The sequence below is a fragment of the Streptomyces atratus genome (genome assembly GCF_014648655.1).
Taxonomy (GTDB): Bacteria; Actinomycetota; Actinomycetes; order Streptomycetales; family Streptomycetaceae; genus Streptomyces; species Streptomyces atratus.
Genome location: NZ_BMRN01000018.1, coordinates 1 through 115343, shown reverse-complemented (window position 1 = coordinate 115343; position 115343 = coordinate 1). Strand labels below are relative to the sequence as shown.

Here is a 115343-nt window from a genome sequence, read left to right as displayed (position 1 = left end):
GGGAGACCACCTCCGGCGTGCTGTTCCTGTCGACCGACGACCACCGGCGTGCGATCGAGGGCCAGGACGAGGAGCTGCTGCTGTCCTGCGGCCGCCCCCTCACCGAGGCCGAGATCAGGATCGTCGACGACTCCGGCGCCCAGGTCGCCGACGGCGAGATCGGTGAGATCGCCGTCCGGGGCCCCGACGTCGTACCCGGTTACTTCAACGAACCCGGCCTGACCGCCGAGACCTTTCACGACGGCTGGTTCCATACCGGCGACCTCGCGCGGCGCCGTGGCGACGGCTACGTCTTCATCGTCGACCGCAAGAAAGACATGATCATCTCCGGCGGTTTCAACATCTACGCCGTCGAGGTCGAATCCGCCCTGCACCAGCACCCCGACGTGTTCGAGGCGGCTGTCGTCGGGATCCCGGACTCCGAATGGGGCGAAGCCGTCAAGGCCGTTGTCGTCCTGCGCGACGGCGCGGAGCTTCAGGAGAGCGAGCTCATCGACTTCTGCGCGTCCCGGCTTGCCCGCATGAAGAAGCCCCGCTCCATCGACTTCACCGACGCCCTTCCCCACAACCCCAACGGCAAGATCGACCGCCGTGCCATCCGCGAATGCTACTGGACCGGCGCCGAACGCCGCGTGCACTGAACGGACACCCCTCATGACCTTCACCCTCGAACCGTCGTACGACGACAACCCCCGTCTGCAGGAGCTCGTCGAAAGGCTCCGCACCTACCTCCGCGACGAATTGATCCCCTTCGAACAGGAACGGGGCATCACTCCTGAGACCAAGGTCGACCGGCCCGTCCTCGAACAGGTGTGGAAGCGAAGCCGTGAACTCGGTTTCTACGGCATCAACCTGCCGCCGGAGTACGGCGGGCAGGGCCTGTCGCTGGTCGAACTGTGCGCACTCAAGGAGGAGCTGACCGCCTCGGGCGCCGCACTGTCCCACTCGGTCCTCGGCGACATGGGCGGCCCGCTGCGTGCCGGAGCGATTCTTCACCATGCCACCGAAGACCAGTTGCAGCGCTACCTCCTGCCCGTGATCCGCGCCGAGCGTGCCTGCTGCTTCTCCATCACCGAGGACGACGCGGGCTCCGACGTCCGGCGCATGACCACCACCGCGACCCCGGACGGCGACCACTACGTCCTCAACGGACGCAAGGTGTTCAGCTCCGCCGCCCCCTTCGCGGACTTCGCCGTCGTCGTCGCCAGAATGGCCGGTACCGAGGAGTCGTACAGCGCCTTCCTCGTCGACCTCGACACCCCGGGCTGTCAGGTGCTGGACGGCGAAATCCCCATGTCCGGCCAGCAGATGGAGGGCGACCTCCTGTTCGAGGACTGCAGGATCCCGGCGGAGAACCTCCTCGGCGAGATCGGGCAGGGACTGCGGATCGGCATCGGACGCATCACCCTCAACCGCCTGTTGCACTGTCCTTCCCTGATCGGGGCCGCCCGCCGCGCCTGGGACCTGTCAGTCGACCACTCCAAGAACCGGGTCGTCTTCGGCCGCCCACTGCTCGCCCTCCAGGCCATCCAGCACAAGCTCGCCGAGATGGCCACCGACATCTACGCCGCCCGTTCCATGGTGATGGCCACCGCGGCCAGGGCCGACGAGGGCGCTGCCATCGGTGTCGAGGCGAACATGTGCAAGTTGTTCACCTCCGAGTCCTGCTTCCGCGTCGCCGACCAGGCCGTACAGATCCATGGCAAGGCCGGACTGACCCACGGTCACGAGGTCGAGCAGATCTTCCGCACGCTGCGCATGTTCCGCATCGTCACCGGCACCACCGAGATCCACAAGAACGCCATCGCCAAATCGCTCGTGTGACCCGGCGGGCCGGGAGCTCCCGTGCCCGGCCCGCCCACCGGCTCACCACACGCCCACGAGCACGGCACAGGCTCGTGCGGCCCCTCGACACATCAGCTGGGCCCATCTGCACCCCCGCACCCGCGCAGGAGTCACCCATGGTCACCCGCCCCACCGAGCCCGTCACCGGCCGTGCAGCCCCGCACCCGAGCGTGCCCGAACCCCGCTACAACCCCCGCCGCGCCTGGCTGATCACTGCCCTGATCGTGGCCTTCATGGTCATCAACTACGCCGACAAGTCCGTCCTGGGCCTGGCCGCCGTCCCGATCATGGACGAACTCCACATCAGCAACAGCACCTACGGTCTGATCTCCAGCTCGTTCTATCTCCTGTTCAGCCTCTCCGGACTGCTCGTCGGCTTCGCTTCGTCCCGCATTTCGAGCCGGATGCTCCTGTTCACGCTGACCGTCCTGTGGGCCGTCGCCCAGCTGCCGGTCCTTTTCGTGGCAGCCGTGCCCACGCTCATCGCCGGCCGGGTGCTGCTGGGCGCCGCCGAAGGGCCCGCGGCCCCGATGTCCATGCACGCCCTGTACAAGTGGTTTCCCACCACCAGACGCGGACTGCCCTCCGCGCTCCAGATCGGTGGAGCGGCTCTCGGCACACTCATATCGGCGCCCCTGCTCACCTGGCTCATCAGCGACTTCGGCTGGCGCTCGGCGTACGCGGTGCTCGCGCTGGTGTGTGTCGTCTGGAGCCTGGCCTGGCTCAGGCTCGGTCACGACGGCCCTTTCGGGCAGGACGGCTCCTCCGTACACGCCCCCGAACCCGCGGCCGCCGCAATCGCGCCGCCCGGCCGTTGCCTGCCCTACCGCGGACTCCTGCTGAACGGGACCGTACTCGGCTCCATAGCCAGCGCTTTCGGTGCCGCCTGGGCCCTCTCACTCAGTCAGGCATGGCTCCCCGCCTATCTGAGAACACAGTTGGAGATGACGCCCGCCCGCGCGGCCACCACCATCAGTGCCATCTCCGCCTTCAGCCTCGTCCTCCTGCTGACCCTCTCCCCGCTCGTCGACGCCCTGAAATCGCGCGGGGTGTCCAGCCGCTGGTCCAGCGGTGTCCTCCAGGGCGCTGCCGTGGTCGTCGCAGGTACCGCGATGGCCTTCTTCCCCTTCGTCGACGCGTCCGGTCCGCGCCTCGTGCTGATCGGGTTGGCCTTCGGCGGACACGCCATCGCCATCCCCCTGCACTACATGACCACCGCGGAAGTCGTGCCCCCGCGCCAACGAGGAGCACTGTTCGGCATCGTCGCGGCCACCGGCACGCTGCCCGGCCTCGTCGCACCCTTCCTCACGGGCCGCATCATCGACACCGCAGGCTCGGAATCGGCCGGTTACCTCGTGGCCTTCCTCATCGCCGCCGCGGTCATGCTCGCCGCCGGGGGCTTCGCCATCGCCGCCATCCGGCCCGAACGCGACGCCGTACGGCTCGGCGTCCCCCACCCGGACCGCCGGGAATCCGGCACGCCGGGATGATCCACCAGGGGGGCGCGTTTCAGGTCGTCAGTGCCGTACGGTCGATGCCGAGTTCGCGGGCGAGGGCCTCGTCGGTCCAGGCCAGCATCGTGGCCCGGGAGAGCGGACCCGCGTACGACGTCATCTGTACGGCCAGGCCGTCCAGCAGGGCGGTCAGCCGCCAGGCCACGGACATCGGGTCGTCGCAGTGGAACTCACCGGCGGCGGCGCCCTCTTCGATGACCTCGGCCAGCTCCGCCTTCCACTGCTGGTCGAGATCGCCGGCCACATTGCGCAGCGCCGGGTCGCGCAGCGAGGCCGCCCAGCCCTCGATCCACAGCCGCCAGCCCTTGGCCTGGCCCGTCGGGGCGTACCAGCGGACGGCGGCGCGCAGCCGTCGTACCGCACTGGTGCGGCGGCTCAGCAGTTTGCGCAGATGGGCGAGGTCGGCCTCGGCAGCATGCGCGAAGGCGGCCGCGACCAGCTTCTCCTTGGTCGAGAAGTGGTAGAGCACGAGCGCATTGCTCACACCGAGCACGGCGGCCACGTCGGCGATCCGTACCGCTGCGACCCCCCGCACCTCGATCTGTTCGACGGCAGCGCGCAGGAGCTCCTCACGCCGCTCCGCCACGCTCAACCGCACTCTTGCCACGGCTTCACCCTAACGAATGCGCGGGGCCCGGACGGGCAGGGGGCGGAGCCGCGTACGGCCCCGCCCCCTGTTCATCCGACGCCCGGGGCGCCGGCCTGCACCGTCAGCACCAGATGTCGGCGCAGCCGGAGTTGTACGCGTCGATCAGGGTCTCCGTCAGCGAAGCACCTGAGGTGTCCGTGACGGTGGACCTCAGATCGACCTTGGCGGTCCCGAGGGCCGGCACGGTGACCTTCCAGCGGCCGTCCGCCCCGCGAGCCGCCGCGGCCTGCTTCCAGTCGCTGCCGTCCGTCGCGTACCAGACCTTCAGCGAGGCGATGGGAAGCGCCTTCCGGCTGCCCTGCGCGGAGAGACCGACCGTGTAGTCGAGCGGTTTCGCGGGGTCGGCCGCGTTCTCGCCGGTGAGCGGCAGCCGGTAGTCGAGGTCCAGCAGCCGGGCCGGTGCGGCCGAGTGCTCGTGCCCGGAGCGCAGCCGCCACTCGCTGGTGATCCTGGTCCCGAGCATCCAGGTCACCGGATCCGGCGACGTACGCGTGGCATCGACGGTCAGCCGGTACCAGTTCTCCTTGCGCGGCAGGTCGAACGTGGCGCGTCCCGGTGCGGCATTGCGGGCCAGCACCTTTCCGCTGTCGTCCGCCAGGACCGTGCTCCCGCTGTCCGCACCCGGTGCCGTCTCGGCCCGGTGCCCGGCCGCGTCGGAGAACACCGGGAGTGCCACCTTCAGCTTGTCGCCCTCCCTGACGACCTGGGCGGCACCGGCCTGCTCGCCGAGCGCCGGGTTGAAGGGGGCGGACATCCAGTCGTCCCGGTAGTCACCGTCCTTGCGGTACACGGTGGGTGGGCCGACCAGTGTGCCCAGCGGGTAGACCAGCTCACCGACGTTGTACTGGTAGTGGAAGGTCGCCGTCGTCCACGCCACGTCCGGGGAGAAGTACAGCGTCTGCTCCGACGGCGGGCGGTAGCGGGTGACCTGCTGATTGAGCCTCAGCCCGTGCCAGGTGGTCCAGGCGTACATGCCCTTGGGGTCGGACGGGTTGCCATGGGTGCGCTCTGTCGTGCGCACCTCGGCCAGCCCGGACCGCCGGTCGAACCAGTCGGCCCCGGCCGGGACCCGGCCGTCGACCGAGTGGTGCAGATAGTAGGCGTCCGCCCCGGTGTTGACGCCGTCGAGTGTCAGCGTCAGCGGCCCCTCGGCCAGCCGGTCCCGCAGCGCGGGCACGCTGGTCTGGTCCAGCCGGAGTATCGGCGTCGGCCGGTAGACGGTGAGCCCGTAGCCGACGTACATGATGGCGGCCGTGCCGGCGTCGGTCAGTTTCTGGTAGAGCGCGTTGTTGAACGCGGTCTGGCTGGTTGCCGGTGTCCACAGCACGATCTTGCCCTTGAGGTCCATCGCCGCCGGGTCGGTGTCCGCACCTGTGCCGATGTCGACGATTTCGCCGGTCGCGGTGCCCAGCCACCTGTAGATGCTGTACTGCGACAGCAGCAGCTTCAGCGCGTTCGGCGAGGAGCCGGGCTCGTGCGCGTCGACCTCCCGCTGCTGCCAGCTCAGCCCGCCGAAGAAGGTCAGGCCGTCCAGTGCCGCCCCGGTCGTGGGCACGGCCTCGACGCGGTACTGGCCGGCGGAACTCGGCGCGATCAGACCGGTGTCCACGGCACCGGAACCGGTGTCGATCCGTGAGGCGATGCCGGTAGCCGACTGGAGGGTCACCCGGGCGGACCCGTCGTCCACCCCGATCCGTACCGGCTTCGCGTCCTTGGTGTCCAGTGCGACCGAGGTGTCCTGGTCCACCGTCACCCGCCGGGCGAAGTGGATCGCCGTGCTGCCGACGACGGTGTTGCCCACCTTGTCGTACTCCCAGGTGTGCCCGAGGGCGCGGTAACTGCCGCGCGGCAGCGTCACCTTCTTCGGCGTGGTGCCTGTCAGCCCGATGACCTGGGACGCGCCGGTCTTCTCGTTCTGCAGAACCACACCCGTCGAGGTGGCCGCGCTGCCCTCACGCGGCGCGGGTCCGGTCAGGGTGAGGGTGTACGTCTCCGGATCGGCCTGGATCGAGACGGGTACGGTCGCCCGTCCGCCTCCCGGCCAGGTCGCGGTCACGGCACCGCCGTACGTCGTGCCCGCCTCGACCCGCGACGGTTCGAGGGTGACCTTCGAGACGGCGGAGGAACGCGACGGCACGTTCAGCGTCTGCGCGTCGAGGCGTACCGCCGAGCCCTGCCCCGCGGAGAGCCGCAGCCTCACCGGCTTGTCGGTGGTGTTCGTCCATGTCAGCTCGCGGCTCTGCGGTTCGGCGGAGGTGTTCGGGTACGTGGTGCGGGCGGCCAGCGTGGCGGGTTCGGCGACCACCGCGGCGGCCAGTGCGGCCGGTACATCGGTGAGACCCGAACCGGTGTCGGAGACCGTCGCACCGTCCACCGGCGCGGCGCTGCCGATCAGTGCCGCCTTCAGCCGGGCGCCGGACCAGTCGGGGTGCCGCTGCGCCAGCAGGGCCGCGGCGCCCGCCACGTGCGGGCTCGCCATCGACGTACCGGAGAGCGAGGCGTACCGCTCGGTGACGGCGGCGTCGTCGAGTGTGCCGGCGGCACGCGCGGCGACGATGTCGCTGCCGGGGGCGGAGATCTCCGGCTTGACGGCGGGCCGGCCCTGACGCGGTCCGCGTGAGGAGAACGCCGACATCTCACCGGACTTGGTGACCGAGCCGACCGTCAGAGCGGCGTCGGCGGCACCGGGTGCGCTGATCGTCCGGTCGCCGCTGTTGCCCGCGGCGATCACGAAGAGCGTGCCGTGCTCGGCGGACAGCTTGTCGACGGCGGCCGACAACGGGTCGGTGCCGTCGGACGCCACGCGCGAGCCGAGGCTCATGTTGACGACCTTGACGTCCTGGTCGACGGCCCACTGCATGCCCGCCAGGATCCAGGAGTCGTAGCCGTAGCCGTCGTTGTTGAGTACCTTGCCCTCGACGAGCTCCGCACCCGGTGCGACACCCACGTACCTGCCTTCGGAGGCGGCCCCGGAACCGGCGATGATCGAGGACACATGGGTGCCGTGGCCCTGCATGTCCTGCACGTCGCCGTCTTCGGTGAAGTCCTGCGAGGCGACGACGGCGCTCTTCAGATCGGGGTGGTCCCGGTCGTAGCCGGTGTCGAGAACAGCAACTCTGGTGCCCTTCCCGGTGATCCCGGCACGATGCGCCCGGTCGGCGCCGATCTGCGGTACGGACTTGTCGAGCGTGGCCCGCACCCTGCCGTCGAGCCAGACCTTGCCGATACCCTCGGCGCGGGCCCGAGATTGGGTGCCGAGCTGCTTCCAGACGGTGTCGGCCGACTTCTTCGGCACCTTCAGCGCGGTGGTCTGCGTGGTCGGGAAGGCTGCGGCGACCCGTGCGCCCTTCGGGGCGCCGGGGCTCCCGGACGACGATGCGGCACCGCCGACGAGGATGCGCAGCGAGTCCGTATCCGCATCCGCGTAGCCCGAGGCGACGAGCTCGGTCACATCGAACAGCCGCTGGTCCACACGGCCCCGGGAGATCTGGCCCATGGCGTCGATCGGTACCGCGTACTCGTGGCCCCCGGCCCGGAAGCGGGTGAAGCCCATGCCTTCGCGGCCGGTTCCCGGCACGATCGAGCTGATCTGTACGCCGTCCCCACGGCCGGAGTACGTCACCACGTCGCCGGTCAGCAGGGTGACGGTGCCGCTCGCGCCGCCTGCTCCCGGGGATGTGGACGGGGCGGCGAAGGCGGGTGTGTTGTCGGCAGCGGCGGGCAGTGTTCCACCGGCAAGGGCGGCGGCGAGCGCGGTGGCGCAGACCGCCGCCCATCTGGTCCGTCTCATTCTCACCTCGTGAACTCGTGTGTTTTCAGGGGGTGGTGAGGTGAGAGTGTCAGGAGCATGGCGGATTGGAGGTGGGCCGGAGCTGGCGGATAGCTGCCATGGCAGCTACCCGCCGCACACGTGGACGATCGGCCGGAACGGCCTTGACCGCCAGTGCAGTTGGGTTCATTGGTACCAGCCGAACCGCTGCGCCATGACCGGCAGCCGGTCGGCGACGATGGCATGGGCGGCGGCTCGCGGGGTGCAGTTGTCGGCCTCGGCGCGGGCCAGCATCAGGTCGATCAGGGCCCGCATCGAGCGGCGGGTGTGTCCGAACGCCTCGTCGGCGTCGGCGCCGATGTCACCGAACAGCGTCCACCACCACCAGGCGTTCGTACCGGAGTTGACGACCACATCCGGCAAAACCGTGATCCCGCGCGCCGCGAGCAGTGCCTCCGCCTCCGCGAGTACCGGCATGTTCGCCGCTTCGACGACCCAACGTGCCTGAACCCGCGCTTGGTTGGCGGTATCGATCGCGTACGAAACGGCTGCCGGTACCAGTATCTCGGCCTCCTGCTCCAGCCATGCGTCCGCGGGCAGCTCCCGGTCCCCGTCCCGGAGCGCGCCGCGGTCCACCGTCCCGTACCCGTCCCTGGCGGCCAGCAGCGCCTCGACATCCAGGCCGGCCGGATTGGCGATCGTGCCCTTGACGTCGGCCACGGCGACCACCGTCAGCCCGGCCCGCGCCAGGAACCGGGCCGTCGCCCCGCCCATGGTGCCGAGCCCCTGTACGGAGACCCGGGCATCCCGGTAAGGGACGCCCGCCCGGTCCAGCGCCGCGAGCGCCGACTCGGCGACACCGCAGCCGCCGACCAGCTCGTCGAGCCCGATGCCGTCCACCTCGACGGCGAACGCGTCGGCGAGACGCTGCCGGGCCGCCGTCTCGTCGTCGAGCAGGGGATAGACGGCCTGGATCGAGGAGACGAGCCCGGCCTCGGCCGCCGCCCGGTCCACGATGTCCTGGGTGAGCCCCAGGTCCTCGCCCGTCGTCCACACGTTCTCGATGTACGGGCGCACGGCCCGCAGATAGCGCACCAGAACGCCGTAAGCCTCCGGGTCACGCGGGTCGCAGTCGATGCCGCCCTTCGCGCCGCCGAGCGGTATGTAGCGGGCCCCCGTGTCATCGGCATTGAAGTGCAGGGCCTCCTTCATCGTCATGCCGCGGGCCAGCCCCGCGACCTCGTCGAGCGTGCAGCCGGCCCGCATCCGCAGCCCGCCACTGGACACGCCGCGCACCAGCCGGTCGACGACCAGGTGCCCCTGACGGCCGGTGATGTGGTCGGTCCAGGTGAGCGAGATCAGGGGGGCGGACGGGGCAGTGGGGCGGGAATCCGCAGGTGTCGTCATCGGGGGGTCTCCTCGGTCACAGTGATCACGGTGGGCCCGGGGGTGGTCAGGGCCAGGGACAGGGCGCGGGCGAGCGCCTCAGGGGTGTCGGCGCGGGCGCCGCGGCCGCCGTACGCCCGCGCCAGCGCGGGCAGGTCGACGGACGGCAGATCGACGCCCGTGGGAGTGTCGCCGCGCGCAGTCATTTCGTCGCGGATCTCTCCGTAGCCCCCGTTGTCGAACACCACGACGGGCAGCGGCAGCCGCAGCTGGGCCGCCGTGGCGAGCTCCTGCACGGAGAACTGCAGCCCGCCGTCCCCGCTGAGCGCCACGACCTGCCGGTGCGGGTGAGCGGTCTTCGCGCCGATCGCCGCGGGCAGCGCGTAGCCGAGGGTGCCGAAGCCGGTCGGGTGCAGATAGCGTCCGCGCGGGCCGACGGGCAGGTGGGGCAGGGCGCCGTAGTAGCAGCACTGCGCACTGTCCGAGGTCCAGATCGCGTCGGAGTCCAGTACGGCCCGCGCGGCCCGCAGATACGGCACCCAGCGGGTGTCGCGCTCCGCGGTCTCGGCGTCCCGCGCGGCGCGCAGCGCCCGCACCGCGGCGGCACCGTCCCGCGCGCCCGAGTCCCCGGTTGCCTCCTCCAGCGCCTCCCGCAGCGCCTCCAGCGTGGGGCGCGCCGCGCCGACCAGCGCCAGATCGGCGGGCAGCCCCGCGTACATCTGCGCGGGGTCGATGTCGACCCGGATCAGCGTGCCGCCCAGCGGCGGCGGCGCGGACCACAGATCGGACTCGGCCAGCTCGGTGCCGACCGCGAGCACCACATCGCAGTCGGCCAGCCACTTCTGTACGGACGGGCTGTGCAGCGACACCCCGAGCGACAACGGATGCGTCTCGTCGACGATCCCCTTGCCGTTGGCGGTGGTGACGACCGGGGCGGCCAGCGCCTCGGCGAGCGCCTGGCACCCGGCGGACGCGGACCGAGCCCCTCCGCCGAGGACCACGGCGGGCCGCCGGGCCGAGCGCAGCACCCGGGCCGCGTCCCGGAGCGAGGGCCCGGCCGGGCCCGGGGCGGACGCCGGTGGCGCGAGCCGCACCGGTCCCGCGGGCTGCGCCGTCTCCAGCAGATCCAGCGGTACCTCGATATGGACCGGGCGCGGACGGCGGGTACGGAACAGGGTGAACGCACGCGCCACCGCCGAGCCGATCTCCTCGACCGTCGACACCCGGTGGCTGAACGCCGCGACCGCGTGCAGTGCCTCGGTCTGGCTGCGCATCTCGTGCAGCAGACCGGTCGGCTGCCGGGGGTGGCGCAACGGCATCCTGGGCGACACGACCAGCAGCGGCACGCTGTCCGAATACGCCTGACCGACCGCTGCCGTGATGTTGAGCAGGGCCGGCCCGGTGGTGGTGATCGCCACCCCTGGCCGCTCGGTGACCCGTGCGTACGCATCCGCCGCGTATCCCGCGCCCTGTTCGTGCCGGGGCGTGACATGTGCGATGCCGTACGGGGCCAGATGCCGGTAGATCTCCAGGTTGTGCGTTCCGGGAATCCCGAACGCCCTGGTGACCCCATGCGCCGCCAGGGCGCGGACCACGGCTTCACCGCCGGTCACGGACGCGCTCCTCGACTGTTCAAGCACTCCGGCTCCCTCCACTGACAGGTCGATATCAACGGGTCGATTTACTGAATCGCCGGTCAGTATCGGGAGGTGCGGGCAGCCCTGTCAATGCGGCCACTGCTGAATCGTCGTTCAGTGGCCGGACCGCATCGGTCGGCGGCCTGCGGGGCGCTCCACCGCGCATCGGTCCTCGAAGCCCTGGCCGGTCGGACCGAAAGCGGAATTGGTGCGGGAGCGCATGTTCTGTACCGCGACCACGGCCGTGAGCTCGACGAGTGGCGCCTCGCCGAGCGTCGTCCGCAGCCGCTCCACCAATTCGTCCCCGACCACGGGCGGGGTGAGGCGACATCGCCTCCGCGTACGCCATGACGTCACGCTCCAGCGGGGTGTACGCCTCGCTCTCGCGCCGCACCCGTACGTCGCGCAGCTCTTGCGGGGGGTCCATGCCGTGGCGTGGTTCTCCCAGCCGGTCTCCTCCCGTTCGGCTCGGATGCCGTCCGGCGGCGCCGCGGGACGCCGTCGGCGGGCTGCGTTCACGCGGGTGTGACGGACGGGGGTCCTCCGAATGTGACACGGGAGTACGGCCGAATGCGGAATCCTGTGGCGGGCACGGACGTTGGATCCGGCATGACGGGATTCGATGCACAGCAGGAAGCGCTGCTCGGGCTGCTCGGCGAGGAGAACGGCGGCGTACTTGTGACGCTCAAGCGGGACGGCAGGCCCCAGCTGTCCAATGTCAATCACTTCTACTACCCCGACGAGCGCATCGTCCGCGTCTCGATCACCGAGGACCGGGCGAAGACGAAGAACCTCCGTCGTGACCCGCGGGCGAGCTACCACGTCACCAGCGCGGACCGCTGGTCGTGGACGGTCGTGGACGGCACGGCCGAGCTGACCCCCGTCGCCGCCGATCCGCACGACGCGACGGTGGAGGAGCTGATCACGCTCTACCGCGACGTCCAGGGCGAACACCCCGACTGGGACGACTACCGCAATGCGATGGTCCGGGACCGTCGCGTCGTGCTGCGGCTGCGCATCGAGCACGCGTACGGGCAGCCGCGTGACTGATGGAGCCCGGTCCGGCGAACCTCCCGTCGGCCGTTGCGCTCTCGCGCTGTCGTACCCCCCGCCCATAATGAGACGACACCGACTCCCTCAGGAGATGCTGTGACCGGCGCTGACCCCTTGCCTCCGCTCCGCACCCGGTTGCGTTCGCTGCGCCCCGCCGCGTTCGGCGCCGATCCGGGCGGTGCCCGCATGGAGCGCATCCGCCGCTCGCCCAACTTCGCCGACGGCGTCTTCCAGAACCCGGTGGGGGCACGGACCAGGCCGTCCGGATCCACCCTGGAGTTCGCGAAGGTCTACTTCCGCAAGGAGGAGCGGGCGCGCAGGGCCCCGGTCGGCACCGTGCCCGTCCACGCGACCACCTACGCCGACCTCGCCGAGCCGCCCGCCACCGGGCTGCGGCTCACCTGGATGGGCCATTCCAGTGTGCTCGCCGAGATCGACGGCCGGCGGGTGCTCTTCGACCCGGTGTGGGGCGAGCGCTGTTCGCCCTTCGCCTTCGCGGGGCCCAAGCGGCTGCATCCCGTGCCGCTGCCGCTCGCCGCGCTCGGACCCGTCGACGCGGTGGTGATCTCGCACGACCACTACGACCACCTCGATCTGCCGACGATCCGCGCCCTCGCGGGCACGGACACGTTGTTCGTCGTCCCGCTCGGCGTCGGCGCACATCTGGAGCGGTGGGGCGTGTCCGCCGACCGGATGCGCGAACTGGACTGGAACGAGACCACGAAGATCGCCGGGATCGGCCTGACCGCCACTCCCGCCCGGCACTTCTGCGGCCGCGGCCTGCGCAACCAGCAGCACACGCTCTGGGCGTCCTGGGCCGTCGCGGGGCCCGAGCACCGGATCTACCACAGCGGTGACACCGGCTATTTCCCCGGCTTCAAGGACATCGGTGCCGAACACGGCCCCTTCGACGCGACAATGATCCAGATCGGCGCGTACTCGGAGTACTGGCCGGACATTCACATGACGCCTGCCGAGGGCATGCGGGCTCATCTGGATCTCCAGGGCGGAAGGCCGCTCGGCGCGATGCTCCCGATCCACTGGGCCACCTTCAACCTCGCCCCGCACGCGTGGGCGGAGCCCGGCGAGTGGACCAAGGACGCTGCTGAGGAAGCCGGGCAAGCGGCCGCATTTCCGCGACCGGGCGAGCCCTTCGAGCCCGGGGGAACGCTTCCCGTCGATCCCTGGTGGCGTGCCGTGGCTGCCCCGATCGCACACCCCTGGCACCGTACCGAGCCGACGGACGTTGCTCCGGACAACCTCGATCTCGACCTCGATCTTGCAGGCGAACGGTGACACGGGACAGGGACGAGAGCCTGCACGGCCTCCGTGCAGAGGTCCGCATCGTCAAGTCCTGATACCGAGGCCTCACTCCTTCGGCTCAACGTGGGGGCTCCCTTCCGACGGGAGTTGTGGTGCCGCAGGCAAGGCGCCGCAGGCATTGGGAGCCGCTCGGCACGATTGTCCCGCCCGTCCCCGGTCGACACCCCGGGGAGGGCGGGGGAGCATGGGACAGCGGGCACCTTCCGGCCTCCGGACTGCCGCCGGTGTGACGCGGCGGCCGGAGTTGAGGATCGTCAGTGCCCGCCCGCCCCGCAGGCCGCCGCGCAGTGCTCGCGGTGATGAGCGCCGACGCCACTGCGGCCGACTGTTCCACGCCTCTCCGATGGGAGCACCATCATGCATCTGCACCCTCGACGCGCCGTGGTTTCTTTGCTCGCGTCCTCACTCGCACTGTCCGGCGCGATCGTCTTCGCGCCGACCGCCGGAGCAGTGCCTGCTGCGAGCTGCACGGTCACGCCCGCGGCGAACGGGACGTTCGTCACCATCTCCGGTGAGGGCTTCACGGCTCCGCGGAACCTCAACGACGGTGAGTCCACCGAGCCCTTGAACGTGGACGCGAACGGCAACTTCTTGCTGAAGCGCTTCCAGAAGAACGTCGACTACACCGTTCTCGCCGTCAACGAGGACCAGAGCAACATCTTCGTGAACTGCAGGATGGTCCAGCCCGAAACCGGGACGGCCCAGCCCGAAACCGGGACGGCCCAGCCCCCTTCCACCCCGGGGATGGGCGACGCGAGCGAGCGAGCGCAGGGACGCACAGCAGGAGGCCTGGCCGGCCGCGACGCGGCCGAGGCGAGCTGCAGCGAGCGGCCCATGCCGGACCGGAGCCAGAATCACACCGACGCCTACTGGGAAGCGTGGGTGCAGGCAGCGGATCGCGCCTTCGACAGGGCCTGCGCATAGGTTGAGCGCTTGCGTACTCCGTCTCGTCGTTGGGGGGGCTCGACCCCGTTTCGGGCAGGGAGAGCTCAATCGACCGCGGAGCGTCAGACAGCTCGGCCCGTCCGGCATGACCGGACGGGCCGAGCCGTTCCGTGTTCAGGGGATCGCTCCTGTAGGCCGTTCGGGTGTCCGTCGACCAGATGTCGATGCGGAGTAATCGGCCTCTCGTGCGAGAGGTAATACCAGAGCGGGACGGATGGCGGGCAAGTTCGACAACTGCCCGTCGTGCCTGCGTGATCGGCGACTACCGTGTGTATCCGGTGATCAACGGTGGGTTCATCTCCTTCGAGCCTGCCCGACCGATGAACCGAGCCTGACCGACCACCGTAGGTGCCACCGCATGAACGCCGATTCCTGGTGCCCCACGTACCGAGGACGCTGATGTCTCAACTTCGCGCACCCGAAGCGCGACCGGAACGCCGAGAGGGCGGACGGCACGGCCGACCGGGTGCCCGTTCCCACTCGGCCACGGCCAGGCCGCGTGCCGCCAAGCCATCCCCCGAGGCGCGTATACGCCCTCAACTCCTGCGCACCGCGATGCTGCCGACCGTCGCCGCGGTGCTGAGCGGAGCCGCAGCGGTCATCTTCACCGTCCGCTCCACCGGAGCCCGGCCGAACACCGAATTGTGGACCGCACTGGGCGGGGCCGGTGCACTGGCCGTCGCCGCCGTGCTGGCCGCGTACTCGGCCGCCAACCGAGTCGCCACCACCGTCTTCGGCCGCTGCCTGGCGCTCCGCCGCGCCAGCGCACAGGGCCAGGCCGAACTTCAGCGGGTGGTGGAACAGCTCCGCAACGGCGAGCCCGTGCCCGCACGCAGGCCCGCGCAGCCTGCCGCGCCCGGCAGCGACGCCTTCGAGCTGCTCGCGCAGGAACTCGGCCGCCAGCAGGAAGTCGCCGTGGCCGCGGTCATGCAGGCGTCCCGGCTCTCCGACCACACCGGCGAGGACCAGAAAGTCGAGGTGTTCGTCAATCTCGCCCGCCGGCTGCAGTCGCTCGTGCACCGCGAGATCCAGCTGATCGACGAGCTGGAGCACGAGGTCGAGGACCCCGATCTGCTCAAGGGCCTCTTCCATGTCGACCATCTCGCCACCCGCATCCGCAGGCATGCAGAGAACCTCGCCGTCCTCGGCGGCGCCGTCTCCCGGCGTCAGTGGAGCAACCCGGTCACCATGACGGAGGTGCTGCGCTCGGCGATCGCCGAGGTGGAGCAGTACCCGCGGGTCAAACTGGTACCGCCGATCGACGGCACGCTGCGCGGACACGCCGTGGCCGATGTGATCCATCTGCTGGCCGAACTCGTGGAGAACGCCACCGTGTTCTCCGCCCCGCACACCCAAGTGCTGCTCCGTGCCCAGCAGGTCACCGCCGGACTGGCCCTGGAGGTCGAGGACCGGGGCCTGGGCATGCCGGGCAACGAGCAGAGGCGGATGAACGCCCTGCTCGCCGATCCCGACCAGGTCAATGTGTCCCATCTCCTGCAGGACGGCCGGATCGGCCTGTTCGTCGTCGCGTCACTCGCCCGACGGCACGGCATCGCGGTCAGGCTGCAGAGCAACATCTATGGAGGCACACAGGCCGTACTCGTTCTCCCGCAGTCCCTTCTGGGCGTGGACGGGGACGCTCCGGCCGAGGCCGACGCGGCTTTGGTCCCGCCGCCGGGACCCGTACACCGTCCGCCGGCCGAGGACGACACCGGAAGCCACCGCAAGCCGAACCCGACCCTGCATCCCGGACCGGGCGCCGGTCCGGGCCCGTCACCGGCCGCGTCACCGGCCCCGCAGGCGAGCGCCAACCGGCAGCCGTACGTACCCACTCAACCGCTTCGCCTGCATCAACCACCCCAGCAGGCGAGACGCGAGGGCGAAGCCCCGCCGCTCCCACTGCGCGCCGAGCGCCTCGACCGCCCCACTCCGGCCGATGCCCGCCCCGGAATCCGGTGCACGGACGAAACCGCCACGGCGCTCCACTCCGAGCCCGGAGTCGTACGCGGCACCATGGGCAGGCCCCAACTCCCCAGGCGCGCCAACCAGGAGCACCTGGTTCCGCAGCTCAGGGAGGCACCGGCCCCGCGCACCGAGGACGAACAGACCCTGCACGACCCGGGACTCATGGCAGCCTTCCGTCGGGGCATCGAACTCGCGGAGGCCCGTAGCGAATCCGAGGCGGACACCGAACGGGGCCCGGACACGAGCCGCGAAGCGGCGGCCCCGCAGACCTGGCAGGCCCGGACCCCGCCCGGACCGCTGCCGGTCCGCGGACTCACCGCGACCGTCGCGCCGCATCACCCGGTCCCGGATCCGGCACTGGATCCTGCCCCGGATCAGGACGCGGCCCCAGCCACCGACCCCCTCGAAGCGAATACCTCCAAGGAGTAGATGCACCATGGCGACCGATATGCCGTCCGGTCCGGTCTCGGACCTCGACTGGCTGCTGAGCGGACTGGTCCAGCGCGTGCCGTACACACGCAGCGCAGTCCTCCTCTCCGCCGACGGGCTGGTGAAATCCCTCCACGGCATGGACGCCGACAGCGCCGACCACATGGCGGCGCTGGCCGCCGGCCTGTACTCGCTCGGCCGCAGTGCCGGCGCGCGCTTCGGTGACAGCGGCGACGTGAGACAGGTGGTGGTCGAGCTCGACTCCACGCTGCTGTTCGTCTCCACCGCCGGGTCGGGCACCTGCCTCGCCGTTCTCGCCGGCCGCGAGGCGGACGCGGCGGTGCTCGGCTATGAGATGACCATGCTGGTCAAGAGCGTCCGGCCCTATCTGATGACTCCGACGAGACAAGTGGCCGGGACACCGAGCGCCACGGGGTTGTGAGGGTGTCGGTTCCGCAGGACGGGCCGTTGCTCGACGACGCGGCAGGCCGGCTCATCCGCCCGTACACCGTGAGCGACGGCCGCACCCGTCCGACGACCGTGCTCGACCTGCTCTCCCTGGTGATGGCCACCGGGACCGAGCCGCAGATCCATCTCGGTCCCGAGCACTGCGTCGCGCTGGGGCTGTGCGGCGGCCCCACGTCGGTGGCTGAGATCGCCGCCCATCTGCGGCTGCCCGCAGTCGTCACCAAGGTGCTCGTCTCCGACCTGGTGGACTGCGGGGCAGTCACCGCGCACCCGCCCGCCTTCCATGACATGCCCACCGACCGATCTCTGCTGGAGGCAGTGCTCGATGGCTTACGACGACAGCTCTGACGGCTTCGGCAGCTTTGCCGCGTACGAGAACAGCGCAAGCTCCGAAGGCTTCGGAAGCCACGCAAGCCACGCAAGGCATGGCCATCCGCAAGGCTACGGCGAGTTTCGTGGCGCCTATGACTCCGGTGACACCTATGGCTCCCGTGGCAGTCATGACGCCGGAGGAGCCGGCGGAACCAGCGGTGCCTATGACTCCGGTGGCTCCGAAGGCTTTCCCGTCGCGCTCAAAGTGCTGGTTGCAGGCGGGTTCGGCGTCGGCAAGACGACCTTCGTCGGCGCGGTCAGCGAAATCGCACCGCTGAGCACGGAAGAGCTGCTGACCCAGGTCAGCGCCGCCACCGACAGTCTCGACGGCATCGAGTCCAAGGCCTCCACGACTGTGGCGATGGACTTCGGCCGCATCACGCTCGACGAGCAGCATGTGCTCTATCTGTTCGGCACTCCCGGCCAGGAACGCTTTTGGTTCATGTGGGACGAACTCTCCCAAGGGGCGCTCGGAGCGGTCGTGATCGCGGACACCCGCAGGCTCGCGGAGTGCTTCGCCGCTGTCGACTTCTTCGAGCGACGCGGCATCGGATTCATCGTCGCGGTGAATGAGTTCGACGGCGCCTACCGCTATGCGCCCGAGGAGGTACGGGCCGCGCTCGACCTGGGGCCGGACGTACCGGTCGTGCTCTGCGACGCCCGGATCGCCAGCTCCGGCACCGGGACACTGGTCACACTGGTCCAGCACCTGATCAACGCCACTTCCGCCCCGGCCCCGTTGTCCGGCTTCGGAGCACACCCGTGACCCTGCATGCCGACGGCCGGATGCTGCTCACGCCTGTCGACCGTGATGCCTTCGTCCGTACCCAGCGGCTACGAACCCTGGGCCTCGGAGAACGTGGCGATGCCTCGTTCGACAACTTCGACGCCTTCGCCGACCGGGTGGCCGAAGTGACCGAAGTGCCCTTCTCGATGGTCAACTTCATCGACGGGAACCGGCAGTTCCACGCCGGACTGCACACCCCGGCCGGCATGCACAGGGGCTTCGACCTGGGCGCAACGGCCGCGGGCAGCGGCCGCGGCGGCCGGTATGTGGCCCTCGACCGCGGCTACTGCCCGCATGTCGTCGTACGGCGCAAGGCGCTCGTCCTGGAGGACGTCTGCGACTACCCACGGTTCGCCGGGAATCCGGTAGTCGACGAAATAGGCATCCGCTCCTACCTCGGCGCGCCCCTCATCGATCGCACGGGCATCGCCCTGGGTGCCGTCTGTGCGGTCGACACCGTGCCCCGCCCATGGGGCAGGGCAGGGCTCGACACGATCAAGTCCCTTGCGCAGGAACTCGTCGGCCACATCCAGCGGCGGGAGGACAAAGGCATCGGTATCTGACCGGGCGGCCCCCGGCGGCCCGGTCCGTGAACTGTCTCCGGCCGCGATCGGACCTTGACCACGACGTGACCTCGAGCGTCTTCAGACCTCGACCGTCGTACCGTCGAGGAACGTCAGGACCACCGCGTCCGCACCCGCTCGTACCCGCACCGAGTCGCGCAGCGCCTCCGGATGAACGGTGTCCTGGGAAAGGGCGACGAGCGATACATGGATGCTCTGCCCGCCCGGGTGCGGTCGGCTGCACAGGTACGGGATCGCGGAACGCGGTCCGTACGCATTGGACTGGACGTCACGCGCGACAGCGGCCCCCTCGCCACCACCGTCCCAGCCGTACAGCGCGATCAGGGCGCTGCTCAGACCGTCGGCCGTACGGGCGAGCGCCCAGTCGGGACCCGACAGGGCGAACGGACTCTCCGCATGAGCGACCGCGTGACCGCCCTCCCGCACCACCGCACCCTCGGGCGCCTCGACCCGGTGCACCCGGATCTCCCACGGTCCGTGCAGCACACTCGTCGTCTCGATCCGGTACGGACGGTCGTCACCCGGCAGCCGGGCCGCGTACCAGGAGGCGGCGACGCGGTCCTCGCAGCGCAGCGGATGGATCCGGCGGCGCAGCGACGGCGTGCCGTCCGGGGCGACGAGTGCCAGATGACCGTCGATGGAGCGTGTCACGGCGTGCGGGGCGGCTTCGGGGGCCGTCGCCGTCGAGTAGGCGAACTTCGCGTAGTGCGGATCGTCCACGCCCTCGGACGGGTCGGCCGCCTCGTCGTACGGCGGATTGTGGTCGCTGCCGTGATTGATGAGCCGCACGATGCCGTCGTCGCGGGTGCCGTGGAGCAGCCAGCCGGGTGCGGGCAGCGCGGTGTACTGGTCGGACTCCTCGACGGGCAGCGGGAGTTCCCGTGCCGTCCACACCGGGTGATCCGCCGGGAGCAGCAGCCCGAGGAAACCCTTGCTCGCCCAGTACGGTGAGGCGGGACCGGAATACGGCTGGGTGCTCGGCAGGAACGTGTCGTACCAGCCGAGCGTCAGCAGCCCCCGCTCGTCCGGCACACCACGCTCCGCGAAGTGCCGCATCGTGCCCGAGGCGAGCCGGCGAGTGAGCCCCGGCGCGAGCGGGGTGCAGTCGGCCAGCGCCCCCATCCACACCGGTGCGAGAGCGGCGAACCGGTACGTCAGTGAACGGCCCTGGTGGACCGGCGCACCGTCGGAGCCGAAGAAGTGCGGGTAGTCCTCCAGGAACCGGCTGAGCCGCTGCCGGTAGACCTCGGTCCTGCCCCCGTCGTCGGCGCCCGCGATCCGCGACCACAGCAGCGGGTACAGATGCATGGCCCAGCCGATGTAGTAGTCGAAGTTCCGGCCGTCGCCGTCGGTGTACCAGCCGTCACCGACGTACCAGTCCTCGATCCTGTCCAGATTGCTCTCGATGTCGGAGCGGCTGTAGGGGGCGCCGACCGAGGCGAGGAACTGCTCGGACACCACCTGGAAGAGCCGCCAGTTGTTGTCCCAGGTACGCCCGCCGACGAACCCGGAGAACCAGTCGACGACCCGCTCCTGGACCCGGGCGTCCAGCCGGTCCCAGATCCACGGCCGGGTCTCGTGCAGTGCGACCGCGACCGACGCCGCCTCCACCATCTGCTGCGAACAGTCCGTCAGCCGAGGCCAGGACTCACCGCTGAGGGGGTCCGTGCCCGCTGCCAGGCCCGCTGTGAACCGCTCGATCAATGCGGGGTCGACCGCCCCGCCCGCGCCCGCGATCCGGCAGGCGGCGAGCAGGAACGACCGGGCGAAACCCTCCAGACCGTCCGAGACGACCCCCGACCAGCTGTTGCGGCCGGGCAGCCGGTACTGCGCGAAGCCGGGTGTCGCGTACGGCACCAGCGCGTCCAGCATCCGGTCGGCCGTCGCCTCCCAGTGGGCCCGGGTCCAACCGGTACGGGAGGACAGGATCCGGTCGGGCGGCGGCAGTTGCAGATGCGGTGCGACGGACATGGTGGTGCTGCTCCTCGGAGGGTGCGCAGGGGTGGATTACTGGATGAGTTCGGCTCGGTGGGTGTGGCCGCGCGAGCCGCCGACGGCGACGGTGAGTACGGGCCTGCGGCCCGGGACGAGGCTCACCGTGTCATCGGCGTCCACCACCGACCGTACGGGGAACGGCAGCTCGACCGAGAGCGTGGTGAGCGTCCGGCCCGGGTCGGCGACCGCGACCAGGACGTGTCCGCCCCGGCGCTGCACGAGCACCGACGCCGGACCGGAGGCCGTGATCCCGGCCGCGGTCCCGGCGCCCCAGAAGTTCACCGCGGTCAGTCCCGCCCGGCGTACCTCCACGGCCTGCGCGGTGGCGTCGTTCGCGACGATCCGGACCGGCCGGGAGTGCGACCAGACCGTGGTTGCCGCCGCCGATGCGCCGGGCAGCAGCACATAGGCGTACCGGGCGTCGGTGGGGGAGACACCGTGATCGACCCGGAGCGTGAGATAGCGGCGGGTGACGGGATCGGTGCTGCCGCCCGTGTCCGCCCCGGTGTCGATGGCCCGCCAGGTGCCGGTGCGCTGCTCCCGCAGGGCGTGCAGGGCGGTCCCTTCGGGGAAGACATAGCCGCCCACGCCGTCGACGTGCGCCCACCGTGCTCGGCCGAAGTCCTGGGCCCAGCCCTGCTCGACGGGCTGATGGACGCCGTCGACCAGCAGCCGGTTGCTGCCGTCCGTGCCGAGGTTGCGGTTCTCCACGATCGTCTCCACCGGACGGCCGTCGCTCGCCGTGATACCCGCGCCGAGCGCGATCACCGCGTTGTCCAGCAGGAACCAGGACTTCTTCGTCCGCAGGGTGGTGCCCTGGGCGCCGATCACCTCCATCGCGGCGGCGCCGTACCGGCCGTCCAGCACGGCGCCGCCCGCCACGGCGTTCGTCGGACGGTAGGTGGATGTGCCGGCGCCCGTGCCGAGATCGGTCCGCTGCCGGGTGTCGACCGTGGTGCCGGGGAGCCGGTACGGATCGACGGTGGGCCAGAAGCCGTCGTTGAACTGCCCGAGGTCGTCGCCGTCGTACAGATACGTCATGCCGTCGCCGGTGTACCAGCCGTGCAGATTCTCACCGTTGCCCGCTTCGTACGCCGAGATCCGCTTCGACGAAAGCGACAGCGCGCAGGCCCAGCCGGGGCGGCGGTGGACGACGCGGTCCATGTCGGCGAAGACGAAGGTGCCGGTCGTACGAGCCTCGGCCTTCACGGTCCGGTCGTTCAGGACGGCTTTCGCCAGGGCGAGCTGGGGAAGCGTCGCGAGAGCCGTGAAGGGAGTGGTGCGATTACGGGTCAGCCAGCCCTTGACCAGCGCCCGCCAGCGCCCCGCGTACTCGGCGGGTGCGCCGGTCGAGAGGAGCAGGATCGCGGCGACGGCCGTCGCACCGTCGCGGTGGTCCCCGGCGCGTTCCCGGGAGATCGCCCGGCCGCGCACCGAGTCCATCATCAGCCCGTCGAAGATCACCGGGGCGAACGTCCGCTCGACGGCCTCGTACATCACCGACACCTTCGGGTCGGTGACCGCCCACTCGGAGCCCGCCAGCAGCGCCAGCAGATAGGCGGTGCCACCCAGCAGCACGACGCCGTACGAACCGGTGTACGCGACCACGTCGTGCTGGACGAATGAGCCGTCCTCGTAGAAGCCGTCACCCGAACTCGTGTAACGGAAAAGGCTGTTGCGGCCCGAGTCGCGCACATCGGAGAGTGCGTCACGGGCGGAGACGAGCTTGCCGGTGTCCTGCCCCAGCAGTCCGCGCAGCGCAACGATGACGGCCTTGTCGGTGCGGTTCGCGCCGGTCTCCGCGAGGGAGGGGGAGTTGGTGCGACGGTCCGCGTCCGGGCAGAACCGGTCGACGACGGACAGATAGTCCGTCAGATCGGCTGCGGGAAGCCGGTCGCGGAGGATGACGGAGCAGTCCATCAGGGCACGCGGGGCGCCGATCTCCCAGAACCACCAGTTCCCGGTCTCGCGCTTGGCCGGGTTGTACGCGGTGTCGTACGTGAAGCGCAGTGCGGCTACGAGGGCGTCCGCCACCTCCGTGCTCCCGGCGAGGGAGGTGCCCTCGGTCGCCCAGGCGACTGCGATCGTGCGCAGCCGGGTGTAGCTCTGACCGAAGTTGCCCGGGTCGGTGAGCGGTGCGAGGTCGGGCCAGAGCGCGGTCCGTCCGGCGCTGCGGTCGAAGGCTTCCCAGAGCCCCTTGGCCGTGGTGGACAGGGCGGCCAGCGCCGCTGTGAAGTCGGTGTCGGCCGGATCGAACTCGCCGCCGGTGAGCAGTGTTTCGGCCCGCCGCAGGAGGGTGTCGAAGTCGGCGGTCGCCGCGGCTTCGCCGGATGCGGCCGCGACGGGCCACGCGTGCGCGGCGCCGGCCGACGTCATGAGCGTCGTCGCGGCTGTGACGGCCGTGGCGCTGCTCGCCGCGAGAAGGGTTCTTCTGCTGAGGTTCACGGTGGCTCCTTGTCGCCGGTGGTCAGTCCGACAGCGTGGACGGGTCGACGGAGGGCTTCGGCAGGTTCAGTGCGGCCAGCTCGGCCTTGCCGGTGGCGTCGATCGGGAACGCCCAGGTGTTCACGAAGAAGTCCGTGAGGTCGTAGCCGGCGACGCGGCTGGAGCAGGTGGCGAGGGCCCGGTAGCGCTTGTCGTTCTCCGTGTACTGGGACTGCGGGTTCTCCTCGCGCACCAGCTTGTGCAGCCGGGGCCAGAAGTCGTCACCGAAGGCCAGCTCCAGCTGGCGCAGCGGGACGAGCTTCTCGTACGCGCCGAAGGACTTCTCGTAACTCAGCCCCGCCGTGCCGAACTTGCGCTGTGCGGACTGGAAGTAGGTGAGTCCCGTCGTCGCGTCGACCGTGAGGAGGTTGGACGGCTGCTTCAGCGTGCGCTGGGCGGCCAGCGAGTAGATGTTGACCGTGACCTCGGTCAGTCCGCCGGGCTTGTAGGCGAACTGCTGATGCAGATGACCGAGTTCGTGGTAGAGCCCCCAGCCGCGGGTCCGCAGCCCCTCGACGGTCGTGGCCCGGTCGAGATAGGCCCGCGGGAAGCCGTTGTAGCCGTGTGTGGCGTAAGCACCGACACCGGCCGGGACCTTGCTGACCTCGGTGAAGTGGTACGGCCCCGCCTTGCGCCGGTGCACCGGCCTCGAGCCGTCGAGTCCGCTGATCCGGGCATGCGAGTCGATGATCGTCTCGACCAGCCCGAGCAGTGCGGCGTGGTCTTCGCCGCGGTACAGCAGCGCGCCCTCGCGGGTGAGCGTCAGGATCGTGTGCGGCGCGTGGAGTTCGACGTACGGCGATGCGGTGAGCGTGTCCAGCTGCTGCTGGTAGTCGGCCTCCGAGGTGCGTCCCAGGGCGAAGACGGGCATGGGGACGGCGCCGGAGCGGACCAGCACACCGGCCCGCTCGCCACGGCCCGCCAGGGTGAGATAGACCGGGCCGCCGTGCGGGTCCGTCACGGTGTTCGCACCGGCGGTCAGCGGATAGCTGCGCGGCTCGGTGATCTCGCCGTAGTAGTCCCACGCGCCGATCCAGAGGGTGGGCAGCAGATCGTCGTACGGCTGGACGGTGAGGGAGAGGGGGGTGCCGGCCGGGACGTACAGGCCGGTGGGCTGGAACTCCGAGCCGCGCAGGGCCTGTCCGAGCCGCAGTCGCTCGGCCTCGGCGGCGGGCCGGGCGGTCACGGTCAGGTGGACCGGGCGGGCCCCCTGCGAAACGGAGGTGTCGGCCGTCGTGGCCCGGGCCGTGCCGGTGCCCAGGGCGATCGCCGCTCCGGCTCCGGCCGCGGCGGCGAGAACGGAACGCCGGCCGACGAGGGAGGAAGCGGAGGAAGGGGCGGTGGAGGGGCCGGCGGAGTCTGTGGGCATACGCATGCGGAACTCTCCCTGCAGAAACGAGTGAGGGGCGGAAGCGTGCGGAACGGGTGCTACTCGGCGCCAGCATGTAAGCGGTTGCTATCGAGCCGCAAGAGGAGTCAGGAAGTTACTGTGATTTTCTATGGCCAACTGTGGACAGGGGGGAGGTAACCGGTCACATCCGGGTGGGCCGGCCGGGCCGTGGCGCAACGGAATCGCGTACCACGATGTGGGTGCCCAGGCGCAGCGCACCCGTGGTCGGCTCGCGCCAGTCGTCATCGTCCCCGCCGGTGACGGCCAGTCGTACCGCCTGGCGCCCCATCTCCTCCAGCGGAATGTGGACGGTGGTCAGCCGCGGCCGCAGCTCCTGGGCCACCGGGATGTCGTCGTACCCCACCAGGGACACGTCCTTCGGCACCCGGACCCCGGCCTCCTCCAGGGCCTGCGCCGCGCCCGCCGCCACCATGTCGTTGGCGGCGAAGACCGCGGTGAAGTCCGGTCCGTCCCGCAGCAGTTCGGCCATCCGCCGGTACCCGAAGTTGCGGCTGAAGGCACCGGGCTGAACCAGCTCGGGGTCCGGGGCGATGCCGCGCAGCTCAAGGGCCCGCCGGTGCCCGGCCAGCCGGTCGCGGGTGGTGGAGAGCTTGGGCGGGCCGCCGAGGTAGAGGATCCGCTCGTGCCCCTGCATCAGCAGATGGTCGGTGATGGCGAAGGCGCCGCCCTCGTTGTCGTACTCGACCGCGGCGGTCGGGGCCTGCTCGCCGAGCGGCGACCTTCCGCACAGCACCAGCTTCGATCCGCCCGCGTCCAGCTCGCGCGCCCTGCGGGCCAGCTCGGTGGTGTAGCCGCGGTCCGCGATGGAGCCGCCGACCACGACCACGGCGTCCGCCCTGCGCTCATGCATCAGATCGATGAAGGCCAGCTCGCGCTGCGGGTCGCCCTGGGTGCAGCAGACCAGACAGAGCCGTCCGCCGAGTGCCGCCTCCCGTTCCACGCCACGCGCGATGTACGCGTAGAACGGGTCGATGACCTCGTTGACGATGATGCCGACGGTGCGGTTGGAGACGCCGGCCAGCGCGCGGGCATGGGCGTTGACGACATAGCCGAGCTCGCGCATGGCGGACTCGACACGCTCCCGGGTCGCCTCGGCGACCGGGTAGTTGCGGTTCAGTACGCGGGAGACCGTGGCCGTCGAGACGCCTGCGCGCCGCGCGACATCGGTGACCGTCGCGCGCCGTTGTCCGTCCGCGGCTGTGCTCTGCCGGCGCATCCGGCTCACCCCCTGGTGGCTGTTGTGTGACGCCGAGCCTAGAGCCTGTGCCGGGGCGGAGCTCATGCGATCCTCCCCAGGTCGGCCCGGTAGACCGGGTGGTCGAACGGTGTGCCCTGCGCGTACCGCGCCAGCTCGTCCACCGCGAGCGCCCCGAGCCGTCCCACCTCGTTGCCCTGGGCGCCCGCGAGATGCGGGGTGAGGAAGACGTTCGGCAGGTCCCACAGCGGGTGGCCGTCCGGCAGCGGCTCGGGCGATGTCACATCGAGGACGGCGTCCAGCCTCCCGCTGACCAGGTGCCCGGTCAGCGCCTCGGTGTCCACCAGAGGGCCGCGGGCCGTGTTGACGAGCAGCGTGCCGGGCCGCATCAGGCCGATCCGCCTGGCGTCGATGATCCCGCGGGTCTCCGGCGTGTCGGGGGCATGGACGCTCACCACGTCGCTGGTCGCCACCAGGGTGTCCAGGTCGGTCGGGGTGACACCGAGCAGCTCCGCCTCGGCCGCACTGACATACGGGTCGTACAGCAGTACCTCGGCATCGAGGACCCGGAGCAGTTCGATGACCCGGCGGCCGATCCGCGACGCCCCGACGATGCCGATGGTCAGGCCGTGTGTGCCGAGCCAGTGCTGGCGGTCGAGGTCGGCGCCGGTGCGGTGGGTGCGCCGGGTGCGGAAGAGCCCGGCCAGCGGGAAGACTCGTTTGGCGCCCATGATGATCGCCGCCAGGGTGAACTCGGCGACCGGTACGGCATTGGCGGCGGCGGCCGAGGAGACGACGATCCCGCGGTCGAACGCGGCCGGGGACAGAAACGTTTTCACCGTGCCGGCCGCATGGATCACGGCACGCAGCGCGGGTGCCCGGTCCAGCAGTGCGGCGTCGACGGGCGGGCAGCCCCAGCCGGTGAGCAGGACCTCGGCCGCCTTCAGCGCCGCTGAGGCGTCCGGGGAGTCGAACTCGCTGATCACGAACGGGTCGAGGAGGTCGGCGGTCTCCTCGAGACGGGCCCGCACCGGTGGCGGAAAGACGTCGTCGAGCAGTCCGGGGCTCATGGCCAGGACCGTGCGCGGCCGTCGCGGGGGCGGTGCCGCAGCACCGCTACCGGAATGAGCCGGTGCCTCTTCGGTGGTTCGCACCCTGCCTCCGGATAGTAATCGCGTTCTATTGAATGACCGGAACGCTAAGGAGCGCGACGGTCGACCGTCAAGCTCATCGCCGCCCCAACTGTCCAGTTGAGAAGTATTTTTGTTGATTCGTTGGGCTGGATTCGATGGTGAGGGCATCGGGTCTCAACGACATTTGCCCGGATCTCTTGACGCTTGGGTTAACCGCTTACTAACTTGCGGCCCCAGAAGGCTCACCATGCGCCACCCAGCCGAACAGGACGCACCATGGCTGAAACAGCACCCCCGTTGCCGCGGGAGAAGCGGCGGCAGAAGGCCGAAATACCCTCCCCGCCCGCTGCCCAGGCCGTTGTCGCACAGCACCGGCTGACGCTCTGGCAGCGGATCAAGCGGGACCGGGTGATGCTGCTGCTCACCCTGCCCGGCCTGCTGTACTTTGTCGTTTTCCATTACGTACCGCTGCTCGGCTATGTCGTGGCGTTCCAGGACTACCAGCCGTATCTCGGCTACATGCACAGCGTCTGGGTGGGGTTCGCCAACTTCTCCGCGGCGTTCGGTGAGCCGGCCTTCTGGTCCGCGACGTTCAACACCCTTGAGATCGCCCTCGTCCAGCTGGTGTTCTTCTTCCCGATCCCGGTCGCCCTGGCTCTGCTGCTCAACAGCATCGCCAGCGACCGCATCAGGCGCTTCGTGCAGAGCGTCGTCTATCTGCCGCACTTCATCGGCTGGGTCATCATCGTCTCGATCTTCCAGCAGATCCTGGGCGGCGCCGGGCTTCTGCCCGACGTACTCGGCGGCCTGGGGCTGCCGCGCTACGACATGATGAGCGACCCCGACGCCTTCCCCTGGCTGCTGACCCTCCAGGTGGCCTGGAAGGACGCCGGCTGGGGAACGATCATCATCCTTGCCGCGCTGCTGAACATCGACAGGCAGCAGTACGAGGCCGCCGCGATCGACGGCGCGGGCCCGCGGCGCCGCCTCTGGCACGTGACCCTGCCGGGCATCGCCCCCGTACTCATCCTGCTGCTCATCCTCAACCTCGGGCAGATCCTCTCCGTCGGCTTCGAGCAGATCCTGCTCCAGCGCGACGCGGTCGGCCCGGACGCCGGTGAGGTCCTCGACACCTACGTCTACTACCACGGCATCAAGGACAACGACTGGGGCGTCGCCGCCGCCGTCGGACTCGTCAAGGCGGTCATCGGCACCGCACTCGTCCTGGGCGCGAACAAGTTCGCCCACCGACTCGGCCACGAAGGGGTGTACCGCGGTGCTGACCGCTGAGAAGACGCGCGCCACATCGGAATCCACCGCACCGGCGCCCCGGCCCGCCACCGTCCGCAAGTCCGACGGCCGGCCCCCGTGGATGGAGCGGCCGACCCGCATCGGGCAGATCGCCAAGGCGGTCGCCATCGTCGTGGTCGTCCTCGCCGTCGCCTACCCGCTGGTCGGCGTCATCGGCACGAGCTTCGCCTCACAGACCGACATCATCAAGAGCTCCGGCCTCGTCCTGTGGCCGGACCACCCCACCCTGGACGCCTATCGCACCATCTTCACCGGCGGAGTCGTCACCCGCGCGCTGATCGTCTCCGTCGGCATCACCGTATTCGGCACCCTCGCCAGCCTGCTCGTCACGGTCGGCATGGCGTACGGACTCTCCCGCCGCGATGTCACGGGCTCCCGCTTCATCCTGATGACGGCCCTGTTCACGATGCTCTTCAACGCGGGCATCATCCCGAACTTCCTGCTGGTCAAGGGACTCGGGCTGTACGACACCTACGCGGCGCTCGTCATGCCCACCCTGGTCAGCGCCTTCAACCTGGTCGTCCTGCGGTCCTTCTTCATGAACCTGCCGGAGGAGCTGTACGACGCCGCGAAGGTCGACGGGGCCGGAGACTTCCGCATCCTGGTGCGGATCGTCCTGCCGCTGTCAAAGGCCGTCCTCGCTGTGATCAGCCTCTTCTACGCGGTGACGTACTGGAACGCCTTCTTCAACTCGCTCCTGTACCTCAACGACTCCGACAAGTGGCCGCTGCCCATGGTGCTGCGCACCTATGTCCTGCAGGGCCAGAGCCTGAACGCCGCCTCGGCCGGCGAGGTGCTCGCCCCGCAGCAGGCCGTACAGATGGCGGTCCTGGTGATCGCCGTCGTACCGATCCTCTGTGTCTACCCGTTCCTCCAGCGCTACTTCACCAAGGGCGTGCTCACAGGCGCCATCAAGGGCTGAGCGCAGCCACCGCCCCCCCCACTCCTTCCTTCCCCTCTCTCAAGGAGATTCAGGTGTCGAGCTCCACCCCCATCAACCGCAGAGCACTGTTCCGCATGGGTGCGGGCGTCGGTCTCTCACTGGCCGCCGCCCCGCTGCTCGCCGCCTGCGGCGACGGCGGCACGACCGCGAAGGCGGAGGCCAAGAGCGCCTCGCTGCTCCCCGACACCGCGGTCCGCAACATCGGCCTCAAGCCCGATCTGGCGGGCACCGCGGCTGGTGTTCCGCAGGGCTACTTCAGCTACCCGGCCAAGCCGCTGCGGGCCACGAAGGGCACCCCGCTGAAGGGGGCGAAGCCGATCAGCGCGACGATGGAGACCTTCTCCCCGCCGCCGCCCGCCCGCGGCAAGAACGCCGCCTGGCAGGAGATCGAGAAGCTCCTGGGCGGCCAGGTGAACATCACCGCCGTCCCCGCCGACGACTACGGCACCAAGTTCTCCACCATGGTCGCGAGCGACAGCCTGCCCGATCTCTTCATGTACCCCGAGGTCGGGGGCGTCGACAACAAGGCTGCCTTCCTCCAGGCCAAGTGCGCCGACCTGACTCCGTACCTCGCCGGGGACAGGATCAAGGACTACCCGAACCTGGCAGCGATCCCGAAGGGCGCCTGGCAGGCCGCCATCTTCGGCGGGAAGCTGTACGGCATCCCGATCGCCCGCACCGGCACCGGCGGTGCCGGCTTCTACCGCCACGACCTCTTCGAAGAGGTCGGCGTCACCGACCTCGCCCAGATCTCGGACCTCGACAGGTTCGTCGAGGTGTGCAGGGAGCTGACCCGGCCCAAGAAGGACCAGTACGCGATCATCGCGGGCGCCACCACCATGCTCGCGATGTCCGCGGGCGCGCCCTACTACTGGCGGCTCGACGCCAAGACGGGCAAGTTCACCACCGACCTGGAGACGCCGGAGTACCGCAAGGCCGTGGAGACCGCGCGCGAGCTGTACAAGGCGGGCTGTTTCTATCCGGGAACCCTGCAGATGTCCGGGGCGCAGAAGGCCCAGTACACGGACATGTTCAAGAACGGCAAGGGCGCCTACGTCTACGACGGCATGCCCACCTACCTGGCGCCCGGCGTCGGCTACATCGCCTCCATGAAGGCGATCGACAAGAAGTACGACCCGCGCCCCTTCGTCCCGTTCGGCAAGGATGCCATCGCCTGGATGGACAACGTCAAGCTGGAGAACACCCATGTGAAGCAGGCGTCCGGCGACCGGGTCAAGGAGATCCTGGCCCTGGCCGACTTCGCCGCGTCCCCGTTCGGCAGCGAGGAGTACACGCTCATCAACTACGGCGTCGAGGGCGAGGACTTCACCCGTGACGCCAAGGGCAACCCGGCCCTCACCAAGCAGGGCACCCAGGACGTCACCGTGCCCTGGAAGTTCATGGCCTCCGCCGTCCCCGCCATCTTCAGTGCCGACTCGGAACAGGGCGTGCGCCACGTCCACGACGCCTTCACCAAGATGATTCCGATCATGGAGCAGGACCCGACGCTGCAGTACTCCTCGCCCACCTGGGACTCGAAGGGATCCGGCAGCCTCTACACGTTCAAGCAGGACGCGCTCAAGGACATCATCGCGGGCCGCAAGCCCATGTCCGCCTACGACCAGCTCGTCAAGGACTACCTGGCCAAGGGCGGCGAGCAGGCCCGCGGCGAATTCGAGGACGCCTTCCAGAAGGGGAAGAAGTGACGACGCGACGCTCGGCCCTCAGACTCGGCGGCGCGGCGGTGGCAGCGGTGGTCGCCGTACCCGCACTCGGCTCGGCCGCCATCGCACAGCCGCCCGGCTTCGACCCGAAGCCCGGCTCCGACGGCGTCGGCGACCCGCTCTTCCCGACCCTCGGCAACGGCGGATACCAGGTCGTCCACTACGACCTCACCTTCGACTTCACCCCGGTGACCTACGACTTCACCGCCGTCGTGAAAATCAACGCCAAGGCCACCCAGGACCTGTCCGCCGTCAACCTGGACACCGACGGCCACACCATCGACTCCGTCACCGTCGCCGGCCGCCCCGCCGGCTGGGAGCTCTCGCCCGGCAAGAGCGGCCAGGAGCTCACCATCACCCCCGCCCGACCGCTCCACGACGGGCAGGCGTTCACCGTCGAGGTGCGCTACCGGGGCAACGGCAAGGCGCCCCGACTCGGGCTGACCGGATGGAAGTTCGGCACCGACGGCGGCTTCGCCTCCGCCGCCCAGTCCTCCCGCGCCGACACCTTCCTGCCCTGCAACGACACCCCGTCCGACAAGGCGACGTGGACCTTCCACATCAGCGCCCCGCAGGGCTATGTCGCCGCCGCCAACGGCGAACTGCTCCACAAGACCCCGCGCGCCGACGGCTCCACCGTCTGGCACTTCGCCCTGCGCGAGCGCATGGCGACCGAACTCATCGGCATCGCCGTCGTCAAGGGCACCTATCTGTACGGCACCAGCCACCGCGGACTGCCGCTGCGGCACATCGTCCCGCAGGGACAGGAGGACAAGTACGGTCCGATCGTCGCCCGTACCGCGGACCATCTGGCCTGGCTGGAGGCGAAGTTCGGCCGCTACCCGTTCTCCGTCTACGGCGTCCACATCTACGACGGCTACACCGACGCCCTGGAGAACCAGACCCTCTCCCTGTTCTCCACCAACTGGTTCAAGCTCAACGCCAACGGGCAGCCCGGCTACGAGACCACCATGGTCCACGAGCTCGTCCACCAGTGGTTCGGCGACTGGGTCACCCCGAACGACTGGCAGCAGGCCTGGCTCAACGAGGGCCCCGCCGTGTACTACGCCGGCCTGTACGGCGAGGAGCGCGGCTGGTCGGTCTTCGAGGACAAGATGAAGGCCACGTACGCGAAGCTCGATGCCATCCGCGCCACCGACGGGCCGCCCGGACTCCCGAAGGCGCTCGGCGGCACCAATATCTATGACGGTGGCGCACTCGTCCTGTACGCCCTCGGCCTTCGGATCGGTCAGCGGCAGTTCGACCGGGTGATGCGTGAGTGGGTGAAGCGCTTCAAGGACTCCACCTGCACCAGCGAGACCTTCATCCGGCACACGGTCGACGTCACCGGCGACAAGTCCCTCGACCCGTTCCTGCGCGACTGGCTCTTCGGAGCCGTGAACCCGCCCATGCCCGGTCACCCCGACTGGAAGGCCTCCGCGTGAACCGCCGCTCCCTGAACGTCGTACGAGGAACCGCCGCTGCCGCCACCGCCGTCTTCCTGGCCGCGCTCCTCGCCACCCCGACCGCCCAGGCCGCACCCGGCCCCCGCACCCTGTACGCAGCCCCGGACGGACACGGCGCCACCTGCACCGTCGCCCGCCCCTGTACCCCGGAAGGCGCCCGCGACCAGGCACGCGCCGAGACCGGCCGCGACGTCCGCGTACTTCTGAAGAACGGTACGTACAAGCGCGACGAACCCCTGAAGCTCGGCGCCGCCGACTCCGGGAAGGACGGCCGCACGGTCACCTGGACCGCGGCCCCCGGAGCCCGCCCCGTTCTCTCCGGCGGACAGGACATCACCGGGTGGCGGCGGAACGCCGACGGCACCTGGACCGCCGACGTCCCGGCCGGCGTCACCCCCCGCCAGCTCTTCATCGACGGCAGGCGCGCCACCCGCGCCCGGGGCGCGGCCTGCGCGGCGAGCACCTGCGACGCCACCAGGACCGGCATGACCGGCGCCGTCGCCACCGGGATCGACCGGTGGCAGCGCCCCACCGACGCCGAAGCCGTCATCCGGGTCCGCTGGCGCAACTACCACTGCCGGATCACCGGCGTCAGCGGCGACGTCATGACGTTCGCCCAGCCCTGCTGGACCAACTCGGCGAGCGGCACCAACCGCACCGGACCCGCCTGGGACTCCACCGCGGTCGACTCCACCCGCTACAGCGGCGTCGCCTTCTTCGAGAATTCCTCCGAACTCCTCGACCAGCCGGGCGAGTTCGTGTGGAATTCGCAGAACCGCACCGTCACGTACCTGCCGCGCAAGGGCGAGAACATGCGCCTCGCGCAGGCCGTCACTCCGCACACCGAACAGCTGCTCGTCGTCGACGGTGCCCACGACGTCACCGTGGACGGGATCGGCTTCGCGTATGCGGCTTACCACCAGCCCGACACGGATGAGGGCTATGCGGGCATGCAGGCCGGTCTCACCCTGACCGGAGCCACCGGCCCCGTCGACCATGCGGGCCGCTTCTACACCAAGCCGTCCGCCGCGGTCACCGTCCGCGGCGGACAGCACATCAGCATCGAGAACGCCCGGTTCAGCCGGCTCGGCGGAGCGGGCGCCATCCTTGAGGCCGGCACCAAGGACAGTTCCCTGACCCGCTCGTCCTTCACCGATCTGTCCTCGGGCGCGGTGTACGTGGGCGACACCGAGCCGATGCCCCAGGCGGCGCTCGCGGGGGAGCGGAACACGATCGCGTACAACACCATCACCCGCTCCGGCGTCGAATACACCGACTCGGTGGGCATCTGGGCCGGTTACGAGGCCGCGCTGACCGTCGACCACAACAGCCTGGACCATCTTCCGTACTCCGGGATCTCGGTCGGCTGGGGCTGGAACCAGCCCGAGGCCCAGAAGTCCGTGCTGCGCGACAACAAGGTGACCGACAACCGCATCACCGATGTCATGGAAGTTGCCCAGGCACAGCACGACGGCGGCGCGATCTACACCCAGGGCGCGCAGCCGGGCACGGTCGTCTCCGGCAACTACATCAACCGCTCCGCCTTCGGCAACACCGAGCGCGACGGCAACGGCATCTACCTAGACGAACAGTCCTCGCACATCGTCGTCGAGAGCAACGTCATCACCCGCATCGGCTACAAGTGGGTCTCGAACTGGGCGGATTACGGCATCCAGAACACCGCCCGGGGCAACTGGACCGACACGGCGGCGCCGGCACTCGGCGGCACGGGCTCGGTCATGACGGACAACCTCACCGGTCTGGACCGACTGCCGGCCGAAGCCCTCGCCGTCGCAGGCCGGGCAGGCGCCCACGGCGGCCCGGTGGAGCAGTTGCGGACCGACCTGGCCCGTACCGGCACCGCGACCCAGTCCTCCACCGAGGGCACGGCGGCCGCGGCGCTCGCGCTGGACGCCGACACCAACACGGACACCCGCACGCTGTCCGAGGCGGGCGCCTGGTGGCAGGTCGATCTGGGCAGCGAGCAGCGCGTCCGTCAGATCGAGATCTGGAACAACTCCTCCTCCACGACAGCCGACTTCGATGTCGTCACCGACGACGCGACGGTGCACGTCAGCGGGAAGGCGCTGCGCCCGACGGTCCTGAACCTGGACAGCCGGACCCGCACGGTGAAGATCGTGGCCTCCGGTACGGGACGCGTGGCACTCTCCCAGGTTCTCGTCCACCCGTAGTGGTCCGCCCTCCGTCACCGGGCGGATCACGAGGAAGGGCCCTTCGGCACCTGAACGCCGCCGGTCACCCGACCGGTGGCGTTCCCGTACTCGCCCGCACCACCACCTCTCCCGCCACCCGCACCACCCGGGCCCGCCGCCCCGCGGACGGCTCCCGCAGCGCCAGCGCGATCACGTCCTCGCCCATCGAGGTCAGCGGCAGCGCCACCGTGGTGAGCGCCGGCGACAACTCCCGTACCAGCGGAATGTCGTCGAACCCGGCGAGCGAGACATCCTCCGGCACCCGCAGCCCCTCCTCCCGCAGCGCGGCGAGCGCCCCGACCGCCATCACGTCGGTGACCGCGAACACACAGGTCGGCCGCGGCCGGCCGCAGGCCAGCAACCGCCGGGCTGCCGCATACCCGCCGTCGCGAGTGAACGCGCCCTCCACGACCCGGTCGAGCCCGATTCCCGAATCCGCGAGCCCTTCCCGGAAGCCAGTGAGCCGGTCGGAGACAGTGGTCAGCGCGGGTGGGCCGGTGAGCACCGCGAACGTGCGGTGCCCGAGACCCACCAGTGTCCGGGCGAGCGCGGCCGCCCCCGCCCGGTTCTCCGGCTGCACGGTGTCCACCCGCAGGCTGCGATGCCTGCTGACGACGGCCACTCGCCCCCCGCCCCGTACGTAGGGCTCCAGTTCGGCATCCAGGGCCCGCTCCCACGCCCGGTCCTGGAAGCCGGAGCCGATGAGCAGGATCGCCCGGGCGCGCTGAGCCCGCAGCATCGAGACGTAGGCGATCTCCCGGGCGGGTTCCCGGAAGGTGGAGGCCAGCATCACCAGCAGATCCTGCTCGGCCGCGGCGCGCATCACGCCACTCGACACGGCCGCGAAGTACGGATCGCTGACGTCGTGACAGATGACGCCCACTGTACGGTTGTTGGTGGAATTCGCGAGAGCCTGCGCATGGGCGTTGGGGATGTAATCAAGCCGCTCCGCCGCCGCCCGCACCCGCTCTCGCAGATCGTCGCGTACCCGGGTCGTGCCGTTGAGGGCGCGCGAGGCGGTGGCGGGGGATACCCCGGCCTCCCGGGCCACGGCGTCGAGCGTCACATGCGCCGTTGCGGGAAGGCCGCCGCGCGGCTCCGGGTGGTGCGGTGTTCCCCGTTCACTCAACTCGACCCCCAAGGGCGCGGTGGTGGAAGGCCCCGAAACTTGTCGACGACCTATTGACCGTGCGTGCAGGCAGTCATTAGCGTGGCGAAAACCTTATCAGAAAGCGCTTTCTGAAAGCGCCTTCTCGTCATCGCAGGATCGCACAGCTCTCCACAACTGCACCCGAAGCGGCGGGAGTTCACAGTGAGCCAGAGCGCGTTGACCAAAAGTCCCCCTGAAGCGGAGGGAGTTGTCCGGCGGGCCGGTCCCTCGGCGGGGGAGCGCTTCGCGCGGGCGGCCGAGCAGAGCTGGCGGCCCGTCGCCCTGCTGCTGGTCTGTTTCGCCGTCTGGTGGGTGATCTCGGCGGCGGAGCTGGTGAAGCCGTATCTCGTACCGTCACCCGGGGCGACCCTCGATGTCCTTACCGGCAAGGCCGGTTATCTCTGGCAGCACACCTGGGTGACCACATACGAAACGCTGCTCGGCTTCCTGATCGCCGTGGCCGTCGGGGTACTGGCGGCAGTCGTCATGGTGTACTCCTCGACCGTCGAGCGCACGCTCTATCCCATTCTGCTGTTCGCCCAGGTCGTACCGAAGATCGCGATCGCGCCGCTGTTCGTCGTCTGGCTCGGCTTCGGTATCGAGCCGAAGATTCTCATCGCCGTGCTCATCGCCTTCTTCCCCGTCGTGATCTCCATGGTCACCGGCCTCAAGGCGGTCGACCCGGAGATGCTCCAGCTGTCGGCGACCATGGGCGCGCGGCCCTGGCAGACCTTCCTCAAGATTCGCTTTCCGGCCTCGCTCCCGCATCTCTTCTCCGGGCTCAAGGTCGCGGTCACCCTGGCGGTCACCGGTGCGGTCGTCGGCGAGTTCGTCGGCGCCAACGAGGGCCTGGGCTATGTGATCCTCCAGGCCAACGGCAACCTCGACACCCCGATGCTCTTCGCCGGGCTGCTCGTGATGTCACTCATCGGCGTCGTGCTCTTCGTCGCCGTGGAGATCGCCGAAATGCTGTTGCTCCCGTGGCACGCCAGCCGCCGGGACGCCTCCGCCACCACCACGTACTGACTCCGTCATACCGATTTCGTCGCGAGAAGGGCCAGTCCATGCATGCGCGCAGACTCCTGATCGGTGTCGTACCCCTCGTCCTGGTGGCCACGGCCTGCGGTGGCAACGATGCGTCGACCACCACGAGCGACTCGGGCAAGAAGCTGGACAAGGTCACGCTGACGCTCAACTGGTATCCGTACGGCGAACACGCGCCGTTCTACTACGGCAAGCAGCAGAAGATCTTCGAGAAGCACGGCATCGACCTGAAGATCCAGGCCGGTCAGGGCTCGCAGAAGACGGTGCAGGCCACCGCCGCGGGCCAGACCGACTTCGGCTGGGCCGACACCCCGGCACTGCTCGCGGGCGTCGACCAGGGCGTCCAGGTGAAGAGCCTCGGAGTCTTCCTCCAGACCACCCCGGCTTCGGTGCAGTCCTTCGACGCCGAGGGCATCGAGTCGCCTGCGGATCTCAAGGGAAAGACCATCGCGGGGACCGCCGGTGACGCGCTCTCCAAGACCTTCCCGATCTTCCTGAAGAAGAACAGCCTCGACGCGTCGGACGTCAAGGTCCAGAACACCGACCCGGCGGGCAAGATCGCCGCGGTGATCTCCGGGAAGACCGACGGACTCCTGGGCTACGCCAGCGACCAGGGCCCCACCATGCAGGACAAGGCCAAGAAGCAGGTCTCGTATCTGCGATTCTCCGAGAACGGGCTGAACTTCTACTCCAACGGTCTGCTCGCCGGACAGAAGATCCTCGCCACGAAGTCCGAACTCGCCGGGCGCATGGTGCAGGCGGTCAGCGAGTCGTGGGCGGCCGCCGAAAAGGCCCCCGGGCCGGCGGTCGCGGCGATGGACGGAGCCTCGGAACAGCTGCCGCCGACCACCGTCCTGGCCGAGCAGTTCAAGACGACGCTCACTCTGCTGCACACCTCGTCGACCGAGGGGAAGGCGCCCGGAGTGAACAACGAGGCCGACTGGCAGCAGACCATCGACGTCTTCGCCGAGGCGGGCATGGTCAGCAAGCCGAAGGCCGTCGCGGACTACTGGGACGAGAAGACGGCGCTGAAGGGATGACGATGGCGAAGCAGTACACGACGCGGACCAAGGCATCGGTTCCTGCCGCGGCGGCGGTCGGACTGTCCGATGTGGCGGTCCGGTTCCGCAGCAGGAAGCGCGATGTCACCGCGTTGCGAGAGGTCTCGCTCGATGTGGCGCCCGGTGAGTTCGTGGCGATCGTCGGACCGTCCGGATGCGGCAAGTCGACCCTGCTCAAGCTGGTCGCCGGACTGCTGAAGCCGTCCTCGGGCAAGGTCCGGCTCGGCGGCGAGCAGGTCGACGGTGTGCGGCACGACATCGGTTACGTGTTCCAGCGCGCCGCCCTCCTGGAGTGGCGCTCGGCGCGCCGCAACATCCTGCTCCAGGCCGAGATCCGGAAGATGCCCCCGGCGCAGGCGCGCGGCCGGACCGACGAGCTGATCCGGATGACGGGCCTGGCCGGCTTCGAGGACGCGTATCCGCATGAGCTGTCCGGCGGAATGCAGCAGCGTGTGGCATTGTGCCGGGCGCTGCTGCACGAACCCCCGGTGCTCTTGATGGACGAGCCGTTCGGCGCGCTCGACGCGCTCACCCGCGAGCAGATGAACATGGAGCTGAACCGCATCTGGCGGGAGACCCGCACCACCGTCCTGCTGGTCACCCACTCCATCTCGGAGGCTGTCTATCTGGCTGACCGTGTGGTGGTGATGAGCCCGCGCCCCGGCACGATCTCCGAGATCATCGAGGTGGGGCTGGACGCGGAACGGGAGTACGGCGAGACACTGGGCCGCCCGGAGTTCCGGGACGCGGCCGCCCACATCCGCGACCTGCTGGGTGCGGCCTCCGCGCACGACTGACGGTCTCCTCGGCCGCCGGACGGGCTTGAGGACCGAGCCCGTCCGGGGCGATCGGGCACAGGACGGCCGTTCTGTTCACTCCAGCCCGAACGCGTCCGCCGGCATCTCCGTCTGCGCGCCCAGCAACGTGGCGCCGCTGTGGCCCATGCCCACGAACTGCCCTGCGGCCTCCAGCCCCACAGAACCGTGCAGCTGTGCCCACGCCAGCACCGCACCCGCCAACGCCTGTGCCGACTTCCCGGTTTCCCCGGCCGCAGTCGGTGCGTACTCGGCCGCCCACGCGCCCACAGGCTCGTCCGTGTCCAGCCACGCGGTCATCTCCGCCACCACCACCGCAGCGACCTGGGCTCCCGGTGTCCCGTCGGCGAAGACCGTCAGGAATGGCCCGAGAACGGCACGGGCCCGGTCCAGAGTGTCGTCCGGAGCGACATAGCCCGGCACGGGTGCGCCCTGGATCAGCAGATAGCGGTGCGGCTCCTCGACCGCCCAGGCCCGATAGGCATCGGCGAGCGTGTGCAGCACACGGAGGCGCAGATCGTCGACTCCACGGCGATCTAGAAGGCGTACGGCCTCGTCCCCAATCCCCTTTCCGTCACAGTGGATTCGACGCTCGAATGGTACGGGGAGCTGCTCGCCACCCGCTGAATGAGCAGCGGCCCCGGGCTGCGGTACGCGCAACCCGGGGCCGTCGTGTGCACCTGCCCGCTCAGTAGCGCAGCCGGGACAGATACGTATAGCTCGCGAGCGCCGAGGCGAACGGATCAGCCGGCGCGTCGTGCTCCACCAGCCACTGCTTCACACCGCCCTGCCGCGCCGTGTCGAACATTGCCGGGAAGTCCAGCACCCCCGAGCCGACATCCGCGAAGTCGCCGTTCGGTGCCATGTCCTTCACATGGAGTGCCGGGAAGCGTCGCGGATGCCGTACGAAGAGCTCGCCCGGCGCCGAGGCGCCGCCGTTGGCCGCCCAGTACAGATCCAGCTCGAAACCGACCAGTTCCGGGTCGGTTTCGCTGAGCAGGATGTCGTAGAGGCTGACGCCGTACACCACTTGGTGATCTGTCCCGTGATTGTGGTACAGCAGCTTCAGTCCGGACTCACGGGCGGCGAGCCCCACCCGGTTGAACTCCTCGGCCACTTCCCGGTACCCGGCCGGGCTGTGCAGCGAACCCGGCAGGCTGGGCACGACGATCCACTTGCCGCCCAGCGTGTGGATGTCCTCCAGGGCCTGGGGGAGTCCGGCCCCCTTCACGATGTCGTAGCCGACATGTTCGAGGACGGCCCGCAGCCGGGTCTCGTCGAGCATCCGCCGGATGTCGGCCGCGCTGTGGCCGTGCCGGCCGCTCACCCCGACCGTGGCATAGCCGATCTCCGCGAGCCGCTCCAGGGTGCCCCTGAAGTCCGTCGCCAACGGCGTACGCATGGTGTACAGGTGCATGCCGATCCCCGACGGCGGAATGCGCCGACGCCGGCGGACCTCGGTGGCGGACGCGGAGGTGGCGCCGAGCCCTGCGGCTGCGGCAACACCCACAGCCGTGCTCAGAAAGGTGCGTCGTGTGCGGTCCATGCGGGTCTCCCCTCTCAACTCACGTCGATGCGTGCGAAACCGGTGCTGGTGTCGCCCTTGTCGTCGGTGACCGTCAGATGCGCGGTGTACCCACCCTTCCGGTCATAGGTGTGCGTGGCAGTCGCACCCTCCGCCTTGGTGTTGTCGCCGAAGTCCCAGTGGTACGAGGCGATCGTGCGCCCGGCCACCGGCTCGACCACACTGTTCAGTGCCACGGCGAGCGGTGCGGTGCCCGTCGCCGGAGCCGCCTTCACCGCGACCTTCGTCGCCGGTCGCTTCTCGACACCGGGACCGTTGAAGTGCAGCCAGTCGACCGCGAACAGATCGGCCTTGTCGCTGCTCCACTCCGGGTTGCTGAACACCGCGTACAGCTTCATGCTGCCGCCGGGATCAGTCAGTGCCGTCGTCGGTGAGACGACCTTGCCCCAGTCACCGGTGTTGGGGACGGTCACCTTGCCGAGCAGTGGGCCCGTCGGCGACCCGGCCCGGAATTCGACACTTCCGCCGATCCCGCCGGAGGCCGCACCGACCGTCACCGATTCGATGTTCTTCAGGTTCACCGGATCGAAGCTGATCCAGTCACCGTCCTCGATCTCGGTCAGCCGTTTCCCGCCGGAGGCATCGGCCCTGCTCCCGATCACCGCACCGCCAAACCTGTCCGCGCTGCCCGCCGAACGGCGCCGCCACCTCGCCCAGATCGGCCGGCGCCTCACCGCGCAGGCCCTGGAGCGGCGGGAGGCGAACCGGCGCCACCCGATCCTGCTGACGCTGCTGGCCCAGTCCGCCGTCGATGTCCTCGACTCCGTCGTCCAGCTCTTCGACCAGACGCTGTCGGGTTCGGAGTCGCGGGCGCGGATCAAGCTGCGCGACGAGCTCGCCGAGCGGGCCAAGCTGTCGGAGGACCGGCTCACCCTGCTGGACGAGATCCTGCCCGTGCTCGCCGACGCCGGTATCCCGGACGAGGCGGTGGGGACGCTGCTGCGCGGGAAGATCGGCATGTCCCGGCTGATCGCGGCCAACGCCGGGGCCACCGTACGGCTGCCGAAGGATCACGGGCACCTGCGGCTGCTGGAGGGCTCCTACACCTACATCCGTCAGTTAACCCCGAAGGTGCTCAAGGCGGTGCGGTTCAAGGGCGGCACCGAGGCACAGCCCCTGATCGAGGCGTTGGAGATCCTGCGGGAGCTGAACGCGAGTGGCGCCCGCACCGTCCCGGAGGCGGCGCCCACGCTGTTCGTGCCGACCCGCTGGCAGGGCTACCTGGACGAGGCCGCGGCCAAGGGGGACGCGACCGCTTACCGGCACTACTGGGAGCTGTGCGTGCTGCTCGCGCTGCGCGACGGCCTGCGCTCGGGGGATGTGTACGTGCCGGGCTCGCGCCGCTACGACAATCCTGAGGCCTACCTGTTCAAGCCCGCCCAGTGGGAGGGGCACCGGGCCGAGTTCTGCCGCCTGGTCGGCAAGAGCTCCGACGCCTCCGAGGCGCTGCCGCTGGTGATGGACGAGCTGGATGAGGCCCTCACCGACCTGGAGGACACCCTCAAGAGCGGGGACGGGCCGGTCCGTCTCAACGACGCGGGCGAGCTGGTGATCTCGCCGCTCACCGCGGAGGACATTCCGTCCGAGGCCGAGGAATTGCACGGCGAGCTGGAGCGGATGCTGCCGAACGTGCCGATCGCCTCGCTGCTGGTGGAGATGGACCGGCACACCTCCTTCCTGGACTGCTTCACCCACGCCGGCGGCAAGCAGGCCCGTTCGCCGCAGCTGAAGAGGAATCTGATCGCCTGTCTGATCGGGCTGTCCACGAATATGGGGCTGCACGGGATGGCCTCCTCCTGCGGCATCCCCTACGACGTGCTGGCGTGGACGGCGGAGTGGTACATCCGCGAGGACACGCTGCGCGAGGCGAACATCTGCCTGGTCAACTACCACCACCAGCTGCCGATGACCGCGATGTTCGGTTCGGGCACCCTGTCGTCCTCGGACGGGCAGCGGTTCCCCACCCGCGGCAAGTCGATCACCGCCCGGCACCTGAACAAGTACTTCGTCAACGAGGGCATCTCCACCTACACGCACGTCTCCGACCAGCACTCCACGTTCGGCACGAAGGTCATCGTCGCCACGCACCGCGAGGCGCACTACGTGCTGGACGAGATCCTCGGCAACGCCACCGACCTGCCGATCACCGAGCACGCCACCGACACGCACGGCGTGACCCTGGTCAACTTCGGGCTCTTCGACCTGGTCGGCAAGCAGCTCTCGCCCCGCACCCGCGACCTGGGAAAGATCACCCTGTACCGAATGGGCGCGAAGGCCGAGGCCGAGGAGAAGTTCCCCACGGCGGGGCCGCTGCTGACGAAGAAGGCGAACCTCGACCTGGTGGCCGACCACTGGGACGACCTGCTGCGGCTGGCCGGGTCGCTGAAGTACGGGCACGCCACCGCCTCTTTGATCGTCGGCAAGCTCTCCGCGTCCTCCCGGCAGAACGCTCTCGCCGCCGCGCTCAAGGAGTACGGGGCCATTCGGAGAACGATCTACGCGGCGAAATATCTGTCCGATCCCGCCTACCGGCGCAAGATCGCCCGGCAGCTGAACAAGGGCGAGTCCCTGCACGCGCTGCGCCGCCAGCTCCACTACGCCCGCGAGGGCAAGGTGACCCGGCGCCAGCCCGAGCAGCAGAACGAACAGGCGTGGTGCCTGACCGTCGTGACGAATGCCGTCGTGTGCTGGCACACCGAGTACATGGGCCTGGCCGTCGGCGAACTGCGCGGAGCCGGCCGTGAAGTGGATGCCGAGGTCCTGGCGCACATCTCCCCGGCCCGCAGCTCGGCGGTCAACTTCTACGGTTCCATCACCGTCGACTACGATCGCGAACTCGCCCAGCTCGACGAGAAGGGCCACCGGCCGCTGCGGACCGTGACGCTGGACGAGCCAGGAACCGGGCTGTAGACGGCGACCAGCTCCAGGCCGCCCACGGGGGCGGTGATCCGGGCCGTGTCGGTCAGGGGGATGCGCCTTCGGCTGTGCTGTGCGCTGTCCCGCGTACGTATCCCGGTGTCCCTCCAAGTGAGCGGGGTGTAGCCGTTCCGGAGACGACGGCGGGAGGGGCAGAGCCGCCGGCATGCGGCTGAGTGGTGGTCTTCTCGGCCGGGACAGTAGATCAGGAGCCGTCTCTGACGTTGGTGAGGCGGTCCTGAGTGAAGCGCACCTCGTCGAACGCGACGGCGCACCCCTCCCCGGTCGGTGACTGGGCCTCGAACCCGATCAGGGCCCGGGCGGGGTCGTCGAGGACGAAGAAGCGGATCATGTGCCACGTGGTGCCGTCGGTGGAGGCGTGGTAGGCGAAGGTGTGACTGACTCGGGAGACGCGCAACCAGACCGAGTCGCCGTCGACGGTGAAGGCGTTGGCGTCGTCGGCGACATCACGGTTGACCACGGAAACGACCATCGGCCGCCCCTGCGGGGAGTACTCGAAGCAGAGCTTGCCCCAGTGACGCTCGTCGATCCAAAGCAGCAGGACCCCGGCATCGAAGGTCGAGGAGAAGCCGACGCTCACGCGGACGCTGAGCTGGAAGTCCCCGGCGGGCGGCCGCCCCAGCAACGTGGCGGCGTTGAGCAGCGTCTGCGCGTTGGCGGTGACGCCCTGTGCAGGGTCGACGAAGATGTCGCTGTGGGGGTGGGCGGTGGTACGCACCGCCCCGGTATCCGCATCGATCTCCCAGGTCGAACCCTCCGAGGAGGTGAGTTCGAAAGGGACAGCGGCCAACTGCTGGTAGGTGGTCATGGGGTGGTCGCCCCTCCTTGTCCGCGATGGCGGATCTGCACGGTGAGAATGCCTGGTCAGCGGGGGACTGGGGCCGGTCCGGGCGACGTAGTCGGAGAAGTCGCGCGGCGGGCTTGCCCTCGGCGAGTTCCTTGAACCGGCGGATCACCAGGTGCTCAGCACGGTGGTATCCGCGCAGAACGCCCCGGCGACCGCAGTGCGCTTCCTGACGTGCCGCACCCGGCGAGGGGCGCCCGGAACGTCGACCGAAGCACCTGGTGATCCAGCCCGTCTACTGGCCCGATCGGGTCCGTGCCAGCTGCCGGAGTGGGGTCTCAGAGCATCCAGGTGCCATTCTCCGCGGCCGTCGTCACGTACTCCTCGAACGTGCGCGGCGCACGGCCCAGGACGCGCTCGACGCCGTCGCTGACGTAGTCGTCCGCGCCCTGGCTGACCTGGCCGAGGAAGCCCGCGACGGAATCGGCGTCGTCCTGTGTGAGCCCTGCCGCGACCAGGTCGGCGGCGTATTCCGCCTCGGTCTGATGGCGGTGCGCGATGCTGCGTCCCGTCGCCTTGCTGATCAGCTCGACGGCCTCGGTGATGGACAGTGCCCGCGGGCCCGACAGATCGTAGGTCTGCCCGTGGTGGCCGTCGCCGGTGAGGACCGCGAGGGCGACCTCGGCGATGTCCTCGGCGTCAATGAACGGCTCGCGCCCGTCCCCGGCCGGGGTTCGTACCTCACCTTCGAGGACACCGGGAAGGAAGAAGTCCGCCGCGGCGAAGTCCTGGGAGAACCAGGACGGCCGCAGGATCGTCCACTCCAGGCCCGAGCCCCGCACGGCGGCCTCGGTGGGGTGCGTGCCGTCCTCGTCGATGCCGCGCACCGACAGCTGGACCAGGCGCCGGACCCCGGCAGCCTTCGCGCGGGCCACGAATTCTGCGCGCTCGTCCAGGCCCAGGGTCTCGGTCGGAACCAGGTACACGGCATGGACGCCGCTGAGCGCGGGGTCCCAGGTGGAACGGTCGGACCAGTCGAAACGGGTCTCGCCCGAGCGGGAGGCGGCGCGGACGGTGTGCCCAAGAGCACGGAGGAGGGGAACGAGGGGAGCGCCGGTCTTGCCGGTGGCTCCGATAACGAGGATCTCTGTCATGACTACCAGTGAACCCGCAGGCGGTGGCACGAACCATGGTCGAAACGACCTGAAGCATGTGCGATCGTGTCAGCATGGATGTTCTTGATGACTACCTCGCCGGCGTACGGGCCCATGGAGCCGTCTTCTGCCGCACGGTCAGCACGCCCCCGTGGGGCCTGCGCTTCATCGAGCCCGCGCCTCTGGCACTGGCTGTCATGCTGCACGGGGACGGCTGGGTCGTTCCGGCCGAAGCAGACCCGGTCGCACTGCGGCAGGGGGAGATCGTCCTGATCCGCAGTACGCAGCCGTACACCGTCGCCGACCGCCCCACCAGCAGCCCACAGATTCTCGTGGACGGCGACGACCACTGCACCACCATCAGCGACCCGGCGTCCGCTCGCCGTAACTGGCGGATCACCGGCCGCACCTCCAGCCCGGAGGACGAACAGTCGGGCGACGACTCCGACCTGCTGGTCACCGCCGGCTACCGCATCGGCGGCGACCTCTCCCTGCCCCTTCTCGACACCCTGCCGCAGGTAGCTGCCGTACCCCGCGACCCCAGCCTCGCCCCGCTCCTCGACCTCATCGCCGACGAGACCACCGATGACAAGCCCGGACAGCAGGTCGTCCTGGACCGACTGCTCGACCTGCTCCTGGTCCGCTCCCTGCGCGCCTGGTTCGACCAGGCCGGCTCCGTCCCGCCCCCGGGATATCGGGCACTGTCCGACCCGCTGCTGGGACACGTGCTGCGCAGGCTGCACGAGGAGCCGTCCCTCCCCTGGACCGTCGCGTCACTCGCCGCCGAAGCGGGACTGTCACGCACCACCTTCGCTCGCCGCTTCACGTCCATGGTGGGCCGCCCGCCACTGGCCTACCTCACCCACTGGCGGATGACCTTGGCCGCGGACCGCCTGCGCCAGTCTGGTGCGACGATCGCGGCGGTGGCCAAGGAAGTCGGATACAACGACGCGTTCACCTTCAGCTCGGCCTTCAAACGAACCCGAGGCATCAGTCCCTCCGCCCACCGCGCCGCCACCCCGTGACCGGTGAGCCTGACCGGCGGGCCGCAGCGGGCATCCACGACCGTCCACGCGGGGCCACGGGTCTCACAGCGGGCCACTCTCACAAACGACCATCTGTGAGAGTCCTGAGAACGGCCCCCGGGTGATCGCATTTCCGCAGGTCGCCACTCGCAAAAGCCCTCTCGAAACCCGCACGTTGTGCGAGGCACTTCTGAGAGACTTCCCGCATGGACCTCACGCCCGATCAGGCCGCACTTGCGGTAGAACGTCACGACTGCGCGAAATGTGACGCGCCCGCCGGCAGCGCCTGCCGCACCCGGGGCGGGAAGACCGCCGCGAAGTACCACACCCCACGCTTCGTCCTCGTTCCCGCGCTCCGCGAGGAACTGGAGATCCCCGTCCCCGCCGACCGGCACCCGGGCCGCGCGTGGAAGCAGGGCCCGGCGCTCGCCGTCGTTCCAGCGCCCCGCACCGAGCGGCCGGTGAGGATCGGGTACGCCAGGACATCGACCGCCCGCCAGGAGCTGGCGAGCCAGCTCGAAGCCCTGCACCGGGCCGAGTGCCACAAGGTCTTCAAGGAGCAGATCAGCACCCGGGTCAAGGTACGGCCCGAGCTGGAGAAGGCGCTCGCGCTGGCCCACCAGTTCAAGGAGGCCGCCCCCGAGACGCCGGTCATCTTCACGGTGCACGAGCTGAAGCGTCTGGCCAGGAACGCGGCCGAGCTGATGACCTTGTCCGCCGAGCTCCAGGCCGGCGGCATCCAGCTCGAACTCCTCACCGGCCCGCTCACCGGGATCTACGACCCCAACGGCATGGGCGCGATGTTCTTCGCCGTGCTCGCCGTCGCCGGACAGATCGAGCGCAACTACATCCGGGAGAAGACCCTCGAAGGCCAGGTCATCGCCGCGTCCAAGGGCAACCACGGCGGGCGGCCGAAGGTCATCGACGACGACATGCTCACCTTCGCCGTCGCGCTGAAGGACAAGGGCGTCCCTGTTCCGGAGATCGCGAAGAAGCTCACCATCAAGGTCGGGAAGAACGCGGGCACGTCCCCCTCGGTGGCCTCTCTGTACCGAGCACTCGCCGAGGCCGAGGCCGCCGCGGACGATGGCCTGCCGCTGCGGCCCAAGCCCGTCCGCATCCGCCGGCCCGAAGACCCGCTCACCCCCGAGGAGATCGACCTGCGCGAACGGCTCCAGGCTCAGCCCCACCCGAACGCCGAAGGCACCCGACGTGGATGACCTCGCCACCGTACGCGCGCAGGAATACGCGAAGGTGTACGACGAACTCCTCGACGCCGCCACCCGGCTCGACATGCTGCGGCGCCTGGAAGGCGGGAGCATCGACGCTCACGCGACCGCCGCCATGCACGGGCTCCGGTTCGCCGCCACCATCCTCTGGCCCACCGTCCCGGACACCCCGCCGCCCGGCTACCGCCACGACAGTGAACGGCTGCTCCAGCTCGCCGCCAACTGGCGCGAGGCGGCGCTGGAACTCGGCGAGTTCGCCCCACAGCGCCCCGCCCTCCGGCTCGTCAGCGAGACGACAGCGGGAGATGAGGACTGAGGGTGGTGGCGCGCGGGTGGCGGCCCAGGCCAAGATCACCGGCTTAGCGCTAATGGCTGTTCCGTTGGTCCCCAAGGCCGTACTTGCTTCCCACCTGGCACTACTTCCTCTGGAACCGCTCAGGTCCCAGTCTCCAGGTGTCCACGATCAAGGGGAAGCTTCACGGATAGCCCCGCCCAAGCAGACAACCGCGCTCACCGCGCTTACCTCCCAGACCGGCTGGGATCTGCTCGATGTCATCGACGTTGTCCTCGGCTTCTCGAACGAAGAGACAACTGGTTCGGCAACGAGGACTGGGAGACCCTGGAAGAGCTGCTCGACGCCGGCGGATCGGCGTACTGGGTCAACCAGGACGGGGACGGTCTGGAGGAACGCATCACCCCGGCGGTGCGCGACGCCGTGAGCCAGGCCGTCGTAGACGCAGACGCGGCCCCGGCCGCCGGGTCCGCAGCAGAGCACCTGGCCACCGCATGGGGGGCCGCATACGGGCTGCACCCCGATCCGGTGCGGGCCTACAGCGAGGCGATCAAGGCAGTCGGATGCGCGGCGCACTCGGTCGTCCAGCCGAACCACGGCAGGGCCACACTCGGCACGATGCTCGGGAAGTTCAAGGGCAACGCCCGGGCCAAGTTCACGACCGCGCTCTCCACACAGTCCTCGAACGACGCGATCGCCCCGGTGGAAGCCATGATGCGCGCTCTATGGGACGGGCAGACTTCACGACACGGCAAGCAGACCCCGACCGTGCCGGAGACACTGGAAGCCGCGCGGGCCGGCCTCCACCTCGCAGCCACGCTCGTGCAGTGGTTCGCATCCGGCGCCGTCATCCGTACTCCCTGATCTGAAGCCAGGACGCACACGCTTCTTGAACACGCCGGCAGCCGGATGACGGCGTTCCAACATCCGGCTGCCATGCAGCGCGACGACGGCTGGGACGACAACGCCTCCGCGGGCCTCACCTGACGAGATCGCCTCCTTCAAGCTTACGACGGTTCTCCAGGTTCCTCGGGGTACGGGAGCACCCAGGGGCCCAGCGCAGTCGCCATCCGCCTCTTCACTACCCGCTCCTCATAAGCGCGTTGCACACACGCCCGTCCGCAGTACTTCCAAGGCTTCGTGCCCAAGCTGTCGGGTTTCAGCTTCCCGCACCAGGCGCACGGAGTCGGAACGCTGCTGCCAGCACTTGCTTCAGACATGGCTCAAGCCTCAGGCCGGCGGGAGTGGGGTCACTACCGGACTGAGCAGCCGTCACCCGGACGAGGAGCACGCGGCCACCGAGGGCGGCCTGCAGGCTGGTCCCAGGCAGGACGGTGACCACTCCACCTTGATCAACGCTTTCATCGGGATTGTCGGCCAGGAGGGTTTCGCCGGTTCGGCAGGGAAATTCCAGGAGCGAGACGAAGCTGTTTGTCGGAGGGTTATCGCCCTCGATGAGCTGCGGGGAGAGCACCTCGGTTTTCTGTTGCCCCGTCACCCATTTGGGGGGCCTCGTGCCTGAGCGAATCGAGGGTTTCTCGAAGGCACCGCGGTGCACTAGGACCTCCTGGGACAGATCGCCAACGCACCTGGGACGTACCTCGGACGTACCCGGGACCGCAGCCGGCTGCACCCGGCAAGCGGGCACTGAGCTGCGCTCGGCCGCAGGGGCAGCTGCGGTCAATGGACCCATGGACCGCTGTCATTGACTAGGCAGCCGCAGTCAATTGCCCGGCTCAGACCTCTGTGGGGGGGGGCGCCCCTCGCGTGCTCCTCCTGAGGCGCCCGTCGCCTCGCCCCAGCTCATCCGGCCCGTTCTGTCCGACGCCTGACGACGCCCGTCTGACGCCTGTCCGACGGGCGTCGGACAGAACGGCGGACACCCGTGTCCGGACACTGGCCGGGGCCCCCAACCGTGTCCGACACCTGTGCCCGACGCGCGTAGTACAGCATCGGTGAGAGGTAATACGCCGGTGTGACGGGAGCCGTCACGCGTCGGAGAGAGACAGACATCTGTCTCCGGACACTCTCCCGGGAGCCCTCAACCGTGTCCGACGCGGTGTCACGGGCGTCGTCAGGATCTGCGACGGGCGTCGTCGGACGTCGCTTCACATGGATTCGGGCTGTGTCCGGACACTGGCCGCGGCATCCTCGCCTGTCCGTCTCTCCCCCCTGGCTGCTCACTGGGTGTCTCACCGGCTGGGGGCCGGTGAGACGGGTGAGCCACACCTTGATCACTTATGTGCTCGGTCCACTCGACACAGCTGCACCGGGCGTCTGGCGGCTGCATCCGGTGCAGCCGATTGCGCACTCCTTGACCGGTCAACTCGGCCGCGGGGTGCATCCCGCTCGACTGCGCCTGCGTCCTCGCCCATGTACCTGACCGGTGCATGCACATCGAAATCCATCTACCCCATGTTTAGGGTACTTGCCCCGATCAATATTCAGGAGCCTCATTGGATTTCTGCAGCTATTTGATGAGTGAGCGGCATTATTAATGCGCGCTAACGGCAATGGCGGTGGCGTATCTAGTCGCATCGCTAATCGACTAATGCAGTAATGACCACTTAGATGCTATCTAAGTGGTACTCTGCCCGTACAAGCAGCGAGCTACGGATACGTAGCTCAGCTTCTGGTCCGGAACATGACTGGACCCCGTGCCTCCGCCAGACAGCGAAACACGGGGTCCCCGGTGATCGGACTACCGATGGGTCCACCCTGGCCGGGGTGGGCCCATCAGCACTTACAGGGGCCAGATGCTCCACGTGTGAACCACGTAGTACGCGGCCTGGAGCAAGCTCGCCCCCAGCTTTGCCGCGTCTGCGGCGCGCTGGAGCTTCGTCCTCACCGGCTCCTCGCCCTGACGGGGCGTGTCACCGGACACCTGTCACCTCCCCTCACTGGATAGATCCAGCTGGGCTCTACCTCAGGGAAAACCGTCGGGAGGTGTAATGGAGAGTACACCATGTGAAGACCCCAAAAGGCTCTCTCATGGCACCCTCGCAACAATGGCAGACAACGGCCGACAACGGCGACCGACGGAGGCTGGACCCTTAATCAGTCAGGCAATTCCTCTACGCCACGCAAGGCTTAAGAATTAGGCGAGCGCGCTTCTCGGGAATGGTGCAGGTCAGCGGGCATTTTCCACCTCGTCGGAGCTGGTCCACAGCCCCGACGCACCGTCCCCCAGCGCCCGCCGGCCCTTCTGTACGGAGACGGCTTCACCTTCACGAGCGGCCTCTTGGGGATCGCCGGGGCCAGTGCGTTCGGCAGGCAGCAGCCTCGGGGAACCGCCCGAGACCGGGAACGATTTGGGCGTACTGGGACCGGTGCCGAGACGTCGGCGCATCGTGCTCATCCCGACAGTCTGCAACGGGAATCAGGAACCTGACTCTTGCTCAACTGCCTGGCACCGGGGCCTGGCGCCGGTCCGCAATGCGGGCATGCGGACCGGAGTCGGCCAGGTGGTACACCAGGGTCTCGCGTACCGCCTGACGGACGGCATCGAACTCCGGCTGCCCGAAGGCGCTCAGGAGCTCGTCGACGATGTCCCCGCCGACAGCGTCCGGGTACCGGTCCAGCACGGTCACCACATCGGCCAGCGGCACCTTGGCAACCGCCGGACCCTCCAGGCCTGCGGCTTCGGCACGATCGGCAAGACACGACGCGAGCAGTACCACCGCCCGGGTCCGCAGCGGGTCGTCCAGCAGCCCCGGACGTCTGCGCCCGTGCCACAGCACCAGCTGATCGCCTGCTGACACCGCGTACTCCCGCTGGCTGCGCGGCTCCCTCAGACCGTCTGCCCTCTCACCCATCGCGCTCACAACCTCTTGGACCTGTCCGTCGCATCGTCCACCCTCACCCTCTGCCACAGCACATCGAGTTCGGCGAGCGGCGACTCCAGGTCAGTGAACCGAGCCGACGTCTCCGCCTCGGGGCTGGCCGGTGTCCTACCCAGAACAGACCCTGTCGCCGGCAGCACAAATCGCCTCGCCTGACATCCACAGGGGCTCAGCGCGGCTCAGGGGAACCACGGGATGTCGCACAGCCCTGACAGGACGGTGCTCTTGGTTGGCCCTGCGGTCACTTCGCACGTTCCGCTGGGCCAACCCACTTGTCAGGTCAGAGCATCCAGGTGTGACCGCTGATCAGCTTGGTCATGATGGCGGCCGCGAGTGCGGTGAGAACCTTCCACGGGACCTTGTTGAGGATGACGTGGAATCCGCGGGCCCTGAACTCTACGTCGGGCTGCGGCTCTTCTTGCTTCTTCGCGGGCTGGTGGCGGGCTGTCGTGCGCTTGCTCATGGTGCTGCTCCTGTGTCTGTGCCACACGGGTGTCGTGCGGCGCGTGGCAGCACTTTGGAACGGACGGGGGTTAGCCGCGCAACTTGGCTCTGAGCGGCGGTTTTCCCGGTTTGCACGGGCTTCTATCAGATCTGGGGGTTAGCCGCGCAAGCCCCATTCCTGTGACCGCTCGAACACAGATGGTGACGGGTTCTCAGGTGCTGGAGAGCTGGTCCTGGTCGACGTGGTGCTCGGGCGCGACGCCGGGCTGGCGCTGGGGATCGCAGCCGGGGCCATGCACCCGGGCTGCCCTCACCCGTACCAACCGCGGCGAACCCTGGCTCTTCCCCAGCCGCCCCACCTCGCAGACCGGCCTCAGCTCGAACCTTCTGTCCCACGGCATAGACGCCAGGCTGGCCCGGAACGCGGCCCTGGTCGCGCTCGCTGGCGTTCTGCCCGCACCCGTCCTCGCCAGCCTCCTCGGCCTCCACCCCGACACCGCCGTCCGCTGGGCCGGGTTCGCCACAAAACCTCCTGGGCCGACTTCCTCGCCGCCCGAGCCCACGGCGTGCGGACGCACCCGGGCAAAGATGTCCAAGACGGAGGCCCCCGTGTCCTCCCAAGCAGAAACACGCAGGACAACTGCCACTGACTCCGGGACCATCAGCCAATGACCACAGAACCGCATCTACTGTCCCTCCGCATCGTCGTGCCACCGCTGGGAAGCCGACAGGGCGCCGTGGAATGCCGACCGATCATCAACGGACGAGACATCCTGGCCGAAGTGTTTGATGAGGGCCCAGCAGATGACCCTCGGTATCTCTTGGGGCCGGATACGTTGCTTCACGCGACAGACACCCCCCGTGAGGTTCGGCTTGCCGAGGCCGAGTGCACGGAAGGATGCTGCGGCGCTGTCTACGTGACCGTCAGGCGCGAAGGGCAACACGTGATCTGGAGCGGCTGGCGCAACCCGTATCAAGAGGATGTCGAGCTCCCAGAGATCCGATTCGACGTCAACCAGTACGAAGTGGAGGTCCGCCGGGCTTCGACGGATCGCAGCTGGGAGTGGCCGGCCCAAACAGTCGCCAGGCTTCTGGAGGAAAGGCTCCGGGAGCATGTCGGCCGGCTGACGACCTGGGAATGTGAACTGGGAGCCGTCTCAGCTTGGCACTGGGAACCTCACCAGATCAACGTCTTCCTGTTCCACCCCGGCCGTTCCGCGATCAGGGAAGGCCGTCCCTGGCTTCAGTTCAGAATGACCCTTCCGATCTCGGGAGACGACCCGGCGGACCAAGTAGAGCGCCTTGAGGCGCATCTCACGGCCGAGGACCCCCGCGAGGTCGCCGAGGTTTGCGGTGGTTCGAAGGGGTTTGCTGATCAGCTCGGCTACCCCTGGCCGGGCCCCCGACGACGCGCATGAAGCGCGATTGAGGCGTGGAATAGGACATGCCAGGAATAAGTGGTCTCCGCCAGTAAACGACCAGGCCGCCGGGATCGGCTCGATGGTCGTGCGCGGCACTCCGTGCGACAGCCCCTGCACCCTGCTCAATGTCGACGGCGGGGTGAAGCCGGAGATGGTGGCGACTGACAACGCCGCGTACTCGACATGGCCTTCGGCCTGTACAAGATGCTTGGCTTCCGCTTCGCCCCATACTTCCGTGCCCTGGCCGACCGGACACTCTGGCCTGCGTCCACCACTTCAAATGGCGCTACGGGCCAATACAGACGGCCGCTCCGGGGCCGGGGCGTCCTCGTGGCCGGCGACGATGGAGCGGAAACGGCATGAAGCCGGGTGCATGCACGGGTACCGCCGACAGCGTCGGCTGCCCACAGGTCAACTCATGTCCACAGCACATTTGGTCCGCTTCGGTACGTGGTGGAACGATCACTGCGAGACCACTACGGGGGGCAGGGCGCATGACGACACCCACACCGATCGAGGATCTTGAGGCCGCTCTCGGGGCGGCTCTGGAGTCGGCCGAGCTCGCCGGTGTCCTGGCCGCCGCCTGGGACACCTTTGACCTGGTCGAACGCGTAGCCGACGCCGTCACCTGGGACGGCGGCGGGGACGAGCTGGAGGCGATGACCGCCGCTCAGGCCTGTTCGGCAGGCCGTCAGTTGCTGCCCCTGCCCGAGCACGGCCGGCCTTACGACCTGCCGCCCGTGCCTCCGGGAGCGGCGGCTCTCGTCCCTCATGTCCGGCTGCTGCGTCTCGTGCAGGCCGCACTGGACCGAGTGGCAGCGACGGAGGCTGGGGAGGGACGGGCTGTTCTGGAGCAGGCCGCCGGGCATGCGAGGTCCGGCGCGGACGCCCTTGCCGCCGTACGGGCCCAGTAGCCGTGGTCACCCTGGGCGAGCTCTACGACATCGCGGGCGAGCATCTGCGTGCGGCAGCCGAGGCATTTCCGTCCTTCGCCGATCCTGCGTACCGATCCGCCGCGGCGGAGCAACTGGAACAGGTCATCGGCCGGATGCGGGGCCGTCACGAAGCGGGCTGGGAGGAAGCGCAGTCGCCGGTCGAGGCCGACCTGGCCGCCCAGTTGGGCAGGGCCTGCGGGGCGCTGCGAACGGCTCGACGTCTGCTTTCCGCCGAGGACGGCGGCATGCCCCTGTCGAACGAGCTGACCGGTGCCGGGCAGGCCGTCGCAGCGGTGCGGGACCTGGTCGAGAGTCATCGCGGACCGGACCGGGGCCCGGTGACTGCGTACGCCTACCTGCTCGGCACCAGGGCCGCCCGGGCGTACGTCACCCGCCGCACGGCCGAACTCGCCTGGGAGGCGGGGAGGGTCGCCCATGCACTGTCCTCAGGAGTTCGGGATCCGGGTGTCGAAGCTGCCTTCACCGAAGCGCGCAGCTGTCTCGACCAAGGCAGCGTCTTCGGACGGACAGGAACGAGGGAAGCAGACGAAGGCATCGCCGCCTTCCCCCTCGCTCTGCCGGTCGAGCCGGTTCAGGCATCCCCGTCGGACCCGGCCCATGAGGTGACCGCACGTCTCGGCGAGGACTGCGAGCGGCTGGGGCGGGTGGCCTTCGAGACGCTGCACGACCGGTCCGACCACCGGCTGAGCGGCTCGGACCTGCAGCAGATGTCCCGGTGGGCCGCGATGGCGCGGCTGCTGTCGGGGCGGGTGCTGCTGCGGATCGCCGAGGACCACCAGGACGCGGCTGTCGCCTCGGCCTTGAAGGAGACCGCGGGCGCATTGCGGGGCTCGGCGCAGGCGTGGCAGCAGGCTGCTACGGCGTGGCACCGGGTGGTCGACCTCGCGGACCCCCGGGCCCATCCCCGGCTTCCTCCTCCGAGCTACGAGATCGTCCGCCAGGGCAAGGTGGTCCGGCTGCCACGGATCACGCCGCACCCCGGTGCGGTCGTCTCCCACACTGCGGTCGTACGGGTGGGACAGCTGCTGTTCGGTGCACCGTGGCAGCCGGAGGAGCGGCCTGGCGAGCCCCGGTCCCGTTCCGCGCTCCTCGCCGATGCCCGGGGTGAAGGCCGGCTCGCGGCGGCGCTGTACCATCTGCCGGCGTCGGGGTGGCAGCTCGCCGTGGCCGCCCCGCTGGCCGTGCGCCGGGCCCAGGGGGCGCTGGTCACCGACTCAGTCGACCACTGCCCGCAGCGGCTGCCGGGAGAGATGCGCTTCCACCCCGTGCACCCGCGGCAGGTCGAGAATCTGATCGGCGCGTACGCGCAGGTGATGACGGCCGAACAGGCCGCGGCCGGCGCCCTGCTCAACCTGGCGAAGCGCGCACGTACCGATGTTCCGCGCGCATTGCTGGATGCCGGCGCGCACCGCCTCCTCGCCGAGCAGCAAGGATGGGCTCAGCAGCGGCAGCAGAACGGCCCCACAGCCCGTCAGAGACGAGTAGAGGCAAAGCGCATGCAGCCGCCCGTCCGGCGGGCGCGCGGCAATCGGTGGTGAGGAATCTTCTGCTTCCCCGTGCTCTGCATGGTGGACCTCCTCTTCTACCCTCCGGCCCAGACGGTTGTCTGTCCGTCGGCCTGGACATGGACGGTGGGCGACATTTCGCGGTAGTCCCACGCTGCCTGCAGGGACGGGCCGACCCAGGCCACTGCCTGAAACGCCGAGGCGGGCACCTCGCCGGTCGTCCTCCCCGCACCGCTGGCCAGCCTGGTCCGCGAACTCGTCGCGACCCGCCGCGGCAAGGCCAAGATCGGCACCCCGGAGGACGCTCCCTGGCTCTTCCCCGGAGGCCAGCCGGGCCGCCCCCTCGGCGACGACCGGATCGGCCAGCGCCTCCACAAGATCGGGATCCGGCCCAAGCAGGACCGCTCTACCGCGCTGTTCACCCTCGCCACCGAAGTGCCCGCCGCGATCCTCGCCCGGATGCTCGGGGTCCACATCAAAGTCGCCGTCCAGTGGCAACAGGCATCAGGCGGGGACTGGGCCGCCTACGCCGCCGACGTCAGCCGTCGCAACGGCGTCACGGAAACGGAATAGCTATCTGCGATTATCTATGACGGGACCTCTGCTTGTCAGATCTAGGTACTACGGGACAGCACGTTGTTGACGGCGGCGGCACGCCAAGGCGTGCTTCCGCGGAACCAGGCGATGACCGGTGATTTCGGGCCCGCTCGGAGGGGCTACTCAGCGGGCAGCCGGTGTGCGGTTGGGCACCCATAGCTGGTCGGCGTCGCCGGCGGCGAGTCGGCCTCGGTAGACGTCGACCTTGCGAGCGATGAGTTTCAGGTTCTCCTGGAGTTCGGCAATCTTGGCGAGCACCTGGTCATGATGCGATTCAAGCAAGTCCAATCGCTCGTCTTCGTTGCCTCGGCCCGCCGCGACGAGTTCGGCGTAGCGGCGGATGCCCTTGATGGGCATGCCGGTCGCCCGGAGCCTGGTGCAGATGGTGATCCACTCCAGGTCGAACTCGCGGTAGCGGCGCCGGCCGCCGTGGGTGCGGTCGACGGGGGTGACGACCAGGCCGGCGCGTTCGTAGTAGCGCAGGGTGTGCGTGCTCACTCCGGTACGGCGAGCAGCCTCGGCGATACTCAGCCCCGTCTCGGGCACGGGCTCGGGAAGTTGTTGGTTGACTTCGACCACGCTCTAAAACTTAGCGTCCCGGACATGCCCGAACCCATACCTGTACTCAGTCCTCGCCGTCGACTCCTGGTGCTCGCGATCTGCTGCGCCAGCGTGATCGTCGTGGTGATGGACATCTCCATCGTCAACGTCGCGCTACCGTCGATTCGTCGTGATCTGCACGCCTCAGTGTCCGGCCTGCAGTGGACGGTCGACGCCTACACCCTGGCGCTGGCCAGCTTCCTGGTGCTGGCCGGGTCCACCGCGGACCGCGTCGGCCGTCGGCGCGTGTTCCAGATCGGCCTAGCCGCCTTCGGGCTCGGCTCGTTGCTGTGCGGCCTGGCGCCGAGCATCAGTTGGCTGATCGTGGCGCGTACGCTGCAAGCCGTCGGTGGCACGATGCTCAACCCGGTGGCGATGGCGATCGTCGCCAACACGTTTTCCGACCCGGCTGAACGGGCCCGGGCGATCGGCGTGTTCGGGTCGATGACCGGCCTGTCTCTGGCGCTCGGTCCGATCATCGGCGGTGCCCTGGTCGATGGCCTCGGCTGGCACTCCGTCTTCTGGATCAACGTACCGATCGTGGCCGCCGCGATCGTGTTCACCACACTGTTCGTACCCGAGTCCCGCGCCCCCCGGGCGCGCCGATTCGACCCGGTGGGCCAGATCTTGACGATCCTGGTCCTCGGCAGCGTCGTCTTTGCGATCACCGAATCCAAGGAGTTGGGCTGGTCCTCACCAGTCATCCTGGGCCTGCTCGCTGTGGCTGTGCTCGGCGTGCTCGGCGTCCTGGGCTACGAACCACGCCGCGTCGACCCGCTGCTGGAGCTACGCCTGTTTCGCAGCGTGCCGTTCAGCTCGGCGATCCTGATGGCGCTCTTCGCACTGTGTGGGTTCGGCGCGTTTCTGTTCGTGACCACCCAGTACCTGCAGGACGTGCGCGGCATGTCGGCGCTGACGACCGGGCTATGCCTGCTCCCCGTCGGGGCGCTGGTCATTGTGCTCTCCCCGTTCACAGGACGGCTGGTCGTCACACACGGTCCCAGGCTGCCGCTGGTGCTCGCCGGGGGTGCGCTGGCGCTGGGCGGCGGCGCGTCGGTCTGGCTCGGACCGGCCACCCCTCTGCCGACCGTGCTCTCGATCTACCTACTGTTCGGCATCTTCCTGGGCACCGTCAACCCGCCGATCACCAACACAGCGGTTTCCGGAATGCCCCGCTCGATGGCCGGAGTGGCTACCTCGTTGGCCTCCGCTGGCCGGCAGACCGGCACCACCCTGGGCGTCGCGATCTCCGGAACGATCGTGGGGTCGGCCTTGCCTCGCGGTGGGACAACGTTCAGCAGCACGGAGCGCGGAGTGTGGTGGATGGTGGTCGGGTTGGGCCTGGGCATTGTGGTCTTGGGACTGTTCAGCACCGGGGGCTGGGCCTTGGGCACCGCAGTGCGAGCTGCGGCACTGTTCAAGGAGGTGGACCGTGGCTCGGATCTTCGCGCCGCCTCTATCGGCCGCCGTTGATCGGCAAAGCGGCACGCCACATACCAAGGACCCTCGCGGCCAACGCTGTTGACCTCAGTGAGCTCCGAAAGCGGACGGCACCCCCGCCGCGAGCAACGCCGACCTCATCCAGCAGGCATTCGGAGAGTTCCAATACCCGACTCCACCATCAAGGGTCCTCCGCAACGACAAGCGTCTGCCGAGCGCGACCAACAAGCTCCCGAACTCCTACTACGACAACATTCTCAAGGACGGACACTGGGAGGCGTCGCACAAGCTCGACAGGTAGTAGCCCTGCTGGTGCTGCGGGGGACCGGCTGGACCGGGTCCCCCGCAGCACCACGCATTGTTGATCGGATGCTGCCGCCGCCATTGGACCTAGATCGACTCGCCCTTGCGACGGATCGACTGTTGCCGGCCCTCGACTTGCCGGTGCACAACGGGGGCTTCGGATTTCCGCTGATCGCGTACCGCGTCCAGCGCCGCGTGCAGATGGGCCCGTAGCCCATCCTCGACCTGACGTTCGAGGGGAGAGAGGCGGCTGCGGCGCTGCAGTTCGGAGGTCACGGTTGTACGCGACTGGCCCAGTCGCTCCGCATGGGTCCGGGCCCGGGCGGCGTTCAGCTGGGCGTACTGCTGATCTTCGCGAGCCGAGTTCTGCGCGCGCTCGACCGCCTCCGGCGGGGCGCCCTGCTCTGCCAGCTTCCGCGCGAGCCAATCGCTGTTGCCGGCGGCCGGCGGCTCGCTACTGCGGCGGGCGGCCTCTTCGGCCTGGGAGAGGCGACGAAAGCGCTCGCTTAGACCCTGTTCGCTCTCCAGTCGATGAGGGAGCGCCGAGCCCAATTTGAGCGGCTCGTCCACCAACGTCTGCAGCAGCGGCTTCCTGGCGGTGTAGGCACGGCGGACATCGCTGGCGGGATCTGGGTCGACCATGGCGGCCACCACGTCCGCATCGTGACCCGCGACTTGCTGAAGCACGGGCCGGGAGGTGTCGTTGACCTCTCCGGCTATAGCAAACGCGATCAGTGTTTCGGCGTGCCGGGTGAGCCAGCTGCGGGCCTCCTCCGGAGGGAACGGCCGGTTACGTTCCTCCTCGACCACCTGCGCTCCTCGGGCCTCGGCGGTAAGCCGCCCGTCCGAACCCCGGCTGTTCACGTACAAGTCGGCACCGGAGCGGTTCGTCACGGTCACCCGCTGGATGTGAGGACTGGCCTCGGCGGCCTCCACCGTTGCGGCCACCATGCGGTACGCCTCGTCATGGCGGTCGGCGAAGACCCACCGGCCTGGCTGGGCATGGGCGGCGGGCAGGTAGCGGTGCAGCGCGTCCAGGCGGCTGCGCTCCTGCCGTACGGAGAGCGCCACCAGTTCCACCGAGACACCGGCCTCCGCGAATCTCTGCGCATCGAGGAGGGTTGCCGCTGGATCCCGGAACGTCCCCTCCATCATGAGGCTGTACTGATGATCAGGGTTCCGCGCGTACTCGTACGCCATCTGCATCCACACCGAGGTGGCCTGGGTGGTGGCATCCACCATCAGCAGCGGGTCATCCCGCATGAGGTCCTCGTAGCGCGGGTGCAGGGGCCGCAGGTCATCCGCAGTCAGGGCGATGATGTCGCCAGCAGCGTGCCGGTGCTCGGCGGCCTGCATGGCCATGGTCTTCCCAGCGCCGGGCTGACCTCCCACCATGACCAGCACGGGATGGTCGCTCGTGCGGTGTTCGTCGAATATGAACCCCCGTACGCGCTCTTCGAAGCGGTCCCGGATCTGCGTCTCGGTGAGGTGGTACCCACTGACGTCAGCCACGCTTCTTGGACTCCAGTTCCTCAAGTTCCCTGGTCCACTGGCTGATGTAGGAGATGAGCTGCTCGCGGTCGTGGGCGGGGACCGCGTGCCGCGTGTTCCGCAGTTGCATGACCATGGCCCACCACTTGTCACGCTCGGCCTTCGTGCCGGCGTGATCGGAAAGGTGAGCGAGCCGGCCAATAAGGCGGTTTGCAGCCTCGGCGAAAAGGTCGAACACGACTGCGGTCGGCACGTCCTGGTACGGATCTTCGGAATGTGTCGGGGTGTTCAACAGGTCTCCTTCGTTATCGCGTCAGGCTTCAAGAGTCAGAACCAGTGAGGGCGATAGGCGCCGCCGGCGCGGGTGGGGCAGTCGTCACCGAGCTGCAGCGGAAGCTCCCCAACCTGGTACGCGGCGGTGATCTCGTGTTTGGTCAGTTCGCGGTCGCCGACGGCGGAGAACTGCCACTTGTTCGGCTCAACCTCGCTCCAGCCGTCGGGATCGAGTGCGTACAGGCGTCGCACAGTGCCGTCCACGGCGACGACGGCGTACCGCGCTTCGGCGCGGACCGTCTTGCCGATTGGCCAGATGCCCCGGTCGCTGGCGTACTGCTCGGGGCCGCCGACCTCCCCGACACGGACACGGGGGTCGTCGGCGTACTCACGCACGCGATCGCGCCGTGAGATCACCACGGCGACTCTCTCGCCGCGCCGCAGGTCTCCGAAGCGCTTGGCGACGGCTTGGCGGCTGACCCCCAGGACCTCGGCGACCTCCTCCCAGTCAGCGCCGTGCTCCAGGGCTTCGCCGACGTCGACGCGGATGCTGGAGCCGACCAGCCTTTCGAGGTGCCGGCAGATGGCGAGCCGAGCCAGCCGGGCGGCCTTGATCTGGTCGTCGCTGAGGTTGTCGTCGTGGACCGTGACCGGTACGTCGTCCGGGCCCAGGCCGGCCGCGCGCCGCGCGAAAGCCCACGCCAATTCGTCGAGCCGGGAATGCAGTTCACCGCGGTCGGCCCCCTCCAGGGGAGGCCGCCCCATCTCTCCGCTCATGGTGCAACCCTAGTAATCCCCTTTCTTGAACGCAAGGGGATTACTAGGGTTGCACCCTTGCTTGATACCGGATGCGAGAAACCGGACTGGGTGCGCGACTCCAAGGGGGCCCGTGCTGTTGGCGTCCTTCTGCTGGGACGTATTCGTCGACCGCCTCAAGGCGCGGCCCATCGCCTGGGCATCAGCCGTGCCGCAGCCGTGGACTTTCCAGGGCGGCCGGAACGGCCACGGCCGGCTTGCTGGGCAGCCTGCGGAGCCCGGGGGCGGAGCCCGGGCAGCGACGCACTGGCGAGTCCGTTCAGCGCCTTCGGCCTGCCGCTGATCGGACGGCAGATGCTGGCGCCGGGTGAGCTCGACTTCGGCCTTCTCGAACTGGTCATACAGCCGGATCGCCTGGACTTGAACGCGGACGGCATGCGTATGGGCATACGCCCGGTCCTCCTGAACAGCGATGCGCGCACGGTCGACCAGCTCAGGCGGGACGCCCTCCTCGACCAGGAGGTGCAGGACGTCTGGTGTCTCCTGCAGCGGCTGCGCGAGGCCTCGGGCGGCGTCCTGCGCCCGCAGGCGCTGGGCTTCCCACTCCAGGATCTCCGGGTCCGTCATCGGCCGTAGCAACGGTGCTTCGAGCTTCACCGCCTCCACCACTGTGCCTGTGGGCTCTTCCGGCGTGCTCAACGCGGTCTCCTTCGGTACTCAGTGGGATCACGGACTCAGGCCGATAAGCGGGGTGCCCCCGGACGGTCGGCCAGTCCCTGGGTCGCCACTGCGGGGCGCGGAGCGCTCTGCTGGACGGCTGCGGCCGGGGCGGCGGGGGCGGTGAAGCCCGGTGAGAGGGTCACCGCGAGCCGCCCGCCGTGGTGTTCGGCAAGATCGGCCACCGTCTGCAGGGCGGCGAGATCGGACGGCGCGAACCGGCCCAGCTGGGCCTGGGCCCGCTCCACGATTCCCTGCGCGTGTTCGGACACTGCGCTGTAGGGCCCGGCCGCCGGCCCGGGACCGGCAGGCAGCTCCGAGGGCGGCAGCTGCTGCCATGCCTCGCGGAACTCCGCTACCCGACGGTGCGTGGAAGCGCCAAGTTCCTTGCCCATGTCGGTGCCTGCCCAGGCCTGGAAGGCACGGGCGATCTCGCGAGAGGCCTCCACAGCGTCGTCCCGCGTGGCGTACGGGAGCGGGGCGTTGGACCGCACGGTGCTGCGCAGCTCGCGGATCTCGGCGACATTCTGGTCTTGGGCGGCGGCCACGGTATCGGCGTCGGGGCGTTCGCTGCGCGGACTGCTGTAGGCCAGGGCCGTGTCGGAGACCTTGAGCAGCGCTTCGGCGGTCGGCAGGTCCGGGCGCTTGGCACCGCTGCGCAGCCGGTCGGCCCCGGCCTGCGCCCAGCGGGCGATGCTCTCGCAGGAGCGGGCGGAGACTGTCCGCCAGAACCCTTGAACGCGCACGTCGTCGGCCAGCCGCTCGAAGTAGGGGCCGGCCTTCTCCTTGATGACGTCCCACAGATGGGCAGCAGCGCCGCGGACGGTCTGCAGCTGCTGCCACTCCGGCGAGTCCTTGAGCGCCGAAGCATGATGGTCGGCTTCCTGCAGGGCGGTGTTGACCGCGGCCGCCTGTTGGGCGTCGGCCGCATTGGCAGGGACCGCGGCCGTGGGCTGCGGACCCACACTGTCCGTAGCGACCTGTGGGCCGGGCACGGTGCGCCGCCACTGCTGTTCCAGGGTGCGCAGGTCGTTGTCGACGGCGGCGCGCAGGTCCTGGGCGGTGCCCAGGTCGGGCGGGACGATGTCGGCCCATGCCTCCTCCACCCGCTCGAACGCCTCGGGCAGGCCCACCGGCTCGATGAGGTCGGCGGCCCACAGGTCCGCGGGATCGTAGGCGTCCCCCGGATCGGTGCGGCCCGATCCCGGGGAAGCGGCAGCCGGTGCGGGCCCGACCATTGGCGCCTGCGTCGGGTTCGGGGCGCCCGTGGGGGTCTTCAGCTTCCATGTCGGGGCGCCGTAGCCGTCGTACAGGACCCCGGCGCGTGCGGTCCACCCCGCCCCGTCCGGGAGGTCGTTGCCGGTCCACAACGGAAGCTCGCGCTGTGCCTCGGGTGTCGCTGCCTCGGCATTCGTCCGCGCCCGCTCCTCCAACGGGGCTGGCGGCGCCGCTTGTGGAACAGGGACAGGCGGCTGACTGACCCGGGAGGTCTCGTCGGCCGCCTGGATGGCGTCGGCGGCCGTTGCCGTGGACGGATCGGCGGTGGGTGTGGCCATGGGGAGGCTTCCTCCGTACGGTCGGATGTCGCGGGCGGGAGCGGGGGCTTTGGGGCAGGGGCGGTTCGCCGGTCTGGTCCGCCAACCTGCTGGCCCGCGCATGGCGTTCTCGCGCCGGGCCCGGCTCTCCGCATGGTGGGAGGCCTGCGGGTCACTGCGCCAGCGGCCGGGGACCGGCGTGATGTACTGGTCTGTTCCCTGCTCCACATCCCTCCCCGGGTCGGCGCATGTACGGTCAGCGGCAGTTGGTTGTCACAGTCGCTCTACAGCGGCGCGTCCAGTTCGGCGGTGCGCCGGGCGAGTTCGGCTGCGGCCGGGTGCGCGGCCGCAGCAGTAGTGGTGTCGGCGGTGACCAGGTACACCTCGAAGGCCTCGGCGGCGCCGAGCGATGGCGGTACCAGCGGCGGCGGGTCCTGGTGGCGGCCGCTGGCGCAGGCGGCGAGCTGCAGGCGGGGCGTGAAGTTGTGCAGGGGGTTGATCCAGTCGGCCTCGGCGAGCTCCCGCCCGGCTGCCTGCTCGCCTGCATAGGTACGCAGCCACCCGGCGTACAGGGCGGTCAGGTGCTCGACGACGGGCGGGTGGCGGTACCAGCAGGGCGGGATGTTGTTGTGGAGCTCGAAGGTGCGGCGCAGCCAGTCGACCCAGATCGCGAGTTCACGCATCCGGGCCCGCCGCTCGGGCGGGTCCATCGCCGCCCACACCCATCGCTGAGGCTCCTGCTTGGCAGCGGCCGGTGGTGTCGGCCACAGGGATGCGGGGTTGTCGAGGGCGTCAGACACGGGTGCCGGCCTTCCCGGGTGCGGCGGGTTTGGTGAAGCTGACCGTCCCCGTCGGAGGAACGGGGGCGGCCAGCAGCTTCTTGAGGTCCTTGTCGCGGAAGGTGAGCCGCATCCTGACCTTGATGGGAGGCTGGTTGGAGTACTGGGCGATCGCGGTGAAGTCCGGCAGCTGCTGCAGGGAGTGGACCGGGGCAAGGTCGGTCTCGGTGACGGAGGTGTTGGTGGAGTACTCGCCGCGGGAGCGGCCGTGGGAGGTCCGCATGACTTCGGTGCGTCCGTACAGGCCGGAGAAGTAGCGCAGGGTCTCCAGGTCGCCGCAGCCGGGCAGCAGCATCCGCAGGCCGCTCGCGGAGAGCACGGTGTTGGCCTTCTGCGTGCCGAGGCGGTCGCGGAGCTGGGAGAGGTCGTGCCACACCGTCAGGACGTCGATGCCCATGCCGCGGCCGGTGGTCAGGATGTTCGGCAGCCTCGGGTAGCGGAGCATGTTGCCGGCCTCGTCGACCATGACGCCGAGCGACGGGTCCAGGGGCTTTCCGGTGGTGTTGTAGCGGACTTCGGCTCCGTGGATGATCGACGCGATGATCGAGGTCAGCAGCGGTGCGAAGCGTTCGGCGTCTGCTTCGGACGCGATGAGGCAGACGGTGCCGTTCTGCTCCAGGAGGTCCTCGACGGTGAAGTCGGTGCCCGAGCATGTTTCGCGGACTTCTTCGTCGGCGTAGACGCGGGCCAGCACGTTGAGGCTGAACTGGATGCTGCCGATGCCGTCTTCGTGGAGGCGCAGCCAGGGGGAGGCGTAGTCCTCGGCCGCTTCGGTGTAGCCGTGCTGCAGCAGGACGGCGCGTACGTGGTCGACCGCGTCCTTGCCCAGGCCCAGCCAGCGGCGCATCGCGCTCACGCCGCCGCCGGAGAGGTTCGCCGCGAGCAGGACGCCCTTGAGGACGCTTTTGGCCTGGTCGATCCAGGGGGCGGCGCGCTTGTCATCGCCGGAAGAGGATGCCTCTGCCATCCACGCGGCCATCCGGTCGGCGGCTTTGGCGTCGGTGCAGTAGTCCACCGGGGACCACTTCTGTGTGGTGCGGCCGGGGATTCCGGCGGGAGCGATCACCCACACCGGGCCGAAGTGCCGGCGCCGGGCGTAGATGATGTCCAGGTCGGCGGCCTTGGTGGTCGTCACGACCAAGGGGACCTGCCACTCGGCGGCGTTCGGCAGCACCAGCCCGGTCGTCTTCGATGACCCGGGCACCCCGAACACCGTGGCGGAGATGTTGGGCTGGGCGGCCACGATCTTCTTGGTCCGCATCCCGCGCCCGGCGGTGATCCGGTTGGCGCGCTTGGCCGGGTCCTGCGGTGCAGCAAGTTTGCGTTCCGCGCGAGCGTGGCGTACTTTGCCGCTTGCTTCGGCTTGTTCGCGAAGAGCGCGGCCGCCTCGACGCCGGCAGCCTCCGCTGCCTTCTCGATCGCTTCGACGAGCCGGGCGCCAACCAGCTGGGCACGCGGGTGGGCTCGCAGCTCGGCCTCCACCAGCCGCTCCCCGGTACGCGGGTCGACGCCGTTCGCCAGCGCCCGTGCGGCTTCCTTGCCGTCCTCATCCAGTACCGCGCCAGAGGTGAGTCCAAGCACTGTCGGACCTTCGCCGATCCACACCAGACCGGAGTCCTCGGCGGCATCCATCCGGTAGTCGACCTGGGCGTCGCCGGGCTGCTGCGACGCCGGTGCGGCGCCCTCACCGTCCAGCTGTACGTAACACCCGGAGTGCTGGGTCAGGCGGTACTCCACCTGCTCCATATCCACGATCCGGGTGACCCAAGCCATCGACGGCCTTCCCCCTTCCCTGGTCGTTCACGGCGAAGCCGCGTACGTCTCCGAAGGGGACGTACCTTTGTCCATCCTTTTTGATCTTTAAAGGGTCGACGGTAACTGCGGCAGGAGCCACTGTCCAGATGTGGTGTCCTGTCGTGCGCAGGGTGGGTGTCAGCGGGATGCGCAGGGTTATGGCAGTGGGATCGCAGAGTCCGTGTCAGTAGGCGGTGATGGCTCGGAGAGCATCTGCAGGCTGTAGAGCACGTTGTCGTGGAAGCGGTCGATGATGCCGCCGCGGGTGACCATGTCGGCGGCGGCGAGGTCGGCGAGAGCCTGACGCTGGACGGCGTCGCCGGTGTCGATGCCGCCGTCGACCCAGACGCGCAGGAGGACCTCCGCCTCGGCGGGCTGGATCGGACCGCGGATGTCGGGGCGGGGGTTCTTCCGTCCCGAGAGGGCGTCGACCTGGTGCGGGGCGAGGACGTCGAGTCGCGGAGCGACCGTGTACGCCTCGGGCGGGACGTGCCGCAGGGCGAGCGCGCCGCCGGTGTCCGGGTGGGTGCGGGCGTGGTCGAGGGCGGCGTCGGTCCGGTGGCGGGTCCAGGACAGGGCGGCGGCGAGGGCCTCGGCGGTGAGGGGACTGTCCGCGTGCGCGAGCGCGGTGACGACGGTGGGCGCGTCGTGGTCGGCGCCGGTCGAGGACCTGGCGGTGGCGGGGCAGCTCGAAGAGGTCGTCGGCGCCGGTCATCAGGTCGGCGGGGTGCATATCGAGGCGGCGGGCGAGTTCGAGCAGGACGCGGACGGGCAAGTCGGGGAGTTCGTCGAGGTCGATCTGGTGCTCGTGGACGCCGAGGAGGTCGGCGAGCTGCCAGCCGGTCATGCCCGCGGCCAGGAGCCGGCGCTTGATGACGTGGGAGCGCTGCACCGACTCGCGGCGCCGCTGGGGGCCCTCGCGGCGAGGGGGTCGGCTGTAGGGGCTCGGCGCGGTCACAGGCGGCTGCGTACGTGGTCGCTGAGGGGGACGAGGTCCAGGCCGCGGTAGTGCATCCACCCGGCGGCCGCCGCGTCGTGGCTGCCTTCGTCGCCGTGGCGGCAGTGGGAGCGGTGGAGCCAGGCCGGGTTGAAGTGGATGCGGTGGCAGGTGCGGATGACCGCTTCGCGCAGGTGGAGCTCCGGGCTCTTGTTGCCCGGGTCCTTGTCGTGGATGAACAGCGGGTCGGTGTCGGTGGCGCCTTGGCTGCGCCGGTAGGCGAGGTGGGCGGCCAGGAGCGGGGCGGCGTGCGTCGGCAGGAGCACGGGGTCGTCGGATTCGAGGTGGAGGACCTGGAGGGCGTTGAGCTCGTGCGGCATGTGGTGGTGGAACTTCCACCGCCAGGGTGCGCGGAGGTAGCGGGTCTCCTCGGCCTCGTACGGGCTGCCGGTGACGGGGAGATGGACGCTGTTGCCGTCGGGGGCGGTGTTGCCGCAGGTGATCAGGCCGAATCCGGCGGGCCCGTGGGAGAGGTGGACGGACAGGGCGGTCGCGGCGGCGGCTTCGGGAGGGGCGACGGTGCGGATCTTGTGGCAGAGGCGTTCGGTGAGCTGGCTGAGCAGGCGGGTGGTGGGGTCGGCGCCGAGGGTCTCCATCTGCCAGCGCAGGAGGTAGCCGCGCAGGAACAGGGCGACCTGGACGGCGCGGAGCCGTACGAGGGCGTGGGCCTGGTCGGGGGCGGGGCCGATGCGGTGGTCGCGCAAGTAGAAGGTGAGGCGGGCGCCGAAGGCGCGGGTGTGTCGCTGGCTGCCGGGTGTGTTGTGGTGTCCGGCCAGGCCGCGGCGGGTCAGCCACTGGTCGGCCAGGTGGATCTCGCGGCCGTAGACCTCGTTCAGGGCGGTGAAGGTGTTGCCGGGGAGCTTCGCGCGGCAGTGGGCGAGGAAGACGGGGAAGTCCTGCATGGGCAGGACGGGGCCGACGCCTTCGGCCCACGGCGTTGTCGCGTCGGCGCGCAGGGGGCTGGTGAGGGAGCGGGGTGAGGGCGGCAGTTCGCGGGCGAAGGCGGTCAGGTCGATCGCCTGGAAGCGGTAGCCGGCGTGGTGGAAGGCGTGGACGGGCGGCTTGAGGTACGCGTCGTCGTCGGTGTCGGGCCAGATGAGCCACACGGTGGCGTCCACGCGGGTGCCGAGTTCGGCGAGCAGGTCGAGGGCGCCGTCGGGGAGCCGGTGGGCGCGGTCGACGACGAGGTGGCGTATCTGGTCGGTGGACAGCCAGGCAGCGGCCTGGCGCCAGGCTTCGGAAGCCGGGGTGCGGTCGGCGAGCAGGGTGGTGGGGCTGCGGCCGGTGGCGATGAGGATGTCGAGGGCGTTGCCGACGGTGATGTCCTGCACGGCCTGCGCCGTGAGACCGCCGGGCCCGGTGACCGTCAGCCGCGCGGTGACCAGTCCCTTCGTGCGATAGGTGTACGAGGGGTTCGCGTCGGTCGAGTCGGTGGTCCCGTTCCCGTCGAAGTCCCAGGCGTACGAGACCGGCCGGTCGCCGGGCAGTCCGGAACCGGCGCTGGAGAAGTCGACCGTCAGCGGCGCCGGACCGTTGTCCCGGCTTGCGGTGATCTTCGCATCGGGCAGCCGTCCGTCACCGACGTAGTCGATCCGGTAGATGCCGGCACCCTCATTGCTGCCACCGCGGCCCGTACCGCTGCCGAGCCCGAAGTCGATGACGTACAGCGCCCCGTCGGGACCGAATTCGGCATCGAAGGGCTGGTTCCACTGCATGTCCTGGAAGATGCCGTTGATGGACTGGAGTTCACCGGCCTTGACGGGAGCGAACCGCGGATCACCGAACGTCTGGTCCTTCTGCTGGAAGGAGAACGTCTTGAACCACCGGCGGGTCAGCTCGTAGTTGATCCACTTCCCCTCGAAGTACTCCGGGAATTTGGTGCGGTAGGTGTTGTCCGGGTCGTAGTCGTAGACGGGACCGCTCATCGGGCCGCCGCCTCCGGTTCCGAGTTCCGGGAATTCGGCGGACGCGGAGTAGGCGTACCAGACGGTGGCGGGCTGGGCGGGCGGCAGTTCCCGCAGCCCGGTGTTGTTCGGTGAGTCATTGACGAGCGCCGCGCAGTCGAACTTCGGACCCGACTTCTTCGCTGTGAAGTCGTAGTCATTGAAAGGAGTGTTGTTGCCGATGCAGTACGGCCAGCCGAAGTTCCCCGCCTTCGTGATACGGGTGTACTCGACGGTCCCCTCCGGCCCGCGGTCGGCGACCGGCTCCTTGGCGTCCGGACCGTAGTCGGCGACCATCAGCGCGCCGCTCAGCGGATCGGTGGTGATCCGGAAGGGATTGCGCATCCCCATCGCGTAGATCTCCGGACGCGTCTTCTCCGTACCGGGCGCGAAGAGATTGCCCTCGGGAACGGTGTACGTACCGTCGTCCCTGGGTGTGATGCGCAGAATCTTGCCGCGCAGATCGTTCGTATTGCCCGCCGTACCCTGCGCGTCCCAGGCGCGCCGACCCGCGCCCTCGTCGATCGGGCTGAAGCCGTCCGAGGCGAACGGATCGGTGTTGTCCCCGGTCGCCGCGTACAGATTGCCGGCCTTGTCGAAGGCGAGCGAACCGGCCATATGGGAGTTGGCCCGGCCCTCGCCCCGCCAGGTCGCAATGGTCAACAGCCGCTTCTTTGAAGCGGGATCCACGGTATTGCCGGTGACGGTGAACCGGGAGAGATCGAGTTGTTTCTCGGTCTTGTCGGAGTGCAGCAGGTAGAGCCAGTTGTTCGTTGCGAAGCCCGGGTCGAGGGCGAGGCCGAGCAGTCCGTCGGACTGACTGGTCATCTCCGGTGTGTACGCGAAGTCCAGCGCAGTCGACACCTTCATCGTCTGCTGGTCGATGACCTTCAGCTTCCCGGTGCGCTGGGCGAAGAACACCCGGCGGTCGGGGGCGACGGCCAGTTCGAACGGGTCGGCGAGGTCGCTGGTGGTCAGCGCGGTCCGCTGGAACGAACCGGTCCGCGTGGCCGTGCAGTCACCGGGCTTCGCACCCGCGGCCCATTCGATACCGCCGAGAAGGTGCTGGACGAAGCCCTCCTCCTGGAACGCCGAGGACGCGTGCCCGCCCGCGGTGAACCAGGAGCGGCCGCCGTCGTAGTTCTGGCACCACGACCACGGATGGTCCACGCCCTCGTCGAGCCCGGTGACGCCGTCGCGCACCTTGATCTGCGCGAGGGTGTGCACCTTGGAGGTGGGATTGGTGCGCCAGTTGTACCACTCCTCCGTACGCTCCCAGAGGTCCGGAAGGCCCTTGGTGGAGGGGTGTGCGTGGTCGAGGACCTTGATCCGGCCGGTCTGCACGGCCGGGTGCTGGTCGAAGATGGCGCCGACAAGACCCTCGTACCAGTCCCAGTCGCTCACTGGCGGACGCGGCATGCAGACCGACCCAGCCGCCTCCCGCACGGATGTACCTCTGCAGGGCCTCCCGCTCGTCCGCGTTCAGCAAGTCACCCGTCTCCGGTGTGGAGTTGGTGTTGTTGAACACGACCGCCTGGAAGTGGGCGAGATCGGTGTCATTGAAGACGGCGGAGTCGTCGGTCGCCTCGACCTCGAAGCCGTTCTCGGCGCCTATTTTCTTGATCGCTTCGATCCCGGCGGGAATCGAGTCGTGAGGGAAGTTGGTGACCTCGGAGTAGACCAGGACCCGGAAGGAAGCCGCGTGGGCCCGGGGCGGCGAGGCCCCCAGAAAACCGACGACCAACGCCAGGAGTGCGGTGACGGCGATGAGCGGCGACGGAAAGCGGTGACCTCGTAACGGGCGGCTTTGCAACGGGCGATGGTGATGACTCATGGGCGCTCCCTGTGCGGTAGATGCCGACTGCGGGATTTAGAAAGCGCTTTCTGGAGTGCATCGCTCAGGGTAGGTTCAGGTCTTGATGGGGTCAATGGGCCAGGAGCGCACTCTGTGACTTGGTGGTGACTTCCTGCTCCCGGCGCTGCCGGGGGAGAGCGGTTGCCCCCGGTCCGAGGGCCACCGCCCCGGTCATCGGCGGAGGAAACCGCCGATCCGCTCCCGCAGCCCCCGCGGATCCAGACCATGGGCGGCGAGGTGCTCGTCCATTTCCCCGTACTTGCGCAGCTCGGCCCGTCCCACCCCGAGGCCCAGCACGCGGTGTGGCAGCTCGGCGAGCGCGTCATTGGCCGCCGCCGTGGACGTGCCTGCCAGATACGGTTCGACGATCACCACATCGGCAGCCGCGTGATCAGCGACCGCCCGCCGCAGCCCGACTTCGTCGAAGGGGCGCACCGTCGTCGCGTACAGCACGGTCACATCGAGGCCGTCGGTCGCCGCGAGGACATTGTCGAGCATCGGCCCGACCGCGATCACCACCCCGCCCTCTCCCTCCCGCACCGTGGTGAACCCGGTCCCCGCACCGACCGGCCGCGCCCGGTCGTTGGACTGCAGCGACAGCCGTACGTACACCCGGCCGTCCCCGGCCGCAGCCTGCCGCAGCAGCTCCTCGGCCTCGTCGGGGTGGCCCGGGACGTGCACCGTCCAGCCGTCGAGGGTGTCCATGAGGGCGACATCGCCCGGTGACATATGGGTGAAGCCGCCGGCCGGCCAGTCGTACGAGCCTCCGGCACTCACCAGCACCCCGCCCACTCCCTGATGGCCGAAGTCCAGCTTGACCTGCTCGAACGGCCGCTCGACCAGAAAGCTGGCGAAGGTGTGCACGATCGGCCGCAGGCCGGTGAGTGCCATCCCGGCGCCCGTCCCGATCAGCAGCTGTTCCCTGATTCCCACATTGATGACCCGGTCCGGATGGGCCCGCGCGGCCCGGTCGAAGCCGTCCCGGCTGATCTCGGCCAGCACCAGCGCGAGGCGGGGGTCCTCGTCCAGCAGCTGTGAGGTGGTCGAGATGAAGCGGTCACGCATCGTGTCCATGTGAAGTGTCCCTCTCCGGTTTCGTTGCTTCTGTCTCTTCGGTCTTCGCCCGGTGCGTTCAGTTCTTGGGGCCGACACGCGCGACCACGGCCCGCGGCCGCCCAGGGTGTGGTGCGGTGAAGGCCGCGTACAACGCCTCGTGGTCCCGTCCGTCGACGGAGTCGACCGACCAGCCCGCAGCCGCGAACCGGGCCGCGATGCCACCGGGCCGGCCGTAGGACGCCGACGCGTTGTCGATCACCACGGTGTGCAGCTGTTCCAGCCCGGCCGGGCCCGCGTAGGCGAGGGCCTCGTGATTGCTGCCCTCGTCCAGCTCGGCGTCCCCGATCAGCACCCACACTCTCGGGTCGGTCAGTCCCTGCGCCCGTAGACCGAGCACGCTCCCCACGGCCAGTGGCAGCCCGTGCCCCAGCGACCCGCTGCCGATCTCGATCCCCGGCGCCAGCGTCCGGTCCGGGTGATGCCCGAGCGGTGAGTCGTACGCCCCGAACCCGGAGAGCAGCTCCTCGCCGAAGAAGCCGTGCGCGGCCAGGACCGCGTAGTACGCCATCGGGCCGTGCCCCTTGGACAGCAGGAAACGGTCGCGGTCGGGCGCGTCGGCGGTGCCGGGAGTCACCCGCAGCACCCGGTCGTAAAGCACCCAGAGGGCATCAAGCGTGGAGGTCGCGGCGGGGCCGTGCTTCTCGTCCCCCGTCATCAGGCTCATCAGCCGGTTCATGTCGCGGTAGTCGCCCGTAGGCGCAGCGGTCGTGTTCGTCATGGACCCAGCGTTGAACATCAAGTTTGGTTGAGGTCAAGTCGGGAAAGGCGTTCGTGACCACCCGTCGAAGTGCGGTATTGTTCTCATGCGCGTTCGGCCAGGGGAAATCCCAGGTCAGGCGGGTATCGGGACGTGGCGCAGCTTGGTAGCGCACTTGACTGGGGGTCAAGGGGTCGCAGGTTCAAATCCTGTCGTCCCGACTTGTGTTTTCGCAGGTCGCAGGCGGTATCGGAGAAATCCGGTACCGCCTTTCCGTGTTTCTTGGGGACCAGTTGGGGACCACGGGCTCTAGCGGCGCCGTCCTGCTGCCGGCTGCTCACCGAGCGCCGCGTCATCCCCGGTCCGGTGGTCTTCTCCACATCGCGGGCGCTGTAGAGGACGACGCGGCTGCTCACGGGGATGTACGGGGGGCCTTGACGGGGGTGCGCGGTACGCCGGCGGCGGAGCGCCACTGATGGTTGGCTATGCAGGTGACAACGGAGAGCGTTTGTCGGCAGATATGGAGAGCGGCCGCTTCGTCCAGGACGCTCAAATGTTGCCGAGTTCTGAGTGGGCGTTTGATGTTGGTTCGCGCCGAACGTTTCGACATGCTTTGCCGCATATATTGCTAACGCGCACGGCCCGAAGTGCCTGGAAGCTCCTTACCGGCAGGGAGCTTCCAGGTCATTGCTAGACCAGACGGAATCTGTGCAGCATGTGCGAGCTAAACGGGCGCACAGATCGCCGTCTTCGCGCATGTCAATCCCCGCTCATGCGGCAAGTCGCCTCAAAAGCCACTGGTCACAAAGGCGTTATAGCTCCACCAGACATACCTAAACGCCCACTCAGGAATCGGAAGGCGGCCTTTCGTGCGTCCGGGGGCGTGGTGGTCGCAGTGTGATCGCATGCCCGGGTTGGGGCTGGTTCGCGGTAGGTGGGCAGCATCCGACAGAGTCAGTGGCCCCCTGGTGTGGCTGAGCGCTGCAGGTGGCCAGTCTGAGCACTCTTGTTGGCGACTATCCGCCGGCGGCGTCGCTCGCGCTGCCCTCGACCGTCACTGTCGCCGTCGAGCTCGCCCCGACGCCCGCCCTCCCGTCCACCGAGCCGCCCGCGCCGCCCTAATCCGGGGCCGTGTGGGGCGCGCGGCGTTTCATGTCCGCCGCGCAGGAAAAGGGGAGCTGGTCGCTGTATTCGGCGTACCTGTGATCAGTGAAACCCACCCGTTCCGTTAGCATGTTCGAGCTCGCAACGATCACATTGAAATATGACAAAGCGGCTGAAAATTGATATCTAAGGTAACGCGAATGTTTTCGCGAATAGACGGCAGAACCAGGTTCGCTGCATGGCGTCAACCGCGCGTCATGCTGTGGGTCGCGGTGAGTGTGGCGGCCCTCGGATTCCTCATTGCACTGGAGGTCGCCGCGCGTCGGTACGGCGAGCCGGGGCCGATCACCGACCAGGCGCGAGAGGTGATATTCGCCCCCAAATCGGGGACGGTGTTGTACGTCAGTATGGCGTTGATGATGGTGGTGCTCACCTGGCGGCAGCGGTTCATCGCGGTCGGCGCCGCGATCGGCATCGACATCGTCTTCTGGCTCGTGCGGTGGGCGGTCGACGCCGAGATGATGTTCGGCAACGGCGCGTTGTGGGTGACTTTGGCCTGTGCCGTCATCGCTGTCACGCGCCGCACCGACCGGGACCGTGTCCTGCTGCTGAAAGGCGTCGGACTGGCCCTGCTGCTGGTGGCCGGCCGCAAGACCGGCTACACCTGGCTGCTGATCACGTCGAAGACCCGCCCGGCGGTGCTCGACCAGTACGTGGCAACCGCCGATCATGCGTTGGGTAACCCGTCGTGGCTGGTAGGCCGGTTTGTCGCCGCTACCGGCACGGTCGGCGCCCACGTTCTCGACTGGGTCTACATTCAGCTCGCGGTGGCCGCGGTCGTCGTCGCGCTGTACCAGCTGCGCAACGTGGCGGTCGAGCGCCGCTTCCCGGGCCATCATCTGGTGCGTACCTTTCTGGTCATCGGCCTGCTCGGGCCGGGCATCTACATGATCTTCCCGGTCGTCGGACCGATCTTCGCCTACGGCGCGGACGGGGGGCACTGGGCGGTGGCCAACCTGTGGCCGGACACGCCGCCGCCGGTCAGTACGCCGCACCCGATGCTCTTCGACGAGATCACCCCGCGCAATTGCATGCCCAGTCTGCACACGGCGTGGGCTACCGCGATCTTCATTCATTCCCGCAAGGGCCCGCGGGCTCTGCGATTCGCAGGCGCGTTCTGGCTGATCGCCACGCTCGGTGCAACGCTGGGCTTCGGCTACCACTACGGCGCGGACATCGTCGCCGGTGTGGTGTTCACGCTCACGATCGAGACGGCGCTGCGCTCGCTCGACCGCGGCTGGGACCGGTCGGGAATCCAGCTGGTCGTCTACGGCGCCGCGGTCTTCGCTGGGCTCTTGGCGTCGTATCGCTATCTGTCGGTGGAGATGGCCGGACATCCGTGGGTGTTCGGTCCGCTGCTCATTCTGGCGATGACCTCAGTGGTCTACGGCTACGTACGGACCACCAAGCTGTGGGACCGGAAGGCCGCGTCGGCGTATCTGCCGGAACCGCGACGCGAACCGCAGCCCGAACTGGTTTGAGTCATGTTGCAGCGGGTCGTGGGCTGAGCGCCTCCCGGGTGGGGCCGGGAGTGTGGCTGAGCGCTGTGGTTGGCCAGCCTGAGCGCTCTCGTCGGCGACTGTCCGCTGTCGGCGTCGCTCGCGCTGCCTTCGACATCGCCACGGTCGCCGTCGATGGAGGCCCGGACGCATGGGGCATGGGGCAGGTCTCCGTCAGGTCCGGCAGCCTCGCCTTCCTCGCTCTGATGGAGAAGGAGCACACGAAGGTGCCGTGGCTCACGTCCGAGGAAGCGGCCGGCATTGACGTCGACCGCGCGTTGAGGGACCTCCTCGGCGACGCCGCCGTCGCGCAGGGAGGTCGTCCCCCAACTGACGAAGTGGATCGGCTCGTACGCCACCGACGCCGTCGGGTACGAGCGCTTGCGCGACCGGCTCGTCCACATTCTGCGGGGCAACGGCATGTTCCAGGCGTACTGGGCGTTCATGCGGGCCCTGGCCGACGCACCCGTGACCGTCGAGGGGGTCGACGTGGCGGAGGACTTCCACCGGCACCTCGTCGACCCGCGGCTCCGCTCGGTGTTCGCGACCGTGTCAGCGGGCGGCCGCGATCGCGCTCGGCAGGGAGCGCGGGGCGCGCAGCGCGCTGAGGTATGCCGAGAGAGCGGCGCCGACGGCGTTGATCTTGTGCACGTCGGGGCGCAGATGCTTCTGGGCGGTGGTCAGTGAGCCGTTCCCGGCGATCTTGCGCAGGACGTGCACCTGGACCCCGGCATCGGCGAACCGGGTGAGTCCCGTGTGCCGGAGGTCATGGCGGCGCAGGTGCTCGTACCCGAGCTTGGTGGCGACGTCGTCCCAGTGGGTGGCGTCACGCAGGACTGCGGTGGAGATACGGCCGCCCCGAGGCCCGGTGACCGTGCGGGCGTCCGGTTCGGGGTCGGCTGCCAGAACGTGCTGGGCGACGAGCGGGCGGATCTCCTCGATGGCCGGGACCTGGCGAGCCCGTTTGCCTCGGTCCCTTTGTCGACGAGGCCACCGGGAGCCGGGGTGTTCTGACGCCGGACACCTTCGGCGGGCCGGAAGTCCGGCGGAGGGGGCGATCAGCGGGTGGGTCCGTACTGGCTCCAGCCGCGTATGAACGGCTTGAGATCCTCGGCGCGAGGCTCAACGATTTCCGGCAGCAACGGTGAACCCTTGAGCGGGTTCAGGCGCTGCTCGTGGCTGTCGGCCCGTGCGATTCATGCCTCGGCTTCGTCCCAGGCCGGTCCGATCAGCAGACTCTCTGCGTGCAGGCACAGTGCGCTGACGTACTCGACGGGCCTTTCCGGGGTAGCCCGTCGGAATCGAGCCGGCGACCTACGCGTTACGGACCCACCAGTGAACGTGCTGGGCTGTGTCGTCTGATCGCGTCGGAATCGTGGAGCACGCCTGTGTGTACCCCACCTGGCGCGGCTTGGTCGGCGCTACGGGCCCGCGGCCTTCAGAAGCCCTCCCTGTCGGCAGTCGGCGTGGCCCGCGCCGCGCAGCAGCATGCAGAGTGAGAGCATCCCGGACAGGCTGAGAAGCAGCGTGGACCAGAACCAGAAACGCACCCATGTGTCGGGGACAGGCAGCAGGATCACCAGCACGGCCGGATACAGAACCAGCAGCCACCCCAACCACCGCTCCACTACGGACTGTTGGCGCAGTCGCCTGGTCACGCCCTCGCCCGGCCCGGTGGCCCCACGGGTGGTCAGTTTCAGCCCACCGGCGATGGTCAGCCGACACGTATGGACAAGCGCGCCGATCATCGTGAGGAGCAGTGCCAGCCCCAGTAACTGGGCCCATTCGGGCACTCTGGGACGGCCTGCTGTGGTGACCATCAGCATGGGCACCGCGAACAGTACGGTGCTCAGCGCCTCGAAGGCGAAAAGCCGGGTGGCCGGGGTACGGCTCAGTGCCGTGGACACCAGCGACTCCTTGGACAGAAGTCTCCGTCGGCCGCAGGTGCAACCGATCGCCCCGGGGCGTCGAGGGCTCGTCATGACCCCGGCTGCGCTTCGTCGGCGCAGACGCGGTCGGGCCCGCCGGATACGTGCCGGTCCGGGGCGTCGCACGATGCCGTCAGCACATAATCTTTCGGGTCGATGGCTCGGGTGCGACGGCGAAACCGCCAGGTTGGCGCGGGCCAGATGGTGGTGATACGGCCCGTGCGGTCCTGGTACCAGCCGGAGCAGCCGCCTGCGGCCCAGACGGTGGGAGCCATCCGGTTCTGCAGTTCGGCGTTGTACGCGTGCTGTGTCTTCGCGCGTACATCCACAGCGACCAGGCTGCGGCTGTGTATCAGCCGCAGGGTGCTGATGAGGTAGTTGATCTGTGACTCGATCATGTAGATGAGGCTGGTGTGTCCCACGCCCGTGTTGGGCCCTGCCATCAGGAACAGGTTGGGGAATCCTGCGACGGTCGTGCCGAGGTATGCCTGCGGGCTGCCCTGCCAGACCTCGTTCAGGGACCGTCCGTCACCACCTATGACGCGCTGCGCGTAGGAAGCGTCGGTGACACGGAATCCGGTTCCGAGGATCAGTACGTCCACGGGATGCGTGGTGTCGGCGGGTGCAGCGCCATCAGGTGCGGCTTGCGCGCCGCCGCCCGGCGTGGTGAGGACCGTATTCGGTCCGACGTTCGCGATCGGGTCGGTGACGACGTGGACGTTGGGTTGAACCAGTGCCGGGTAGTAGTTGTCGGACAGCAGGACCCGCTTGCAACCCAATGCGTAGTCCGGTGTCAGCTTGGACCGCAGCTCAGGATCCTTGACCTGGCGGTGCAGGTGGGCCAGCGCCTCCCGGCGCCCGAGAGCGGCCATGGTGCGGTTGCCGAGCAGTGCCGGCAAAGTCGCCTCCCGAACCATGTACTCCCAGCCTCGCGCCAGTCGCTGCACCGGCGGAGCCAGCCGGAACAGGCGACGCTGCCACGCCGGGACCGGCAGATCCCGGCGCGGGGCGATCCATGACGGAGTGCGCTGAAAGACCGTCACATGCCGGGCCGTGCGCTGCAGATGGGGGATGAACTGGACGGCGCTTGCGCCGGTCCCGATCACGCCGACTCGCTTGGCCGACAGGTCCAGGTCGTGCCTCCACCAGGCGGAGTGGAACACCTCTCCGGTGAAACCCTCCAGGCCGGGCAGCGAGGGGATGGCCGGCTCCGAAAGGGGCCCTTGGGCCATCACCACCAGCCCGGCGCTGAGTGGTCCGGTGCTGGTGTCCAGGGCCCAGCGCAGCCGCTCAGAGTCCCAGGTTGCGCGCTGCAGCTCGCAGCCGAGCCGAAGGCGGGGTGTCAGATCGTATTCGTCGACGCAGCGCTTCAGGTACCGCTCGATCTCTTCCTGAGGCGCGAAGCGCCTGCTCCAGGTGGGGTTGGGTGCGAACGAGAACGAGTACAGACGCGAGGGCACGTCGCAGGCGCACCCGGGATAGGCGTTGTCCCGCCATGTGCCGCCGACCTCATCGGCCCGCTCCAGTATCAGCAGGTCGCGGTAGCCCTCCTGCAGCAGCCGGATGGCTGTGCCGAGGCCCGCAAATCCCGCGCCGACGATGACGACGGACGCGTGACGTCCGGGTGAGGCGCTGCCCGGCCCGATTTGCCGGTGCCGTGCCGCGGCCGGCCCATGAGGGGCCGGATCCGTGCTGTGCGGGTTGGTCATGATTCTCCTCCATCAGTGATTGCTCACTTCGAATACGATCGCATAGTCTACGATCGTATTACACACGATGAATGGAGTGCGTGATGAGGATTCTGGCTCTCGGTGGCCCCGGAGCGATGGGTGCCGTAGCGGTACGTGTGGCGGCCGGACTCCCCGGCGTCACCGAGATCGTGGTGGCCGACCGGCACCCGGAGGCGGCCCGGACGCTGGTGTGCCGGCTCGCCGAGGACGGCACGGGTGGCGCGCCGATGCGGGCGCTCAGGGTGGACGTGACCGACAGCGGCGCCCTGCACGCCGCTCTGGAAGGCGCGGACGTCGTCCTCAACACCGTCGGCCCGTACTACCGCTTCGGCCTGACCGTGCTGCGTGCCGCGATCGCGACCGGGACCCACTACCTGGACATCTGCGACGACTGGGAGCCGACATTGCAGATGCTCGGCCTGGACGAGGAGGCCCGGGCCGCCGGCGTCCGCGCCGTGGTGGGAATGGGCGCCAGCCCCGGTGTCAGTAATCTGCTGGCCACACGCGCCGTCCGGCAGCTCGACCATGTCCAGGACCTGTACACCGCCTGGCCCGTCGATGTCTCCGGCACCGGCGAGGACGACGAACAGCTGAGCGACCCCGACGGGCGCCCCAGCGCGGCCGCGGTGCACTGGATGGAGCAGATCAGCGGGGAAGTGGCCGTGGTCAGCGACGGCCGGCTCGTCCACCGGCGGCCACTCCTGCCGGTCGCCCTCTCCGTATCCGCCGGACGCTCCGGCACGGCCTACACCGTCGGCCACCCCGAGCCGGTCACCTTGCACCGCAGCTTCCGGCCGGCCGGCGAGGCCGCCAACCTCATGGTCGTCACCCCCGGCACGGTGGCCTACCTCGATGTCCTGCGCCGCGACATCGACGCCGGGAAACTCACCAACGAGACCGCGGCGGCCGATCTGGCCAAGCCCTCGGTGTCCCGCGCGCTGCGGGCCACTGCGGGTGCCATGACCCGCAAGGGGCCCGGGTCGCTGCCCCCGTTCTTCGCCACCGCCACGGGCACCCGCGACGGCCGCCGGGTCACCGCTCTGGCCCGGCTTGCCGATACACCCGGTGCCTCGGCGCTGCTCAACGACATGGCGGAGGCGACGGGTCTGCCCCTGGCGCTGGGGCTTGCGCAACTACTCGACGGAACCGGTGGTCACCTCGGCGTCCACCCGCCGGAGACAGCCATCGACGCCGAACGCTTCTTCCTCGACCTGGCACGCCACGTGCCCGACCTGCCCGGCGACGACGGCCCTCGCGACGGCGTGATCATCGACGTGACCGCGGCCGAGTGAAGCGCGACAGGAGATATGACGTGCCATCAAGAGAATCCACCACACGCCCCACCGAGTTCGTTGACGTCGCGGGACGTGCCGTCCGCTACGCCGCGGCGGGCAGCGGCCCCCCGGTGCTCCTGCTGCACGGCCTGGACCGCAGCCTGGCGGACTGGGCACCGCTCCAGGCCGCCCTGCCCGACCACCGGCTCATCGCGATCGACGTCCCGGGGTTCGGCCGGTCGCAGCCCCTGCCGGACTGCCGACTCGCCTCACTGGCCGGGCATGTCGAGCGGGTACTCGACCGACTCGGCCTCACGTCCGCCGTGCACGTGGTCGGCAATTCCCTCGGTGGCGCCATCGCGATGCAGCTCACCGCTCACGCCCCCGCACGCGTGTCCTCGCTGACGCTGCTCAACAGCGCTGGATTCGGCCGCGAGGTCACCTGGGCGCTGCGCATCCTCGACCTGCCGCTGCTCTGGCGGCTGCTCCTGCGCCCCGATGAGAGGAACGCACAGCTGACGGAGCGTTCCCTCTTCCACGATCCGGACTTCGCGACCCCCGAAAGGATCGCCGCGGCACTCGCTCTCGCCCGCCGCGAAGGAGCAGCCCGGACACTGCGGCAGGTGGCCCGCGACCTCGGTACCTGGCGCGGCGTACGTCCCGACTGGCGCACGAAGCTGCTCGCGGAGGTCTCGGCGCTCGATACCCCGACACTCGTCGCCTGGGGCACCCACGACCGCATCCTCCCCGCCCGTCACCTCATCAACGCCGCGTCCGCCCTGCCCCGGGCACGCACCCACCTCTTCCCGCGAACCGGTCATCTGCCGCAGATCGAGCGCACCGAAGAGACAGCCGCTCTGCTCAGCTCTTTCTGGAACGACCTGTGAAGCGCGTCGCGCGAGCGCGAGGGCTCGGCGGCGGAGCGACGTCCCGGCCCCGGTCGTCCTGTGCACGCCTGCCGGCACGCCACGCACGCGCATGCGCGAGAACCAGCGCGACCACATCATCGTCCTTGGCCCGGGCGTAGTCGTTCATGTCCAGCCACTGCTCCTTGGCGAGCTCACGCTTCTTCGCCGCGTACATGTCCCGGTCAGCCCGGTCATGGCGCAGCCGGTCGCGCAGATCCCGATAGTCCTGAATCTCCCCCGCGCCCTCGCCGTAGACGTGCAGGTGCGCATCGCGCTCCGGGGTGCGCAGCATCCGATGGCCTTTCGCGCACCCGTAGTTCGGACCCCTCTGCCACGAGTGTCGGGACGAAAGCTTCCTCGTCGTCGGCGTCATCGACGATCAGAAGCATGTCGATGATCGGTTTCGCCGCCGGCTCCGGCACCGAGGTCGACCCGATGTGCTCGACCCGCGCACTTCCCCGAGCGCACGGCGAACTCTCGTGGCGAGCGCAACGAATTGGTTGCCCCAGTCCGGATCGGGGGTGACCACGACGATCGGCCGCGCCTCGCGACCACGCCATCGATCAGGACCTGACCGAGGTAGTCGGCATCACTCTCAGTACCCGTGAACCGAAGGTACTCTATTTCGTAAACGATCGAATCGATTCCGATCGCTCCTCGATTCAGCATACCGATTCAGCAGCCCGACGCAGCACCTTGATCAACCATCTCGACGACGCTCGAAAGGCCCACCGCCCCATGCCTGGAACGGATTCACCCCGCACTCCGGAACCGGCCGTCCAGGTCCCCACCCGGACGCTCGTCGAGGCACTGATCCGCACCGACCACACCGTCGACACCGGCGAGCTCTACGCCATCGCCCCGCTGCTCGGCATGACCGACCAACAGGTACGGCTGTGCGTCAAGCGGCTGGTCACCGAGGGGCGCTTCACCCAGGAAGGCAGGGGGCGCAAAGCAGTCCTGCGGGCCACCGGCGCCACCGAGCAGGCTCTCGGGCCCGATGTCGAGTTCGTCGCGCATGCCTTCCGGCAGGACGCGGGCCTCGCACCCTGGGACGGCATCTGGCACCTCGTCGCCTTCGCGGTCCCCGAGACCGCCCGCACCGCTCGCGACGCCCTGCGGGCCGCCCTCACCCGGCTCGGCGGCGCCGCCGTGCAGGGCGGGCTCTACCTGAGCGCCAACGCCTGGGAGCCCTACGTCGAAGACCAAGCCCGTCGCCTCGATGTCCTCGACCACCTCACGCTGCTGACCACGGACAACCTGCGCCAGGGCAACGAACACGACCCCGCCGCACTCGCCCGCACCCTGTGGCCACAGGACGAGATCGCCGACCGCTATCAGCGACTTGTCTCCGTCGCCCGACCGCGGCTGCGGCGACTCCAGGAGGACGCCGGCCTTCCCGGTCCCCAGCGGCTGGCCATCGCGATCGAACTGGCCGCCGAGTTCACCCGCGCCATGGAGCCCGACCCACTCCTGCCCCCGGAGCTGCTGCCCCAGCCCTGGCCCGGCACCCAGGCCCGTCAGCTCGTCGCGCAATGCTGGTCACTCCTGGAGGACCGCGTAGAGGGGAGCGAGCGAGTCGGCCTTTTCCAGCTCTACCGCGACGTGGTCCGCCCAGGAGCAGCCGACAGCTGAGGTCCGCGACATCGACAGGCTCGGGTGGACGCTCGGCGTGCGACACCGTCCTGTGGCCATGGGCCGGCCGGATTCCCGCAGCCTGCCAGGCACCCGGTCGCCCGGTGGACCGGCGAAGGTCCGGTGCGGGCCCCTGCGAGGGTCCCGGTATGCAAGTCGTCGATCGCAGCGTCATCCATCTCCAACAGGCTTTCTCTGTGGCAGTTCCGCCAGGAGAACCTCGTGCGGGTTGGGCAATACCCCGGCCTCGGTGGTCCCGCAGACGCCGCCGGGCCGTCACCCCACTGCACTCGGCCTGTTTCGCGGGAACGTCCCGCCGGCTCACGCTCTTGGCGGGATGCCGAGACGGCATCCGGCAAGCGACCGCGCAGGACGAGGAGGTCTTCGCCGCCTTCCAGGCTTCGGCATCGGAACAGGACATGGACGATGCGTACGTGGAATTGGCCCACCGGGCCGTGTCCGGCGCCTTCGCGGACGAGCGTCTCGTCCGCGCCGCGAGCATGTACCCCTGGGACGACTCGACCGTCGCGGACCTCGGCGTGCTGACCCTGCCGTCCTTCCGGGGACAGGGGCACGCCCGCCGCGTTGTTCGGGCCATCTGCCGCCACGCTGCCGGGCAAGGCCATGAGCCCCAGTACCGGTGCATTTCAACCCGTCGGGCTGCCAGGCGCCGGCGGACGCAGTCCCGACCCGCCTGTTTCGACCGGTACCGCTTCCCAGGGGCTTCGGCTACAACTGACCCCGCGCCTTCGATGGCCCCGCCCGCGTACGGGCGGGGCCATCGAAGGTTCTACCGGTCCGGTGTCCCGCGGGGCACCGCGCTCGGCGCCGGGGCGTAACCGGTGGCCCGGGTGGTGAACGTTCCCCGGCCCTGGGTCCGGCTGCGCAGCCGGGTCGCATAGCCGAACAGCTCGGCCAGCGGAACGGTTGCGCTGATCACCGACGCGCCGGCCCGCGCGGTCGAGCCCGAGACCCGGCCGCGCCGTGCCGCCAGGTCACCGAGCACCCCGCCCACGGCGTCGTCGGGCACGGTGACCGTGACCTCCACCACCGGTTCCAGCAGCACCATCGCGCTGTTGCGCAGCGCCTCACGGAGCGCGAGCCGGCCGGCCGTCCGGAACGCCATCTCCGAGGAGTCCTTGGAGTGGGTGGCCCCGTCGGCCAGCGTGACCCGCAGTCCGGTCACCGGGTGTCCGCCGAGGGGGCCCTCCGCCAGGGCGTCCCGGCAGCCGGCCTCCACCGCCCGGACGTACTCCTGCGGCACCCGGCCACCGACGACGGTCGACCGGAACACGAAGTCCACTGCAGCGCCACCGCCGTTGTCACCGGCGGCTTCCAGCGGCTCCACATCGAGGACGACATGAGCGAACTGGCCGGCACCTCCGTCCTGCTTGACGTGTCGGTACACCAGTCCGGACACCCCTCGGGCGACGGTCTCCCGGTAGGCCACCTGCGGCCGGCCGACGCCGATCTCCAGCCCGTGAGCACGACGGATCTTCTCCACCGCGACCTCCAGATGCAGTTCCCCCATTCCGGACAGCACCGTCTGACCGGTCTCGGGGTCGGTCCGGACCGCCAGCGAAGGATCCTCCTCGACCAATCGCGCCAGCGCCGACACCAAACGTTCGGTGTCGGTGCGTCTGCGGGCCTCGACCGCCACGGAGACGACCGGATCGGCCACGGAGGGCGGCTCGAGAACCAATGGCGCCGCGGGTGTGCACAGGGTCGCCCCGGCACGGGCGGCTTTCAGCCCGATCACCGCGACGATGTCCCCGGCCACCGCCTGCTCCACGTCCGAGTGCTGCCCGGCCTGCACCCGCAGGATCCGGCCGATTCGCTCGTTGCGTCGCGCGCCCACGTCCAGCACCGCGTCCCCCTTCCGGATCGTTCCCGAATACACGCGCAGATAGGTCAGCCGCCCCGTGGCGGTCGAGTTCACCTTGAACACCAGCGCGGCGAACGGTGCCGCCGGGTCGGCGGACCGCTCCTGCACCGCGCCGTCCAGGGTGCCGCGTACCGCCGGCACATCCAGCGGCGAGGGCAGGTAGGCCACGACGGCCTCCAGCAGCGGTTCGATCCCTCGGTTGCGGTAGGCCGAGCCGCACAACACCACAACGCCCTCACCGGTACGGGTCAGGTCGCGCAGCGCGGCGGACAGAGTCTGTGCGGAGACGGTCGACTCCGCACAGAACTCCTCCAACGCGACCGGATGGAGTTCCGCCACCGTCTCCTCGAGCAGCCGACGGCGCCGGTGCGCCTCTTCCCACAGGGCGTCCGGCACCCGGCCCTCCTCGAACGTGCCGCGGCCGTCGGCCCAGACCAGCGACCGCATACGGAGCAGATCCACCACCCCGGTGAACCCGTCCTCCTTTCCGATCGGCAGCTGTACCACCAGCGGGACCGTGTGCAGCCGCACCTTTATCGACGCGACCGCCGCGTCGAGGTCGGCACCGGCACGGTCCAGCTTGTTGACGAACGCGATTCGCGGCACCCCGTGCCGATCGGCCTGCCGCCACACCGACTCGCTCTGCGGTTCGACCCCGGCGACAGCATCGAACACCGCGACCGCGCCGTCGAGCACCCGCAGCGAGCGCTCCACCTCGTCGGAGAAGTCGACATGGCCCGGGGTGTCGATCAGATTGATCCGGTGGCCGTCCCAGGCACAACTCACCGCAGCGGCGAAGATGGTGATCCCACGGTCGCGTTCCTGGGAATCGAAGTCGGTGACTGTCGTCCCGTCATGGACCTCGCCCCGCTTGTGGGTGGTGCCGGTGAGGTAGAGGATCCGTTCGGTGACGGTGGTCTTGCCGGCATCGACGTGGGCGAGGATGCCCAGATTGCGAACGCCGGTCAGTGGACTGGTGAGATGACGGTGCAGGTCGGTACGCACGGCCCATGGCCTTTCGGGTGATCCGGATCGGGTCGGCGCAATTTCCGGACGAACCGGCCTGTGGTCAGGCCCCGCAGAAACCCCTCAGGCGGCACACCGCATCGGTGCGCAGCCGCCCCGAGCGGCTCAACACCGTTAGGAATGCGGTCAGTTGTTCGTCACGGACGTCCGGTGCCGGCCGCGCAGCAGGCACCGGGCACACGAGGACACCAGGATCACCTCGTACCGCGACCGGGGGACAACAACAGCGGTGCGACAACGCACGGCCGGTCTCCCCTCACTCGTCACGGTGCGCGCTGCGATGGTTTTGCAGCGCGCGATCGGTGGCGAGTGTAGTGAAGCCGGTGCCGGCGGTTCACCGGGTTTTTCTGCCTGACGCCGTATCCGGCGCCCCGCGCATCGGACCGGGGCGGCTCCTCCTCCCCGGCCATCGGCGGCCGGGAAATCCTGGACTCGGTCCCGGTGTGCAACCAGGCCGCCTTCCCGGCTGTCAACCTCACGAGAGGTGAGGAGGAGCGGATGGGAACCGCGCAGATCCTGCTGCCGCTGCCGCTGCGGACATCGGTCCGGGCCGGTGTCCGGCCGGGGCGGCCGTTGCCCGGAGCCGCGCTGTTGCCTGGCGGCGAGCGACGGACGATCCGTTCCCCTCGTTCGTCTACCGGGCACCCTGATCCCCCATGTGGCGTGCCCCGATCGGGCGTTGAAGGTCGCTGCGAATGATGAAACGATCCGAGGAGCCGCCGGGACAACGGAAGGACCACATCGATGGACGAAGACCAGGGCCTCTCGGCCGGGCAGGTGTTCGATGCTCTGGGCGCCGAGTACGAGCGGGCGTTCGCCGACTCGGTCACCCATCACGCCTCGCTGAACCGGCTGTTGGAGCACATCGCACCGCACAGCCGGATCCTGGACGTGGGCTGCGGAACAGGCCGGCCGACCGCGCAGACGCTGGTCGACGCCGGTCATGATGTGCTGGGTGTCGACGTCTCGCCCGTCATGGTGGAGCTGGCGGTCCGACAAGTGCCCGGTGCATCCTTCGAGTGTGCCGATATTCGCGAACTTCCCCTGGGCGATGGGAGTTTCGATGCGGTCTGCGTGTACTTCTCGTTGCTGCAGATGTCCCGCGACGACCAGTTCCGACTCCTGGGGAAGCTGGCGCGACTGCTGGTACCCGGAGGTCACCTGGTCGTCGCGACGGTGCCGCTGGACGTCGAGGACGTCAGCGTCGTCTTCATGGGGCAGAAGGTGCGGGCGACCAGCTTCGGCGCCGATGAATTCACCGAGCTGGTCGCCCGGGCCGGATTCACGGTCCTCTGGGAGCACAGCAGCCTGTTCACCCCGGCCTACGAAGCAGCGGTGGCCGAGCCCCAGTTGTTCCTGCACTGCCGACGGGCCTGACATACCGCGGGCCCGCCCGCAGGAGAGGCCGGCGGTATGTCAGTGCTCTCGCAGAAGCACCCCGAGCCGTCGTGGGCGACGTACCCCGGGGCACCGCTGCACAAGAACGCCCGGGCGCTTGCAGGCGTCCAGCGGACCCTTCCACCTGCGAAGCGCATGCCTGCCGCATCTGCGCCACTGCGCGGGCGAGATGGGTACGGGCTGCCCACCCCTGGTGACCATCGCGTTGACCGGCGTCATCGGATCCGTCGCCATGGTCTTGGCCAGCAGCACGCCGATCACCAGCGGGGCCAAGGTCACGGCCAGGGCCGTACCGGCGGTGGCGACGTGCTGCATGCGGGGGCTGGGCGGTGTGTCAGGAGCCATGGGTGTCATTCGACCAGCGATGGCCCGGTGGGAAATAGGACGACGTACTCAGTCCGGTCGTCCTTTCGTACTCACCGGTGTACGACGCCCGCCCTGCCGTCCTGATCGTCCGCCACGCTCCTACGCGGTGGTGCCGGGACCGGAGCCCGTTCCCGATGCGGCCTTGATGCCCTTGGTGATGTCGTCCATGACGGAGAGGTCCGGCGCCTTGGTGTTGATGTCGAAGCCGGAACGGACGACGATCAGTGTGTCCGTGGAGCGGGGGGACGGGAACGCCAGCGACTGGACGTACCCGTCGTCGCCGCTCTTCGTCACCACTTTCCAGCGCACCAGATAGCCCTGCTCACCGGCCACGGTGACCGGCCCCGACTTGAGCTCCTGATGCGAGGTGATGCCTCCGTAGATCTTCTCGCCGTAGGACTCCGTCGCATTGGCGGAGATGTCCTTCGTCGCCGTGGCCTTCGCCGTTGTGGTGTCGAGCTTCAGGGCCTTCGCCGGCATGGAGAAAACCCCGCCGCGCACGCACTGCTGGGACGAGTCGCCGGGACAGGCGTACTCGCCCGTGGTCACTCCCGCGCCCGCGATCCCCGACTTGCCCGTCCAGCCGTCGGGCACCGGGAGGCTGATTCCGCCGGCCAGGTCCGTGGCGTAGCCGTCCTCGGTCTGCGGCAACTGCCGCTCGGGCGCCTGGCTCTCGCCGCCGCCTCCGGGTGGGCCGGAAGGCGCGGTGGACGGGGCGGTGGCCGCACTCTCCTTCGAATCGCCGGAATTGTCCGAAAGCAGGAAGAGACCGCCCCCGATGGCGGCGAGAACCACCACACCTGCGGTGATGCCGATCCGCATCCGGCGGCGGCGGATCGCGGCGGGCGGCACGCGGAGATGGTCGGTCCACTGGTTGCCGTCCCACCAGCGTTCGTGAACGGGGCCAATTCCTGTATACCCGGGGTCAGGATGCCAGCCGGGCGGGCTCATCTGGGTCACGCGGCCCAGCGTAGAACGGTTGCGTGAGAATCAGATGAATCCATTTGACCGGATGACCGGATGAATGGGCGCATCGGGCGAACATGGTGAATCACGTGAATCAGGCGAGGAAGCGCTCCGCCCACAACCGCAGCATCTCGTCCCCGAACGCCGGGTCCTCGCGCAGCACACCGGTGAGCGCCAGCCCTCGGTGCAGGACCAGCAGGGATTCGCAGAGCATGGCGAAATCGTCGCGCGCCGCGACCTTTGGCCCGAAGATGTCTGCGATCACGGCGCGCTGAGCGGCGCCCACCTCCCGTTCCGCGGGCAGCAGGGCCGCCTTGAGGCCGGGATCGGTGCGGGCCGCGAGCCACAGCTCCAGGCCCGCGAGAAAGTGCGGTCCCGACATCGCGGTACGCAGCAGCGCGAGCCCGTGCTCCGGATGCGCGGCGCCCCCGTCCGTCTCTGCGCGGATGTGTGCGAGGCGCTGCTCGGCGACATGGTGGGTCGCCGCCGCCAACAGATCGGCCTTGGAGGCGAAGTGGTGCAGCAGCGCGCCCCGTGACACCCCGGCCCGTTCCTGTACCCGCTGGGTGGTCGTACCCGCGAAACCGTGCTCCACCAGGCAGTCGATCGTGGCGTCGAGAAGCCGTTGCCGGGTCTCCTCCCTTCGCTGCTGCTGGGTGCGTCGGGTGGGCGGTGTGACGGGGGGCATGGCGCGAGCCTACGACATGGAAAATGAACCAATAAACAGTCTGGACGGACTGTATTTGGCGGGTCTATCGTCCGGCACATGCTTGCTGTAGACCTGGTTCGCCGCGGTGCCGCGCGTTTCGCAGGACGTACCGCCGTGCATTTCGAAGACCGTTCCCTCACCTATGCGGAGGTGGACGAGGCCGCAAACCGCCTCGCCCATGTCCTGGCCGGACTCGGCGTCTCGCGGGGCGACCGCGTCGGGCTGCTCCTCGGCAACGGGCTGTGGTCCGTCTCCGTCGACTTCGCCTGCCTCAAGGCCGGCGCTGCCCGCGTCCCCCTCAATGGCCGGCTCTCCGCCGCCGAACACACCCGTATGCTCCGGGACACCGGCGTCACACTGCTGGTGTACGGGCCCGAGCTCGCCGAGCGGGCGCTCGAACTCGGCTCGTCCGTGGCCGGGTTGAGGCTCGCCTGCCTCGGCGGGTCCACGCATGCGGACCACCTCGACCTGATGGCCGCGATGCGCGGGGCGAGCGCCGCCGACCCGATGCTGCCCGCCGCGCCGGACGACGTCATCCTCATCCTCTACACCTCAGGCACCACCGGCACGCTCAAGGCGGCCCAGCACACCCAGGCGAGCTACGCGGCGATCACCGCGAACATCCTGTCCAATCTCGTCTCGCCGGGCCGGGACGATGCGATGCTGCATGCCGCGTCCCTCATCCATGCCGGCGGCACCTTCGTACTGCCGTACTGGGTGCGGGGCGGCGCGTCCGTCGTCCTCGGCGGCTTCGACCCGGACGAGTACCTCGCCGCCATCCCCCGGTACGGGGTGACCGCCGTCAACCTCGTCCCGACCATGCTCGGCATGCTCTTCGCCGAAGGGCGGGCCGAGCGCGCGGACCTCGCCCGGCTGTCCACCGTCGTCTACGGCGCGAGCCCGATGCCGCGCCCGCTCATCGAGCACGCTCTGGACGCCTGGGGCCCCAGATTCGTCCAGTACTTCGGCCAGACCGAGGCGCCGCTGTGCCTCACCGTGCTGGACAAGGACGACCACGCCGAGGGCGGCGTGCTGCTCGGTGCCGCCGGGCACCCCGCCGTCGATGCGCAGCTCGCCCTCACCGACGAGGACGGCGCCCCGGTCGCGGCCGGTGAGATCGGCGAGGTGCGCGTCAAGGCCCCCTTCGCCATGACCGGTTACTACAACGAGCCCGGGCTGACCGCGCAGAGCCTCGGCCCCGACGGCTGGGTCCGCACCCGAGACCTCGCACGTTTCGACGACCGTGGCTACCTCCACCTCGTCGACCGCAGCAGCGACATGATCATCACGGGTGGCTACAACGTCTACCCGCGGGAGGTCGAGGACGCGCTCGCGAGCCACCCCGCCGTCGCCCAGTGCGCCGCCGTCGGCGCCCCCGACCCCATCTGGGTCGAGGCCGTCACCGCCTTCGTCACCCTGCGAACGGGGGCCGAGGTCTCCGAAGCAGCCCTGCGCGAACATGTACGCGCCCGGCTGGCCGGGTACAAGGTTCCGAAGACCGTGCACTTCGTGGACACCATTCCGTACTCCCCGGTCGGCAAGATCCTCCGCCGGGCCCTGCGTGATCCCCTGTGGGAGGGCGAACGATGAAGGAGAATCCTGCGGTGCGGACCGAGCGCGACGGTCCCGTGTTCACGGTGATCCTCAGCCGGCCCGAGGTCCGTAACGCCGTTGATGGTCCCACTGCGGACCGACTTGCCGATGCTTTCCGTCAGTTCGAGGCCGACCCGGATGCGGCCGTCGCCGTGCTGTGGGGCGAGGGCGGCACGTTCTGTGCCGGTGCCGACCTGAAGGGCATCGGTACGGAACGGGGCAACAAAGTCCTGGCCGAGGGCGACGGGCCGATGGGCCCGACCCGTATGCGCCTGAGCAAGCCCGTCATCGCGGCGGTCGCGGGGCATGCGGTGGCCGGAGGGCTGGAGCTGGCCGTCTGGTGCGATCTGCGGGTGGCCGAGGACGATGCGGTGTTCGGGGTGTTCTGCCGCCGCTGGGGGGTGCCGCTGGTGGACGGAGGGACCGTGCGGCTGCCGCGTCTGATCGGTGAGAGCCGGGCCATGGACATGATCCTCACGGGGCGGCCGGTTCCGGCCTCCGAGGCGTACGCCATCGGGCTCGTCAACCGGATCGTCCCGCCGGGTGAAGCCCGCCGCGCGGCGGAGCGACTCGCCCGGGAGATCGCCGCGTTCCCGCAGCTGTGTCTGCGCCACGACCGGCTCTCGGTGCGCGAGCAGCACGGTCTGAGCGAGCCGGACGCCCTCGCCTCGGAGTACCGGCACGGCCTGGTGCCACTGACTGCGGGGGAGACACGGGCCGGTGCCGACCGCTTCGGGGGCGGCGCGGGCCGCCACGGGTCCTTCGCCGACTGAACGGCGGGCCGCCCCGCGCGACGGGGGCGGCCCGCGCGACCAGCACCTGGGAGACAAACCGACCGGGGCGGAAAATTCGACGCAGCCCGGGTGCGCCGGCACATACGCTCACCGGATGTCGACACACCTGTACCCCACCAAGCCCCGGGCGGGCGATCGCGTCGCCGTGCTGTCGCCCTCGTCCGGTCTCCCCGGCATCCTGCCCCTGCCTTTCGAGCTGGGACTGCGCAGACTGAGGGAGGAGTTCGGGCTCGAACCGGTGGAGTACGCGGCGACTCGGAAGATGGGCTCCACTCCGCGGGAGCGGGCCGCCGACATCCATGCCGCCTTCGCCGACCCCGATATCAAAGCCGTGATCTCCAGCATCGGCGGCGACGACCAGATCACCGTCCTGCCGCACCTGGACCGCGATCTCCTGCGTGCCAACCCCAAGCCCTTCTTCGGATACAGCGACTGCACCAACCTGCTGGTGTTCCTCGGCAACCTGGGCATCGTCGGTTACCACGGCGGAACAGTGATGGTCGAGATGGGGCGCCCCGGCGCGATGCACCCCCTGACCGCCGACTCCCTGCGGGCGGCGCTCTTCACCCGTGGCGCCTTCGAGCTCACCCCGTCCAAGGAGACCAACGGGGCCGACGGCCGCTGGGAGGAGCCGCGCACCTTCGACTCCGAACCCGAGATGCGGTCCTGTGACGGCTGGATCTGGCACAACGCCGACGGCCGGGCCGTCCGGGGCGCGAGCTGGGGCGGCAACCTGGAGATCCTGTCCTGGCTGTTGATGGCCGACCGTGAGATCCAGCCGGTCGCGGCCTACGCGGGCCGGGTGCTGTTCCTCGAAACGTCCGAGGAGATGCCGTCAGCCGACGAGGTCTACCGGATTCTGCGGAACATGGGGGAGCGGGGGCTGCTGCGACAGTTCCCCGCCCTCCTCATGGGGCGGGCCAAGAACTGGTCCTTCGGCCAGCCCCTGGCCGTCGAGCAGGGGGAACGGTATCGCGAGGAGCAACGCAACGCGGTCATGAGGGCGTTGAGCGAATACGCGCCCGAGACCATGGCCGTCTTCGACGTCGACCTCGGACACACCGATCCGCAGCAGATCATCCCGTTCGGCGGGCACATCGACGTGGACGGAGTGGGCCGCCGCATCGTCGTCACATACTGAGAACGCACGTGTCGCGACGGCCGTCGGCAGCGGGTCCCGCACGACCGGCCTTTGGTCCGACCATACGTGATGTGTGACATAGTTGGAGATCGGGCGGCAGACACGACGGCAACCGGACGATTCCGGCCGAGGCAGGGGGTGACGGATGCCCGTCGAGTGGCAACCCGTACGGCAGTCCCGTACGCATGAACTCGTGCTCCAGAGCATCGAGCAGCGGGTGTTCGCCGGTGAGCTCAGGGCCGGCGACCGGCTGCCGCCCGAGCGTGAGCTCGCGCCCGTTCTCGGGGTCAGCCGGTCCGCGCTGCGTGAGGCGCTGAGGGTGCTGGAGACCATCGGTGTGCTGGTCGCCCAGCCGGGCCGGGGGCCGGACGCCGGGGCGCGGATCGTACGCAACCCGGACGACGCCCTCGGCCGGCTGCTGCGTCTGCACTTCGCCCTCGGCAGCTACAGCCTTCATGACGTCCTGGAGGCGCGCGTCGTGCTGGAGAGGTCGAGTTTCGAGGCGGCCGCGCGGCACGCCTCGAAGGAGGACCTCGACAAGGCGGAGGCCCTGGTCGTACGGATGGGGGAGCCGGATGTCGAGGTTGTCGAGTTCAACGACCTGGACACCCGGTTCCATGTGCACATCGCCCGCAGCTCCGGCAATGAGCTGACCTCCACGCTCACCTCCGCCGTACGCGAGTCGGTGCGCCCGCTGATCCTGCGCGCCCTGGAGGAGGCCGAGGACTGGCCGGCCGCAGCCGCCGCACTCAATGCGGAGCACACCGAACTCCTGCGGCTGGTGCGCGCGGGCAAGGGTGCGAAGGCCGCCGACCTGGTCGAGCAGCACATCCGCAGCCTCCATGGCACGCTCGTCGACGAGAGCGCCGAGCGGCTGTAGGGGCGGTGATCGACGACCGGCGCGTCGGTCTTAGAAATTGTCAGGGCCATGACCGTATATTCCGGTCGCTCCGGCGTGCCGCACCCTTCGACTTCCGGACCGAGGCTAGTATGGTCGGACCATAAAAGTGGAGAATCGATCGGAGAGGCCCCATGCGCATCGGACTCTTCGCCACCTGTCTGGGAGACACGCTCTTCCCCGAGGCGGTGAAATCGACTGCGGTCCTGCTCGCCCGTCTGGGCCATGACGTGGTGTTCCCGCCGGGACAGACCTGCTGCGGTCAGATGCACGTCAACACCGGTTACCAGCGTGAACCCGTGCCCCTGGTGCGGAACTTCGCCGAGCAGTTCGGTGACGCGTCGATCGACGCCGTCGTCATGCCGTCCGGATCCTGTGCGGGCTCGGTCCGTCATCAGCACGAGATCGTCGCCGAGCGGTACGGGGACGCGGCGCTGCGTGCGGGTGTCGCCACCGTCAAGGCCAAGACGTACGAGCTGTCCGAGTTCCTCGTCGACGTCCTGGAGGTGACCCAGGTCGGGGCGTACTTCCCGCACCGGGTGACGTACCACCCCACCTGCCACTCCCTGCGCATGCTCCGGGTCGGCGAGAAGCCGCTGAAACTGCTCCGCGCCGTCGACTCCATCGACCTCGTCGAGCTCCCCGAAGCCGACTCCTGCTGCGGATTCGGCGGCACATTCGCCATCAAGAACGCCGAGACGTCGACGGCCATGCTCCAGGACAAGATGCGCAACATCGCCACCACCGGAGCCGATGTGTGCACCGCGGGCGACTCGTCCTGTCTGATGCACATCGGCGGCGGACTCTCCCGTATCGCCGCGGGCACCCGCACCCTGCACCTCGCACAGATCCTCTCCTCCACCCGCACCTCGCCGTACGTCCCGACGGAGGCCGTCCGATGAGCAGCACCTTCCTCGGCATGCCCGCGACCCCGCCCCGTTCCCCGTACGGAACCGGAAATCTGCGCGGCGACCGGACGTTCCCCGAGGCCGCCCACGACGAACTGCGCAATGAACAACTGCGCCGCAATCTCGGCAGGGCCACCCACACGATCCGCGCCAAACGCCTGAATGTCACCGGCGAACTGCCCGACTGGGAAGAGCTGCGCGACGCCGGCTCGGCCCTCAAGACCGACACCATGAACCGGCTCCCCGAACTCCTGGAACAACTGGAGCGCAAGGTCACCGAGCGGGGCGGCACCGTCCACTGGGCACGCGACGGAGTCGAGGCCAACGAGATCGTCACCCGGCTGGTCAAGGCGACGGGCAGCAGCGAGGTCATCAAGGTCAAGTCGATGGCCACCCAGGAGATCGGCCTCAACGAGCACCTCGAATCGGTCGGCATCACCCCGTGCGAGACGGACCTCGCCGAACTGATCGTCCAGCTCGCGCACGACAAGCCGTCGCACATCCTGGTGCCCGCGATCCACCGCAACCGCGACGAGATCCGGCAGATCTTCCTCAAGGAGATCCCGGGCATCGACCCGGGTCTCGACAACGTACCCGCGCATCTCGCCGCCGCGGCCCGCGCCTATCTGCGCGACAAGTTCATGACGACCAAGGTGGCGATCTCCGGCGCCAACTTCGGTATCGCCGAGACCGGCACCCTCTGTGTCGTCGAGTCCGAGGGCAACGGCCGTATGTGCCTGACCCTGCCCGACACCCTGATCACCGTCATGGGCATCGAGAAGGTGCTGCCGCGCTATCAGGACCTCGAAGTCTTCCTGCAGTTGCTGCCGCGTTCCTCCACCGGTGAGCGGATGAACCCGTACACCTCGATGTGGACCGGTGTGACACCCGATGATGGACCGCAGGACTTCCATCTGGTCCTGCTCGACAACGGACGCACCGCCGCGCTCGCCGACCGGATCGGGCGCGAGGCGCTCAACTGCATCCGCTGCTCGGCCTGTCTCAACGTCTGCCCGGTGTACGAACGGGCCGGCGGCCATGCGTACGGATCGACGTACCCCGGACCGATCGGCGCGGTCCTCACCCCGCAGCTCGCCGGGATGCACGCGGCCAAGGACGACCCCAACAGCTCCTTGCCGTACGCCTCCAGCCTCTGCGGTGCCTGCTTCGACGCCTGCCCGGTCAAGATCGACATTCCGTCGCTGCTGGTCGAGCTGCGCCACCAGCACACCGAGGAGTCCGGTACGACGGTGGAGAAGCTGGCCATGAAGGCCGCGGCCGGGGTGATGAAGAGGCCGAAGCTGTACACCGCCGCGCAGAAGGGTGCGGCGATCGGCCGCGTCATGGCCGGGCGGGACGGGAAGATCTCGCATCTGCCGCCGCCGTTCGACGGCTGGAGCGACAGCCGTGACATCGCCGCCCCGCCGAAGCAGACCTTCCGCTCCTGGCTGGCATCGGCCGAAGGTGCGGCGACGATGCGGGCCGCCGCCAACGAGCACGAGAAGAACCAGAAGAACCAGAAGAAGGAGGAGGAGAAGTGACGGCCGCTCGGGAAACGGTGCTGGGCAGGATCAGGGACGCCCTGGTCCTCGCCCCGACCCAGGACACCACCGTCCGCCGCGCCTACCGCACCGGCCGCAGCCTCCCCGACGACGAGCGCCTGGCCCTCTTCACCGACCGGCTCGTCGACTACAAGGCACAGGTGCACACCTGCACCGCGGACCGCACGGCGCAGGTCGTCGCCGAGGTGCTGCGGGAGCGCGGCGCCCAGCGGATCGGTGTGCCGGCCGGACTCGACGCGGCGTGGCTCGGCGCGTACGACGGTGAGGTCCAGCAGGACTCCGCAGACATTGCGGCTCCCCGGCTCGACGCATTGGACGGGGTCGTCACCGCCTCGGCCGTCGGCTGCGCGGAGACGGGCACCATCTTTCTGGACGGCTCACCCGACCAGGGGCGGCGGGCGCTGTCCCTCGTCCCCGATCTGCATGTGTGCGTCGTCGATCTGTCGACGGTCGAGGCCGGGGTACCGGAAGCGGTGGCCCGGCTGGTGCCGGAGCGGCCCACGACGCTGATCAGCGGTCCTTCGGCCACGTCCGACATCGAACTGGAGCGGGTGGAGGGTGTGCACGGTCCGCGCACACTGGCCGTGGTGATCAGGACAGACGTGTAGGGGAGGGCGGGGTTGCGCGGCCCCGCGGCCGCGCAACCCCGGTGCTCACCCGTGCGCGACCGTCAGCGGCTCGAAGCCGATACGCGTCGTCGCCGCATCCTCCGCCCAGCAGACCTCCACCGTGTCCCCGTCCACATTCACCCCGCTCACCGCCGCATCGAGCGGCGCCGCGTCGGGCTCCGCGGTCAGCGAGGCGAGCGCCACCAGCACCGCCGTGCCCTCAGCAGCCGCGGACAGCCGGGGCACGATTGCCCAGCGCGTGTACGCCGTACCCTGCGGGGCCCGTATCCCGTCCCGAGTCTCCCAGCCGTGCAGACCGTGCAACGCGGAGGTCACCGCGTCGTCGCGGCCGGTCGCCCAGCCCGTCTGCTCCACCCGGGCCCCTGCCGGTGCGCCGAGCACGCGGTGCACCCTCAGCTCGTACCGGCCGCGGACCACGGTGACGCTCTCGACCCGCATCCCCGGCACCATCGGCGCACCGGACGTGAACACCGGGCGGTGCCAGGAGGCGGCCCAGCCCCAGCCGTCGCCCCCACCGGCGCCCAGCGGACGGATGGCACGGCGACCGCTGCGCACCCCGGCGACGACCACGGCCAGATGGTTGTCCGCCACGTTCGCCTTCGACGTGGGGCCGGTCACCGTGGAGTACGACTGACGGCTGTACAGCGGATCGTCCTGAACACCCGACTCGCCCTCGTGCGGGCGCACATGGTCGCTGCCGTGGTTGTGCAGCCGTACGATCCCGTCCGCCCGGGTGGACTGCACGAGCAGTCCGGGCGCCGGCAGTGCGAGCACCCGGTCGGGGCCCTCGCTCGGCGAGGGTTCCTCGGTCGAGGTCCACAGCGGATGACCGTCCGGGGCGAGCAGCGAAACGAAGGCCTTGGACGCCCAGTACGGCGAGGCGGGGGCCGAGTAGTTCTGCAGCGTCGCCTCGTGCGGGCCGTGCCAGCCCAGGCTCAGCAGCCCGTCCGTACCGGTCGCACCCCGGTCCAGGAAGTAGCGCAGCGACCCGTTGATCACCCGACGCGAGGCGCCGGGCGTGAGCGGGGTGTGCCCGGTGACGGCGCCGAGCGCGATCGACGAAGCGGCCGCGAAGCGGTACGTCAGCGAGCGGCCGAAGTGGATCGGCGCACCGTCGCCGCCGAACAGCAGCGAGAAGCCCTTCAGATGTTCGCGAAGCCGGTCGCCGTAGTGCGCGGACAACTCGGCGTCACCCGACAGATGTGCGTCCAGCACGGGGTAGAGGTGCAGCGCCCAGCCGTTGTAGTGGTCGAACGCGCGGCCGTCGCCGTCCGAGTACCAGCCCTGCCCTCGGTACCAGCCCTCCAGCAGATCGAGGGCACGCCCCTTCGCACGGGCCGTCTCCGCGTCGCCACGGCCCACGGAATCGAGGAACGCGGCCACGGAGTAGGGGAACAGGTACCAGTTGTTGGGAGCGGGGGTGTGCCGCAGCGCGCCGCGCAGCCACTCCTCGGTACGGTCCTGCACCCCGGACTCCAGCCGGTCCCAGAGCCACGGCCGGGTCAGCCGCAGACCGATGGCGACCGACGCGGACTCGACCATCGGCTGGCCGAAGACGGTGTGGTCGCGGATCAGTGGCCAGGACTCGGCATCGTCCCGGCCGGGGGTACGGGTACCTGCGGTGAGCCCGTCGGCGTACCGGCCGAGCCAGCCGTGCGGGTCCTTGCCTTGCGCGCCCGCCACCCGGAAGGCGGCGGCGAGGAACGTACGCGCGTACCCCTCCAGACCGTCGGAACGCACCCCGGATGCGGACGGCCGGCCCGGCAGGTCCAGCAGCGCGCCGCCGGGAGTGGCCCACTGCCAGGCGGCCTTGAGCAGTCCGTCCGCAGCTGCCTCCCAGTGCGCACGGGTGTAGCCGGTGTGCGGGCTCAACGCCCGGTCATCGGCGGGGAGTTCGAGGGGAGAGCCCAGGTGGGGTGCGGTCATGCGAGGAATGCCAGCCTTTCACGTCGTACGGGGTGGGCGAATCCGTCGCCCGCGGCCCAGCGGCCGGCCTCGCCGACCGCCAGATCGACCAGTCGCCGCCACTCGTTGCCCTGCGAGCCTGCGAGGTGCGGGGTGATGGTCACGTTGTCGCACTCCCAGAGGGGGTGTGCGACGGGAAGGGTGTCGGGCTCCGTGACATCGAGGATCGCCCGGATCCGGTCCTGCCGCAGTACGTCGACGAGCGCGTCCTGGTCGACGACGGCGCCCCGCGAGGTGTTGATGAGCACACCGTCGGGGCGCATCGAGGTGAGCAGTTCCCGGCTGACGAGCCCACGGGTGGCCGGCAGCAGGGGGGTGTGGACGCTCACCACGTCGCTGCGGGCGAACAGTTCACCTAGGCCGACGGGCCGGACGCCGAGAGCGGCGGCCTCCGACTCGGAGACGTATGGATCGTGGAGCAGCATCGGCAGGTCGTACGGCCGAAGCAGTTCGATGACGCGGCGGCCGATCAGCGAGGCGGACAGAATGCCGACGGTGCGGCCGTAGTTCCCGACCTCCGTCGAGGTGGCGAGCCAGTTGTCGCGGCGGCGTTCGGTCCGGTAGTCGCGGGCCCGTTCCAGGACCCGTTTTCCGGAGAGCAGGATCATCGCGACGGTGTACTCCGCCACCGGCAGGGCGTTGGCGGCGGCCGCCGACGAAACCTCGATGCCGCGTTCCCAGCAGGCCTCGGTGATGTGTCCGCGGATGCTGCCCGCGGTGTGGACGACGGCGCGCAGATGCGGCGCCGTGTCCAGGGCCGCCTTGTCGAGGGGCGGACAGCCCCAGCCGGTGACCAGGACCTCCACGTCGGCCAGTACGGCGCGGGCCCGGTCGGTCGTGAAGTCGTCGAGAACGGGCAGGGGAGCGAGGTCGCACACCTCGCCGAGCGCGGCCAGGGACCGTGCGTCGAGGAGGGCGGCCGCGGCGTCAGGCTTCATGGCGACGGCGGCGCGTGGCCGGTTCCGTGTGCCGGAGGAGGTGTGGGCAGTGCTGGGCATCTTTCTCCTGGTACGGGGGTGGGGGCTGGTGGCGCGGCTACTTGACGGCGCCCGCGGTGAGCCCCGACTTCCAGAACCGCTGGAGCAGGGCGAAGGCGAGGATCAGCGGCAGGACCGCGAGCAGCGAATCCGTGATCACGGCGGGGTAGTACTCACGGCGACGAGGCCCGGAGCGGCCGGATACTGGCTGCTGGTGCGGCTGGAGAGCCGGGCGCGCAGCGCGTCGGGGGTGGGACACCTGCGACTCGATGAACTCCAGGGCGGCCTCCGGGTGCTTGCTGTGGGAGGTGACCGCGAGGAGTGGACCCGCCGTGGGTGCCGAGCGCGGAATCGGACTCCTTCCACTGGGGCAGGGGTGCGATGGCCCACTTGCCCTTCTGCCCGGGCCGGGCGTTCATCTGCGCACCGGCGTCCCGGGCGCCGCTCAGCCGTACAAGGACCTGACCGTTGCTGACCTGGGCGTCGTACTGGCGGCTGTCGACCGCGTTCATGAAGACCAGGTCCTGGTCTATGAGCCGCTGCCAGTACGAAGCGACGCGGCGGCTGGGCTCGTCGGCGAGCGACACGTTCCAGGCGCCCGCCCGGGTGTCGTACCACTGGGCGCCGGCCTGCCGGGCGAACGCGGCGAACTGCGGGGCGCCGTCCGTGGCGAAGGTCGCCGGCCTGCGGCCGGGGGCCTTGCGGCGGCCCGATCCTGATGATCTGCTGCTGCCGCTGCAGGCGCTGAGCGCGCCTGTCAGAGGCAGGGCGGCGATCGTGGCGATCACGGATCGACGACTCTGTCGACCGGGCATGTGTGCCTCCCGCGGCTCCTGATTCGGGTCACGGGGAATCCTGATCGGCTGATCGGTAGCGGTCAATAGATCGCTCGGAAGAAAATCAAAGCGGTCAAACGCTCACTCGATGGGAGGGGTGAGGGCCTGCGCGGATCCACGCACCTTGAGCGTGGGCAGCAGCTCCGTCCGGCGTACCGGGCCGCTCGCGCCGACGGCCCCGGACAGCCGGTGGAGCAGCAGCTCGGCGGCGGCTCGCCCGATCTCCGCCTTCGGCGGCGCCACCGCTGTCAGGGGGGTGCTGCCGAGGGCCGCGACCACATCGTCGTACGCCACCACCGAGCAGTCCCGCGGCACCTCGACACCGCTCTCCGCCAGCCGCTGCACCAGCATCAACGCGTCCACATCGCCGTGCAGCACCGCTGCCGTGGCGCCCCGCTCCCGCAGCAGCGCGGCCAGGTCGAGAGCGGTGCAGTCCTCGGTCGCCGACGGGGCGGCTTCCGCGGCGGCGGCTCCCACCGCAGGAGAGTCGGGGCCGGGGCCGGGCACCGCCTGCGGAGAACTCAGCACCACCGACCAGTCCTCCAACTCCGGGCGGGCCGCGGCGATCTCGGTGAACGCGGCACGGATGCTGCGCGCAGTCGGGCTGTCGTCGCGAGCGGCCAGCACGATACGGCGATGTCCCAGTGACACCAGATGCTCCACGGCGAGATGCGTCCCGTACCAGTGATCGGAACAGACGGAGTCCAGGGCGTGCAGCGCGCTGCCCGGCCGGGGCCGCCGTTCCATCAGCACGGTCGGCACCCCCAGATCCGCGAGCCAGCCGTAGTCCAGCTCCTCCGAGCGGGTATTGCGCCAGCGCGGCGCGATCAGCAACCCCCGCGCCCCGTCCGCCAGTGCCCGCTCCACCAGCGGACGTTCGGCGCCGGCCGACTGGGGTGCGATGTGCAGGGCGATCCGTATCCCGGACTCCTCCAGGACGGTCCGGGCGCCGTGCAGGGTCTCGTACAGGTACGAATGCCGCTCCGGGACGACCAGGGCGACCGCCCCGCCGTCCCCGCCGGGCTCCTCGCCCCTCGGTGCCGGGACCGCGGCGGGCGGCTGCGCCTCCCGTACCGGCCGGGCCACCCCGTGCCCGCGCCGCAGCCGCCCGGCCCGCGTCAGCTCCTCGACGTCCCGCCGGATCGTGACCACCGAGACGTCGAGTTCGGCCGCGAGCATGCTGACCTTGACCGCGCCGCGCGACTCCACCACCGACAGGATTCGCTGCCGCCTGAGTTCAACCGGCTCCCGCATGCTGCTGGCCCCCTCGCCGTACCGCTGCGCGTTGTTCGTTTGAACGCTTCCTGTGAGCGCTTGGGTCGCAGCATAGCGATCGCCCCTCCGCTGTCCACGCGCGTGGACTGTCCCGTACGCCCCACCGCCCTCAGGAGGCACTCTTGCGGGCCTTGCACAACGGCACCTAACGTCAACGAACTTGAGGCCGGCAGTGGAAGGGAGGGACATATGGAGATCAAGAAAGTAGTGGTTCGCGAGGAAGAGGCGAAGAACCGCGAACGGCAGACGATCGAGAAACGTCCGACGCGCTGAGCCGGTACATTCCGACGCAATCGGCACGCAGTGCAATCGGCGTCCGAGGCAGCCGGTGCACAGGGGTCGGGCTTCACATACAAGGGCGGGCGTGGGGCGCGTCCCGGCGTCCGCCCCGCGCCATGGGAGGCGCAGTGCGAATTCATCTGGTAACCATGCCGTGGCAGCCGCTCGAACTCCCCTCGCTCCAAGTGGGACTGCTGCACTCACTGCTGCACCGCACCCGCCCGGACGACGAGGTGCGCGAGTTCCACGGTTCCTTGCGCTGGGCGGAATTCCTGCTCGAACGCTCGCAGGGAACGCTGCGACCCGGCGATCACGTCGCGGTGGGGAGCGAATCGATCTTCGACGGCCTCGGGGACTGGGTATTCTCCGGTGTCCTGTACAAGGATCCCGAATGGGGTGTGGCCCGGCTGAAGGACTATGCCTCGCGGCGCGGGATCGATATCGGCACGGCAACCGCGATGCGCACCCATGCGGCGGAATTCATCGACGAGAGCGCGAGCGTCGTTCTCGCCGACCTGCCCGACGTCGTGGGGTTCACCTCCACATTCATGCAGAACGTCTCATCGCTGGCGCTCGCCGCGGAACTCAAACGACGCCGCCCCGGACTGACCGTCGTATTCGGTGGCAGCAATTGCGACGGCCCGATGGGCCATGCCCTGCACCGTAATCATCGATTCGTCGATCACGTGGTGCGGGGCGAGGGGGAGTATGCCTTCCCCGCCCTTCTCGCCCATCTCGACGCGGGCACCGCGCCGGCCGATGTTCCCGGACTCTGCTGGTGGGACGGAAAGCAGTCACGGGCCAACGAGGAGTCCCGTCGCACGGTGGCGCCCGGCGACATCCCCTCACCCGACTACGACCTCTGGCAGGAGGCCCTCGACGCCTCCCCGCTCGCGGAGTACGTCCATCCGAAACTGGTGGTGGAGGGCGCCCGCGGCTGCTGGTGGGGCGAGAAGCACCACTGCACCTTCTGCGGGCTCAACGGATCGGCGATGGCCTTCCGCTCCAAGCCCGGCAGACATCTGTGGAACGAGGCCGACCGCCTCGTGCGACGCCATCGCATCCTGGACATCGTCACCGTCGACAACATCATCGACATGGCGTACTTCAAGGACTTTCTCCCGCTCGCCGCCGACAGCGGCTGGGACCTGCGCATGCACTACGAGGTCAAGTCCAACCTCACGTCCGAGCAACTGGAACTGCTGAGCCGGGCCGGCTCGTTCCACATCCAGCCGGGTATCGAATCCCTCAGCAACAAGGCTCTCGACCTCATGGACAAGGGCGTCAGCGGGGCCCGTAACATCCGTACGCTCCGCGAGTGCGAGAACCACTCGCTCACCTGCTCCTGGAACTACCTCTACGGGTTCCCGGGGGAGAGCGCCGAGGACTACGCCTCCGTCATCGATCAGATGCCCGCGCTCGTCCATCTCCAGCCGCCCGGCGGCGCCCATCGCATCCAACTGGAGCGGTTCAGCCCCAACTTCGCCAACCCGGCGCTCGGCTTCCAGCAACGACGGCCTGCCGAAATGTACCGCCATGTCTACGATCTGCCCCAGGAAGAACTGACCGATCTCGTCTATCTCTTTGACACCCCGCACGCCGGTATCGGCGGCGGGACCGAAGAGCGCCTGAAGACCGCAGCCCGTGCCTGGTACACCGGATACCCCACCTCGACCCTGGTCCTGGAACAGCCCGGCAGCCCGGACGGCGAAGACGTGCTCCTCGTCCACGACCGACGGCACGGCTGGCCGCGCCGCACCCACCGGCTGGCCGGCTGGCAGGCCGCCGCTCTGCGCCATCTGGAGGCGGGCCGCACCCGGCCCGCACTGCACCGGCTGCTCACCGCCGACGGAAACCCGCCGTCCGTCGAGGCGCTCGGCGAATGGCTCGACCACATGGTCTCCCTGGGACTCCTCTACGACGACGGACGGTCGTACGTGGCGCTGCCCACCTGGCACGTTCCGGTCCGCTCGGTCGAGCGCGCCCAGGAGCCGGACGTCCACACGGCCCAGCCCGACACGGCGCCGGAGGCCCGCTCGGTCGAGCGCACCCCGCTCCCGGGGGGAGAGGGTCGCCGGATGAGCCCTCTGCCCGCACCCCCGACCCGTTCCGCCCCCTCCCTGCCGACTCTGCATGTGCCGTACCGGATCGACGGACGGCTGGTGACGGTCGACGAACCGCTGCGGCTGGGCGCGGGCGGCCAACGGGCGGCGGCCGCGGCCCAGTTCCTGCGCGAGTGCCAGAGCCACGATCTCGTCGTGCACTGGACTCCGGCGACCGACGACCCCCTGTTCGCCGGCTCCACGAACGAGGTGTCCGCGACAGCCGGCCTGCTGCGCCACCTACCCGCCCCCGGCCCGCTGCCCGGCGAGCCGCCGGAACTGGCCGTCTGGCGCAACCGCCATGCCTACGGACAGCTCTACCACCGGCGCGGGCCGGACTTCGTGACGGTCATGGACCGCAGGGAGCCATCGGCCGCAGCCCGCTTCACGATCGAGGACCCCGATCTGCTGGCCACCTTCCTGACCGTCCAGGACGCCACTCCCGTGGCCGGCCTGAGCGCGATCGGCCGGGAAGCGGTGGACCTTCTGGCGGCGGAACGCCTCGCGTGGGTGACGGACGGCTGGGTGGTGGCCCTGCCACCGCGCATCCGCCGGTGGCCCGTCCCCTGCACAGACATCTGAACGATGGGGCCGCCGCCCGACCACCCTTCCTCTCCTCCTCGTACGGCTTCTGCCGGTGGCGGGAGCGACCACCCCGCGCACTCCCTGCTGCGCCACCGCCCGTTCGCGCTGCTCTGCGGAGAACAGATCGCCAGCTCGGTGGGGCGCCAGGTCACCACCCTGGCGCTCGCGCTGCTCGCGGTGACCCGGCTGGACGCGGGCCCGTTCGGCGCGTCCGCTCTGATGGCGCTGAGCTACCTCCCCGGAGCTCTCCTCAGCCCGTTCGCCGGTGTGCTGGTCGACCGGGCACGTCTGCGCGGCCTGACCGTGCGCCTCACCGTCCTGCAGGTGCTGGTTGTCGGTTCGGTACCTCTGGCGGACTTCTTCGGCCGCCTCAGCCTGCTCCAGCTGTACGCGGTGGCCACCGCGTCCGGCGCGCTGACCTCCATGCTCGCGGTCGCTCTGCAGGCGGCCCTGCCCCGGGTCGTGCATCCCGAGCAGCTGCTGTCCGCCAACTCCGCACTGACCGGGGCCCGCACCACCGGGCAGATCGGCGGACCGGCGCTGGGCGGAGTGCTGGTGGGTCTGGCCGGGGCCTCCACTGCGCTGCTGGCCGGCTGCGTGGCATACGGCGTCGAGGCGCTGCTGCTCCTCGCCCTCCCCGCCACGCTGAACACCCCGGCCGAGCGCAGCCGCCCCGAGGCGGGCTCCCGCACGGCCGCGCTGCGCGCCGGACTGGCCGTGGTGCGTGGGGAGAGACTGCTGCGCCGGCAGGTGCTCGCGGGGGCCGGATTCAATCTCGGCAGCGGAGCCGTGGACGCGCTCTTCGTGCTCTACGCCACCCGCGACCTCGCTCTTCCCGCCTGGCAGTTGGGGACGGTGTATGCCGCGTTCAGCGTCGCGACCGTCCTCGGGGTGCTGTTGGCCGGCCGGTGCGCCGCCACCATCGGACTGGCCCTGGCGACCCGGATCTGCGCGGTGGTGGCGGCCCTCGCCATCTTCCTGGTTCCGGCCGCCTCCCTGGGATCCGGCTTCCCGGCGCTGCTTTCGTACCAGTTCCTCTTCGGTCTTTCGGCCACGGTCTGGGCCATCTCCATGACCACCACCCAGCAACTGATCACACCGCCCGAGCTCCAAGGCCGGGTTGCCGGGGTTCTCCAGGCCGCACTCATCGGCACGGTGCCGATCGGCGCACTCGGCGGTGGCGCGCTCGCCGGCTGGCTGGGCAGCATCCCGGTACTCACGGGCGGGGCGACTGTGGCGCTCCTGGCTGCCGCCTGCCTCTGGCTCCCATAGGTGGGCCTACCATCTGTTCCTGGCATGGACACTCTCACACTCTGGCAACTGGTCGCGCTCGCCGCGGCATCCGCTCTCGTCGGCTTTTCGAAGTCGGCCGTAAGCGGCGCCAATACGATCAGTCTGGCGGTCTTCGCGGCCGTACTCCCGGCCCGCGAGTCCACCGGAGTACTGCTCCCGATTCTCATCGCAGGCGATGTGCTCGCCGTTCTCATCTACCGGCGGCACGCCCACTGGCCGACTCTGCTGCGGCTCTTCCCCGCCGTAGCCGCCGGCGTGGTGGCGGGAACGGCCTTCATGATGTGGGCCGACGACGCGGCCGTACGGACGTCGATCGGCGCGATCCTGCTGGTCATGGCAGGCATCACCATCTGGCGGCGGAGGCCCGCGGTCACGGGCCGGGAGGCCACGGAGGAGTCCGGCGCACCACCGATGCGAGGCGGCGGCAGGTTCAAGGCCCGCTCGTACGGGGTGCTCGGCGGTTTCACCACGATGGTCGCCAATGCGGGCGGCCCCGTCATGTCGCTCTATCTGCTCTCCGCCGGCTTCCGGAAGCTCGGCTTCCTGGGGACGTCGGCGTGGTTCTTCCTCATCGTCAACACGTCCAAGGTGCCGTTCAGCGTGGGCCTGGGCCTCATCGATGCACAGTCGCTGCTGCTGGACGCCTGCATGCTGCTGTTCGTCCTCCCCGGCGCCTACATCGGCCGCAAGTGCGTGGACCGCATCAACCAGAAGCTCTTCGAGCAACTGGTGATCGGCGCGACCGTCCTCGGCGGACTCCAACTGCTCCTGCGCTGACCGCACACAGCGTTCCGTACCGCCACCGCACACGCGCCTCAGCCCTCCCCGACAGCTGCTCGCTGCGACCGGGGAGGGCTGAGAACAAGGCGTGGACGGGACGGGGTCAGACGATGCCTTCCTCGATCTCCGCCTGCTCACGAGCGTTCCCGTACGCCGAAGGCGTGCTGTACGAACGGCGCGCGACGAACCACCACACGGTGGCCAGGACCAGCACCGCGACGAGCGCGATCGACGCGTAGTTCATCGAGTCGACCGTCACGGGGGACGACTGCGGGAGCAGGAACAGCACGGTCACGATGGCGACCCACACCACGGCGATCCAGCCGATCGGCTTGCTCCAGCGCCCCAGGTGCCAGGGACCGCGTTCGAACCGGTCGCCGGAGCGCAGCTTCAGGAAGATCGGGATCGCATAGGCGGGCGTGATGCCGATGACATTGATCGCGGTCACCGCGCCGTAGGCGGTGGCGGAGTACAGCGACGGCAGCGCGAGCACTCCGGCGATGACGACCGACAGCCACACCGCGTTGACGGGTGTCTGGGTGCGCGAGCTCACCTTGTGCCACAGCGCCGAGCCCGGCAGTGCGTTGTCACGGCTGAACGCGAACACCATCCGGCTGGCGGCGGCGACCTCGGCGTTGCCGCAGAACAGCTGCGCCGCGATCACGATCAAGAGCATGGCCGTGGCCCCGGAGGTGCCCAGCGCATCGATGAGGATCTGCGCCGGAGGCACCCCGGTTGCGCTGTTCTGGGTGCCCGCGTAGTCCTGGATCGCGAAGGTGAGCCCGGCAAGCAGTACGAAACCGGCGACCCAGGAGACCCAGATCGCGCGGACGATGCCCTTGGCGGCCGTCACGGAGGCGTTCGACGTCTCCTCCGAGAGGTGGGCGGAGGCGTCGTAGCCGCAGAAGGTGTATTGCGCGAGGAGCAGGCCGATCGCCGCTACATACAACGGGTTGTGCCAGCCCGTGTCATTCACGAACTCGGTGAAGACGAACGACGGCGACTGGTGGTGCGAGGGCACGATGGCCAGCACGGCGACGATCACCGCGACACCGACGAGATGCCACCACACACTGATGGAGTTGAGCACGCTGACGAGGCGGACACCGAAGAGATTCAACACAGCGTGCAGCAGCAGAATGCAGACAAAAATGATCATTGTCTTGCCCGGTGTGGGGGTGAATCCCCACTGCAGATTCATCAGCGCACCGGTGAACAGCGCGGCGCCATAGTCGATTCCCGCGATCGCACCGAGCAGCCCGAGCAGATTCAGCCAGCCGGTGTACCAGCCCCACTTGCGCCCGCCGAGCCGGTCGGCCATGTAGTACAGCGCTCCCGAGGTCGGGTAGGCGCTGGTCACCTCGGCGAGTGCCATGCCGACGCAGAGCACGAAAAGGCCGACACCGGCCCAGCCCCAGAGCATCACCGCCGGGCCACCGGTCGACATGCCGAAGCCGTACAGGGTCATGCAGCCGGACAGGATCGAGATGACGGAGAAGCTGATGGCGAAGTTGCCGAAGCCGCCCATGCGGCGGGCGAGCACCGGCTGATAGCCGAGTTCACGCAGTCGCTGCTCCTCGTCCACGGGTGGGGTGGTCTCCGCACCCGACTGGGTCGGGGTGGATATGGACATGGGAAGAACCTCCATGAGCGGGATGGGGAAGGGACGGAAGGGATCGGTTCGAACGGGGAGGGAGGCCGCGCGGCGTCACGGCGCCATGGCTCAGCCGTGCGGCCCCCGTCCGGGGTCGCCGGACACGGCGAGACAGCGGCTCCGGGCGCGCAGGAAAACCTCCTCCGCGCCTCCCGGGGCCTTGGGATCACGGGTGCGGTACACCCAGGGAACCGAGGTGAAATAGGGGCCGAGCTCCTGGAACACCGGTGCGGCGTCAGCGAATTGGAGTGCTCCCCACAGGGCGTGGGCCAGATGGTTGAGGTCGAGCAGGGAGTGGGAGATCGGGGCTGTGCGTCGGAACCAGAGCTCCAGGGCCCGGGCCGCGTCCCGCTCGGCATCCTCGGTGACCCAGTGGAGATCCAGGGCCTTCTCGTGACCGTGCTCACGACGATAGCGCTCGACCCGCACATACAGCGGCAGCACATGCAGCGCGGAGCCGTCGGGGGCGGAAGAGGCCGCCCACTGCACGAAGTTGACCGCTTCCGAGAGGGTTCCGCCGGCCTTTCGCGCGTACACGAACTGGAGCATCCGGTGGTAGGCCTCGCGGTTGTACGGATCGCGCTTGTCGGCCTCGGCCAGCAGCCCCCACGGGCCGGGGAAGAGCATAGGTCCCGGCGGATGCAGCCGGTGCTCTTCCAACTGCTGCCGCTCGTCGAGCTGGGACAGAGCCAGCAGGCACACCCATGGCACCGGGTCCGCGGGCGAGGTGTGCGCGGCAGTGCGGCAGGCTCCCCACGCTTCCTGCCACAGCTCCTGTGCACGGGGATGGCCTTCGCGGTGGGCCCGCACGGCCCGTTCCACGACGACCCGTGCGTGCATCACGGCAGCGGCGACACTTCGGGGCTCCTCGGCCAGCCAGGCCTGCACCGCATCGGAACCGGCGGCGATCGCCCCGAGTACCTGTGTGCGCTGGGTCCACAGGGTCCAGTCCGGCGTACTCTCCAGTAGATTCCGCATCGACAGCCAGCGTCCGGTGCGCAAATCCTGTAACGCGACACGCAATTCGTTGTCATGGCCGGCCGGGTGATAGACCGGCCGGAATTCACTGTTGGCCATGGACTCGTCCTGCCCCCGTTCGACGGGTCGGCATGCGACGGATGGGGGATCTCCTCAGCACGTCACGCAACCCGGCGATGGCATGGAACCCGCGCAGAAGCGGAAGGCCCGGGAGTCGAGATGTTGGTGCTCGGGGCGGAGTGTCGATCTCATCAATCCTCAAGGACGTGGGGGGGCAAAGCAGCTGTTGAAAAACGAACTGCTCGAAAGCGTCCGGTTGTTGCTCGGCGGTGAGTGTAAGGCCAGTTGCTCCGAACTCCGGACCGATTCGCGGATCTTACTCAAGTCATCTGATTCGTATGGACGTTGACCGGCATCCGGTCGTTCCGGGCATCAGGCCGTGCAGCCCTTGACGTACGCGGTGGTCTGCACCACTCTGGGCGTCGGAGATCAATGATCACGATTCCGTTCAAGCCACAGAGCTTCCGCACAGCTGGAGTGTCGATGACAGGCCCGGTACTCGCCGTGGACCAGGGCACATCGGGAACCAAGGCTCTGGTGGTCTGCCCCGAGCGTGGCGTGATCGGTTCCGGTTCGGCGCCGGTGCGGCCACGTCACGGCGCCGGGGGAGCGGTCGAGGTCGACCCCGCCGAACTGCTGGACTCGGTCGTCGACGCCGGGCGACGGGCGCTGCACGAAGCGGGTGAGCCGGTGGCGGCCGTGGGCCTCGCCAATCAGGGCGAGACGGTGCTCGCCTGGGATCCGGACACGGGGCGGCCGCTCACCGACGCGATCGTCTGGCAGGACCGCCGCTCCGTCCAACTGTGTGCCGAACTCGCTTCTCACGAAGATGAGTTGAAACAACTCACCGGACTGCCGCTCGATCCGTACTTCGCCGCACCCAAGATGGCCTGGATCCGCCGAGAGCTGACCCGTGAAGGCGTCGTCACCACCAGCGACTCCTGGCTCGTCCATCAGCTGACCGGGGCGTTCGTCACGGATGCGGCGACCGCAGGACGCACCCAACTGCTCGACCTCGACCGGGTCGGCTGGTCGCCCGCGGCCCTGGACATCTTCGGTCTCGGCGACGAACGCCTCCCGGCCGTCGTCGACTCCGACGGGACCGTCGGTACCACTGCCGCCTTCGGTGGTGAACTCCCGCTGACCGGACTACTCGTCGACCAGCAGGCCGCCCTGCTCGCCCAGAACGCCCTGGACCCGGGCAACGCCAAGTGCACCTATGGAACCGGTGCGTTCCTGCTCGCCCAGACCGGGCCCGCCCCGCGCCGCGGCTCCACCGGACTGGTCAGCTGTGTCGCCTGGCGGCTCGGCGGCCGTACGAGCTACTGCCTCGACGGACAGGTCTACACCGCCGCGTCCGCCGTCAACTGGCTCACCGACCTGGGGGTGATCTCCGGTGCGGTCGACCTCGACCCGGTCGGTGCCACCGTCCCCGACTCCGCCGGCGTCACGTTCGTTCCGGCGCTCGCCGGACTCGCCGCTCCGTGGTGGCGCGGCGATCTGCGCGGATCGGTGACCGGCCTCGGCCTCGACACCACCGCGGGCCACCTGGTGCGCGCCCTGTGCGAGGGCATCGCCGCGCAGGTCGTCGAACTCACCGAGGCGGTCGCGACCGACCTGGGCTCTCCGCTGACCTCGCTCCGCGTCGACGGTGGCCTGACCCGCTCCGCACTGCTCATGCAGACCCAGGCCGATCTGCTGCAACGACCCGTCGAGGTGTCCGCGCTGCCCGATGTCACCGCACTGGGCGTCGGAGCCGTCGCCCGCCTCGGCCTCGACCCCCGGCTTCCGCTCCGCCAGGCCGTGCCCGAATGGAAGCCCGCCGCCGTGTACGAGCCCCGGATCGGCGCCGACGAGGCGGCCGAACGCCTCGCGGGATTCCGTGCGGCCGTGCACAACCTGCTGGAACATGCCTGATACGTACGAGAGTCACGCGACGAACTGCACGACGGAGACCTGACGGCCGACCTGCCCGGCGAATCGGCGGACGAGCCGGCGGGCACGCAGGCATATGACGTGACCGTCGTCGGCGCAGGCGTCGTCGGCGCCGCGATTGCCCGCGAACTGGCCCGCTAGCGGCTGCGTACCGCCTTCGTCGAAGCCTCGGACGACATCGGCAACGGCACATCGAAGGCCAACACCGCCATCCTGCACACCGGTTTCGATGCCGTACCCGGCTCGCTGCAGCCCGGCTCGTGTGCGAGGGCCGGCACAGACTCCGTGCGTCGACGTTCTGGTCATCGGGGGCGGTCCGGCCGGTCTCGGCGCCGCGCGTCGATTCCCCGCTGCAGTGGATCGCACCGAACCTCATAGGTCCCGGAGACGACACCCCGCTCCGTGGCCGCTTCACCCTGCGCACCGGCCGGAGGCTGTCCTCGCCGCTGCTCGTCGTCCGCCAGGACGGCCGTGTCCTCCACCGGAAGCGACTGCTGCTGCCCGCCGCACCGGGCCGTCCGTTCCATCGCGCGCCGCCCGGTTCGACCGGGTCGATCCGCACGGCACGACCGTGCGGATCGCGGTGCACTGACCGTACGTCAGGGAATCAGCAGCCAGTCCGAACCGATAGCCGCCAGCAGACCGACGGCCAGCAGCCAACTGCCGAGCCGGGTACGGCCGTTCCTGCTGAGTTCGATCACGATCCCGCACAGGATCAGCGCCAGCCCGTACACCCCGACCACCAGCACGGACGACCGGCTGGCGATCCGCAGCGCGAGAACGACCGCCATCGCCGCCATGCCGACCGACGAGAGAACGATCCGCAGCCGTCTCGCCTGACGAGGTGTCAGACTCTGGTTCCCGGTCTCGGCAGCAGCCTCGGAAACGGCCTCGGAATCCGTCTCGGGAACGATCTCCGCAGCGGCCTCGGAATCGGGTTCCGAAACAGCCTCGGGACCGGCTATCGGGGTGTCCACGGCCTGGTCCTGGTCAGAAGTGCTCATGACGCCGGATCGTAATGGCTGCGGGCCGCCCTGTTCACCGCTCCGGGCGGAGGGCGGCGAAAGTGACGTAGGTTCGGTGCATGCCCGGCCATATCCTGATCCTCGGCGGTACGACCGAAGCCCGGCAGCTCGCCGCTGAGCTGACCGGGCCCGGCGGCGACGCGACGGTGCGCATCACCACGTCGCTGGCCGGCCGGGTCGCCCGGCCGCGGATGCCCGCCGGTGACGTACGCATCGGAGGCTTCGGCGGCCCCCAGGGGCTCGCCGACTGGCTGCGTACCCACAGTGTGGACACCGTCGTCGACGCCACCCACCCGTTCGCCGGCAACATCAGCGCCAACGCCGCCGCGGCCGCGAATGCCACCGGCACCGCACTGTTCGCGCTGCGTCGCCCCGGCTGGACGGCAGGCCCCGGTGACCACTGGCACACGGCCGACGACCTCGCGCACGCCGCCGCTCAACTGCCCGCCCTGGGCCGCCGGATCTTCCTCACCACCGGCCGCCTGGGCCTGGCCGCCTTCGCCGCCGCCCCGGGCGCGGACACGCTCCACTTCCTCGTACGGTCCGTGGAGCCCCCCGAGCCACCGCTGCCCCGCGACACCGACGTACTCCTCGACCGTGGCCCGTACACCGTCGAAGGAGAGACGGCGCTGCTGCGCGAGCGCGCCATCGACGTCCTCGTCACCAAGGACAGCGGCGGCTCCGCCACCGCGGCGAAACTCACCGCGGCCAGGAACCTCGGCCTGCCCGTGGTCGTGGTCCGCCGCCCGCCACCGCCCGAAGGCGTACCTGTCGTGCACGATGTGGCGTCGGCGCTCCAACTGCTGTGCCAGGAAGACTGATTCAGCCGCGGCGCAGCAGATACGTATCCATGATCCAGCCCTTGCGGGCGCGCGCCTCGGCCCGCAGCTCCTCGATCCGGTCCGACACCTCGGCGAGGTGCCCGGAGACCAGGATCTCGTCCTCGGTCCCCACGTACGCGCCCCAGTAGATGTAGAGGTCCTGGTCGAGATGGCGGGTGAACGCCTGCCGTGCGTCGAGCATCACCACCACGTCGTCGACCCCCTCGGGCCAGCCCTCGGCCAGCCGTCGGCCGGTCGTGATCTGCACCGGCCTCGCCACCCGGTTCAGCCCTGTCCGGTGCTTGGCCAGCAGCGCGGAGACACTGCTGATCCCGGGGACCACCTCGTGGTCGAAGGCGACCGAACCCCGGTCGAGGATCTCTTCGAGGATGCCGAGCGTGGAGTCGTACAGCGCGGGATCGCCCCACACCAGGAACGCCCCGCACTCGTCCGCACCGAGATCCTCCGCGATGAACCGCTCGTACAGATCCGCACGGCGCCTGCGCCAGTCGTCCACCGCGGGTGAGTAGTCCGACGTCCTGCGGTCCCGCTCCGGATCCCGTGCCTCGACGAGCCGGTACGAGGCGTTCTTCACATGCACATCGAGGATGTCCCGCCGCAGCCCGGTCAGATCGGACTTCTCCTCACCCTTGTCGAGGATGAAGAACGCATCCGCCCGGTTCAGCGCCTTGACGGCCTGGAGGGTCAGATGGTCGGGGTCGCCCGCGCCGATACCGATGACATAGATCTTTCTCACCGCACCGAGTCTGCCCCATGCCCCACCGTCCCGGGCGTCCGGGCTATCGGCCCCCGGGCCGCAGACACGGCGCCTCGCCGGCCGCGTCGACGGGCCGCACACGCGCCGCGTCCGCGCCGCAGGCCTTCTTCGCCTCCACCCGCCCCGCCAGCTCCTCGGCCCAGCCGATGAGCCCGTCGACCCCGATCCCGTGAGGGCGGGTGGCCTCGAACCCCGCGAGCGCCGCCGCGCCCCGTCGCAACAGCCGGGCCCCGCCCGTCGTATTGCCCCGTGCCGCGTGCGTCAGCCCCACGGCCAGCTGTGCAAGACCGCGCCACAACTCTCGTTCCGCCACCGGGCCCGACTTCCACGCATCCTCGAGCACCTCGTGCGCATGGAAGGGCATCCCCGCGTCCAGCAGCCGTTGCGCCTCACGCAGGGTCTCCTCGGGGGTACGGGTCACCCCCTCGGGCTGTCGATCCACTCCCGGTGCCCCGTACGGCAGGGGGCGGCCCAGCCCGTCACGGGGGCGCGCGTTGCGCGCGCGGCCCTCGGCGTCGCGGTCCCTGCGAGTCTCGTCCACCCCTCGATTGTGCCCCGCACCTGCGGCGAACTGTCCGAACCACTGTCGGTGGACCCTCGCGCACGACTAGTGTCGACAGTCATCCGCACCACTTTGGGGAGGGTAGGGATGAAGCAGGCCCGGCCGCTGTACGAGCGCGAACCGGAGCTCGCCGCTGCCGCACAAGCCGTGGACGCCCTCTGCGGCGCCCAGGCGGCAGGCCGGCTGCTGGTCTTCAGCGGCGAGGCAGGCATCGGCAAGACAGCACTGCTCGCCGAGATCCAGGCGATGGCCGCCGACCGCTGCACGGTCTGGTCCGCACGCGGCGGCGAAACGGTCACGTCCGTGCCGTTCCACGTCGTACGCCAGTTGCTGCAGCCCGCACTCGACCAGTTCCCGCCCGACGAGGTACGGGCCCTGTTCGGAGCCTGGTACGAGATTGCCGCGCCCGCACTCGGACTCGCCGAACCGAGCGGACCCCAGCCCGATCCGCAGGGTGTGCGGGACGGCCTCGACTGGGTCGTCTCCCGGCTCGCATCCCGGCTGAGCCACCGTCCGCTGGTGCTCGGGCGTTTCCCCTTGATCGTGGACACCCTGATCATTGGATCGTGAAGATCCATAGGACAGGAGTTCCCGTTGGGGACATCGAAGTACTCGCCTGAGTTCCGG

The 115343-nt window shown here is 69.5% G+C and carries 93 protein-coding genes, 1 tRNA gene and 8 pseudogenes (1 of these 102 running past the window's edge); 53 read left to right on the top strand and 49 right to left on the bottom strand.

Translation table 11 applies throughout. The annotated features are described in order from the left end of the window. The 3 genes from IEZ15_RS26085 to IEZ15_RS26075 all read left to right on the top strand — a co-directional run. Positions 1–641 carry the final stretch of an acyl-CoA synthetase gene (locus tag IEZ15_RS26085; protein WP_189279619.1) on the top strand. The gene continues 916 nt to the left of window position 1, outside the view, so only the last 641 of its 1557 coding nucleotides appear in the window; the start codon falls outside the window, past its left edge; the stop codon is at positions 639–641. 13 nt (positions 642–654) lie between these two features. Beyond that, positions 655–1824 carry an acyl-CoA dehydrogenase family protein gene (locus IEZ15_RS26080; RefSeq protein WP_189279618.1) on the top strand — a complete coding sequence of 390 codons (1170 nt, stop codon included), beginning with the start codon at positions 655–657 and terminating at the stop codon, positions 1822–1824. 137 nt (positions 1825–1961) lie between these two features. Continuing rightward, positions 1962–3335 carry an MFS transporter gene (locus IEZ15_RS26075; protein WP_189279617.1) on the top strand — a complete coding sequence of 458 codons (1374 nt, stop codon included), beginning with the start codon at positions 1962–1964 and terminating at the stop codon, positions 3333–3335. Positions 3336–3354: 19 nt separating this feature from the next. Here IEZ15_RS26075 and IEZ15_RS26070 read toward each other — a convergent pair whose 3' ends face one another. From IEZ15_RS26070 to IEZ15_RS26050, 5 genes are all read right to left on the bottom strand, one after another. Next, on the bottom strand, positions 3355–3945 hold the full coding sequence (locus IEZ15_RS26070) for a TetR/AcrR family transcriptional regulator (RefSeq protein WP_114247864.1): 591 nt from the start codon (positions 3943–3945) through the stop codon (positions 3355–3357). A 124-nt stretch (positions 3946–4069) separates the two neighbouring features. Continuing rightward, complete coding sequence (locus IEZ15_RS26065; protein ID WP_189279616.1) at positions 4070–7798, bottom strand: S8 family serine peptidase; 3729 nt, start codon at positions 7796–7798, stop codon at positions 4070–4072. Positions 7799–7963: 165 nt separating this feature from the next. After that, positions 7964–9184: a Glu/Leu/Phe/Val dehydrogenase dimerization domain-containing protein gene (locus tag IEZ15_RS26060; RefSeq protein ID WP_189279615.1), complete on the bottom strand. Its 1221-nt coding sequence runs from the start codon at positions 9182–9184 to the stop codon at positions 7964–7966. Then, positions 9181–10776 carry a thiamine pyrophosphate-binding protein gene (locus tag IEZ15_RS26055; RefSeq protein ID WP_229846120.1) on the bottom strand — a complete coding sequence of 532 codons (1596 nt, stop codon included), beginning with the start codon at positions 10774–10776 and terminating at the stop codon, positions 9181–9183. The genes IEZ15_RS26060 and IEZ15_RS26055 overlap by 4 nt, the downstream gene beginning before the upstream one ends. A gap of 138 nt (positions 10777–10914) precedes the next feature. Further along, positions 10915–11112 carry a carboxymuconolactone decarboxylase family protein gene (locus IEZ15_RS26050; protein ID WP_189279613.1) on the bottom strand — a complete coding sequence of 66 codons (198 nt, stop codon included), beginning with the start codon at positions 11110–11112 and terminating at the stop codon, positions 10915–10917. 297 nt (positions 11113–11409) lie between these two features. Between IEZ15_RS26050 and IEZ15_RS26045 the strand changes: the two genes are divergently transcribed. From IEZ15_RS26045 to IEZ15_RS26010, 8 genes are all read left to right on the top strand, one after another. Continuing rightward, positions 11410–11850, top strand: a complete 441-nt coding sequence (locus tag IEZ15_RS26045; RefSeq protein WP_189279612.1) for a PPOX class F420-dependent oxidoreductase — start codon at positions 11410–11412, stop codon at positions 11848–11850. Positions 11851–11949: 99 nt separating this feature from the next. After that, the gene (locus tag IEZ15_RS26040) at positions 11950–13149 is read left to right on the top strand and encodes an MBL fold metallo-hydrolase (protein ID WP_189279611.1); all 1200 of its coding nucleotides are present in this window, start codon (positions 11950–11952) and stop codon (positions 13147–13149) included. A 384-nt stretch (positions 13150–13533) separates the two neighbouring features. Beyond that, positions 13534–14100: a hypothetical protein gene (locus IEZ15_RS26035; RefSeq protein WP_189279610.1), complete on the top strand. Its 567-nt coding sequence runs from the start codon at positions 13534–13536 to the stop codon at positions 14098–14100. 420 nt (positions 14101–14520) lie between these two features. Further along, on the top strand, positions 14521–16515 hold the full coding sequence (locus tag IEZ15_RS26030) for a sensor histidine kinase (protein WP_189279609.1): 1995 nt from the start codon (positions 14521–14523) through the stop codon (positions 16513–16515). A gap of 7 nt (positions 16516–16522) precedes the next feature. Continuing rightward, positions 16523–16957 (top strand): roadblock/LC7 domain-containing protein, encoded by a 435-nt coding sequence (locus tag IEZ15_RS26025; protein WP_189279608.1) that lies wholly within the window; start codon positions 16523–16525, stop codon positions 16955–16957. Between the two features lie 2 nt (positions 16958–16959). After that, complete coding sequence (locus tag IEZ15_RS26020; protein ID WP_189279607.1) at positions 16960–17331, top strand: DUF742 domain-containing protein; 372 nt, start codon at positions 16960–16962, stop codon at positions 17329–17331. A 229-nt stretch (positions 17332–17560) separates the two neighbouring features. After that, the gene (locus IEZ15_RS26015; RefSeq protein ID WP_114249430.1) at positions 17561–18121 is read left to right on the top strand and encodes a GTP-binding protein; all 561 of its coding nucleotides are present in this window, start codon (positions 17561–17563) and stop codon (positions 18119–18121) included. Beyond that, complete coding sequence (locus IEZ15_RS26010) at positions 18118–18705, top strand: GAF domain-containing protein (RefSeq protein ID WP_189279606.1); 588 nt, start codon at positions 18118–18120, stop codon at positions 18703–18705. Before IEZ15_RS26015 ends, IEZ15_RS26010 begins: the two co-directional genes overlap by 4 nt. An 81-nt stretch (positions 18706–18786) precedes the next feature. Here the strand turns inward: IEZ15_RS26010 and IEZ15_RS26005 are convergent, their stop codons facing one another. The 5 genes from IEZ15_RS26005 to IEZ15_RS25985 form a co-directional block, all read right to left on the bottom strand. Further along, a complete protein-coding gene (locus IEZ15_RS26005) occupies positions 18787–20697 on the bottom strand; it encodes a DUF2264 domain-containing protein (protein ID WP_189279605.1) in 1911 nt (636 codons plus the stop codon). A 36-nt stretch (positions 20698–20733) separates the two neighbouring features. Continuing rightward, positions 20734–23166 carry a polysaccharide lyase 8 family protein gene (locus tag IEZ15_RS26000; RefSeq protein WP_189279604.1) on the bottom strand — a complete coding sequence of 811 codons (2433 nt, stop codon included), beginning with the start codon at positions 23164–23166 and terminating at the stop codon, positions 20734–20736. 22 nt (positions 23167–23188) lie between these two features. Beyond that, complete coding sequence (locus tag IEZ15_RS25995; RefSeq protein WP_373302621.1) at positions 23189–24574, bottom strand: M60 family metallopeptidase; 1386 nt, start codon at positions 24572–24574, stop codon at positions 23189–23191. Positions 24575–24737: 163 nt separating this feature from the next. Continuing rightward, entirely contained in the window at positions 24738–25832 is a 1095-nt protein-coding gene (locus IEZ15_RS25990) for a LacI family DNA-binding transcriptional regulator (RefSeq protein WP_189279637.1), read from the bottom strand. Between the two features lie 62 nt (positions 25833–25894). Next, entirely contained in the window at positions 25895–26881 is a 987-nt protein-coding gene (locus IEZ15_RS25985) for a hydroxyacid dehydrogenase (protein WP_189279602.1), read from the bottom strand. A 339-nt stretch (positions 26882–27220) separates the two neighbouring features. On the opposite strand from IEZ15_RS25985, the gene IEZ15_RS25980 reads away from it, so the two are divergent. From IEZ15_RS25980 to IEZ15_RS25960, 5 genes are all read left to right on the top strand, one after another. Further along, positions 27221–28234 (top strand): ABC transporter permease, encoded by a 1014-nt coding sequence (locus tag IEZ15_RS25980; protein ID WP_189279601.1) that lies wholly within the window; start codon positions 27221–27223, stop codon positions 28232–28234. Between the two features lie 82 nt (positions 28235–28316). Further along, positions 28317–29177 carry a carbohydrate ABC transporter permease gene (locus IEZ15_RS25975; protein WP_114249431.1) on the top strand — a complete coding sequence of 287 codons (861 nt, stop codon included), beginning with the start codon at positions 28317–28319 and terminating at the stop codon, positions 29175–29177. 53 nt (positions 29178–29230) lie between these two features. Then, positions 29231–30904, top strand: coding sequence for an extracellular solute-binding protein (locus IEZ15_RS25970; RefSeq protein WP_189279600.1), 1674 nt, complete (start codon positions 29231–29233; stop codon positions 30902–30904). Beyond that, positions 30901–32367 (top strand): M1 family metallopeptidase, encoded by a 1467-nt coding sequence (locus tag IEZ15_RS25965; protein ID WP_189279599.1) that lies wholly within the window; start codon positions 30901–30903, stop codon positions 32365–32367. The genes IEZ15_RS25970 and IEZ15_RS25965 overlap by 4 nt, the downstream gene beginning before the upstream one ends. Continuing rightward, positions 32364–34580 (top strand): right-handed parallel beta-helix repeat-containing protein, encoded by a 2217-nt coding sequence (locus IEZ15_RS25960; RefSeq protein WP_189279598.1) that lies wholly within the window; start codon positions 32364–32366, stop codon positions 34578–34580. Before IEZ15_RS25965 ends, IEZ15_RS25960 begins: the two co-directional genes overlap by 4 nt. Before the next feature lie 64 nt (positions 34581–34644). Here IEZ15_RS25960 and IEZ15_RS25955 read toward each other — a convergent pair whose 3' ends face one another. Continuing rightward, the gene (locus IEZ15_RS25955) at positions 34645–35667 is read right to left on the bottom strand and encodes a LacI family DNA-binding transcriptional regulator (protein ID WP_189279636.1); all 1023 of its coding nucleotides are present in this window, start codon (positions 35665–35667) and stop codon (positions 34645–34647) included. A 246-nt stretch (positions 35668–35913) separates the two neighbouring features. Between IEZ15_RS25955 and IEZ15_RS25950 the strand changes: the two genes are divergently transcribed. Genes IEZ15_RS25950 through IEZ15_RS25940 form a run of 3 tightly spaced genes read left to right on the top strand, consistent with a single transcriptional unit; the run spans position 35914 to position 38653 of the window. Next, positions 35914–36777 (top strand): ABC transporter permease, encoded by an 864-nt coding sequence (locus tag IEZ15_RS25950; protein ID WP_189279597.1) that lies wholly within the window; start codon positions 35914–35916, stop codon positions 36775–36777. Between the two features lie 38 nt (positions 36778–36815). Next, entirely contained in the window at positions 36816–37835 is a 1020-nt protein-coding gene (locus tag IEZ15_RS25945; RefSeq protein WP_114247886.1) for an ABC transporter substrate-binding protein, read from the top strand. Continuing rightward, a complete protein-coding gene (locus tag IEZ15_RS25940; RefSeq protein WP_189279596.1) occupies positions 37832–38653 on the top strand; it encodes an ABC transporter ATP-binding protein in 822 nt (273 codons plus the stop codon). The genes IEZ15_RS25945 and IEZ15_RS25940 overlap by 4 nt, the downstream gene beginning before the upstream one ends. Positions 38654–38728: 75 nt before the next feature. Here the strand turns inward: IEZ15_RS25940 and IEZ15_RS25935 are convergent, their stop codons facing one another. The 3 genes and pseudogenes from IEZ15_RS25935 to IEZ15_RS25925 all read right to left on the bottom strand — a co-directional run. Further along, positions 38729–39175, bottom strand: coding sequence for a TetR-like C-terminal domain-containing protein (locus tag IEZ15_RS25935; protein ID WP_308427444.1), 447 nt, complete (start codon positions 39173–39175; stop codon positions 38729–38731). 184 nt (positions 39176–39359) lie between these two features. Beyond that, positions 39360–40217 (bottom strand): sugar phosphate isomerase/epimerase family protein, encoded by an 858-nt coding sequence (locus IEZ15_RS25930; RefSeq protein ID WP_189279595.1) that lies wholly within the window; start codon positions 40215–40217, stop codon positions 39360–39362. 14 nt (positions 40218–40231) lie between these two features. After that, positions 40232–40867, bottom strand: a pseudogene (locus IEZ15_RS25925) (carbohydrate-binding protein); the annotation flags it as partial. On the opposite strand from IEZ15_RS25925, the gene IEZ15_RS25920 reads away from it, so the two are divergent. Further along, positions 40761–43166: a Tn3 family transposase gene (locus IEZ15_RS25920; RefSeq protein WP_189279593.1), complete on the top strand. Its 2406-nt coding sequence runs from the start codon at positions 40761–40763 to the stop codon at positions 43164–43166. The pseudogene IEZ15_RS25925 and the gene IEZ15_RS25920 sit on opposite strands and share 107 nt — an antisense overlap. Positions 43167–43377: 211 nt before the next feature. On the opposite strand, the gene IEZ15_RS25915 is transcribed toward IEZ15_RS25920, so the two are convergent. Continuing rightward, complete coding sequence (locus tag IEZ15_RS25915; protein ID WP_189279592.1) at positions 43378–44001, bottom strand: DUF1349 domain-containing protein; 624 nt, start codon at positions 43999–44001, stop codon at positions 43378–43380. A gap of 314 nt (positions 44002–44315) precedes the next feature. After that, a complete protein-coding gene (locus tag IEZ15_RS25910; RefSeq protein ID WP_189279591.1) occupies positions 44316–45131 on the bottom strand; it encodes an NAD(P)H-binding protein in 816 nt (271 codons plus the stop codon). A 74-nt stretch (positions 45132–45205) separates the two neighbouring features. Here IEZ15_RS25910 and IEZ15_RS25905 point away from each other — a divergent pair, with 74 nt between their 5' ends. From IEZ15_RS25905 to IEZ15_RS25890, 4 genes are all read left to right on the top strand, one after another. Beyond that, entirely contained in the window at positions 45206–46156 is a 951-nt protein-coding gene (locus tag IEZ15_RS25905) for an AraC family transcriptional regulator (RefSeq protein ID WP_189279590.1), read from the top strand. Between the two features lie 206 nt (positions 46157–46362). Then, positions 46363–47376, top strand: a complete 1014-nt coding sequence (locus tag IEZ15_RS25900) for a recombinase family protein (protein WP_189279589.1) — start codon at positions 46363–46365, stop codon at positions 47374–47376. Beyond that, positions 47369–47701 (top strand): hypothetical protein, encoded by a 333-nt coding sequence (locus IEZ15_RS25895; RefSeq protein WP_189279588.1) that lies wholly within the window; start codon positions 47369–47371, stop codon positions 47699–47701. The genes IEZ15_RS25900 and IEZ15_RS25895 overlap by 8 nt, the downstream gene beginning before the upstream one ends. Before the next feature lie 387 nt (positions 47702–48088). Beyond that, a complete protein-coding gene (locus IEZ15_RS25890) occupies positions 48089–48541 on the top strand; it encodes a hypothetical protein (RefSeq protein WP_229846118.1) in 453 nt (150 codons plus the stop codon). Between the two features lie 2534 nt (positions 48542–51075). On the opposite strand, the gene IEZ15_RS25885 is transcribed toward IEZ15_RS25890, so the two are convergent. The 3 genes from IEZ15_RS25885 to IEZ15_RS25875 form a co-directional block, all read right to left on the bottom strand. Then, on the bottom strand, positions 51076–51492 hold the full coding sequence (locus IEZ15_RS25885; RefSeq protein WP_189279587.1) for a hypothetical protein: 417 nt from the start codon (positions 51490–51492) through the stop codon (positions 51076–51078). Between the two features lie 307 nt (positions 51493–51799). After that, positions 51800–51982: a hypothetical protein gene (locus IEZ15_RS25880; RefSeq protein ID WP_189279586.1), complete on the bottom strand. Its 183-nt coding sequence runs from the start codon at positions 51980–51982 to the stop codon at positions 51800–51802. Between the two features lie 193 nt (positions 51983–52175). Next, positions 52176–52364 carry a hypothetical protein gene (locus IEZ15_RS25875; RefSeq protein WP_189279585.1) on the bottom strand — a complete coding sequence of 63 codons (189 nt, stop codon included), beginning with the start codon at positions 52362–52364 and terminating at the stop codon, positions 52176–52178. A gap of 267 nt (positions 52365–52631) precedes the next feature. On the opposite strand from IEZ15_RS25875, the gene IEZ15_RS25870 reads away from it, so the two are divergent. The 5 genes and pseudogenes from IEZ15_RS25870 (at position 52632) to IEZ15_RS45065 (ending at position 56418) form a co-directional block, all read left to right on the top strand. Next, complete coding sequence (locus IEZ15_RS25870) at positions 52632–53381, top strand: hypothetical protein (RefSeq protein WP_189279584.1); 750 nt, start codon at positions 52632–52634, stop codon at positions 53379–53381. Positions 53382–53421: 40 nt separating this feature from the next. After that, positions 53422–53684: pseudogene (locus IEZ15_RS25865) on the top strand (Tn3 family transposase); the annotation flags it as partial. 194 nt (positions 53685–53878) lie between these two features. After that, positions 53879–54298 carry a hypothetical protein gene (locus tag IEZ15_RS25860; protein ID WP_189279583.1) on the top strand — a complete coding sequence of 140 codons (420 nt, stop codon included), beginning with the start codon at positions 53879–53881 and terminating at the stop codon, positions 54296–54298. A gap of 2 nt (positions 54299–54300) precedes the next feature. Beyond that, on the top strand, positions 54301–55878 hold the full coding sequence (locus tag IEZ15_RS25855) for a hypothetical protein (RefSeq protein WP_189279582.1): 1578 nt from the start codon (positions 54301–54303) through the stop codon (positions 55876–55878). A gap of 402 nt (positions 55879–56280) precedes the next feature. Further along, positions 56281–56418 carry a hypothetical protein gene (locus IEZ15_RS45065; RefSeq protein ID WP_229846117.1) on the top strand — a complete coding sequence of 46 codons (138 nt, stop codon included), beginning with the start codon at positions 56281–56283 and terminating at the stop codon, positions 56416–56418. A 147-nt stretch (positions 56419–56565) separates the two neighbouring features. Here IEZ15_RS45065 and IEZ15_RS25845 read toward each other — a convergent pair whose 3' ends face one another. Continuing rightward, positions 56566–57021: a MerR family transcriptional regulator gene (locus tag IEZ15_RS25845; RefSeq protein ID WP_189279581.1), complete on the bottom strand. Its 456-nt coding sequence runs from the start codon at positions 57019–57021 to the stop codon at positions 56566–56568. A 24-nt stretch (positions 57022–57045) separates the two neighbouring features. Here IEZ15_RS25845 and IEZ15_RS25840 point away from each other — a divergent pair, with 24 nt between their 5' ends. Beyond that, positions 57046–58515 (top strand): MFS transporter, encoded by a 1470-nt coding sequence (locus IEZ15_RS25840; protein ID WP_114248395.1) that lies wholly within the window; start codon positions 57046–57048, stop codon positions 58513–58515. A 357-nt stretch (positions 58516–58872) separates the two neighbouring features. Here IEZ15_RS25840 and IEZ15_RS25835 read toward each other — a convergent pair whose 3' ends face one another. From IEZ15_RS25835 to IEZ15_RS25805, 7 genes and pseudogenes are all read right to left on the bottom strand, one after another. Continuing rightward, positions 58873–60297, bottom strand: coding sequence for a zeta toxin family protein (locus IEZ15_RS25835; protein ID WP_189279580.1), 1425 nt, complete (start codon positions 60295–60297; stop codon positions 58873–58875). Further along, the gene (locus IEZ15_RS25830; RefSeq protein WP_189279579.1) at positions 60290–60568 is read right to left on the bottom strand and encodes a hypothetical protein; all 279 of its coding nucleotides are present in this window, start codon (positions 60566–60568) and stop codon (positions 60290–60292) included. Before IEZ15_RS25830 ends, IEZ15_RS25835 begins: the two co-directional genes overlap by 8 nt. Positions 60569–60603: 35 nt before the next feature. Then, entirely contained in the window at positions 60604–61326 is a 723-nt protein-coding gene (locus IEZ15_RS25825; protein WP_189279578.1) for a ParB N-terminal domain-containing protein, read from the bottom strand. Between the two features lie 9 nt (positions 61327–61335). Beyond that, positions 61336–62004: a hypothetical protein gene (locus IEZ15_RS25820; protein WP_189279577.1), complete on the bottom strand. Its 669-nt coding sequence runs from the start codon at positions 62002–62004 to the stop codon at positions 61336–61338. 35 nt (positions 62005–62039) lie between these two features. Next, the gene (locus tag IEZ15_RS25815) at positions 62040–63578 is read right to left on the bottom strand and encodes a hypothetical protein (protein ID WP_189279576.1); all 1539 of its coding nucleotides are present in this window, start codon (positions 63576–63578) and stop codon (positions 62040–62042) included. A 263-nt stretch (positions 63579–63841) separates the two neighbouring features. Continuing rightward, complete coding sequence (locus tag IEZ15_RS25810) at positions 63842–64357, bottom strand: hypothetical protein (protein WP_189279575.1); 516 nt, start codon at positions 64355–64357, stop codon at positions 63842–63844. Next, positions 64350–65732: pseudogene (locus IEZ15_RS25805) on the bottom strand (type IV secretory system conjugative DNA transfer family protein); the annotation flags it as partial. The gene IEZ15_RS25810 and the pseudogene IEZ15_RS25805, both read right to left, overlap by 8 nt. Positions 65733–66788: 1056 nt before the next feature. Between IEZ15_RS25805 and IEZ15_RS25800 the strand changes: the two are divergent. Next, complete coding sequence (locus IEZ15_RS25800) at positions 66789–67199, top strand: hypothetical protein (protein ID WP_189279574.1); 411 nt, start codon at positions 66789–66791, stop codon at positions 67197–67199. Between the two features lie 1295 nt (positions 67200–68494). Here IEZ15_RS25800 and IEZ15_RS25795 read toward each other — a convergent pair. From IEZ15_RS25795 to IEZ15_RS25785, 3 genes and pseudogenes are all read right to left on the bottom strand, one after another. Next, positions 68495–70964 (bottom strand): annotated as a pseudogene (locus tag IEZ15_RS25795) (ThuA domain-containing protein); the annotation flags it as partial. Positions 70965–71156: 192 nt separating this feature from the next. Then, positions 71157–72059, bottom strand: coding sequence for a transketolase family protein (locus tag IEZ15_RS25790; RefSeq protein ID WP_189279573.1), 903 nt, complete (start codon positions 72057–72059; stop codon positions 71157–71159). A gap of 58 nt (positions 72060–72117) precedes the next feature. Continuing rightward, entirely contained in the window at positions 72118–72819 is a 702-nt protein-coding gene (locus tag IEZ15_RS25785; protein ID WP_189279572.1) for a thiamine pyrophosphate-binding protein, read from the bottom strand. 126 nt (positions 72820–72945) lie between these two features. On the opposite strand from IEZ15_RS25785, the gene IEZ15_RS25780 reads away from it, so the two are divergent. The 3 genes from IEZ15_RS25780 to IEZ15_RS25775 all read left to right on the top strand — a co-directional run bounded on the left by IEZ15_RS25780 (position 72946) and on the right by IEZ15_RS25775 (position 75443). Continuing rightward, positions 72946–73019, top strand: a tRNA-Pro gene (locus IEZ15_RS25780). Positions 73020–73785: 766 nt separating this feature from the next. Continuing rightward, positions 73786–73920 carry a hypothetical protein gene (locus tag IEZ15_RS46465; RefSeq protein ID WP_268250426.1) on the top strand — a complete coding sequence of 45 codons (135 nt, stop codon included), beginning with the start codon at positions 73786–73788 and terminating at the stop codon, positions 73918–73920. Positions 73921–74159: 239 nt separating this feature from the next. Further along, positions 74160–75443: a phosphatase PAP2 family protein gene (locus IEZ15_RS25775; RefSeq protein WP_229846115.1), complete on the top strand. Its 1284-nt coding sequence runs from the start codon at positions 74160–74162 to the stop codon at positions 75441–75443. A 570-nt stretch (positions 75444–76013) separates the two neighbouring features. Here the strand turns inward: IEZ15_RS25775 and IEZ15_RS47190 are convergent. From IEZ15_RS47190 to IEZ15_RS25760, 3 genes are all read right to left on the bottom strand, one after another. Beyond that, positions 76014–76181: a hypothetical protein gene (locus IEZ15_RS47190; protein WP_229846114.1), complete on the bottom strand. Its 168-nt coding sequence runs from the start codon at positions 76179–76181 to the stop codon at positions 76014–76016. Between the two features lie 701 nt (positions 76182–76882). After that, complete coding sequence (locus tag IEZ15_RS25765) at positions 76883–77368, bottom strand: hypothetical protein (RefSeq protein ID WP_189279570.1); 486 nt, start codon at positions 77366–77368, stop codon at positions 76883–76885. 71 nt (positions 77369–77439) lie between these two features. Next, positions 77440–79098, bottom strand: a complete 1659-nt coding sequence (locus IEZ15_RS25760; protein ID WP_189279569.1) for a flavin-containing monooxygenase — start codon at positions 79096–79098, stop codon at positions 77440–77442. An 83-nt stretch (positions 79099–79181) separates the two neighbouring features. Between IEZ15_RS25760 and IEZ15_RS25755 the strand changes: the two genes are divergently transcribed. Then, the gene (locus tag IEZ15_RS25755; protein WP_189279568.1) at positions 79182–80411 is read left to right on the top strand and encodes a saccharopine dehydrogenase family protein; all 1230 of its coding nucleotides are present in this window, start codon (positions 79182–79184) and stop codon (positions 80409–80411) included. 20 nt (positions 80412–80431) lie between these two features. After that, a complete protein-coding gene (locus tag IEZ15_RS25750; protein WP_189279567.1) occupies positions 80432–81280 on the top strand; it encodes an alpha/beta fold hydrolase in 849 nt (282 codons plus the stop codon). Here IEZ15_RS25750 and IEZ15_RS46460 read toward each other — a convergent pair. Continuing rightward, a complete protein-coding gene (locus tag IEZ15_RS46460) occupies positions 81255–81593 on the bottom strand; it encodes a GrpB family protein (protein WP_268250425.1) in 339 nt (112 codons plus the stop codon). The genes IEZ15_RS25750 and IEZ15_RS46460 overlap by 26 nt on opposite strands. Beyond that, positions 81493–81861 (bottom strand): GrpB family protein, encoded by a 369-nt coding sequence (locus tag IEZ15_RS46455; RefSeq protein WP_268250424.1) that lies wholly within the window; start codon positions 81859–81861, stop codon positions 81493–81495. Before IEZ15_RS46455 ends, IEZ15_RS46460 begins: the two co-directional genes overlap by 101 nt. A gap of 178 nt (positions 81862–82039) precedes the next feature. On the opposite strand from IEZ15_RS46455, the gene IEZ15_RS25740 reads away from it, so the two are divergent. Together IEZ15_RS25740 and IEZ15_RS47185 are read left to right on the top strand one after the other, a co-directional pair. Beyond that, a complete protein-coding gene (locus tag IEZ15_RS25740) occupies positions 82040–82936 on the top strand; it encodes a PaaX family transcriptional regulator C-terminal domain-containing protein (protein WP_189279566.1) in 897 nt (298 codons plus the stop codon). Next, positions 82837–83775 (top strand): GNAT family N-acetyltransferase, encoded by a 939-nt coding sequence (locus IEZ15_RS47185; protein WP_373302620.1) that lies wholly within the window; start codon positions 82837–82839, stop codon positions 83773–83775. Before IEZ15_RS25740 ends, IEZ15_RS47185 begins: the two co-directional genes overlap by 100 nt. Here IEZ15_RS47185 and fusA read toward each other — a convergent pair. Continuing rightward, a complete protein-coding gene (gene fusA / locus IEZ15_RS25735; protein WP_189279565.1) occupies positions 83727–85826 on the bottom strand; it encodes an elongation factor G in 2100 nt (699 codons plus the stop codon). The genes IEZ15_RS47185 and fusA overlap by 49 nt on opposite strands. Positions 85827–86591: 765 nt before the next feature. On the opposite strand from fusA, the gene IEZ15_RS25730 reads away from it, so the two are divergent. Continuing rightward, positions 86592–87224 (top strand): class I SAM-dependent methyltransferase, encoded by a 633-nt coding sequence (locus IEZ15_RS25730; protein WP_189279564.1) that lies wholly within the window; start codon positions 86592–86594, stop codon positions 87222–87224. A 39-nt stretch (positions 87225–87263) separates the two neighbouring features. Here IEZ15_RS25730 and IEZ15_RS25725 read toward each other — a convergent pair whose 3' ends face one another. The 3 genes from IEZ15_RS25725 to IEZ15_RS25715 all read right to left on the bottom strand — a co-directional run bounded on the left by IEZ15_RS25725 (position 87264) and on the right by IEZ15_RS25715 (position 89265). Next, positions 87264–87590, bottom strand: a complete 327-nt coding sequence (locus IEZ15_RS25725) for a hypothetical protein (protein ID WP_189279563.1) — start codon at positions 87588–87590, stop codon at positions 87264–87266. 120 nt (positions 87591–87710) lie between these two features. Continuing rightward, positions 87711–88562, bottom strand: a complete 852-nt coding sequence (locus IEZ15_RS25720) for a DUF2510 domain-containing protein (RefSeq protein WP_189279633.1) — start codon at positions 88560–88562, stop codon at positions 87711–87713. A gap of 109 nt (positions 88563–88671) precedes the next feature. After that, a complete protein-coding gene (locus IEZ15_RS25715) occupies positions 88672–89265 on the bottom strand; it encodes a TetR/AcrR family transcriptional regulator (protein WP_114247895.1) in 594 nt (197 codons plus the stop codon). A 78-nt stretch (positions 89266–89343) separates the two neighbouring features. On the opposite strand from IEZ15_RS25715, the gene IEZ15_RS25710 reads away from it, so the two are divergent. From IEZ15_RS25710 to IEZ15_RS25680, 7 genes are all read left to right on the top strand, one after another. Next, complete coding sequence (locus tag IEZ15_RS25710) at positions 89344–90876, top strand: class I adenylate-forming enzyme family protein (RefSeq protein WP_189279562.1); 1533 nt, start codon at positions 89344–89346, stop codon at positions 90874–90876. Further along, on the top strand, positions 90873–91652 hold the full coding sequence (locus IEZ15_RS25705) for a crotonase/enoyl-CoA hydratase family protein (protein ID WP_114247897.1): 780 nt from the start codon (positions 90873–90875) through the stop codon (positions 91650–91652). Before IEZ15_RS25710 ends, IEZ15_RS25705 begins: the two co-directional genes overlap by 4 nt. Before the next feature lie 115 nt (positions 91653–91767). Then, positions 91768–92814 carry a S66 family peptidase gene (locus tag IEZ15_RS25700; protein WP_189279561.1) on the top strand — a complete coding sequence of 349 codons (1047 nt, stop codon included), beginning with the start codon at positions 91768–91770 and terminating at the stop codon, positions 92812–92814. 145 nt (positions 92815–92959) lie between these two features. After that, entirely contained in the window at positions 92960–93694 is a 735-nt protein-coding gene (locus tag IEZ15_RS25695; RefSeq protein WP_189279560.1) for a FadR/GntR family transcriptional regulator, read from the top strand. A 152-nt stretch (positions 93695–93846) separates the two neighbouring features. Further along, the gene (locus IEZ15_RS25690) at positions 93847–94614 is read left to right on the top strand and encodes a (Fe-S)-binding protein (RefSeq protein WP_189279559.1); all 768 of its coding nucleotides are present in this window, start codon (positions 93847–93849) and stop codon (positions 94612–94614) included. Then, positions 94611–96161: a LutB/LldF family L-lactate oxidation iron-sulfur protein gene (locus tag IEZ15_RS25685; protein ID WP_189279558.1), complete on the top strand. Its 1551-nt coding sequence runs from the start codon at positions 94611–94613 to the stop codon at positions 96159–96161. The genes IEZ15_RS25690 and IEZ15_RS25685 overlap by 4 nt, the downstream gene beginning before the upstream one ends. Beyond that, on the top strand, positions 96158–96790 hold the full coding sequence (locus tag IEZ15_RS25680; protein ID WP_189279557.1) for a LutC/YkgG family protein: 633 nt from the start codon (positions 96158–96160) through the stop codon (positions 96788–96790). Before IEZ15_RS25685 ends, IEZ15_RS25680 begins: the two co-directional genes overlap by 4 nt. 45 nt (positions 96791–96835) lie before the next feature. Here the strand turns inward: IEZ15_RS25680 and IEZ15_RS25675 are convergent, their stop codons facing one another. The 5 genes and pseudogenes from IEZ15_RS25675 to IEZ15_RS25655 all read right to left on the bottom strand — a co-directional run bounded on the left by IEZ15_RS25675 (position 96836) and on the right by IEZ15_RS25655 (position 101843). Beyond that, a complete protein-coding gene (locus IEZ15_RS25675) occupies positions 96836–98737 on the bottom strand; it encodes a DUF2264 domain-containing protein (protein ID WP_189279556.1) in 1902 nt (633 codons plus the stop codon). After that, positions 98734–99774: a hydroxyacid dehydrogenase gene (locus IEZ15_RS25670; RefSeq protein WP_189279555.1), complete on the bottom strand. Its 1041-nt coding sequence runs from the start codon at positions 99772–99774 to the stop codon at positions 98734–98736. The genes IEZ15_RS25675 and IEZ15_RS25670 overlap by 4 nt, the downstream gene beginning before the upstream one ends. A gap of 37 nt (positions 99775–99811) precedes the next feature. Then, positions 99812–99928: pseudogene (locus IEZ15_RS25665) on the bottom strand (carbohydrate ABC transporter permease); the annotation flags it as partial. Further along, a pseudogene (locus IEZ15_RS25660) lies at positions 99928–100460 on the bottom strand (extracellular solute-binding protein); the annotation flags it as partial. The pseudogenes IEZ15_RS25665 and IEZ15_RS25660, both read right to left, overlap by 1 nt. A 210-nt stretch (positions 100461–100670) precedes the next feature. Beyond that, the gene (locus IEZ15_RS25655; RefSeq protein WP_189279554.1) at positions 100671–101843 is read right to left on the bottom strand and encodes a substrate-binding domain-containing protein; all 1173 of its coding nucleotides are present in this window, start codon (positions 101841–101843) and stop codon (positions 100671–100673) included. Between the two features lie 416 nt (positions 101844–102259). On the opposite strand from IEZ15_RS25655, the gene IEZ15_RS25650 reads away from it, so the two are divergent. From IEZ15_RS25650 to IEZ15_RS25640, 3 genes are read left to right on the top strand one after another with little or no spacing between them, the layout of a single operon-like run. Next, positions 102260–104827 (top strand): RiPP maturation radical SAM C-methyltransferase, encoded by a 2568-nt coding sequence (locus IEZ15_RS25650; RefSeq protein ID WP_268250423.1) that lies wholly within the window; start codon positions 102260–102262, stop codon positions 104825–104827. Between the two features lie 3 nt (positions 104828–104830). Continuing rightward, positions 104831–106102 (top strand): MFS transporter, encoded by a 1272-nt coding sequence (locus IEZ15_RS25645; RefSeq protein WP_189279552.1) that lies wholly within the window; start codon positions 104831–104833, stop codon positions 106100–106102. A gap of 24 nt (positions 106103–106126) precedes the next feature. Beyond that, entirely contained in the window at positions 106127–106900 is a 774-nt protein-coding gene (locus IEZ15_RS25640) for a sulfite exporter TauE/SafE family protein (protein ID WP_189279551.1), read from the top strand. 106 nt (positions 106901–107006) lie between these two features. Here the strand turns inward: IEZ15_RS25640 and IEZ15_RS25635 are convergent, their stop codons facing one another. Together IEZ15_RS25635 and IEZ15_RS25630 are read right to left on the bottom strand one after the other, a co-directional pair. Next, positions 107007–108536, bottom strand: a complete 1530-nt coding sequence (locus tag IEZ15_RS25635; protein ID WP_189279550.1) for an amino acid permease — start codon at positions 108534–108536, stop codon at positions 107007–107009. Between the two features lie 90 nt (positions 108537–108626). After that, positions 108627–109634 (bottom strand): hypothetical protein, encoded by a 1008-nt coding sequence (locus IEZ15_RS25630; RefSeq protein WP_189279549.1) that lies wholly within the window; start codon positions 109632–109634, stop codon positions 108627–108629. Between the two features lie 444 nt (positions 109635–110078). Here IEZ15_RS25630 and IEZ15_RS25625 point away from each other — a divergent pair, with 444 nt between their 5' ends. Continuing rightward, on the top strand, positions 110079–111512 hold the full coding sequence (locus IEZ15_RS25625; protein ID WP_189279548.1) for an FGGY family carbohydrate kinase: 1434 nt from the start codon (positions 110079–110081) through the stop codon (positions 111510–111512). A gap of 39 nt (positions 111513–111551) precedes the next feature. Further along, positions 111552–111820 (top strand): annotated as a pseudogene (locus IEZ15_RS45055) (FAD-dependent oxidoreductase); the annotation flags it as partial. Between the two features lie 309 nt (positions 111821–112129). On the opposite strand, the gene IEZ15_RS25615 reads toward IEZ15_RS45055, so the two are convergent. Continuing rightward, complete coding sequence (locus IEZ15_RS25615; protein ID WP_189279546.1) at positions 112130–112534, bottom strand: hypothetical protein; 405 nt, start codon at positions 112532–112534, stop codon at positions 112130–112132. An 80-nt stretch (positions 112535–112614) separates the two neighbouring features. Between IEZ15_RS25615 and IEZ15_RS25610 the strand changes: the two genes are divergently transcribed. Further along, positions 112615–113376 (top strand): cobalt-precorrin-6A reductase, encoded by a 762-nt coding sequence (locus IEZ15_RS25610; protein ID WP_189279545.1) that lies wholly within the window; start codon positions 112615–112617, stop codon positions 113374–113376. 1 nt (position 113377) lies between these two features. Here the strand turns inward: IEZ15_RS25610 and cobF are convergent, their stop codons facing one another. Next, the gene (gene cobF / locus IEZ15_RS25605) at positions 113378–114133 is read right to left on the bottom strand and encodes a precorrin-6A synthase (deacetylating) (RefSeq protein WP_114247914.1); all 756 of its coding nucleotides are present in this window, start codon (positions 114131–114133) and stop codon (positions 113378–113380) included. 43 nt (positions 114134–114176) lie between these two features. Beyond that, entirely contained in the window at positions 114177–114695 is a 519-nt protein-coding gene (locus IEZ15_RS25600; RefSeq protein WP_189279544.1) for a DUF309 domain-containing protein, read from the bottom strand. A gap of 108 nt (positions 114696–114803) precedes the next feature. Here IEZ15_RS25600 and IEZ15_RS25595 point away from each other — a divergent pair. Continuing rightward, positions 114804–115241 (top strand): annotated as a pseudogene (locus IEZ15_RS25595) (AAA family ATPase); the annotation flags it as partial. Positions 115242–115343: the final 102 nt, after the last annotated feature.

Bases quoted from the DNA above. Each gene is read 5' to 3' on its own strand.
- IEZ15_RS25920 (WP_189279593.1), top strand. From the start codon at position 40,761: ATGTTCTTCAGGTTCACCGGATCGAAGCTGATCCAGTCACCGTCCTCG.
- IEZ15_RS46460 (WP_268250425.1), bottom strand. From the start codon at position 81,593: ATGCTGCGCACCCCGGAGCGCGATGCGCACCTGCACGTCTACGGCGAG.
- IEZ15_RS26045 (WP_189279612.1), top strand. From the start codon at position 11,410: ATGACGGGATTCGATGCACAGCAGGAAGCGCTGCTCGGGCTGCTCGGC.
- IEZ15_RS25945 (WP_114247886.1), top strand. From the start codon at position 36,816: ATGCATGCGCGCAGACTCCTGATCGGTGTCGTACCCCTCGTCCTGGTG.
- IEZ15_RS25785 (WP_189279572.1), bottom strand. From the start codon at position 72,819: ATGACGAACACGACCGCTGCGCCTACGGGCGACTACCGCGACATGAAC.
- IEZ15_RS26025 (WP_189279608.1), top strand. From the start codon at position 16,523: ATGGCGACCGATATGCCGTCCGGTCCGGTCTCGGACCTCGACTGGCTG.
- IEZ15_RS25940 (WP_189279596.1), top strand. From the start codon at position 37,832: ATGACGATGGCGAAGCAGTACACGACGCGGACCAAGGCATCGGTTCCT.
- IEZ15_RS25725 (WP_189279563.1), bottom strand. From the start codon at position 87,590: ATGGCTCCTGACACACCGCCCAGCCCCCGCATGCAGCACGTCGCCACC.
- IEZ15_RS25690 (WP_189279559.1), top strand. From the start codon at position 93,847: ATGCGCATCGGACTCTTCGCCACCTGTCTGGGAGACACGCTCTTCCCC.
- IEZ15_RS26060 (WP_189279615.1), bottom strand. From the start codon at position 9,184: ATGACGACACCTGCGGATTCCCGCCCCACTGCCCCGTCCGCCCCCCTG.
- IEZ15_RS25775 (WP_229846115.1), top strand. From the start codon at position 74,160: ATGCTGTGGGTCGCGGTGAGTGTGGCGGCCCTCGGATTCCTCATTGCA.
- IEZ15_RS25930 (WP_189279595.1), bottom strand. From the start codon at position 40,217: ATGGACCGCACACGACGCACCTTTCTGAGCACGGCTGTGGGTGTTGCC.
- IEZ15_RS25650 (WP_268250423.1), top strand. From the start codon at position 102,260: ATGGGAGGCGCAGTGCGAATTCATCTGGTAACCATGCCGTGGCAGCCG.
- IEZ15_RS25670 (WP_189279555.1), bottom strand. From the start codon at position 99,774: ATGCCCAGCACTGCCCACACCTCCTCCGGCACACGGAACCGGCCACGC.
- IEZ15_RS25760 (WP_189279569.1), bottom strand. From the start codon at position 79,098: ATGACCAACCCGCACAGCACGGATCCGGCCCCTCATGGGCCGGCCGCG.
- IEZ15_RS47185 (WP_373302620.1), top strand. From the start codon at position 82,837: ATGCTGGTCACTCCTGGAGGACCGCGTAGAGGGGAGCGAGCGAGTCGG.
- IEZ15_RS25790 (WP_189279573.1), bottom strand. From the start codon at position 72,059: ATGGACACGATGCGTGACCGCTTCATCTCGACCACCTCACAGCTGCTG.
- IEZ15_RS25695 (WP_189279560.1), top strand. From the start codon at position 92,960: ATGCCCGTCGAGTGGCAACCCGTACGGCAGTCCCGTACGCATGAACTC.
- IEZ15_RS25870 (WP_189279584.1), top strand. From the start codon at position 52,632: ATGACCACAGAACCGCATCTACTGTCCCTCCGCATCGTCGTGCCACCG.
- IEZ15_RS25655 (WP_189279554.1), bottom strand. From the start codon at position 101,843: ATGCGGGAGCCGGTTGAACTCAGGCGGCAGCGAATCCTGTCGGTGGTG.
- IEZ15_RS25915 (WP_189279592.1), bottom strand. From the start codon at position 44,001: ATGACCACCTACCAGCAGTTGGCCGCTGTCCCTTTCGAACTCACCTCC.
- IEZ15_RS25615 (WP_189279546.1), bottom strand. From the start codon at position 112,534: ATGAGCACTTCTGACCAGGACCAGGCCGTGGACACCCCGATAGCCGGT.
- IEZ15_RS25900 (WP_189279589.1), top strand. From the start codon at position 46,363: ATGGACCTCACGCCCGATCAGGCCGCACTTGCGGTAGAACGTCACGAC.
- IEZ15_RS26030 (WP_189279609.1), top strand. From the start codon at position 14,521: ATGTCTCAACTTCGCGCACCCGAAGCGCGACCGGAACGCCGAGAGGGC.
- IEZ15_RS25705 (WP_114247897.1), top strand. From the start codon at position 90,873: ATGAAGGAGAATCCTGCGGTGCGGACCGAGCGCGACGGTCCCGTGTTC.
- IEZ15_RS25905 (WP_189279590.1), top strand. From the start codon at position 45,206: ATGGATGTTCTTGATGACTACCTCGCCGGCGTACGGGCCCATGGAGCC.
- IEZ15_RS25740 (WP_189279566.1), top strand. From the start codon at position 82,040: ATGCCTGGAACGGATTCACCCCGCACTCCGGAACCGGCCGTCCAGGTC.
- IEZ15_RS26080 (WP_189279618.1), top strand. From the start codon at position 655: ATGACCTTCACCCTCGAACCGTCGTACGACGACAACCCCCGTCTGCAG.
- IEZ15_RS25880 (WP_189279586.1), bottom strand. From the start codon at position 51,982: ATGAGCAAGCGCACGACAGCCCGCCACCAGCCCGCGAAGAAGCAAGAA.
- IEZ15_RS25610 (WP_189279545.1), top strand. From the start codon at position 112,615: ATGCCCGGCCATATCCTGATCCTCGGCGGTACGACCGAAGCCCGGCAG.
- IEZ15_RS25885 (WP_189279587.1), bottom strand. From the start codon at position 51,492: ATGGGTGAGAGGGCAGACGGTCTGAGGGAGCCGCGCAGCCAGCGGGAG.
- IEZ15_RS25715 (WP_114247895.1), bottom strand. From the start codon at position 89,265: ATGCCCCCCGTCACACCGCCCACCCGACGCACCCAGCAGCAGCGAAGG.
- IEZ15_RS25990 (WP_189279637.1), bottom strand. From the start codon at position 25,832: ATGCGCCGGCAGAGCACAGCCGCGGACGGACAACGGCGCGCGACGGTC.
- IEZ15_RS46455 (WP_268250424.1), bottom strand. From the start codon at position 81,861: ATGGCGTGGTCGCGAGGCGCGGCCGATCGTCGTGGTCACCCCCGATCC.
- IEZ15_RS25985 (WP_189279602.1), bottom strand. From the start codon at position 26,881: ATGAGCCCCGGACTGCTCGACGACGTCTTTCCGCCACCGGTGCGGGCC.
- IEZ15_RS25755 (WP_189279568.1), top strand. From the start codon at position 79,182: ATGAGGATTCTGGCTCTCGGTGGCCCCGGAGCGATGGGTGCCGTAGCG.
- IEZ15_RS25640 (WP_189279551.1), top strand. From the start codon at position 106,127: ATGGACACTCTCACACTCTGGCAACTGGTCGCGCTCGCCGCGGCATCC.
- IEZ15_RS25700 (WP_189279561.1), top strand. From the start codon at position 91,768: ATGTCGACACACCTGTACCCCACCAAGCCCCGGGCGGGCGATCGCGTC.
- IEZ15_RS25730 (WP_189279564.1), top strand. From the start codon at position 86,592: ATGGACGAAGACCAGGGCCTCTCGGCCGGGCAGGTGTTCGATGCTCTG.
- IEZ15_RS25635 (WP_189279550.1), bottom strand. From the start codon at position 108,536: ATGTCCATATCCACCCCGACCCAGTCGGGTGCGGAGACCACCCCACCC.
- IEZ15_RS25630 (WP_189279549.1), bottom strand. From the start codon at position 109,634: ATGGCCAACAGTGAATTCCGGCCGGTCTATCACCCGGCCGGCCATGAC.
- IEZ15_RS26065 (WP_189279616.1), bottom strand. From the start codon at position 7,798: ATGAGACGGACCAGATGGGCGGCGGTCTGCGCCACCGCGCTCGCCGCC.
- IEZ15_RS26035 (WP_189279610.1), top strand. From the start codon at position 13,534: ATGCATCTGCACCCTCGACGCGCCGTGGTTTCTTTGCTCGCGTCCTCA.
- IEZ15_RS25815 (WP_189279576.1), bottom strand. From the start codon at position 63,578: ATGGCCACACCCACCGCCGATCCGTCCACGGCAACGGCCGCCGACGCC.
- IEZ15_RS25675 (WP_189279556.1), bottom strand. From the start codon at position 98,737: ATGACCGCACCCCACCTGGGCTCTCCCCTCGAACTCCCCGCCGATGAC.
- IEZ15_RS25980 (WP_189279601.1), top strand. From the start codon at position 27,221: ATGGCTGAAACAGCACCCCCGTTGCCGCGGGAGAAGCGGCGGCAGAAG.
- IEZ15_RS25910 (WP_189279591.1), bottom strand. From the start codon at position 45,131: ATGACAGAGATCCTCGTTATCGGAGCCACCGGCAAGACCGGCGCTCCC.
- IEZ15_RS25975 (WP_114249431.1), top strand. From the start codon at position 28,317: ATGGAGCGGCCGACCCGCATCGGGCAGATCGCCAAGGCGGTCGCCATC.
- IEZ15_RS25625 (WP_189279548.1), top strand. From the start codon at position 110,079: ATGACAGGCCCGGTACTCGCCGTGGACCAGGGCACATCGGGAACCAAG.
- IEZ15_RS26075 (WP_189279617.1), top strand. From the start codon at position 1,962: ATGGTCACCCGCCCCACCGAGCCCGTCACCGGCCGTGCAGCCCCGCAC.
- IEZ15_RS25720 (WP_189279633.1), bottom strand. From the start codon at position 88,562: ATGAGCCCGCCCGGCTGGCATCCTGACCCCGGGTATACAGGAATTGGC.
- IEZ15_RS25875 (WP_189279585.1), bottom strand. From the start codon at position 52,364: ATGCCGTGGGACAGAAGGTTCGAGCTGAGGCCGGTCTGCGAGGTGGGG.
- IEZ15_RS25860 (WP_189279583.1), top strand. From the start codon at position 53,879: ATGACGACACCCACACCGATCGAGGATCTTGAGGCCGCTCTCGGGGCG.
- IEZ15_RS25685 (WP_189279558.1), top strand. From the start codon at position 94,611: ATGAGCAGCACCTTCCTCGGCATGCCCGCGACCCCGCCCCGTTCCCCG.
- IEZ15_RS25995 (WP_373302621.1), bottom strand. From the start codon at position 24,574: ATGCCCACAGACTCCGCCGGCCCCTCCACCGCCCCTTCCTCCGCTTCC.
- IEZ15_RS25645 (WP_189279552.1), top strand. From the start codon at position 104,831: ATGGGGCCGCCGCCCGACCACCCTTCCTCTCCTCCTCGTACGGCTTCT.
- IEZ15_RS25840 (WP_114248395.1), top strand. From the start codon at position 57,046: ATGCCCGAACCCATACCTGTACTCAGTCCTCGCCGTCGACTCCTGGTG.
- IEZ15_RS25710 (WP_189279562.1), top strand. From the start codon at position 89,344: ATGCTTGCTGTAGACCTGGTTCGCCGCGGTGCCGCGCGTTTCGCAGGA.
- IEZ15_RS26005 (WP_189279605.1), bottom strand. From the start codon at position 20,697: ATGTCCGTCGCACCGCATCTGCAACTGCCGCCGCCCGACCGGATCCTG.
- IEZ15_RS25825 (WP_189279578.1), bottom strand. From the start codon at position 61,326: ATGAGCGGAGAGATGGGGCGGCCTCCCCTGGAGGGGGCCGACCGCGGT.